At 59.2% G+C, this 114,767-nt stretch carries 104 protein-coding genes, 2 tRNA genes and 1 pseudogene; 44 read left to right on the top strand and 63 right to left on the bottom strand.

All coding sequences use genetic code 11. The features are described 5' to 3' along the window. Positions 1–260: 260 nt before the first annotated feature. The 3 genes from purD to EXN68_RS13180 all read left to right on the top strand — a co-directional run bounded on the left by purD (position 261) and on the right by EXN68_RS13180 (position 4,347). Positions 261–1,532 (top strand): phosphoribosylamine--glycine ligase, encoded by a 1,272-nt coding sequence (purD, locus tag EXN68_RS13190; protein ID WP_142841234.1) that lies wholly within the window; start codon positions 261–263, stop codon positions 1,530–1,532. Between the two features lie 155 nt (positions 1,533–1,687). Next, entirely contained in the window at positions 1,688–2,197 is a 510-nt protein-coding gene (locus EXN68_RS13185; RefSeq protein ID WP_142841232.1) for a plant virulence effector HPE1-like domain-containing protein, read from the top strand. A gap of 326 nt (positions 2,198–2,523) precedes the next feature. Further along, on the top strand, positions 2,524–4,347 hold the full coding sequence (locus EXN68_RS13180; RefSeq protein ID WP_142841230.1) for a methyl-accepting chemotaxis protein: 1,824 nt from the start codon (positions 2,524–2,526) through the stop codon (positions 4,345–4,347). A gap of 222 nt (positions 4,348–4,569) precedes the next feature. Here EXN68_RS13180 and EXN68_RS13175 read toward each other — a convergent pair whose 3' ends face one another. The 11 genes from EXN68_RS13175 to EXN68_RS13120 all read right to left on the bottom strand — a co-directional run bounded on the left by EXN68_RS13175 (position 4,570) and on the right by EXN68_RS13120 (position 16,048). Then, complete coding sequence (locus EXN68_RS13175; RefSeq protein WP_142841330.1) at positions 4,570–5,064, bottom strand: 2-thiouracil desulfurase family protein; 495 nt, start codon at positions 5,062–5,064, stop codon at positions 4,570–4,572. 230 nt (positions 5,065–5,294) lie between these two features. Then, positions 5,295–7,517, bottom strand: coding sequence for a glycine--tRNA ligase subunit beta (gene glyS, locus EXN68_RS13165; protein ID WP_142841228.1), 2,223 nt, complete (start codon positions 7,515–7,517; stop codon positions 5,295–5,297). A gap of 98 nt (positions 7,518–7,615) precedes the next feature. Continuing rightward, positions 7,616–9,556, bottom strand: coding sequence for a DUF2207 domain-containing protein (locus tag EXN68_RS13160; protein WP_142841226.1), 1,941 nt, complete (start codon positions 9,554–9,556; stop codon positions 7,616–7,618). 23 nt (positions 9,557–9,579) lie between these two features. Continuing rightward, positions 9,580–10,857 carry a 3-phosphoshikimate 1-carboxyvinyltransferase gene (locus EXN68_RS13155; RefSeq protein ID WP_142841224.1) on the bottom strand — a complete coding sequence of 426 codons (1,278 nt, stop codon included), beginning with the start codon at positions 10,855–10,857 and terminating at the stop codon, positions 9,580–9,582. 87 nt (positions 10,858–10,944) lie between these two features. Beyond that, positions 10,945–11,496 (bottom strand): LemA family protein, encoded by a 552-nt coding sequence (locus tag EXN68_RS13150; RefSeq protein WP_006313108.1) that lies wholly within the window; start codon positions 11,494–11,496, stop codon positions 10,945–10,947. A gap of 78 nt (positions 11,497–11,574) precedes the next feature. Continuing rightward, a complete protein-coding gene (locus EXN68_RS13145) occupies positions 11,575–12,537 on the bottom strand; it encodes a glycine--tRNA ligase subunit alpha (RefSeq protein ID WP_035218800.1) in 963 nt (320 codons plus the stop codon). A 113-nt stretch (positions 12,538–12,650) separates the two neighbouring features. Beyond that, positions 12,651–13,631, bottom strand: a complete 981-nt coding sequence (locus EXN68_RS13140; protein ID WP_142841222.1) for an acyltransferase family protein — start codon at positions 13,629–13,631, stop codon at positions 12,651–12,653. A 208-nt stretch (positions 13,632–13,839) separates the two neighbouring features. After that, complete coding sequence (locus EXN68_RS13135) at positions 13,840–14,034, bottom strand: NfeD family protein (protein ID WP_046800646.1); 195 nt, start codon at positions 14,032–14,034, stop codon at positions 13,840–13,842. Positions 14,035–14,054: 20 nt separating this feature from the next. Further along, positions 14,055–14,921, bottom strand: a complete 867-nt coding sequence (locus tag EXN68_RS13130) for a S49 family peptidase (protein ID WP_161991324.1) — start codon at positions 14,919–14,921, stop codon at positions 14,055–14,057. An 89-nt stretch (positions 14,922–15,010) separates the two neighbouring features. Beyond that, positions 15,011–15,811 carry a tRNA1(Val) (adenine(37)-N6)-methyltransferase gene (locus EXN68_RS13125; RefSeq protein WP_142841220.1) on the bottom strand — a complete coding sequence of 267 codons (801 nt, stop codon included), beginning with the start codon at positions 15,809–15,811 and terminating at the stop codon, positions 15,011–15,013. 6 nt (positions 15,812–15,817) lie between these two features. Beyond that, on the bottom strand, positions 15,818–16,048 hold the full coding sequence (locus EXN68_RS13120) for a putative signal transducing protein (RefSeq protein WP_142841218.1): 231 nt from the start codon (positions 16,046–16,048) through the stop codon (positions 15,818–15,820). Positions 16,049–16,159: 111 nt separating this feature from the next. On the opposite strand from EXN68_RS13120, the gene EXN68_RS13115 reads away from it, so the two are divergent. From EXN68_RS13115 to moaB, 4 genes are all read left to right on the top strand, one after another. Continuing rightward, positions 16,160–17,176, top strand: coding sequence for a polyprenyl synthetase family protein (locus tag EXN68_RS13115; RefSeq protein WP_035219036.1), 1,017 nt, complete (start codon positions 16,160–16,162; stop codon positions 17,174–17,176). Positions 17,177–17,318: 142 nt separating this feature from the next. Continuing rightward, a complete protein-coding gene (locus EXN68_RS13110; RefSeq protein WP_161991323.1) occupies positions 17,319–19,214 on the top strand; it encodes a tetratricopeptide repeat protein in 1,896 nt (631 codons plus the stop codon). 6 nt (positions 19,215–19,220) lie between these two features. After that, positions 19,221–20,105: a 4-(cytidine 5'-diphospho)-2-C-methyl-D-erythritol kinase gene (locus EXN68_RS13105; RefSeq protein WP_142841214.1), complete on the top strand. Its 885-nt coding sequence runs from the start codon at positions 19,221–19,223 to the stop codon at positions 20,103–20,105. 10 nt (positions 20,106–20,115) lie between these two features. Further along, entirely contained in the window at positions 20,116–20,661 is a 546-nt protein-coding gene (gene moaB, locus EXN68_RS13100) for a molybdenum cofactor biosynthesis protein B (RefSeq protein WP_142841212.1), read from the top strand. 246 nt (positions 20,662–20,907) lie between these two features. Here the strand turns inward: moaB and EXN68_RS13090 are convergent, their stop codons facing one another. The 5 genes from EXN68_RS13090 to EXN68_RS13065 form a co-directional block, all read right to left on the bottom strand. Further along, positions 20,908–21,783, bottom strand: a complete 876-nt coding sequence (locus EXN68_RS13090; protein WP_142841210.1) for a dienelactone hydrolase family protein — start codon at positions 21,781–21,783, stop codon at positions 20,908–20,910. Positions 21,784–21,904: 121 nt separating this feature from the next. Continuing rightward, complete coding sequence (gene adhP, locus EXN68_RS13085; RefSeq protein ID WP_110755438.1) at positions 21,905–22,933, bottom strand: alcohol dehydrogenase AdhP; 1,029 nt, start codon at positions 22,931–22,933, stop codon at positions 21,905–21,907. Between the two features lie 149 nt (positions 22,934–23,082). Further along, positions 23,083–23,484, bottom strand: coding sequence for an MAPEG family protein (locus EXN68_RS13080; protein ID WP_161991334.1), 402 nt, complete (start codon positions 23,482–23,484; stop codon positions 23,083–23,085). 113 nt (positions 23,485–23,597) lie between these two features. Then, positions 23,598–25,103, bottom strand: coding sequence for an IMP dehydrogenase (gene guaB, locus EXN68_RS13075; protein WP_142841206.1), 1,506 nt, complete (start codon positions 25,101–25,103; stop codon positions 23,598–23,600). A 284-nt stretch (positions 25,104–25,387) separates the two neighbouring features. Beyond that, positions 25,388–26,389 carry an MBL fold metallo-hydrolase gene (locus EXN68_RS13065; protein WP_161991333.1) on the bottom strand — a complete coding sequence of 334 codons (1,002 nt, stop codon included), beginning with the start codon at positions 26,387–26,389 and terminating at the stop codon, positions 25,388–25,390. 209 nt (positions 26,390–26,598) lie between these two features. Between EXN68_RS13065 and EXN68_RS13060 the strand changes: the two genes are divergently transcribed. Then, positions 26,599–27,996, top strand: coding sequence for an MDR family MFS transporter (locus EXN68_RS13060; RefSeq protein ID WP_142841204.1), 1,398 nt, complete (start codon positions 26,599–26,601; stop codon positions 27,994–27,996). On the opposite strand, the gene EXN68_RS13055 is transcribed toward EXN68_RS13060, so the two are convergent. The 3 genes from EXN68_RS13055 to EXN68_RS13045 form a co-directional block, all read right to left on the bottom strand. Further along, the gene (locus tag EXN68_RS13055; RefSeq protein WP_142841202.1) at positions 27,997–28,737 is read right to left on the bottom strand and encodes an RlmE family RNA methyltransferase; all 741 of its coding nucleotides are present in this window, start codon (positions 28,735–28,737) and stop codon (positions 27,997–27,999) included. Further along, complete coding sequence (locus EXN68_RS13050; protein WP_161991322.1) at positions 28,734–30,365, bottom strand: Ppx/GppA phosphatase family protein; 1,632 nt, start codon at positions 30,363–30,365, stop codon at positions 28,734–28,736. The genes EXN68_RS13055 and EXN68_RS13050 overlap by 4 nt, the downstream gene beginning before the upstream one ends. A gap of 227 nt (positions 30,366–30,592) precedes the next feature. Continuing rightward, positions 30,593–30,669 (bottom strand) — tRNA-His (locus tag EXN68_RS13045). A gap of 314 nt (positions 30,670–30,983) precedes the next feature. Here EXN68_RS13045 and EXN68_RS13040 point away from each other — a divergent pair. Both EXN68_RS13040 and EXN68_RS13035 read left to right on the top strand, forming a co-directional pair. Further along, positions 30,984–34,736 (top strand): ATP-binding protein, encoded by a 3,753-nt coding sequence (locus EXN68_RS13040; protein WP_142841199.1) that lies wholly within the window; start codon positions 30,984–30,986, stop codon positions 34,734–34,736. A 75-nt stretch (positions 34,737–34,811) separates the two neighbouring features. Further along, positions 34,812–36,476, top strand: a complete 1,665-nt coding sequence (locus EXN68_RS13035; protein WP_161991321.1) for an ABC transporter permease — start codon at positions 34,812–34,814, stop codon at positions 36,474–36,476. Positions 36,477–36,788: 312 nt separating this feature from the next. Here the strand turns inward: EXN68_RS13035 and EXN68_RS13030 are convergent, their stop codons facing one another. The 5 genes from EXN68_RS13030 to EXN68_RS13010 all read right to left on the bottom strand — a co-directional run bounded on the left by EXN68_RS13030 (position 36,789) and on the right by EXN68_RS13010 (position 42,485). Next, on the bottom strand, positions 36,789–37,601 hold the full coding sequence (locus tag EXN68_RS13030) for an ABC transporter permease (RefSeq protein ID WP_142841198.1): 813 nt from the start codon (positions 37,599–37,601) through the stop codon (positions 36,789–36,791). 4 nt (positions 37,602–37,605) lie between these two features. Next, positions 37,606–38,514, bottom strand: coding sequence for an ABC transporter permease subunit (locus EXN68_RS13025; RefSeq protein ID WP_142841196.1), 909 nt, complete (start codon positions 38,512–38,514; stop codon positions 37,606–37,608). Between the two features lie 11 nt (positions 38,515–38,525). Further along, the gene (locus EXN68_RS13020) at positions 38,526–39,683 is read right to left on the bottom strand and encodes an ABC transporter ATP-binding protein (protein WP_142841194.1); all 1,158 of its coding nucleotides are present in this window, start codon (positions 39,681–39,683) and stop codon (positions 38,526–38,528) included. A 136-nt stretch (positions 39,684–39,819) separates the two neighbouring features. Then, positions 39,820–40,917: a polyamine ABC transporter substrate-binding protein gene (locus EXN68_RS13015; protein ID WP_142841192.1), complete on the bottom strand. Its 1,098-nt coding sequence runs from the start codon at positions 40,915–40,917 to the stop codon at positions 39,820–39,822. A 152-nt stretch (positions 40,918–41,069) separates the two neighbouring features. Then, entirely contained in the window at positions 41,070–42,485 is a 1,416-nt protein-coding gene (locus tag EXN68_RS13010) for a helix-turn-helix domain-containing protein (protein ID WP_142841190.1), read from the bottom strand. Positions 42,486–42,740: 255 nt separating this feature from the next. Here EXN68_RS13010 and aceA point away from each other — a divergent pair, with 255 nt between their 5' ends. Both aceA and EXN68_RS13000 read left to right on the top strand, forming a co-directional pair. Continuing rightward, a complete protein-coding gene (aceA, locus tag EXN68_RS13005) occupies positions 42,741–44,030 on the top strand; it encodes an isocitrate lyase (protein WP_142841188.1) in 1,290 nt (429 codons plus the stop codon). Between the two features lie 84 nt (positions 44,031–44,114). Then, entirely contained in the window at positions 44,115–44,369 is a 255-nt protein-coding gene (locus EXN68_RS13000) for an SMc00767 family acetate metabolism repressor (protein WP_046800624.1), read from the top strand. Between the two features lie 15 nt (positions 44,370–44,384). Here EXN68_RS13000 and EXN68_RS12995 read toward each other — a convergent pair whose 3' ends face one another. Beyond that, a complete protein-coding gene (locus tag EXN68_RS12995) occupies positions 44,385–45,257 on the bottom strand; it encodes a LysR family transcriptional regulator (RefSeq protein WP_142841187.1) in 873 nt (290 codons plus the stop codon). An 85-nt stretch (positions 45,258–45,342) separates the two neighbouring features. On the opposite strand from EXN68_RS12995, the gene EXN68_RS12990 reads away from it, so the two are divergent. Next, positions 45,343–45,690 carry a hypothetical protein gene (locus EXN68_RS12990; RefSeq protein WP_142841185.1) on the top strand — a complete coding sequence of 116 codons (348 nt, stop codon included), beginning with the start codon at positions 45,343–45,345 and terminating at the stop codon, positions 45,688–45,690. A 111-nt stretch (positions 45,691–45,801) separates the two neighbouring features. Here the strand turns inward: EXN68_RS12990 and EXN68_RS12985 are convergent, their stop codons facing one another. Further along, positions 45,802–46,986, bottom strand: coding sequence for a BaiN/RdsA family NAD(P)/FAD-dependent oxidoreductase (locus EXN68_RS12985; RefSeq protein ID WP_142841183.1), 1,185 nt, complete (start codon positions 46,984–46,986; stop codon positions 45,802–45,804). Between the two features lie 123 nt (positions 46,987–47,109). Here EXN68_RS12985 and EXN68_RS12980 point away from each other — a divergent pair, with 123 nt between their 5' ends. From EXN68_RS12980 to edd, 5 genes are all read left to right on the top strand, one after another. Further along, the gene (locus EXN68_RS12980) at positions 47,110–48,546 is read left to right on the top strand and encodes a glutamine synthetase family protein (protein WP_046800620.1); all 1,437 of its coding nucleotides are present in this window, start codon (positions 47,110–47,112) and stop codon (positions 48,544–48,546) included. A gap of 14 nt (positions 48,547–48,560) precedes the next feature. Next, entirely contained in the window at positions 48,561–49,847 is a 1,287-nt protein-coding gene (locus tag EXN68_RS12975) for an NAD(P)/FAD-dependent oxidoreductase (RefSeq protein WP_142841181.1), read from the top strand. Positions 49,848–49,983: 136 nt separating this feature from the next. After that, positions 49,984–51,459: a glucose-6-phosphate dehydrogenase gene (gene zwf, locus EXN68_RS12970; RefSeq protein ID WP_142841179.1), complete on the top strand. Its 1,476-nt coding sequence runs from the start codon at positions 49,984–49,986 to the stop codon at positions 51,457–51,459. Between the two features lie 11 nt (positions 51,460–51,470). Next, complete coding sequence (gene pgl / locus EXN68_RS12965) at positions 51,471–52,169, top strand: 6-phosphogluconolactonase (protein WP_142841322.1); 699 nt, start codon at positions 51,471–51,473, stop codon at positions 52,167–52,169. A 126-nt stretch (positions 52,170–52,295) separates the two neighbouring features. After that, the gene (gene edd / locus EXN68_RS12960) at positions 52,296–54,116 is read left to right on the top strand and encodes a phosphogluconate dehydratase (RefSeq protein WP_142841177.1); all 1,821 of its coding nucleotides are present in this window, start codon (positions 52,296–52,298) and stop codon (positions 54,114–54,116) included. On the opposite strand, the gene EXN68_RS12955 is transcribed toward edd, so the two are convergent. Beyond that, positions 54,089–54,337 (bottom strand): hypothetical protein, encoded by a 249-nt coding sequence (locus tag EXN68_RS12955; RefSeq protein ID WP_142841175.1) that lies wholly within the window; start codon positions 54,335–54,337, stop codon positions 54,089–54,091. The two genes, edd and EXN68_RS12955, sit on opposite strands and share 28 nt — an antisense overlap. Between EXN68_RS12955 and EXN68_RS12950 the strand changes: the two genes are divergently transcribed. Continuing rightward, positions 54,336–55,700, top strand: a complete 1,365-nt coding sequence (locus EXN68_RS12950; protein WP_142841174.1) for a metallophosphoesterase — start codon at positions 54,336–54,338, stop codon at positions 55,698–55,700. The two genes, EXN68_RS12955 and EXN68_RS12950, sit on opposite strands and share 2 nt — an antisense overlap. Before the next feature lie 24 nt (positions 55,701–55,724). Here EXN68_RS12950 and EXN68_RS12945 read toward each other — a convergent pair whose 3' ends face one another. From EXN68_RS12945 to EXN68_RS12920, 6 genes are all read right to left on the bottom strand, one after another. After that, positions 55,725–56,081, bottom strand: a complete 357-nt coding sequence (locus EXN68_RS12945) for a hypothetical protein (protein ID WP_034496014.1) — start codon at positions 56,079–56,081, stop codon at positions 55,725–55,727. Between the two features lie 241 nt (positions 56,082–56,322). Continuing rightward, the gene (locus tag EXN68_RS12940; protein ID WP_142841170.1) at positions 56,323–57,411 is read right to left on the bottom strand and encodes an ABC transporter ATP-binding protein; all 1,089 of its coding nucleotides are present in this window, start codon (positions 57,409–57,411) and stop codon (positions 56,323–56,325) included. A gap of 20 nt (positions 57,412–57,431) precedes the next feature. Beyond that, positions 57,432–59,087, bottom strand: a complete 1,656-nt coding sequence (gene bglA, locus EXN68_RS12935) for a beta-galactosidase BglA (RefSeq protein WP_142841168.1) — start codon at positions 59,085–59,087, stop codon at positions 57,432–57,434. Positions 59,088–59,124: 37 nt separating this feature from the next. Next, positions 59,125–60,285, bottom strand: a complete 1,161-nt coding sequence (locus EXN68_RS12930; protein WP_080817815.1) for a carbohydrate ABC transporter permease — start codon at positions 60,283–60,285, stop codon at positions 59,125–59,127. Between the two features lies 1 nt (position 60,286). After that, positions 60,287–61,300 carry a carbohydrate ABC transporter permease gene (locus EXN68_RS12925; protein WP_046800613.1) on the bottom strand — a complete coding sequence of 338 codons (1,014 nt, stop codon included), beginning with the start codon at positions 61,298–61,300 and terminating at the stop codon, positions 60,287–60,289. A gap of 103 nt (positions 61,301–61,403) precedes the next feature. Continuing rightward, positions 61,404–62,765 (bottom strand): ABC transporter substrate-binding protein, encoded by a 1,362-nt coding sequence (locus tag EXN68_RS12920; protein ID WP_142841166.1) that lies wholly within the window; start codon positions 62,763–62,765, stop codon positions 61,404–61,406. A gap of 276 nt (positions 62,766–63,041) precedes the next feature. On the opposite strand from EXN68_RS12920, the gene EXN68_RS12915 reads away from it, so the two are divergent. Next, complete coding sequence (locus EXN68_RS12915) at positions 63,042–64,067, top strand: LacI family DNA-binding transcriptional regulator (RefSeq protein WP_142841164.1); 1,026 nt, start codon at positions 63,042–63,044, stop codon at positions 64,065–64,067. A gap of 195 nt (positions 64,068–64,262) precedes the next feature. On the opposite strand, the gene folD is transcribed toward EXN68_RS12915, so the two are convergent. The 29 genes from folD to motA all read right to left on the bottom strand — a co-directional run bounded on the left by folD (position 64,263) and on the right by motA (position 91,744). Then, complete coding sequence (gene folD / locus EXN68_RS12910; protein WP_142841163.1) at positions 64,263–65,162, bottom strand: bifunctional methylenetetrahydrofolate dehydrogenase/methenyltetrahydrofolate cyclohydrolase FolD; 900 nt, start codon at positions 65,160–65,162, stop codon at positions 64,263–64,265. 77 nt (positions 65,163–65,239) lie between these two features. Then, positions 65,240–67,012: a GumC domain-containing protein gene (locus EXN68_RS12905; protein ID WP_142841161.1), complete on the bottom strand. Its 1,773-nt coding sequence runs from the start codon at positions 67,010–67,012 to the stop codon at positions 65,240–65,242. Between the two features lie 88 nt (positions 67,013–67,100). Continuing rightward, positions 67,101–67,799, bottom strand: coding sequence for a WecB/TagA/CpsF family glycosyltransferase (locus EXN68_RS12900; RefSeq protein ID WP_142841159.1), 699 nt, complete (start codon positions 67,797–67,799; stop codon positions 67,101–67,103). A 199-nt stretch (positions 67,800–67,998) separates the two neighbouring features. After that, on the bottom strand, positions 67,999–68,535 hold the full coding sequence (locus tag EXN68_RS12895; RefSeq protein ID WP_046800608.1) for a flagellar basal body-associated FliL family protein: 537 nt from the start codon (positions 68,533–68,535) through the stop codon (positions 67,999–68,001). Further along, a complete protein-coding gene (locus EXN68_RS12890; RefSeq protein WP_046800735.1) occupies positions 68,535–68,903 on the bottom strand; it encodes a hypothetical protein in 369 nt (122 codons plus the stop codon). Before EXN68_RS12890 ends, EXN68_RS12895 begins: the two co-directional genes overlap by 1 nt. 29 nt (positions 68,904–68,932) lie before the next feature. Beyond that, positions 68,933–69,490 (bottom strand): rod-binding protein, encoded by a 558-nt coding sequence (locus tag EXN68_RS12885; protein WP_046800607.1) that lies wholly within the window; start codon positions 69,488–69,490, stop codon positions 68,933–68,935. A gap of 113 nt (positions 69,491–69,603) precedes the next feature. Next, positions 69,604–70,023, bottom strand: a complete 420-nt coding sequence (locus EXN68_RS12880) for a hypothetical protein (RefSeq protein WP_142841158.1) — start codon at positions 70,021–70,023, stop codon at positions 69,604–69,606. Between the two features lie 13 nt (positions 70,024–70,036). Continuing rightward, positions 70,037–70,792 (bottom strand): flagellar biosynthetic protein FliR, encoded by a 756-nt coding sequence (gene fliR / locus EXN68_RS12875; protein ID WP_142841156.1) that lies wholly within the window; start codon positions 70,790–70,792, stop codon positions 70,037–70,039. Beyond that, positions 70,789–72,876, bottom strand: a complete 2,088-nt coding sequence (flhA, locus tag EXN68_RS12870; protein ID WP_142841154.1) for a flagellar biosynthesis protein FlhA — start codon at positions 72,874–72,876, stop codon at positions 70,789–70,791. The genes fliR and flhA overlap by 4 nt, the downstream gene beginning before the upstream one ends. A 158-nt stretch (positions 72,877–73,034) precedes the next feature. Further along, positions 73,035–73,301, bottom strand: coding sequence for a flagellar biosynthetic protein FliQ (locus EXN68_RS12865; protein WP_142841153.1), 267 nt, complete (start codon positions 73,299–73,301; stop codon positions 73,035–73,037). Between the two features lie 48 nt (positions 73,302–73,349). Next, entirely contained in the window at positions 73,350–73,820 is a 471-nt protein-coding gene (gene flgD / locus EXN68_RS12860; protein ID WP_142841151.1) for a flagellar hook assembly protein FlgD, read from the bottom strand. Next, positions 73,811–74,260, bottom strand: a complete 450-nt coding sequence (gene flbT, locus EXN68_RS12855) for a flagellar biosynthesis repressor FlbT (protein ID WP_046800601.1) — start codon at positions 74,258–74,260, stop codon at positions 73,811–73,813. The genes flgD and flbT overlap by 10 nt, the downstream gene beginning before the upstream one ends. Then, a complete protein-coding gene (flaF, locus tag EXN68_RS12850; protein WP_045021979.1) occupies positions 74,257–74,601 on the bottom strand; it encodes a flagellar biosynthesis regulator FlaF in 345 nt (114 codons plus the stop codon). Before flaF ends, flbT begins: the two co-directional genes overlap by 4 nt. Before the next feature lie 34 nt (positions 74,602–74,635). After that, the gene (locus EXN68_RS12845) at positions 74,636–75,739 is read right to left on the bottom strand and encodes a flagellar hook-associated family protein (protein ID WP_142841149.1); all 1,104 of its coding nucleotides are present in this window, start codon (positions 75,737–75,739) and stop codon (positions 74,636–74,638) included. A 3-nt stretch (positions 75,740–75,742) separates the two neighbouring features. Then, complete coding sequence (gene flgK / locus EXN68_RS12840) at positions 75,743–77,236, bottom strand: flagellar hook-associated protein FlgK (RefSeq protein ID WP_142841147.1); 1,494 nt, start codon at positions 77,234–77,236, stop codon at positions 75,743–75,745. A gap of 22 nt (positions 77,237–77,258) precedes the next feature. Next, positions 77,259–78,563: a flagellar hook protein FlgE gene (locus tag EXN68_RS12835; protein WP_142841146.1), complete on the bottom strand. Its 1,305-nt coding sequence runs from the start codon at positions 78,561–78,563 to the stop codon at positions 77,259–77,261. Positions 78,564–78,668: 105 nt separating this feature from the next. Then, positions 78,669–79,340 carry a response regulator transcription factor gene (locus EXN68_RS12830; RefSeq protein ID WP_046800597.1) on the bottom strand — a complete coding sequence of 224 codons (672 nt, stop codon included), beginning with the start codon at positions 79,338–79,340 and terminating at the stop codon, positions 78,669–78,671. A gap of 282 nt (positions 79,341–79,622) precedes the next feature. Beyond that, entirely contained in the window at positions 79,623–80,189 is a 567-nt protein-coding gene (locus tag EXN68_RS12825; protein WP_046800596.1) for a lytic transglycosylase domain-containing protein, read from the bottom strand. Beyond that, positions 80,137–81,498 carry a flagellar hook-length control protein FliK gene (gene fliK, locus EXN68_RS12820; RefSeq protein WP_142841144.1) on the bottom strand — a complete coding sequence of 454 codons (1,362 nt, stop codon included), beginning with the start codon at positions 81,496–81,498 and terminating at the stop codon, positions 80,137–80,139. Before fliK ends, EXN68_RS12825 begins: the two co-directional genes overlap by 53 nt. Then, positions 81,495–82,784, bottom strand: a complete 1,290-nt coding sequence (motC, locus tag EXN68_RS12815; protein WP_142841142.1) for a chemotaxis protein MotC — start codon at positions 82,782–82,784, stop codon at positions 81,495–81,497. Before motC ends, fliK begins: the two co-directional genes overlap by 4 nt. Beyond that, complete coding sequence (locus tag EXN68_RS12810; RefSeq protein ID WP_142841140.1) at positions 82,781–84,079, bottom strand: MotB family protein; 1,299 nt, start codon at positions 84,077–84,079, stop codon at positions 82,781–82,783. Before EXN68_RS12810 ends, motC begins: the two co-directional genes overlap by 4 nt. Further along, positions 84,076–84,726, bottom strand: coding sequence for a hypothetical protein (locus EXN68_RS12805; protein ID WP_142841138.1), 651 nt, complete (start codon positions 84,724–84,726; stop codon positions 84,076–84,078). The genes EXN68_RS12810 and EXN68_RS12805 overlap by 4 nt, the downstream gene beginning before the upstream one ends. Positions 84,727–84,974: 248 nt before the next feature. Beyond that, positions 84,975–86,291 (bottom strand): flagellin N-terminal helical domain-containing protein, encoded by a 1,317-nt coding sequence (locus EXN68_RS12800; protein WP_142841136.1) that lies wholly within the window; start codon positions 86,289–86,291, stop codon positions 84,975–84,977. A gap of 296 nt (positions 86,292–86,587) precedes the next feature. Next, positions 86,588–87,025 (bottom strand): hypothetical protein, encoded by a 438-nt coding sequence (locus EXN68_RS12790; RefSeq protein WP_142841134.1) that lies wholly within the window; start codon positions 87,023–87,025, stop codon positions 86,588–86,590. 5 nt (positions 87,026–87,030) lie between these two features. Beyond that, on the bottom strand, positions 87,031–88,113 hold the full coding sequence (gene flhB / locus EXN68_RS12785; RefSeq protein ID WP_142841133.1) for a flagellar biosynthesis protein FlhB: 1,083 nt from the start codon (positions 88,111–88,113) through the stop codon (positions 87,031–87,033). A gap of 127 nt (positions 88,114–88,240) precedes the next feature. After that, positions 88,241–89,284 carry a flagellar motor switch protein FliG gene (gene fliG / locus EXN68_RS12780; protein WP_046800589.1) on the bottom strand — a complete coding sequence of 348 codons (1,044 nt, stop codon included), beginning with the start codon at positions 89,282–89,284 and terminating at the stop codon, positions 88,241–88,243. 27 nt (positions 89,285–89,311) lie between these two features. Then, complete coding sequence (gene fliN, locus EXN68_RS12775) at positions 89,312–89,851, bottom strand: flagellar motor switch protein FliN (protein WP_142841131.1); 540 nt, start codon at positions 89,849–89,851, stop codon at positions 89,312–89,314. Between the two features lie 64 nt (positions 89,852–89,915). Continuing rightward, positions 89,916–90,875, bottom strand: coding sequence for a FliM/FliN family flagellar motor switch protein (locus tag EXN68_RS12770; protein WP_161991320.1), 960 nt, complete (start codon positions 90,873–90,875; stop codon positions 89,916–89,918). Beyond that, positions 90,872–91,744 (bottom strand): flagellar motor stator protein MotA, encoded by an 873-nt coding sequence (motA, locus tag EXN68_RS12765; protein WP_046800586.1) that lies wholly within the window; start codon positions 91,742–91,744, stop codon positions 90,872–90,874. Before motA ends, EXN68_RS12770 begins: the two co-directional genes overlap by 4 nt. Before the next feature lie 185 nt (positions 91,745–91,929). On the opposite strand from motA, the gene EXN68_RS12760 reads away from it, so the two are divergent. From EXN68_RS12760 to EXN68_RS12670, 19 genes and pseudogenes are all read left to right on the top strand, one after another. After that, positions 91,930–92,709, top strand: a complete 780-nt coding sequence (locus EXN68_RS12760; protein WP_142841320.1) for a DUF1217 domain-containing protein — start codon at positions 91,930–91,932, stop codon at positions 92,707–92,709. 1 nt (position 92,710) lies between these two features. Continuing rightward, positions 92,711–93,445: a flagellar basal-body rod protein FlgF gene (gene flgF / locus EXN68_RS12755; RefSeq protein ID WP_142841128.1), complete on the top strand. Its 735-nt coding sequence runs from the start codon at positions 92,711–92,713 to the stop codon at positions 93,443–93,445. 11 nt (positions 93,446–93,456) lie between these two features. Continuing rightward, positions 93,457–94,863 (top strand): flagellar protein export ATPase FliI, encoded by a 1,407-nt coding sequence (gene fliI, locus EXN68_RS12750; RefSeq protein ID WP_142841126.1) that lies wholly within the window; start codon positions 93,457–93,459, stop codon positions 94,861–94,863. A gap of 4 nt (positions 94,864–94,867) precedes the next feature. After that, complete coding sequence (locus tag EXN68_RS12745; RefSeq protein ID WP_142841124.1) at positions 94,868–95,431, top strand: hypothetical protein; 564 nt, start codon at positions 94,868–94,870, stop codon at positions 95,429–95,431. A gap of 160 nt (positions 95,432–95,591) precedes the next feature. Next, positions 95,592–95,984 (top strand): flagellar basal body rod protein FlgB, encoded by a 393-nt coding sequence (gene flgB / locus EXN68_RS12740; protein WP_046800582.1) that lies wholly within the window; start codon positions 95,592–95,594, stop codon positions 95,982–95,984. Positions 95,985–95,987: 3 nt separating this feature from the next. After that, positions 95,988–96,407 (top strand): flagellar basal body rod protein FlgC, encoded by a 420-nt coding sequence (gene flgC / locus EXN68_RS12735; protein WP_046800581.1) that lies wholly within the window; start codon positions 95,988–95,990, stop codon positions 96,405–96,407. After that, on the top strand, positions 96,404–96,739 hold the full coding sequence (fliE, locus tag EXN68_RS12730) for a flagellar hook-basal body complex protein FliE (RefSeq protein ID WP_046800580.1): 336 nt from the start codon (positions 96,404–96,406) through the stop codon (positions 96,737–96,739). Before flgC ends, fliE begins: the two co-directional genes overlap by 4 nt. A gap of 18 nt (positions 96,740–96,757) precedes the next feature. Further along, positions 96,758–97,546 carry a flagellar basal-body rod protein FlgG gene (flgG, locus tag EXN68_RS12725; RefSeq protein WP_003503427.1) on the top strand — a complete coding sequence of 263 codons (789 nt, stop codon included), beginning with the start codon at positions 96,758–96,760 and terminating at the stop codon, positions 97,544–97,546. Between the two features lie 20 nt (positions 97,547–97,566). Then, positions 97,567–98,055: a flagellar basal body P-ring formation chaperone FlgA gene (gene flgA / locus EXN68_RS12720; protein WP_142841122.1), complete on the top strand. Its 489-nt coding sequence runs from the start codon at positions 97,567–97,569 to the stop codon at positions 98,053–98,055. A gap of 62 nt (positions 98,056–98,117) precedes the next feature. Next, positions 98,118–99,173 (top strand): annotated as a pseudogene (locus EXN68_RS12715) (flagellar basal body P-ring protein FlgI); the annotation flags it as partial. Continuing rightward, positions 99,170–99,706, top strand: a complete 537-nt coding sequence (locus EXN68_RS12710) for a MotE family protein (RefSeq protein ID WP_046800577.1) — start codon at positions 99,170–99,172, stop codon at positions 99,704–99,706. The pseudogene EXN68_RS12715 and the gene EXN68_RS12710, both read left to right, overlap by 4 nt. Continuing rightward, positions 99,703–100,422, top strand: coding sequence for a flagellar basal body L-ring protein FlgH (gene flgH, locus EXN68_RS12705; protein WP_046800576.1), 720 nt, complete (start codon positions 99,703–99,705; stop codon positions 100,420–100,422). Before EXN68_RS12710 ends, flgH begins: the two co-directional genes overlap by 4 nt. 27 nt (positions 100,423–100,449) lie before the next feature. Then, a complete protein-coding gene (locus EXN68_RS12700) occupies positions 100,450–100,953 on the top strand; it encodes a flagellar basal body-associated FliL family protein (RefSeq protein WP_142841119.1) in 504 nt (167 codons plus the stop codon). Beyond that, positions 100,950–101,687: a flagellar type III secretion system pore protein FliP gene (gene fliP / locus EXN68_RS12695; protein WP_052817083.1), complete on the top strand. Its 738-nt coding sequence runs from the start codon at positions 100,950–100,952 to the stop codon at positions 101,685–101,687. The genes EXN68_RS12700 and fliP overlap by 4 nt, the downstream gene beginning before the upstream one ends. Before the next feature lie 373 nt (positions 101,688–102,060). Continuing rightward, complete coding sequence (locus EXN68_RS12690; RefSeq protein WP_142841117.1) at positions 102,061–103,263, top strand: flagellin N-terminal helical domain-containing protein; 1,203 nt, start codon at positions 102,061–102,063, stop codon at positions 103,261–103,263. A 586-nt stretch (positions 103,264–103,849) separates the two neighbouring features. Continuing rightward, complete coding sequence (locus tag EXN68_RS12685; RefSeq protein WP_142841116.1) at positions 103,850–105,190, top strand: flagellin N-terminal helical domain-containing protein; 1,341 nt, start codon at positions 103,850–103,852, stop codon at positions 105,188–105,190. Positions 105,191–105,459: 269 nt separating this feature from the next. Continuing rightward, positions 105,460–106,797, top strand: a complete 1,338-nt coding sequence (locus tag EXN68_RS12680; protein WP_142841114.1) for a flagellin N-terminal helical domain-containing protein — start codon at positions 105,460–105,462, stop codon at positions 106,795–106,797. 434 nt (positions 106,798–107,231) lie between these two features. Then, positions 107,232–108,596 carry a flagellin N-terminal helical domain-containing protein gene (locus tag EXN68_RS28070; RefSeq protein WP_142841113.1) on the top strand — a complete coding sequence of 455 codons (1,365 nt, stop codon included), beginning with the start codon at positions 107,232–107,234 and terminating at the stop codon, positions 108,594–108,596. 259 nt (positions 108,597–108,855) lie between these two features. Then, the gene (locus tag EXN68_RS12670) at positions 108,856–110,193 is read left to right on the top strand and encodes a flagellin N-terminal helical domain-containing protein (protein WP_142841111.1); all 1,338 of its coding nucleotides are present in this window, start codon (positions 108,856–108,858) and stop codon (positions 110,191–110,193) included. Positions 110,194–110,410: 217 nt separating this feature from the next. Here the strand turns inward: EXN68_RS12670 and EXN68_RS12665 are convergent. After that, positions 110,411–110,485: transfer RNA gene (locus EXN68_RS12665), tRNA-Thr, on the bottom strand. A 155-nt stretch (positions 110,486–110,640) separates the two neighbouring features. Between EXN68_RS12665 and EXN68_RS12660 the strand changes: the two genes are divergently transcribed. The 5 genes from EXN68_RS12660 to EXN68_RS12640 all read left to right on the top strand — a co-directional run bounded on the left by EXN68_RS12660 (position 110,641) and on the right by EXN68_RS12640 (position 114,765). Next, a complete protein-coding gene (locus EXN68_RS12660; protein WP_142841109.1) occupies positions 110,641–110,907 on the top strand; it encodes a hypothetical protein in 267 nt (88 codons plus the stop codon). 101 nt (positions 110,908–111,008) lie between these two features. Further along, a complete protein-coding gene (gene murA / locus EXN68_RS12655) occupies positions 111,009–112,301 on the top strand; it encodes a UDP-N-acetylglucosamine 1-carboxyvinyltransferase (protein ID WP_142841107.1) in 1,293 nt (430 codons plus the stop codon). Between the two features lie 114 nt (positions 112,302–112,415). Further along, complete coding sequence (locus tag EXN68_RS12650; RefSeq protein WP_046800569.1) at positions 112,416–112,856, top strand: DUF2948 family protein; 441 nt, start codon at positions 112,416–112,418, stop codon at positions 112,854–112,856. 133 nt (positions 112,857–112,989) lie between these two features. Next, the gene (gene hisD, locus EXN68_RS12645) at positions 112,990–114,288 is read left to right on the top strand and encodes a histidinol dehydrogenase (RefSeq protein WP_142841105.1); all 1,299 of its coding nucleotides are present in this window, start codon (positions 112,990–112,992) and stop codon (positions 114,286–114,288) included. A 3-nt stretch (positions 114,289–114,291) separates the two neighbouring features. Continuing rightward, positions 114,292–114,765 (top strand): UPF0262 family protein, encoded by a 474-nt coding sequence (locus tag EXN68_RS12640; protein ID WP_142841103.1) that lies wholly within the window; start codon positions 114,292–114,294, stop codon positions 114,763–114,765. Positions 114,766–114,767 lie beyond the last annotated feature (2 nt).

The following is a 114,767-nucleotide window of genomic DNA, read 5'->3' as shown; positions in this document are numbered from 1 at the left end:
AATTCGGCCTACCGATATTGGGAATCGATCCGCATAAATGAGCGCTCCAAGCGCAACAAAATTGTTGCCAAGTGATCTTGCATTTCCTGCCAGCCGATTTTGCGCGCTACATCAAGTCCGGCATGACGGACGAGGGATTTGCAGCCTCTATTCGCAGGCTCAATGCGCGACAATCGCCATATATTCGTCTTGACCTTTCGCCCCCCTGCCCTTAACGCCCCTGACACAAGGTTACTGGCGAATTTGCAGGGGTGTTGACCATGAAAGTTCTGTTGATCGGTTCCGGCGGACGCGAACATGCGCTGGCGTGGAAAATCGCCCAGTCTCCCCTGCTCGATGCGCTTTATGCCGCCCCCGGCAATCCGGGCATTGCCGACCACGCGACGCTGGTGGCGCTAAACGTAGAAGACCACGCCGCCGTCATCGCCTTTGCAAAGGAAAAAGCGATCGACTTCGTCGTTATCGGCCCGGAAGCGCCGCTGGTGGCGGGTCTCGCGGATGATCTGCGTGCCGCTGGCATCGCCACTTTCGGCCCGTCGAAAGCCGCTGCCCAGCTTGAGGGCTCGAAGGGCTTCACCAAGGATCTCTGCGCCCGTTACGATATTCCGACCGGCGCTTACCAGCGTTTCAAATCCGCCGAACCGGCCAGGGACTATGTTCGTGAACAGGGTGCGCCGATCGTCATCAAGGCGGACGGGCTTGCCGCCGGCAAGGGCGTGACCGTGGCGATGACGGAAGCGGAAGCGCTTGCCGCCATCGACGAATGTTTCGATGGCGCTTTCGGCACGGCCGGCGCAGAGGTGGTTGTGGAAGCCTTTCTCGATGGCGAAGAAGCGAGCTTCTTCTGCCTTTCAGACGGCAAGACGGCGCTGGCGCTCGCCACCGCGCAGGATCACAAGCGTGTCGGCGATGGCGACACCGGCCCGAATACCGGCGGCATGGGTGCCTATTCCCCCGCCCCTGTGATGACATCAGCCATGGTGGAGCGCACCATGAAGGAGATCATCGAGCCGACGATTTCAGGCATGGCCAAGGACGGCAATCCCTTCTCGGGCGTGTTCTTCGCCGGCCTGATGATCACCGCCAAAGGCCCGGAACTGATCGAATATAATGTGCGCTTCGGCGATCCCGAGTGCCAGGTGCTGATGATGCGCCTCAAGAGCGACCTTCTGCCGATCCTCTACGCCACCGCCACCGGCACATTGGACAAGGTGCAGGCGGAATGGCGCGATGATGCGGCGCTGACTGTCGTTCTGGCTTCCAAAGGTTATCCCGGCGCTTACGACAAGAACACGCCGATTGCCCATGTTCCCGAGGCGAGCGCGGAGGCGAAGGTCTTCCATGCCGGAACGGCACTGAAGGACGGCAAACTCGTCGCAACCGGCGGACGTGTGCTGAACGTCACCGCCTTTGGAAAAGACGTGACGGAGGCGCAGGCACGTGCCTATGCACTCACGGACAGGGTTGAATGGGAAAACGGCTTCTGCCGCCGCGATATCGGCTGGCAGGCCGTGGCCCGGGAAAAGGCCTGATACTTGCAGCAAACGGTGAGGGAGCGAATATTTCGTTCAATTTTTACCAAGTTTGCTGACCCGATGGAAACGAAAGACCAGTAATATTTGCCCGAATATTGAATGACGCGCCGTGCCTGAGCCACGGGTTTTGCGGTTATTTCGGGGGTTTTTCGATGCGTCGTCTTCTTTTGACAGCCATTATCGCGCTGACCAGCGGGTCGGCCATGGCGTCTTCCATCGAATATATCAATGGCGTGCATACCAGCAATGGCAGCTTCATTCGCCGTGACTGCACGGACTGCGAACCGGTGAAGGACAAAACCACAGCGCAGGGTTATACCATTCCATCGATCGAGCCGGGCACGCAACACACCGAAATGCGCGAAGTCGACGGCAAACGCACACTCATCCGCACCGAGGCATGGCTCGGAGGTGCGCCGGTTACCTTCGTCAGCACCAATCCCGCATGGATGCCGGAAACCTCCAGCTCCGCAATCGCAACCTATGACGATGCCGAACCCATGGCGCATCCTCAAGAAACGGTTTCGACACCTGCCGGTATCGACGTGACGACGACGACCGCCGGCGTCAAGGAAATCTCTACCGATAATGCCGCAGCTCCAGCCAGCGCTTCGGTGGTCGCCGCACCCGAATTCCCGGATTTCAAATTGCGTGGCAACTGACGGCAGCACTAGGCGCACCTTCCTGACAAACGTCAAATAATCGCGTCATTGCTGTATTTATCGTAAGTCTCGGCAACCATTCGGGGAATAATATATTTTCCGGCCGTTATTCGGTCAGCCAAGCTGATAAAGCTTTCGCTAATTAAATATTTATTCAAATTTTTGGTCGCTAAGTGACTTCATGGTGCAATGCAGCACAATATGAGGCCTGGGGCGGACGCTCGCTTTTCAGGTCCATCACCGCGCATCAGGCGCCCTTTCCATTTCCGAAACTTCGGCAGCTCGCGGCCTTTCAAGGCCGCGACGCAAAACGTTTGTGAGCGCCCATGAAGAATCTCTCCATCTCCCGTCAACTGATCGTGCTCGTGGTGGCCCTTATGGCCGCTTTCTCCGTAGCGACCTTTTACCAGCTGAAATCCGCCACCGATGCGATCTATGAGGAACGCTACGGCATGCTGCGGACGCAGGTGCAATCGGCCATTTCCATTCTGCAATCCTTCCATGACAAGGAAACGGCCGGAACGCTGTCGCGGGAAGAAGCCATGAAACAGGCTTACGCCACCGTCAGCGCCATGCGGTTCACCCCTGATGGCTATCTGTTCGGTTACGACTATGACGTGACGATGAAGTTTCATCCCGATGCCAAGCGGGTTGGCGAAAACTACAAGGGCAAACCAGACAGCAAGGGCTTCGCTTATCGTGACGAGCTGGTGCGGCTTGGCCGCAATGGCGGCGGCCAGACGGATTTCTACGGTCCGAAGCCCGGCATGGAAGGCAATGACTACGCCAAGAGCTCTTACGCACTTGCCTTCGAGCCCTGGCAGGTGGTGGTCGTGACCGGCGTCTATATCGACGATCTGAACGCGCAGGTTCGCGGCGAGGTGATGAAGGCGCTGTCCATCGGTGCCGCCATCTTCGTGCTGGCGCTTGCCGCCGCCTTCTATGTCATCCGTGGCATCTCGAAACCACTCGGCGATATTCACCGTGCGCTTGGTGAAGTAGCCAATGAAAACGTCTCGCTCAAAATCCCCCATACCGGTCTCACCAACGAAGTGGGCATGATGGCCAAGGCCACCGCTTCGCTGCAGGACAAGGTGCGCGAGCGCCACGCCATGCAGCGCCGGCAGGAAGAACAGCAGAACCAGCTCGACACCGAGCGCCAGAACAATCTCGACATGCAGCGCGACGAAGCCGCATTGCAGGCCCGCGTCGTCACCACCATCGGCGAGGCGCTAGAGAAGCTGGCGGGCGGCGATCTGACCGTGCGTTGCGGCGATCTCGGCAACCGTTATGCGGCGCTGCGTGACAATTTCAACGAGGCCCTGACCCATCTCGACGCCGCCATGGCCAAGGTGAACTCCAAGAGCATCGATATTGGCGGTTCCAAGGAGGAAATCCGCAAGGCCTCCAACGAGCTTTCGCAGCGCACCGAACGGCAGGCCGCGAACCTCGAAGAAACCTCCGCGGCGCTGGACGAATTGACCGTTGCAGTGCGCCAGACGGCCGAAGGCGCTGCCGACGCCGCCAAACGCGTCACCACGGTCAGCTCGGAGGCCATGCGCAGCGACCGGGTGGTGGAAGAGGCGATATCAGCGATGAGCGGTATCGAACAATCTTCCGACCAGATTTCGAATATCATCGGCGTGATCGACGACATTGCTTTCCAGACCAACCTTCTGGCGCTGAATGCCGGTGTGGAAGCAGCACGTGCCGGTGAAGCCGGTAAGGGTTTTGCCGTGGTGGCACAGGAAGTGCGCGAACTGGCGCAGAAATCCGCCGCCGCCGCCAAGGAGATCAAGGACCAGATCGCCCGTTCTTCCGCCCAGGTGGAAAACGGTGTGCGCCTTGTCGGTGAGGCCGGCGATGCGCTGAAACGCATTTCGGACCAGATCAAATCGGCGAACGAGATCGTCAGCAAGATCGCCCATTCGGCCGCCGAACAGGATACGACATTGCGCTCGATCTCCTCATCCCTCAACCAGCTCGACGTCGCCACCCAGCACAATGCCGCCATGGCGGAAGAAACCACGGCTTCGGCCGAAGCGCTGGCCGTGGACACCGAAGAACTGCTGAACCTCATCCGCGGCTTCCGCGTCTCCTCCGGCCACCAGCTTCACGGCATGGCAGAGCAGATGCGTATGGCGGGGTGATCCGAACAGTCTCATGCGATTGAAACAAAAATGCCGGGCACAGACCCGGCATTTTTATGTGCTCTCCAAAACGTTCTCCACATATTCGGCGTCATCCTCGGGCTCGACCCGAGGACCCATGGCCAGATTGCATTGTGGATCCTCGCCTCAAGGGCGAGGATGACGGCAGGGAGTATTTGCGACGTCGAGAAGCTGGCGATGCCGTGTTTGCGGCACCTCATTTCAGCGGGTCAGCGCATCGAGACGATCGATATCAGCAGGTGAAAATACGGCAATACCGGCTTTTTCGAGCAGCGCCGCCGTCACGCCGTTGCCCGGATGTTTAAGGCCGGAGAACGAACCGTCATAGATCGCAACCGAGCCGCAGGATGGGCTGCCATCGATCAGCAGCGCATGGGTGCAGCCATTGGCTTTGGCAAATGCCAGCGCCTTTTCCGCACCGGCGATAAATTCCGCCGTGACATCGCCGCCGGTCACCTCCAGCACTCGGGCGCGGCCCTCCAGCACATCGAGACCGGAGGCACCATTTTCGATTTCCGCCGGCGGGCGCGGAACGGGCATGCCACCCGCCATTTCCGGACAGATCGTCACCAGCCTGCCCTCACTTCGCCAGCGCTCTATTGCGGGGTGGGATAGGGGTTTGCCCTTGCCATCGTAGCGGACGGGCTGGCCGAGGAGGCAGGCGCTGATGAGGATTTTGGGAGGCGTTTGGGTCAATTGGGAGCCATTCTGTGAGAGTCGCGGTTGCTGCTTACCCCCCTCTGTCCTGCCGGACATCTCCCCCTCAAGGGGGGAGATCGGCAAGAAGCTGGCTCTCTGCAAAAATTCGCAACCTCAAAGATCACCGAGAGGTCGCCACGATTCGATCTCCCCCCTTGAGGGGGAGATGTCCGGCAGGACAGAGGGGGGTGAACCAAGTACGCTGACATACCCGGCCACCCAATCCATCACCCCGTAATCTTCGAGAAATCCGCAACCGTACCGGTTGCCTCGCGGATGGCCTTCAGCAGCGCCAGACGGTTGGCGCGGATGGCCGCATCCTCGTCATTGACCAGCACATCCTCGAAGAACTTGTCGACCGGCGCACGCAGCGTCGAAAGCGCCTGCATGGCCGAGCGGAAATCCTCACCTTCGACAGCCTTCGCGGCATCGGCAGAGGCAGACTTGATCGCCGCGTAAAGCGCCTTTTCGGCGTCGAGCTTCAGCAGCTCTTCAGAGACGCCATCGGCAACCACGGTGCCCTTCTTTTCCTCGGCGGCCAGAAGCTGGGTGGCGCGCTTGGCGCCCGCCAGCAGGTTACGGCCATCCTCGCCGGTGATGAAGGCGGTAAGCGCCTCGACACGGCGGGCGATCATCAGCAGGTCGTCGGATTCCGGCGTCAGGACGGCGTCGATCAGATCGTAACGGGCGCCGAGGTCGCGGAGATAGACTTTCAGGCGATCATGGAAGAAAGCCAGAAGGTCAGCCTCCACTTCGAACATGACGTCATCTGGGTTTTTCGCGAAAGTCACGTTTTCCGTAACGTGCTTTAGCCATGGTTCGAAAATGTCCGCTATTGGCAGCCGAACATTCCGCTCCAGAAGAATCCGCACCACACCCAGCGCCGCACGGCGCAGAGCGAAGGGGTCCTTCGAACCGGTGGGCTTTTCATCGATGGCCCAGAAACCGACGAGAGTATCGAGTTTGTCGGCCAAAGCGACCGTGATCGCCACCTTGTCGGCCGGCAGGCGATCCGAAGGGCCTTGCGGCTTGTAGTGGTCTTCGATGGCCGCGGCTACACTTTCGTTTTCGCCCTGCAGCGCCGCATATTTGCGGCCCATCAGGCCCTGAAGCTCAGGGAATTCGCCGACGGCTTCGGTGCGCAGGTCGGCCTTGGCCAGCACCACGGCGCGGTCCACCAGCGCTTCATCGGCACCAACGACGGGGGCCAGCGCCTTTGCCAGTTCACGGATGCGGGCAACGCGTTCGCCCTGAGAACCGAGCTTGGCATGGAACGTCACGTTCAGCGCATCGAGCTTCGCCATGCGCTGGTCGAGCGGCTTGTTGAGATCGAGGCCGAATTTCGCGGCCGAATCCTTCAAGGTGTCGAGATCGGGCAGATCGCCCTGGTCACGGTTCCAGAAATGGCGGGCGTCCGACAGGCGGGCGCGCACGACCTTGCCGTTGCCGTGGATGATTTCCTTGCCGCCATCGCTTGCCTCGATATTCGAGATCAGGATGAAACGGTTGGAAAGGCCTTCTTCCGCACCCTGATTGCGGGTGACGAAACACTTCTGGTTGGTCTTGATGGTGAGGCGGATGATTTCCGCCGGGATCTGCAGGTAATCTTCCTCGAAGGTGCCCATCAGCACCTGCGGCCATTCGACAAGGCCGGAGACTTCTTCCAGCAGGCCTTCGTCTTCGACCAGATCGAGACCATTGGCGAAGGCCAGGTCCTTGGCGTCATGCAGGATGATATCCTTGCGGCGCTCGGCGTCGAGAATGACCTTCGCCTTTTCAAGGCTCGAGACATAGTCCTCGAAACGGCGCACGGTGATCGGGCTAGGCGCATGGAAACGATGGCCATAGGTGACGTTGCCGGCGACGATGCCGTCAATCACGAAAGGAATGACCTGCGTCTCGTCATGTTCGGGGCCGAACAGGCAGACGATGGATTGCAGCGGGCGCACCCAGCGCAGGCTTTCGGAGCCCTTGCCTTCGATGCCGGCGTAGCTGGAACCCTTCGGCATGGAGGCCGGGCCGGAGCGCATGGATTTCGGCCAGGGGAAGGAGCGGATGATGCCGGGCATCACCTCGGCAATGATCTCTTCTGCCGGGCGGCCGGGCTTGTTGATGATGGCGACGTAGAAATCGCCCTTCTTCGGGTCGGAAACAACCTGGGCTTCCGAGATATCATTGAGACCGGCGCCGCGCAAAAAGCCTTCGATGGCCTTTTCATTGGCGTCGGTGCGCGGGCCCTTCTTTTCTTCGCGCACATCAGCGGAGCGGGCGTTGAGGCCGCGAATATCCAGCGTCAGGCGGCGCGGCGTCCAATATTCGCGCGCGCCCTCATAGGTCAGCCCTCTCTCCACCAATGCATCGGTGACGAGTTTCTTCAGATCGCCCGCCGCCTTGCGCTGCATGCGGGCGGGGATTTCCTCGGAGCGAAGTTCAAGCAGAAGATCGGGCATGGGATAAGGACTTTAATCTGTTGCAAAAGAGTGTCGCGGACTTAGCAAGACCAGCGGCAAAAGTCACCAGCTATCGGTTAAATTACCGCCAGCGCGCATCACCAGCCGCCGCCACCACCGCCGCCGCCGCCGGAGCCCGAAAAACCGCCGCCGCCGCCACCGCCCGAAAAGCTGGAATTGGACGAACTGACGGGTTGTGGGATGGTGGAGGCGATGGTGCTTGCCATGGAGGTGGAAAAGCCGCCGATCCTGTCGCCGAAGCTGCCGTAATTGCTGCCCAAATACCAGCCGGGCGCATAACTTGCCACGGCGGCACCGGCGGCAGCTGTCGCGAGCCAGGTCTCGAAGGTGCGGCTCCAGGGCTTTTCGACGCCGAGCGCCACGGCATAGGGCAGCAGCGTCTCGAAATGTTGCGGCGACATGGCGGGAGCGCTCGCCATGTTCATCCGGTCTTTTTCCGCCAGCGTCAGATAGGTTCTGAGGCCTTCGATGCCGTCCATAAGCTTGCGGCCGAGCGGCGTCGGCGCGCCCATCAGGAACAGGAACAGCGCATTGGTAAGCACGATGCCGCCGATGGCGGCCAGCGCCAGAGACTTGGTATCATGCGTTACATCCAGCAGGATTTGCGTGGCGATGCCGCCGATGACCGAGAAAGCCACGAAACCGGCAAAGGCCAGCATGACGATGCCGCCGATGCGCTTTTTCAGCGATGCGCCGCGTGAGAACTGTCGGCCGATACCGATCGACAGGATGCTGAAGAAGAAAGAGAAAAAGCCGAATATCAGGATGGCGGCAATGGCGCTTTCATCGAGATCACCAAACACCAGCGTCGCGACGATGATGGCGATGCTGAGGAAGATACCGAAAACGATATAGCCGGCATTGCTGTGGTAATATTTGCCGCGATGTTCCTTTTCTATCGCCGCGCGGAACTGCGTACCGACCTTTTCGACTTCCGCCCCATGCGCCTTATCGATGGTCAGTACCTTGCCCGCACCGCCGATGGCGGAAAGCAGCGTCTTCTGCCCGGTTGGCAGATCGGCGGCGGTTGCCTTTTCCGTGCGGCGGATGACGATGGAATTTTTCAGATCTTCCAGAACGACATAGCCTTTGACCGCCAGATCAAGGGCCGAGGCGGAGAGCGCCGTCCAGCCCGCGCCGGAAAAACCGCGGTTATCGACATAATTGACCAAAGCCGGGGAAAGCCCCTCCGGCGCATCCCAGCGCGGCACCACCACGCCTTTGGCCGGATCACGGCCTACCGCAAACCACGCCCGCAGATGATACAGCAACACGGCGAAAAGCCCGCCGCCGGAAAGCAGGATGGCCAGATTGTCGCGCAGCCACCAGCCCGCCTCCTGCGAGGTATCGGGTGCTGCAATTGCGCCCTTCGGCAGCTTGACGGCAATCGTCATGCCCTCGCCCACCGTAAACGGGCGGGTGGAGGCGAAGAACACCTCGTTGCCTTCGCTGAGGATGCGGGCGTCCTTGCCTTTTGCACCGAGTGGTCCGGTAAAGACGTTGGTGTCTGTCGCCTTAACGCCCTCAGGCAAAACCACGGTCGCGGAAATCTCGCCCATCGGGAACTGCCAGCCATTGCCGGTGACGTTCCAGGTCAGCTCGTCATAATCGCTGAAATAACGGATTTGCCGGGCGGTGGTGTAAGTGATCTGGAAGATGTGCTCGCCGGTCGGCAGAAAACGCTCGGCGCTGCCGGTATAGATGCGAATGCCGCCATCGATAGTTTCGGTACGCCAGTTTTCCGGAGCTCCATCGCGCTCCACAGAAACGACGTTGAAATCCACCTTGGTGCGGCGGTTACTCGCATCCAGCGCATAAAGCGGGAAATCGCGGAAGATGCCGCGCTTGATGTTCTGCCCTTCGGCGCGCGCGGTGATGGTTTCCGTCACCGCCAGCTTGCCATCCGCCGCCACCTCGACGACGGAATGATAGGAGCGGATGAATTCTTCCGCCAGGGCCGGAAAGGCCGCGCCCAGGAAGACGAACAGCGCGAGAAGTCTTGCGGCGATGGTCTTCACGGGGCGTTCCCTCCTCAATACATTCAGTGCTGCGGTTCGGCAGCGCTTTCCTTTTCCGTGTACTCGACGCCGAGCGAGGCGAGCTCTTTCCAGTAAGCCGGATAGGTCTTGCCCACGCAGGCAGGGTTCTGGATGGCAATGCCGCCGATCTTCAGCGCCGCCAGCGCAAAACTCATGGCGATGCGGTGGTCGGCGAAAGTATCGATGGAGGCATTCACCGTCTGGCCCGCCAGCGCCGGATCGGAATGCACGATCAGGTCGTCGCCTTCCTCATGCGCCAGACCGCTACGGATTTCGTTGAGCCCGAGCGAGACGGCGCGGATGCGGTCACATTCCTTGACGCGCAGGTTGGCGATGCCGACGAAGCGCACCGGCGTTTCGTTGAAGGCAGCGAGGACCGCGATGGTGGGAATGGCGTCCTGCATCTGCGAACCGTCGATTTCGGCGGGCAGATGCGGAAACTTTGCCATGACCTCATAGGCCTTGGCATCCGGCTGGGTGAACTTGTCGGCGGGCGTGCCGATATCGATCGCGCCGCCGGTCAGCAGTTCCGCACCCCAGAGATAGGTGGCGGCGGAGGCATCCGGCTCGATGTGGAAATCGGTCGCGGTATAACCCGTCGGATGCACGCGCCAGATGGCGTTGCTGACCCGCTCCACCTTGGCGCCGAAAGCCTCCATGGCCGAGGTGGTGAGGTCGATATAACCTTTCGCGCCGATTTCCTCGCCCTTGAGGATGATATCGACCGGCTTGTCGCCGCAGGCGGCGGCCATCAGAAGTGCTGACACATATTGGCTGGAAAGGTTGGCATCGATGGTGACGCTACCCTTGGGGAAACCCGTGCCCTTGCCGCAGACGGTGACGGGCGGGCAGCCGGTCGGTGCCTCCGCTTCGACACCGAGGGAGCGCAGCGCCTCCACCAGCGGCATGATCGGGCGTTTGCGCATGTGCTCGTCACCATCGATGATGACGGCACCATCGACAAGTGCGGCAGCGGCGGTGAGGAAGCGCGTGGCGGTACCAGCATTGCCGAGGAAAAGCGGCTTTTCCGGCTGTTGCAAAACGCCCGTGCCTTCCACCACGAAGGTCGTCGCATCAGGCTCGGTTACCTTGACGCCCATCTCGCGCAGGGCTTCGGCCATATAAAGCGTGTCGTCGCTCTTCAGCGCCCCGGTCAGGCGGCTTTTGCCCCTGGCGAGGCCGGCGAGCAGAAGCGCGCGGTTGGTGATGGATTTGGAGCCGGGCGGCTCGACCTTGCCGGAAAGCGGGTGGCCGGGCGGGGTGATGGTCAGTTCGATCATGATCGTCGTCTTGTCAAAGAATGCGGCACGGAGCCGGATTATCGGAATTTGAGCGGGAGGTTTTAAACCGTCAGAGGAACGGCGTCCTCAGAATTTCACCGTCGGCACAGCGCGATCGGCTGGATTGTCGATCTCGAAATAAGGTGCCTTGGCAAAACCGAACTGGCCGGCGACCAGATTGGACGGGAAGCTCTCCACCTTGACGTTGAGATCGCGCGCGGCACCATTGTAATAACGGCGCGACATCTGGAGCTCGCCTTCGATGGTTTCAAGCGAGCGCTGCAGTTCCAGAAAATTCGTGTTGGCCTTGAGGTCGGGATAGGCTTCGGCGAGTGCAAAGAGTTTACCGAGCGCCTGCGACAACAGGCCTTCCGCCTGTGCACGACCCTCGACATCGCCCGCCGGCACGGCCTGCGCGCGGTTGCGCATGGCGATCACCTCCTCGAAGGTGGTTTTTTCATGCGCGGCATAACCTTTTACGGTCTCGATGAGGTTGGGGATGAGATCGGCGCGGCGTTTCAGCTGCACGTCAATGCCCGACCACGCCTCTTCCTTCATCTGCCGCGCCTTGACGAGGCCGTTATAGATGAAGACGACATAAAGCGCGATTGCCGCGATGATTGCCAGCGTGATGAACATTCCCGACCCCTCCTCAAGAGGCGCGGACGCCATGAGCGGCATCCGCACGTTAGACTGTTGTCCGCCTTAGATAGATCGTCAGGCGGCCCTGTTCCAGTTCAGCCCACCCGCATCCGTCAGCAGGAAGGCTTCGCCGCAAGCTTTCGCCAGCGTGCGTACGCGCAGAATATAGCTCTGGCGTTCGGTAACCGAGATCACGCCACGCGCATCCAGAAGGTTGAAGACGTGGCTTGCCTTGATGCACTGGTCATAGGCCGGGAAAACGCACTTGTGCAGGCGCTGGTTGTCGTTGTCACCGGGCGCACCGGCGGCGAGAAGCGCCTGGCATTCCTTTTCGGCGTCGATGAAATGGCGATGCAGCATGGCCGTATCGGCAAATTCGAAGTTGTGGCGGGAATATTCCTGCTCGGCCTGCAGGAAGACGTCGCCATAAGAAATCTTCTCTTCACCCTCGCGGCCGTTGAAGTTCAGGTCATAGACGTTGTCGACGCCCTGAACATACATGGCCAGACGCTCCAGACCATAGGTCAGTTCGCCGGCGACCGGCGAGCATTCAATGCCGCAAACCTGCTGGAAGTAAGTGAACTGCGACACTTCCATGCCATCGCACCAGCATTCCCAGCCAAGACCCCAGGCACCGAGCGTCGGGCTTTCCCAATCGTCCTCAACGAAGCGCACATCGTGCAGCAAGGGATCGAGGCCGATCGCCTTCAGCGAACCGAGATAGAGTTCCTGCAGGTTGGAAGGGTTGGGCTTCAGAATGACCTGATACTGGTAATAATGCTGCAAACGGTTGGGGTTTTCGCCGTAACGGCCGTCGGAAGGGCGGCGTGACGGCTGCACATAGGCGGCCTTCCACGGCTTCGGTCCGAGTGCGCGCAGCGTCGTCGCCGGATGAAACGTGCCCGCGCCCACTTCCATATCGTAAGGCTGCAACACCGCGCAGCCCTTGTCGGCCCAGTAATTATGCAGCGTCAGGATCAGCGCCTGAAAGGAACGCTTCGGGTTCATATGGTCTGGAATATCGGTCATTGCAGTCATCGCGGCGTTAGGAGGACAAGTAAGCACTGACTTACTTCGGATGCGGACTGGTGCCACGGCATGGCCTGAGGGTCAAGGTTTTATGCGAAACGGCGACCCGCAGCAGTGGGGGATCAGCCCGCCGCCTCCGCCCGTGAACTTGCGATGCCGCGATCTGCGAACTTTCTGAAAAGCCTGATGACAGGCTTTTCAAACAGAATATGCGCCGCAATAGACACAGCCAGCGCAACAACAACGATCACGATGCTCGCCGCAAAGCCCGGTGCTATGACCTTCAGGACGATCGAAATGACCAGCCCGTGCAGGAGATAAAGCGCATAGGAGGCGTCGCCGACAATTTCGAAAGGCTTCAGCCACGCTTCAGGCCAGCCACCGGCTCTTTCGATCCAGACACAACCCGCGACGAGCAGAAAGGCAGGCAGGCCCCAGCTCACGATACGCAAAAGACCAAATTGCTCACCGATACCCGCCGCAAAAGCAAACCCGACAAAAGACAGGGCGAGAGCGGCGATACCACTGCGCATGCTCGCAAAGGCAATCCGAGACAGGATAAGCCCGGCGAGGAATTCCAGCAGCAGGGGCGATGCCCAAATCTGCATGAATGGCGATTGCCAGTCCGCCAGCTGCCCCACGGCCACCATTGCCGACAGGATGACGACGGTTACGGCGATCGGCGCGCGCAATGCAAGACCCAGCGCGAATACAAGATAGAAGAATATCTCCATATTCAGCGTCCAGCCCACCAGCACCAGCGGCGTCACCTGGCCCGCAGCGTTGACATAGGGGACAAAGAGCAGTGATTTCCAGAGATGTTCCATCGTGAAGGTGAAGGTGGAAAACACCCCGGCCAGTGCGCCAAGGCACATGACGAATGTGATGGCCCAGTAAAGCGGCACGATACGGAAGAGACGATGGCGCAGGAACTTGCCGGGTGGCGACTTGTCAGCGACCAGCCCCATGACAAATCCGGATATAACGAAGAAAACATCCACTCCGGCTGCGCCGATCGTGAAAGGCGTGCCGGCAATGTGGAAAAACATGACTGCCAGCGCTGCGACTGCTCGCAAAAACTGAATGGAATGAACTTTCTGCAAAAAATACCCCGTCCAGCAAGCTCGTGCGCGGCTTCAGCCGGCCTTGGGCGAAGCGCTGCAGATCGATCTCAAATATCGGGGACCAGTAGTTGCATAAATCCGGCAAAAATACTTGCAGAAATTGGGGTATATCTGAACAAGCTGCTTTTTGGGTTAACTTGTGACTTACCACCCAATGCCGGCGAAACGCCTCGCTTCGTGCCCGCGGTTACGCATCATCCTCGCGTTTGACGCGATATTCGCCCGTCTCGGGGTCCTTGATCAGCGTGCCGATGGCGCCGGTCTCGCGTTCCTTTTCGCGCTGTTTCGATTTTGCGGATAGCTTTTGCGCGTCGCGCACAAAGCGGCGGTAAAGGATGATGGATCCCACCACCAGAAGGATGATTGTAATCAGCTGCGCCATAAGGCCCTATTCCCGCGATATCAAAGACCGAAACGCGACCACAATGCCTTTTCTTCGGCAACCTCCGCAAGTCCCGAGACTGCGCCTGCAGCGAGCCTTTCGCCATTCAGGCCGAGTGCCGCATTCACGCCCGGCACCTTTTTGCCGAACAGGGTGCGCCCGCCGCTGACGAGCTGAAGCTTTATCTTTTCGCCGTAACGGCGGCGCAACACCTCGCGCATGTCGCCCAGCCCGTCGATCAGGCCGATATCGAGGCCACGCATGCCGGTCCAGAACAGGCCGGAGAAGATCGTCTCATCGTCGATCAGCTTCGCGCCGCGGCGCATCTTCACCATATCGATGAAAACATTGTGGATTTCGACCTGAAGCGACTTCAGGTAATCGATATCGCCTTCCTTTTCCGGCTGGAAGGGATCGAGGATGACCTTGTTTTCGCCGGCCGTGTAGACGCGACGCTCCACGCCGATCTTCCGCAGCATCTCCGGAAAACCGAAACCGCCGGAGACGACGCCGATCGAGCCGACTATGGAGGTGGGGTCGGCAATGATCTCATCACCGGCAAGCGCGATCATGTAGCCACCGGAGGCCGCCACATCCTCCACGAAGATCAGGACTTTCTTTTCGTTTTCCTCGGCAAGCTGGCGGATGCGATTATAGATCATCCGCGCCTGTACCGGCGAGCCGCCGGGAGAGTTGAGCGAAATGGCGACGGCCGGCGCGTCCTTGATGGCGAAGGCCTTTTCAAGCAGCGGCGCATAGGAGGCTAGATTAAGCGCAGGACGAAACTGGCTGCCGCCCGCCATGATCGCGCCATGCATGCGCACGACAGGGATGACGAGTTCTTTTTTGCGAAAACGTTTCGGTACCAGATACTTCAAAAAACCCACAACTCAATCCTCGCAGCATTTGCCTGTTCGTCAGGCATGTATGTATCGCCCGGGAAAACACAATGGTGCGGCCGGCGGAACGGCGATATTTATAAGCCGGCTCTGATTGCTTTTACATTACGGCGATAGGCGATGCGGCCATTGTTCAGGTTGTCCACGAATGGGGTAAAGGCGTGGCTGTCGGCCTCATGCATGATGAGCGGCGAGCGGAATGACAGCTTCGCCCGCGAGCCTTTGATGGCCGTAACCAGCATGCGCACCGCGTCCTCGCCAGGACGTGGATGGATGAGGGTAATCTCCATGCCGCCGAAGCGGCTGCCGCAGGCGGCAATGACGTCCGCCACCGATTGCGGCCGTGCAATCAGCGACAGCTGCCCGCCCGAAACCATGATCGCCCCTGCGGTTCTGATCCAGTCCTCGAACAGGCCCTCCGTCATGGCATGGGCTTCGGCCTTCAGAGCATCCGGCGTGCGGCGGTCGCCCGCATCATTATAGGGCGGGTTCATGATGACATGGTGAAAATAGTCATCGGGCAATCCTGCCTCGACACGCGCTTTCGCCCGCAGGGTCACGTCGGCCTCGCGCACGCTTACCCGAGCGGAAAAAGCAGCGTTTTCCGGTAGCAACAGGCTGCGGCGGGCAAAATCCGCCATTTCCGGCGAGCGTTCGTAAAGCGTTACCTCGGCTGTCTCCAGCCGGGCGGCAACCGCAAAACCCGCCGCACCTGCACCCGCACCGAGATCGGCTATCCGGCAGGGGCGGTCATCCGCCACCAGCGAGGCCAGAAGCATGGCGTCCATGCCGGCGCGGTGCCCCCTGCCCTTCGGCTGAAGGATGTGAAACCGGCCCCGGTGAAAGGCGTCAATCGTTTCGGAAATATCGTCGCCCACGTCGCCTTAAGCCTCTTCGCCCCGCAACTCGTCCCCCAGCCCGGCATCGATGAGGATGCGTCGGCCCTCATCGGCACGATCCTCTTCCACAAGGAACCTTCGGGGCAAAAGACCGAGCGAACCTTCCAGAATGCTCATCGCCTGATCGGCAACAAGGCAGTGGATGCCGGCGTCCTTCATCAGGCTTTCAGCGAAGGAGAGCAGCACGGCATCGTTGGTACGGATCAGTTCACGCATGGATAAGCCCTAAATTCCCATCTTTTTGAATGGCTAGCGGCAATTCGCCCCTTGCCGCGCAAGGCGCCAGTTTTTATTGTCGAATTCAAATTCGAACAGGAGTCCTGTCCCTTGGGCGTCGTCATACCGCTTGAAGAAAGCAAAAACAAACTCGCATCCGTCAAGCCGCTTGTCGACCTGACCCGCCCCGACATGGAACGGGTGAACCAGCTTATCCTCTCCAAGGCGGGTTCCGATGTCCAGATGATACCCGAGGTGGCCAACCATCTGATCTCATCCGGCGGCAAGCGCCTGCGGCCGATGCTGACGCTCGCTTCGGCCTCGATGTTCGGTTACGAGGGTGATCACCACATCAAGCTCGCCACCAGCGTGGAATTCATGCACACGGCGACGCTTTTGCATGACGATGTGGTGGATGAAAGCGACCTGCGCCGCGGCAAATCCACCGCCCGCACCATCTGGGGCAACCAGGCAAGCGTTCTCGTCGGCGACTTCCTGCTCGGCCAGGCCTTCCGCATGATGGTGGATGTCGGCTCGCTCGACGCCCTCGATGTGCTGTCCACGGCCGCTTCGGTCATCGCCGAGGGCGAGGTGCTGCAGCTTTCGGTCGCCAAGAACATGGAAACCACCGAAGACGATTATCTGCAGGTGATTCGCGCCAAGACGGCGGCCCTGTTTGCGGCTGCGGCGGAAGTCGGCCCGATTGTCGCCAAGACCGACAAGGCAACCCGCAGCGCGCTCAAATCCTACGGCATGAATCTCGGCCTCGCCTTCCAGCTCGTCGATGACGTCCTCGATTATGGCGGCAAGTCCGCCGATCTCGGCAAGAATACCGGCGACGATTTCCGCGAAGGCAAGATTACGCTGCCGGTCATCCTTTCCTATCGTCGCGGCACGCAGGACGAGCGCGCCTTCTGGCGAAACGCCATCGAAAAGGGCGAAAGCAGCGATGAAAACCTCGAAAAGGCGCTTGGCCTGATCACCAAATATAATGGTCTTGGCGATACGATCGGCCGCGCCACACATTATGGCACCATTGCCCGCGATGCGCTGGCGCCGCTGCCACAGAGCCCGTGGAAAAATGCGCTTCTGGAAGTGATCGACTTCTGCATCGAGCGTCTGAACTGAGGCTAAAGGCCCACGCAAACGGCGGATGGACAGGACCGTCCGCCCGATGTTTCGGGTCGGATTTTTCGCAAGGCGCGATTGTGGCCGGGCCATAATTTCTTGCGGGGTTGCTTCAAAAAAGCCATTCTATCGTGACCAAACAATGGAAACTGATTTTTCCGTGCATTCGCACAAAGGCAAAGGTTCCCTCATGCGGCGTAAACCAGCACTCCGTCTTCTCTGCAGCGCGGCTCTTGCCGCTGCTCTCGCAATCGGCGCGGGCGCAAGCCCCGGCCTTGCGGAGACAAAGGCGAAAACGGAAGAGAAGGCCGTTACGTTCGATCCGGCCAAGGTGAACACCTTCTCCGGCGCTTTCCTTGCCGGGCGCAATGCCGATGTCGATCAGGACTATCCCACCGCGATTTCGCTCTACAAGAAGGCGCTGGAATTCGATCCGGCCAATTCGGAAATCCGCCAGCGGCTGATGATCGCCGAACTTCTGAGCGGCAACTTCGAGGCTGGCGCCAAGATCGCCGATTCGATGAAGGACGATACGTCCGTCGAGCGGGTGACGACCATCGTGCGTGGCCTTGACGCCATCAAGGACAAGGAATTCACCAAGGCCGAGAAAATCCTGAAATATACCGGCCCGAACGATCTTGACCGCATGGTCAACACGCTTTTGACCGCATGGGCGCGTGCCGGTTCCGGCAAGCCGAAGGAAGCTTTGGCGCTTGTCAACAACATGAAGGGCCCGGGCTGGATTTCGATCTTCCAGAAATACAATGCGGCGGCCATCGCCCTTGTCAGCGGCAATATCGATGCGGCCCGCAAGAGCCTCAACGAAGCGGTGACGGATCGCGAAGGCGGCGCAACGGCGTCCGATACCTATATGCGCGCGGTGATGGCGCTGGCACGCCTCGAGGCTTCCGCCGGCAACAGGCAGAAGGCGCTGGACGCGATTGCGGTCGGCGATACTTTCGCGCCGAATTACGCGCCGTTGAAAGCGCTTCGCGAAGCAATCGAAAAGGGTGAGAAGCCGGAACAGCAGATCACCAATGCGGTGGAAGGCGCCGCCAGTGTCATGTTCTCGATTGCCGGGGCATTGAACCGTGAAGGCGCCGAGGAAATCGTCACGCTTTATCTGCAGACATCACGCGCGCTCGATCAGAAAAGCCCCGATACGCTTATTCTTCTCGGCGGGCTTGCTGAAGCCATGAAGCAGCCTGAACGCGCCATCGTGTTTTACCGCGATGTGCCGAAGGATTCGCCAATGTATCGCATCTCCGAGCTGCAGCTCGGACTGACGCTGGCGCAGACCGGCAAGGTGGATGAGGCGCGCCAGCACCTCAAATCCCTGCTCGAATCCGACCCGAAGGACGTTCGCTCCTACCTCGCTTATGGCAGCGTGCTTTCGGACGCCAAGGACTACAAGGCCATGGCCGAAAACTACGACAAGGCCATCGAGGTGATCGGTGCCGTGCCGCAGAAATCCGACTGGTCGGTGTTCTTCCAGCGCGGTATCGCCTATGAGCGCCTGAAGGAATGGGACAAGGCCGAACCGAATTTCAAGCGGGCGCTGGAACTGAACCCGGAACAGCCGCAGGTGCTGAACTATCTCGGTTATTCGTGGGTGGATAAGGGCATCAATCTCGACGAAGGCATGAAGATGATCAGCCGCGCCGTCGAGCTTCGCCCGAATGACGGTTATATCGTCGATTCGCTTGGCTGGGCGCATTATCGTCTCGGCGCTTTTGATGACGCGGTGACCGAACTGGAGCGGGCAATCGAACTCAAGGCCGGCGATCCGACCATCAACGACCATCTTGGCGACGCCTATTGGCGCGTGGGCCGCAAGATCGAAGCGGTCTACCAGTGGAACCGTGCGTTGATCGGCGACAGCGATGACGTGGACAAGGCCAAGGTGAAGGAAAAGATCGCCAACGGCCTGCCGCCTCTCGAAAAGGATGCCGAAAATACCGCCAAGAAGGACGTCGCGCCGCAACCGCCGGCTCCTCCGGCACCGGCTCCTGTGCCTGCCCCGGACAAGAAATCCTGATGCCGCATGCGTGTGCATGAGGTTTCCGGGGCGGCCGAGACCATCGAGGCGGCCCCGGCAAAAATCAATCTGGCACTGCATGTGACCGGCCAGCGGGCGGATGGTTACCATCTGCTCGAAACGCTGGTGACATTCACCGAGGCCGGCGACACCATTCGCATTCGTGACGCCGATACCGACACCCTCTCGATCTCCGGCCCTTTTGGCGATCTCCTGCGCACGGACGATGGCGGCGATAATCTCGTCACCCGCGCCCGGGACAGGCTGCGTGATGCGCTTGCGGCCACGGGTCAGTCAGGCCGTCCGGTTGCCATTCACCTCGAGAAGAACCTTCCGGTCGCCTCCGGCATCGGCGGCGGTTCGGCCGATGCGGCGGCGACGCTGCGGGCGTTGTTGCGACACTGGCAGGTTACGATTGAGCCGGAAAGGCTGGCATCGCTCGCGCTCACACTCGGCGCGGATGTGCCCATGTGCCTTGAAAGCCGGCCCCTCATCGCACGCGGCATTGGCGAGGAGATCGAACCGGTCTCCGATCTGCCCTGCCTGTTTCTGGTTCTCGCCAATCCGCTGAAAGCCGTCGCGACACCGGATATATTCCGACGCCTGCAAAACAAAACCAATCCCCGCCTGCCGGCACATGCGACAATTGGCTGGGTGGATTTTCTGGCGCAAAGCCGCAACGATCTGCAACCGCCCGCGCAGACATTGCTGCCGGAGATCGGCGAGATCATCGGCATGCTGTCACAGGAAGGTGCCGCGCTTGTCCGCATGTCCGGTTCGGGTGCGACCTGCTTTGGGGTTTTCCATTCCTTCGATGCCGCCTGCAAGGCGGAAACATCGCTTCGGAAGAAACGCCCCGGCTGGTATCTTCAGGCGACTAGAACCATTTGAGGATTAGGTCATGGCAGGCGAAAGACCATTCATTCCCCTCGGCATTGCGGTTTTGACCGTGTCGGACAGCCGCACGCTGGAGAATGACAAATCCGGCGATACCCTCGTTGCAAGGCTTGAGGAAGCGGGACACCGCCTCGCCGCCCGCGCCATCGTGCCGGATGACCGGCAAGCCATTTTCAACACGGTGCGGGACTGGACGCTTGCCACCGGCGTAGACGTGGTGATCACCACCGGCGGCACCGGCTTTACCGGCCGCGACGTGACGCCCGAGGCGCTGGAACCGCTGTTCGAAAAGCGCATGGACGGTTTTTCCGCGCTTTTCCATCGCATTTCCTATGACAAGATCGGCACCGCCACCATCCAGTCACGCGCAACCGGCGGCGTGGCGAACGCCACCTTTATTTTCGTGCTGCCCGGCTCACCGGGTGCCTGCAAGGATGCCTGGGACGGCATTCTGAAAGCCCAGCTCGATTATCGCCACCTGCCCTGCAATTTCGTGGAAATCATGCCGAGGCTGGATGAACATTTGAAGCGTGGGGGTGGTGGGGTTTAGAGCATCCCCTGAGATTGGACCAAAGGTGCGTGGGGCTTCACCACCCTCTGCCCTGCCGGGCATCTCCCCCTCAAGGGGGGAGATCGACTCGCGGCTAGGTCTAGACAATCTCAACGTTGAGAGTGAAGTGGCGGTAGCCCCTCCTGCCGATCTCCCCCCTTGAGGGGAGATGCCCGGCAGGTCAGAGGGGGTAAAGCCCCACGCGCCCTTGATAATGACCAACATCCGGCGCCGCCAAAAACCCAATCACGCCAGATATTTCTTGAAAAACTCCACCGTCCGCCCCCAGGCGAGATCGGCGGCCGCCTTATCATATCGCGCCGAGGACGTATCGTTGTTGAAGGCATGGTTGACGCCGTCATAGACGAAAATCTCAAAGGTCTTGCCGTTTTCCTCCAGTGCCTTCTTATAGGCATCGATACCGGCATTGATACGTTCATCGAGACCCGCATATTGCAAAAGCAAGGGCGCCTTGATGGCTGGCACGTCGGCCGCCGGGGCCTGCTGGCCGTAATAGGCGACGCCGGCATTGAGGCCGGCCGATTTGGTGGCGAAACGGTTGACCAGCCCGCCGCCCCAGCAGAAGCCGACCGCGCCGACCTTGCCGTTGGCCCCCTGCCTTGCCGCAAGCCAGACCCGGCCCGCTTCGGCATTGGCGACGGTCGCGTCCATATCCAGGCCGCTGAACATCTGCCGCGCCTTCTCCTCATCCGGGGGCGTGCCGCCCTGCGGCGAGAGGAAATCGACGGCCAGCGCCCGGAAACCGGCAAGCGCTACACGCCTTGCCACATCGCGGATATGGTCGTTCAGGCCTCGGTTCTCGTGGATGACGATGACGGAGCCGATCGGCCCCGATACCGATTTCGGCGTGACGAGATAACCCTTCATCTCACCACCCGGAGCGGGATAGGTCACGTCCTCCGCGACGATCCCCGCATCGTCAGGTGCGACGATGGCGGCGTGGGCGCTGTTGGCTGAAAGGAGCGGTGCTATGGCCGCCGCAGCCGCGCCCGAGCCGGCGAGCAAGGTGAGCTTTTCCATGAATTTGCGGCGGTCGAGGCTGAGATGGGTGTATTCATCGTAAGCGTCGATCATGGCCTGCGTAATCTTGGGCTTGTCCATCGCCTGTCCTCCTTGAACGCGGATGTGACGGGCAGGATAACGCAGATCGCCCTGCGGGGAACGCAGCGGGCGGCGGCGGCGCCACACTTTTGCGTGAGCGCCGCAGGCCCTGCCATTTGCTTCAGGCGGCGAGGTCCACGACGATACGGCCGTCGATCTTGCCCTCTTCCATGCGATGGAAGATATCGTTGATATTTTCCAGCTTGTCCCAGGAGAAGTGGGCGGCCACCTTGCCTTCACCGGCGAAGGTCAGCGCCTCCTCCAGATCCTGGCGTGTGCCGACAATGGAGCCACGCACCGTGATGCGCTTCAACACCGTGTCGAACACCGGAATGGAGATGAAGCCCGGCGGCAGGCCGACAAGCGCCATGGTGCCCTTGGAGCGCAGGAAGCCATAAGCCTGCTCCATGGCCTTCGGCGAAACCGCCGTCACCAGCGCGCCGTGGACACCACCGGTTGCCTTCTGCACCTGCTCCACCGCGTCAGGCGCACGGCCGTTGACGGTGACATCGGCTCCGAGTTTTTTCGCAAGCGCCAGCTTGTCATCGAAAATATCAGCGGCAACGACATGCATGCCCATGGCCTTGGCATATTGCACGGCCATGTGACCAAGGCCGCCAATGCCTGAAATGACCACCCATTCACCGGGCCTGACTTCGGTTTCCTTCAGACCCTTATAAACGGTGACGCCGGCGCAAAGCACGGGTGCGGCCGGGCCAAAATCGAGATTATCCGGCAGGCGGCCGACAAATTTCGGATCGGCAAGGCCATATTCGGCAAAGCTGCCATTAACGGAATAACCGGAGTTCTTCTGGCTCGGGCACAAGGTTTCCCAGCCGGTGCGGCAGGGGATGCAGCAGCCGCAGGCGGTGTAGAGCCAGGGCGTGCCGGCGCGGTCACCTTCCTTGATGCCGGTGACGCCAGCGCCGATTTTTGCGACATAACCGGCACCTTCATGGCCGGGAATGAAGGGCGGGTTGGGTTTGACCGGCCAATCGCCCGTTGCGGCGTGCAGGTCGGTGTGGCAAACGCCCGTCGCCTTGTAGTTGATGAGAATCTCACCGGGGCCGGGATCCGGTATCGCCACTTCCTCGATGGTCAGCGGTTTCCCAAACGCGCGGACGACGGCTGCCTTCATTGTTTTTGCCATGACATACTCCTCAATCTCTGCTCGCCTGAAATCCTCGACGGCGGGCAGAGATTAGCGGGGATGGGGCGTCATGGAATTGACCCATCGCAAATCGGCTTATTTTGGAGGCGTCGACTGTCTCACTTATGGAGCAACCTGACGATGCTGTTTCATTCCAGAGCCAACCAGATGGCGAGCCAGCCCCACAGGCAGACCACAAGCGCAAAGCCGATACCGAACAATGCTCCGCGCTGACGCAGGCGGTTGCTGGTGACATGAACATAGGAATGGGCGTAGCGCGAAAGCACGAACAGCCAGGCCAGCACGATGGTGACGATATTGTCCGCATCGGTGATGTAAAGCAGCAGGCAGGCGATGTGGAACAGGACAGGCAGTTCGAACTGGTTGGCGATATTGCGGTTCACCAGATAGCTCTCGCGCGCCTCTTCGCCCCGGTCGCGCAGCTTGATCGCCGATTCGCGATCCTTGAAGGTGTATTTGTTACGCCGAACGATCAGCAGGCCATAGAGCCAGAAAACGAGAAAGACATGGGCGATCATCGGCCAGAACATTGCGGTCGTTGGTGACATGCTTTCTCTCCCAATCGTGAAAACGCCCCCCGATCCGGCTGGAATCGGGGAGCGCCAAATACTCAGTCTATCTTTTACGGATTCGGTTCGAAAGATCAAACCGCGCCGGGATAGTTCGGGCTTTCGCGGGTGATCGTCACGTCATGGGCGTGGCTTTCACGCAGGCCCGCGCTGGAAATGCGCACGAAGGTGGCGCGTTCCTGGAATTCCTTGATGTTGCTGCCGCCGACATAACCCATGGCGGCCTTGAGGCCACCGGCCAGCTGGTGCAGAACGCCGGAGACCGGCCCCTTGTAGGGCACCTGACCTTCGATGCCTTCAGGCACGAGCTTCAGCGTATCGCGCACTTCCGCCTGGAAATAACGATCAGCCGAACCGCGGGCCATGGCGCCAACGGAGCCCATGCCGCGATAGGCCTTGAAGGAACGGCCCTGATAGAGGAACACTTCGCCCGGGCTTTCATCCGTGCCGGCGAGCAGTGAGCCGATCATGACGGCGGAAGCGCCGGCGGCGATGGCCTTGGCCAGATCGCCCGAGAACTTGATGCCGCCATCGGCGATGACGGGAATATCGGCAGCGTTGGCCGCTTCCACCGAAGCCATGACGGCCGCCAGCTGCGGCACGCCGACGCCAGCGACGATGCGCGTCGTGCAGATGGAACCGGGGCCGATACCGACCTTGACGGCGTCAGCACCGGCATCGATCAGCGCCTTGGTGCCATCGGCGGTCGCGACGTTGCCGGCGATGATGCGAACCGAGTTCGACATCTTCTTGACCTGCGAGACGGCATCCAGCACGCGCTGCGAATGGCCATGTGCTGTGTCAACGACCAGAAGGTCGACGCCGGCATCGATGAGGCGCTCGGCGCGCTCGATGGCATCGGCACCAACGCTGATGGCGGCGGCGGCGCGAAGGCGGCCCTGCGCATCCTTGGTGGCGTTGGGGTTCAGCTGCGACTTCTCGATATCCTTGACGGTGATGAGGCCGACGCAATTGCCCTTGGGGTCTACAACCAACAGCTTTTCGATGCGGTGCTTGTGCAGGAGCCGGCGCGCTTCCTGCTGATCGACGCTGCTTTCCTTGACCGTGACCAGGTTTTCGCGGGTCATCAGCTCATAGATTTTCTGCTGCGGATCGGAGGCAAACCGCACGTCGCGGTTGGTCAGAATGCCGACGAGGCGGCCGTTCTTGTGGCCGCCGGCACCGCCGTTTTCAACCACCGGAATGCCGGAAATGCCGTGCGCCTTCATCAAGGCCTGTGCTTCGGCAAGCGTCGCATCCGGGCCGATCGTGACCGGGTTGACGACCATGCCGCTTTCGAACTTCTTCACCTGCCGGACTTCTTCTGCCTGTTCGATGGGGGTCAGGTTGCGATGGATGACGCCGATGCCGCCGGCCTGGGCCATGGCGATGGCGAGACGGCCTTCGGTGACCGTATCCATGGCGGAAGACAGGATTGGCAGGTTGAGATCGATATCACGGGCGATGCGGGTGGCGATATTCGTCTGCCCCGGCATGACTTCGGAATGCCCGGGCTGCAGCAACACATCGTCAAATGTGAGAGCGTCCAAACCAGTGGGTGTTTGAATGATGCGTGCCATGACCAAATTCCTTCATACTGAAAATGCGTGGCCGTCCCGGAACGAAAAGTTCACCCCGGCGCCCTGCAAGGATTGCTTGGAAGTTGGCGAGGGCTGGTAACACGTTCATGACAGGAAGGGAATAGAAAAAACCCGGAATAACCTTCCGGGCTTTCTCTGTTGCTGCATTGCAGCAGATATTAAAGCGCGTCGTGTGGATCCCTGCTCCACAAGAAGCGCTTTAACTGCTTGTTTTTATGCATGTCATTATCGCAAAACCGCTTAACACTTTTGCGCGACATGCATTAGATGTCGAACTGGTAGGATTTCGGCACGAAACGATAACCCGTATCCAGCTTTTCCGCATAGCCAACGGACGGGAAAGGCATGTGATAGCCGAGGAAAGGCAACCGGTCAGTGGCGATCATGTCATAGACCTTCTTGCGGGTTGCAGCGGCCGCTGCCTTGTCCATGTCGAACTTCACCTCCCAGTCCGGCCTTTGCAGCGACAGGACGAAGTGGTTGGCGGTATCCGCCGTCAGGATCAGCGGCCTGCCTTCCGATTCGACACGGAATATCATGTGCCCCGGCGAATGGCCGAAGGCCGCAATGCCGGTGATGCCGGACACCACATTGTCGCCGTCACCGATGAAGGTTGTCTTTTCCGCCAGCGGCTTGACGTTGGCGACAACGCCCTTGTGCCCACCCTCGGCAGGTGTTCCGACCCGCTTCTCATCCGTCCAGAAATCATATTCCGCCTGGCCGACCACGTAACGCGCCTTTGAAAAGGCCGGCGCGCCCTTTTCCATCAGCCCGCCGATGTGGTCGCCATGCATGTGGGTCAGCACCACCACGGTCACGTCTTCCGGTGTGTAACCGGCCGCCGCCATGCCTTCAATCAGGCGGCCATTGCCGGCGCCACGGCCGACCTCGCCGAAGCCCGTGTCGAACAGCACGAGGTCTGAGCCGGTATTGACGAGAACCGGCGAGAAGGAATTGACGAATTGCTCTTTAGGCAGAAAATTGTCTTCCAGCAATTTGCCGACCGTCTCTGCCGACTGGTCGGTGCCGAACGTCTCGCCCGGATTGGGTGCGGCGCGCGCGCCGTCCTTCACGACGAGCACCTCGAAATTGCCGAGCTTGAAGCGGTTGGTTTCCGGCGGCATGGCGTGTTTTATCTCCATGGAGGTCTGTGGCTGATTGGTCTGGGCCGTTGCGGTGCGCGCCATCAACAGCGGCGCGCCGAGGACGGTTGCGCCGGCCGCACCGATGAGGCCGCGTCTGCTCATGCTCAAGGATTGGGTCATCATCTTGTCTCCGATTTCGCCAACTGGCCGTTATCACCAACTGAACTCACCCAACGGACAATAGAGCGAGAAAGTTTCAAGAAAACCGGCCTCACGCAGGTTTGATCGGAGCGTTAGAAATAGACAATTAACATGTTGGCAAGCGGCCCCATCAGGCGTAGGAGGAACAAGCGACACCTTTGTCGCAGCGGAAAGCCGCAGGCAGCCCCATGAACCGCATCATCCCCCTCATCCTGGCAGTCGCTCTCTTTATGGAGCAGATGGACTCCACCGTCATCGCCACCTCGCTTCCGGCGATTGCGAAAGATCTCAATGTCGGACCGATCACGCTCAAGCTGGCGCTGACGGCCTATATGGTGGCGCTGGCGATCTTCATTCCCATCAGCGGCTGGATGGCCGACAAATACGGCGCGAAGAAAATCTTCCGTTTCGCCATCGGCGTTTTTGTCGTCGGGTCAATCTGTTGCGCGGTTTCGTCTTCGGTGTTCGAATTCGTCGTCTCGCGGTTCCTGCAGGGCATGGGCGGGGCGATGATGACGCCTGTCGGGCGCCTCGTGCTGCTGCGCACGACCAAGCGTAGTGAACTCGTTTCCGCCATGGCGTTGCTGACGATACCGGGGCTTGTCGGGCCGCTCACCGGCCCACCGATTGGCGGCTTCATCACCACCTATTTTTCATGGCACTGGATTTTCCTGATCAACGTGCCGATCGGCATCATCGGCATCTGGCTCTCGACCATCTTCCTGCCGGAAATCGAGACCACCAACCCGCCACCGATGGACGGCAAGGGGTTCGTGCTGTCAGGCATCGCCGCCTCGGGCGTGGTGTTCGGTGTGTCGGTGGTCAGCCTTCCGGCCCTGCCGCCGAGCATCGGTATCGCCTCGACGATCATCGGTTTCATCTGCGGATTTCTTTACATGCGCCACGCCGCGCGCCATCCCGCCCCCATTCTGGATTTTCGCATTTTCCAGAATGCGACGTTCCGGGCGGCCTCCGTCGGCGGCACAATCTTCCGCATTTCAACTGGCGCCATTCCCTTCCTGATGCCGCTGATGTTGCAGATCGGCTTCGGGCTCAACCCGTTCCAGTCGGGCATGATCACCTTTGCCGGCGCGATTGGCGCGATCACCACGAAATTCATGGCCAAGCGGGTGTTTGCGGCAACCGGGTTCAAGTCAACGCTGATCGGGGCCGGCATTGTCGGCGCCTGCACGACGCTTGCCAACAGCTTCTTCACGCCTGATACGCCCTACCCGCTGATCATGATCTTTCTGGTCACCGCAGGATTTGCCCGGTCGTTCTTCTTCACCGGATCGAACGCGCTCAGCTATTCCGATATCGAGGACAGCCAGGCCAGCCAAGCAACTTCAATGGCTTCGGTGCTGCAACAGATCAGCCTGGCGCTGGGCGTGGCTTTCGCCGCCTCCATTCTGGAAGTCAGCAGCATGATGTCCGGCACGCATCTGCAACTTGCCGATTTCCACATCGCCTTCACCATCGTGGCGCTGGTGTCGCTGTTCGCCGTCGTGCCGATCATCCGCATGGACGCACAGGCAGGCGCGGCCGTCTCCGGCCACCGCGGCAAGGTTTCGCAACCGGCGGAGTGATCAGTCTTCGGCAGCCTCTTGTGCGTCCGCATCGACAGCGGGCTCGTTCTTGCGGCCCTTGAAGTGCTTGGCAAGCAGGAACATCTCGACCGATTCCGAGCGTGACGAGGCAGGCTTGATGTGCAGGACCTGCTTGAAGTTCTTCTTCAGCATGTCCAGCAGCGCCTTTTCCGTGCCGCCCTGGAAGGTCTTTGCCAGGAAATGGCCGCCTTCCGCCAACACCTGAACGGCGAAATCGGCTGCGACTTCGCACAGATGCATGGTGCGGATGTGGTCGGTCTTCTGGTGGCCCGTGGTTGGTGCCGCCATATCCGACAAGACAAGATCGGGCGTGCCGCCGACAGCTTCCATCAGCTGGTCCGGTGCGGTCGGGTCGAGGAAGTCGAGCTGCAGGATCTTCACGCCGGGGATAGGATCGATTTCGAGGAAATCGATGGCTGCGACGCGAATATCGTCCTCGGTGGAATCGGTCACCTTGGAGGCGATCTGCGACCAGCTTCCGGGTGCGGCGCCAAGGTCGATGATGCGGGTCGCACCCTTCAGAATCTGATGCTTGTCGTTGATTTCCAAAAGCTTGAAGGCGGCGCGGGCGCGATAACCTTCAAGCTTCGCACGCTGCACATAGGGGTCATTGATATGACGCTCCAGCCAGCGGCGCGACGAGGCCTTGAGCTTGGTCTTCTTGACCTTCTGGCCGATCTTTCGGCCGGTACGATTGGTGCTTGTCGGCGCCTTGCTCATGTCAAACCTTCCGTTCTGTCCTGCCGTACCATCTGCATGCGCCTTATGCGGTTACGCCGCCATGCGCCGTCATCCGCCATCATATCCGTCAAAAGCCCTTCGCGCAGGCCACGATCTGCCACCCGCATGCGGCGTGACGGCCAGCGGCGGCGAATGGCCTCAAGAATGGCGCAACCCGCCAGAACCAGATCGGCCCTGTCAGGACCGATGCAGGCATTGGCGGCGCGACCGGCGAAATCCCATGCGAGCAACTTATCCTGCATCGCGGTCACCTCGGCGTCGGACAGCCAGAGGCCATCCACCTTGCGGCGATCATAGCGCGGCAGATCGAGATGGACACCCGCAAGCGTCGTCACCGTGCCGGATGTTCCGATCAGGTGGAAATCCTCGTGATGCAAATGCGGCGCCAGTGGCGGGCAATGGAACGCATCCAGCAGCCCTTCGACCTCCCGCACCATGGCGGCAAAGACATCGGGCGTCACATCACGGCCGCCGTGGCGTTCCGAGAGCGTGACGACGCCGACCGGCAGCGAGGTCCAGTGGGTGATGTGGTTGGCAAGCCGGTTCGAGCGGTTTTCACCGACCTTGATGACGGCGATTTCCGAAGATCCGCCGCCAATATCGAACAGCACAACGGAGCGCGCTTCCCGCCCGACAAGCGATGCGCAGCCAGAAACCGCAAGCCGGGCTTCCGTCTCGCGGCTGATGATTTCAAGTTTCAGCCCCGTTTCCCGCGTAACACGCGCCAAAAACTCCTCGCCATTGGAGGCGGCACGGCAGGCTTCGGTGGCGATCAACCGCATGCGCCTTATCGGGCGGCCGGAAAGTTTCGCCGAGCAGACCTTCAGAGCCTCGACGGCGCGATCCATCGCGTCATCGGAAAGCCGGCCGCTGGATACCAGCCCCTCGCCCAGCCGGACGATGCGTGAAAAGGCATCAACGACCCGGAACTGGCCGGGACGTGTGGGCTGCGCGATCAGCAGGCGGCAATTATTGGTGCCGAGATCGAGCGCCGCATACATATCCGCCGGCGTGTCCTGGCCATGCTCGTGCTGGCGGCCCGCCTGACGTGCGGAATCCAGTTGCTGGCGGTGCGGCTCCTGGGAAGCCCCGTTGGCGCGCCCGTTCTGCTTGCCGATATGTCTCGGTGCCTGGGAAGGAACCAGCGGGCGGCCCTGCGGATCACGACCACGCGGATCGCGATGAGCCCGCTTGCGGTTGCGCGACTTGCGAACACCACCGGGCGGTGCTGAGGATGGATTGGTGGCGTCCGTTACAATTGGAGCCTGCGCCTGCTCACCAGATGCAGGCACACTCTGCTGGGAGGACGTGCCTTTGCCGCGAGAACGCCGCCGGCGCTTTCTCTTGCGCGGTTCGGCATCCGGCTCGAGAGCCGACACGTAGGGAGAACCGGCCGGAACATCCGCGGCAACATCATGCGACAGCACAGCGGCGTCACGGGGCTTCCCGTCACGCTTGTGTTTCTTGCCACGACGGGATCGCTTCGCTTTCCCTTTGTTCGCCACCGATGCCCCTTGGTCCGACGGCTTTGGGCCGTTTCCGGGGTCGATCACTGTCTTGTCCATTTCGCCGCGCACAAGCGAAGACGCTATGCTGCTGGCTTTCATAAGGTTTCGTTGGGCAGACAATACCAGTGCAAGAGATTTTAGCCAAATGGTTTTTCCCGCACCGAAAACGGCAAGGGTTCACATGCGACAAAAAAGGCGGGCGCGACGGCCACAATCGCTGTGATTATTTTCGGCGACTTTCAAAACCGGGATATCAGACTGGGAGAAAAATTACTCCCATCTCCCGGTAAGTCCTTGTAGCATTTGAACTTATCGGGAGAAGGGAATGGTACGGTTGAGTGGGGTCGAACCACCGACCTCAGGTGCCACAAACCTGCGCTCTAACCAACTGAGCTACAACCGCACATGAAACGCCGAAGCGGCGTCACGGGGGGTGACATAAAAGGTGTTTCCCCCATTTGCAAGTGCCTCAGTGAATTTTGCGAAAAAAGGCATCGAAAGGCAAGCGCTTTCATTGCGCCGAGACGGATAACGGGCGAAGGCGAGGCCTGTTCATGTTAACTCTGTTTGGCGATTCATCCACCGGATGGTGGACCCCGCCGGCCTGTGAAGTTATTTAAAATTCTGTTAACGTGGTGCCATAGCGGGTTTACCTTTCAGCTTCATGAGGAGGCTGAAAAGCCCGCAAGGTCCGGTAGTGCCAGAATAGGTTTCGACATGCCCGCCGTCCAGTATCCCTTTATCGATATAGCAGTGCATGAACGGGTGCGTGAAGGTTTCGGGCGCGGCGAGGCGATGGCTTTGTTCTCGCTCGACCTTCAGAGTGCCCTTTGGGCCAACGGCCGGGGTGCGGCTTTGTTCGGCACGCCGATGGTTTACGATTTTCTGGAACAGGGGCCGAAGCGGCAGGATGTGACCTTCCGGCAGCTGGCGGCAACGGCGGCGCGGCTTTCCCGGGCAGGCGACAGCCTGCCGTTTACCATCCGCATCAATGCCGGTTTCCGCAGCATTGCCGTGACCGCCAAGGCGGAAATCATTGAAGCAGAACCGGGCCAGCCCGCAATACTGTTTTCCGCCCTTACCGATCAAACCGCACCTGACACGGCGGAATGCGCCCGGCGCATGATCGAAGGTTTTGACGACCCCGATATTCATATGGCGGTTCTGAATGGCGAGAACGAGATTATAGCTGCTTCGCCGCGCTTCTCGTCACTGGGTATTACGCCGCATACGGCAAGGACGCTGGTGCGCATGGCCGCGGGCCAGTCCGGTCATCTCGTCAAGCGTCCCGTGCCAACAGGCAAGGGTTATCTGCCGGCGGCTACCGGCCAGATCACGGCGTCGCCCGAACTCAACCTGATGTTCGTGGTCGAGACCGCGCTTGGTACGCTCGATCCTGTCAATGGGTTTGCTGAAGACAGGCCGCAGGAAACCCCGGCTGCCGTTCAGCCAGATTTGCCAGTTGCGGAGGCCGCACCTGTTGTCGCAGAAGCAGCCTCCTTTGATTCCGTGCTTGATGCCGTTGCCGGTATCGAGGATGTGGAGGACGTGCCGGAACTGCCCGTCGATGGCGAAGACGAGATTGTGACGGAACAGGAACTGGATGCCCTTCCCTTGCCGGCAGAAGAGCAGGCCGAGGCCCCGCTGGATATTCCTGTCGAAGATGCCGATGCGGCCGCGCATGAGGCCATGACCGACGATATTGCCGATCTCTTCGAACTCGATGCGGATGAGGCAGAGGCGCAGGTAATCGACCGTGCCGCCGGTCACGACCATGCTGAAGAGACATTGGCAGACGCTGAAAACGTACCAGCGGAAGAGATCACCGAAACCGTGACTGCGCAGGCAGCTGCGCCGGCGGCAGAGGAGATTCCGGCGGAAACGGAAGCCGCAGACGCAGCACCGGCTTTTGTTTTTAATGCCGGCGCGCGCGCCTCCCGTTTCGTCTGGAAAATCGATGCTGAAGGACGCTTCAGCTCGATTTCGCATGAATTCGCAGAAGCTGTCGGCGCAAAGGCGGCGGCTGTCGAGGGCATGGGCTTTGCCGATGTGGCCGCACTTTTCAACCTTGATCCGGATGGCAAGATTCGCGAACTTCTTAGCCGTCGCGACACATGGTCGGGCAAGACGATTTATTGGCCGGTGGAAGGCACTTCCCTGATGGTGCCAATCGACCTCGCCGCCCTGCCCACCTATACGCGCTCGCGCGAATTCGACGGTTTCCGTGGTTTCGGCATCGTGCGGCTTGCCGATGCCGCGCAAGATCCACATGCCACCGGCCTGACCTTCCTGGAAGGGGAAGAGGTTTTTCCGACCGAGACTTCGCCACAACCGGATGCCGAGGATGAAAGCCACGAATTGCTGGCGTTTATCGATGAGGATGACGTTGCCGAAGACGAAGCCGTTTCCGCCGGTGACGATGAGACCCCGACCGAATCTGGCGACACCACCGGCGAGGTGACGAACGAAGACCAGCGTCACGATGACAGCCAGGCGGAATTCGAAGCGCCGGTACCCGCTCCGGACGCCGAGCCTTCCTATTCCGACAAGGTCGTTCATCTGGAAGAGCGCCGCTCACGCTCCCGCGAGGGTCTGACCGCAGGCGAACAGGCCGCCTTCCGGGAAATCGGCCGGACACTTGCGCCCATCGACGCGCTTGCGGACGAGAGCCGCAAAGCGGACGAAGAGGTGCATTCCGCCGAGCCGGCTCCACAGTATAGCCGCGAAGATATCACGCCGGAAATCCCGGTGGACGAAACGCAGAATGTTCAAGAGGCTGCCAAGGCAACCGAAATGGCGGAAGAGGACGACCTTTTCGCTGACTATGTTCTCGGTGAGCGGCCGGCGGCTGCCCCGACACCGGCGACTGAAATAGACACCGGCGAAAAGGGAGACACCCCAACGGACCTGCAGCCGGCGGCTGATATTGCCGCTGCGATGGTCAGCCCTCCCCCTCGCCCCGCCGGCATACTGACGGCCGAGACGCTGGATCAGATGCCGGTGGCGCTTCTTGTCCATGCCGGCGACAGGCTGATCCACGCCAACCCGGATTTCCTGCGACTGACGGGCTACACCTCGCTTGAGGAGCTTCAGGACGTTGGCGGGCTGGAAGCGCTGCTGCAGCGGCAGGAGCTGGACGAGATGCCTGACAATGAGGGCGGCATGGTCGTGGTCAGTGCCGAAAACGACATCATTCCGGTCAAGGCGCGGTTACAGTCCATCCGCTGGGAAGAAACCAAGGCGCTGATGCTGTCGCTGGTTCCGCTGGAGGAAAAACAGACACCTGTTGCGGCAGCCAACGAAAATACGGCAGCGACAGCGGGTGCAGAAGCCGGCAGCGTTTCCGTGTTGCAGGGTGAAGTCGAGGAACTGCATTCCATTCTGGAAACCGCTACCGACGGCGTGGTGTTGCTGGGAGACAGCGGTGAAATCCGCTCGCTCAACCGTTCCGCCAGCGCGCTGTTCAACTATGACAATGGCGAAATCGCCGGAAAACCCTTCGTCACCCTGTTTGCGCATGAGAGCCAGCGCGCCGTGCTGGATTATCTCTCCGGCCTTGCCAATAACGGTGTGGCCAGCGTGTTGAATGATGGCCGCGAGGTGATCGGCCGCGAAGCATCCGGCGGGTTCCTGCCGCTGTTCATGACCATCGGGCGGCTTAAATCCTCGCATGGCTATTGCGCAGTCATTCGCGACATCACCCAGTGGAAGCGCACGGAAGAGGAACTCCGCAACGCCAAGCGCGCGGCGGAAACCGCCAATGCCCACAAGACCGATTTCCTGGCCCGCGTCAGCCATGAAATCCGCACACCGCTCAACGCCATTATCGGTTTTGCCGACATGATGGCGACCGAACGGTTCGGGCCGATCGGCCATCCGCGTTATGCGGAATATTCCAATGATATCGGCCGTTCCGGCCGGCATGTGCTCGACATCGTCAATGATCTGCTCGACATTTCCAAGATCGAAGCCGGGCAGATGGATGTGGATTTCATCGCCGTGCCGCTGAACGAAACGGTGGCCGAAGCCGTCTCGCTGGTGCAGCCGCAGGCCAACAATCAGCGTGTCATCATCCGCACCGCACTGTCGCAATCCGTGCCGCAGATCGTTGCCGACCTGCGCTCGATCAAGCAGATCGTGCTGAATATCCTGTCCAACGCCATCCGCTTCACGCCTTCCGGCGGCCAGATCGTGGTGTCTACGGCCTATGAGGCGAATGGCAGCGTCTCGCTGCGCATCCGCGACACCGGCATCGGCATGACGCGGGCGGAGCTGGAACAGGCCATGAAGCCATTCCGGCAGGTGGCCTCATCCAGCAAGCGCGTACGCGGCGACGGCACCGGGCTTGGCCTGCCACTGACGAAGGCGATGGTGGATGCCAACCGCGCAAATTTCTCCATCACCTCGACGCCGAATGAAGGCACGCTGGTGGAAATCACCTTTCCGTCGCAACGGGTTCTTGCCAACTGAGGTCATGCGGGCGTAGCAATGCGAAAGCCACCGGCGTAATGATCGCCGATCAAGGCTTTCGCAAGACAGGCCCGCATGCCCATGACGGTTTCCCTTCCAGCCACAAGACGTGTTTCAATACTGCCTGTCGCGGCGGTCATCGTCGCGGCCATTGCCGCCATGCCCATTCTGGCGATCTTCTGGCTGGCGCTCACCGGCAGCACGGAAGGATGGCAGCATCTTCTCGCCAATGTTCTGCCGCGTGCGGGGTTTCGCACATTCATGTTGCTGGGGATGACGGCCGCGACGACGGCGTTTTTCGGCATTGCCTGCGCCTGGCTCGTCACGACATTCGAATTTCCGCTGCGGCGTCTGTTGTCTGCGGCACTCGTGCTGCCGCTCGCCATTCCCTCTTATCTCGCCGCCTATGCCTTCGGCGAGTTCCTCGATTTCACCGGCCCGGTGCAGAGCGCTATTCGCGCCGCCTTCGACTATCACAGCATCCGCGATTACTGGTTTCCCGACATCCGCTCGCTTGGCGGCGCGGTGATCGTCCTGAGTTCGGTGCTTTACCCCTATGTCTATCTTTCGGCCCGCGCCGCCTTTTCCATGCAGGGCCGGTTTGCGGCGGAGGCGGCCCGCACGCTTGGCGCAAAGCCGCTCAGCGTGTTCTTTTCCGTGCAGTTGCCGATGGCGCGGCCGGCGATTGCCATCGGGCTTTCGCTCGTCTTGATGGAGACGCTGAACGATATCGGTGCAGTCGAATATCTCGGTGTCCAGACGCTGACCTTCACCATTTACGAGACCTGGCTCAATCGCGGCAATCTTGCCAATGCGACGCAGATCGCCGCCGTCATCCTCATCATCGTTGGCGCGCTGATCTTCATCGAACGCAATGCGCGTGAGAAACAGCGTTTCGGTGCGCCGAAAGCGACGAGTATGGCGCAGCGCCACCGGCTGAAGATGTTGACCGGCTGGCGGCGCTGGTGTGCGAGCCTGTTCTGTTTCCTGCCGGTGGCAAGCGGGTTTTTCATTCCCGTCATCGTGCTTGGGGGTTACGCCACCAAGCGGCTCGATGCGCTGTTTGCGCCGAAACTTCTGAAAGCGCTGGGCCACAGTCTCGAGGTCTCCCTCTCCGCCGCTTTCGTGACCCTGATCGCGGCTTTCATCTTCTCCTACGCCATTCGAACCGAGCGCTCGCGCACGTCAAAGGTCGCCGCCCGCCTCGGTTCCATGGGATATGGCGTGCCGGGAACGGTGCTTGCCATCGGCGTGCTTATTCCGCTCGCCGGCCTCGACAATGGCGTCGACGGGTTCATTCGGTCGCATTTCGGGTTTTCAAGCGGGTTGCTGCTTTCCGGCACCGCCTTCGCCATCATCTATGCCCATAGCGTGCGCTTCATGACCATGGCGGAAGGCACGCTCGATGCCGGTTTCCAGAAGCTCTCGCCGCATATCGACATGGCCTCGCGAACGCTTGGGCGCAATCGTTTACAAACGCTGTTCAAGGTGCTGCTGCCGAACATGCGGCCGGCGGCTCTGACTGCTTTTCTGCTCGTGCTGATCGAATCCATGAAGGAACTACCGGCGACCATCCTGCTCAGGCCTTTCGGTTTCAACACGCTTGCCACACTGGTCTATGAGGATGCATCCCGCTCCAGGGTGCAGGATGCCGCCGTGCCGGCGATCATCATCATCATCGCCGGGCTTATTCCCGTGCTTCTCGTCTCGAAATCCATGGATCATCCGGAAAACAGCTGAGCCGCGCCTGGTCTCTCGGCAAAAAGAAAGGCGGCCTTTCGGCCGCCTGTATTAGTTGTGCTTTTTTTAACGAGAGAAAGGGGGACAACCTCGCCATATGGAAATTATCAATCCCGGCCGTCAGAAATTTGACAGCCCTGCGTTAGGTTTACTTTCCGCCAACTCCTATTAACAAGCGGTTAAAACCAAAATCGAGCAATTACCGACGATAATTCCTATTTTGAGACCGTAAAGTCCCAAAACTAAATTATAGGTTTCTAATTTTATTGCGATTTCAACAGTAACGTGAGGAAATCGAAACAGAGCCGATAATCAGTTGCGGGCGGCGGCGTGCTCGTCCCGCATCCGCTGCAGTTCGGTGCGTTTGGACGTGATGGAGGTGACGATGACACCGATCGTCACAAGGCCGATGAGGATCGTGCAGATGGCATTGATTTCCGGCGTCACCCCGAGACGCACCTGCGAGTAAATCTTGATCGGCAACGTGGTTGCGCCAGGGCCTGTGGCGAAGCTGGCGATCACCAGATCGTCGAGCGACAGCGTAAACGCCAGCATCCAGCCGGCGATGACGGCGGGGAAGATCAATGGCAGGGTGATGCGGAAGAAAGTCTTCACCGGCGGGCAGCCAAGATCAAGTGCGGCTTCCTCAAGACTGCGGTCGAAGGTGAGCAGGCGTGACTGCACGACGATTGCCACATAACACATGGTGAAGGTGGTGTGGGCGATGACCACCGTCCAGAAACCACGATCCACCCCGACGGCCACGAACAAAAGCAGCAGCGACAGGCCGGTAATGACTTCAGGCATGACGAGCGGCGCATAGATCATGCCGGAAAACAGCACGCGTCCCGGGAAGCGGGCAAAATGGGTAAGCGACAGGGCCGCCAGTGTTCCGAGGATGGTGCCGATGGTGGCGCTTAAGATACCGACACGCAGCGTCACCCAGGCGGCATCCATCAGCCCCTGGTTCGACCACATGGACCTGTACCATTGCAGCGAGAAGCCGCCCCAGACCGTCACCAGTTTGGAGGCGTTGAAGGAATAAACGATCAGGATGATGATCGGGATATAGAGAAAGGCAAAACCGAGGGTGAGGACGGTGATGTCGAATTTTCCGCGCTTCATGGCCTCACCCCACCTTCTTCTGCTGGTTCTGGAAGATGGCAATCGGCACCACCAGCAACAGCAGGAGCAACACGGCCACCGCCGATGCCAAGGGCCAGTCGCGGTTGCCGAAGAATTCCGTCCACAGCGTCTTGCCGATCATCAATGTCTGCGCGCCGCCGAGCAGATCGGGAATGACGAATTCGCCTGTTATCGGGATGAAGCAGATCATCGACCCGGCAACCACGCCCGGCAGCGACAGCGGGAAAGTGATCTTCCAGAAGGCCTTCCATGGCGGGCAGCCAAGATCGGCGGCCGCTTCAAGAAGCGTATTGTCGAGTTTTTCCAGCGCCGAATAGAGCGGCAGTACCATGAAGGGCAGATAGGAATAAACGATGCCGATGAAGATCGCCGTCTCGGTGCGGAAGATGTTGACCTGCTGGTCAGGCCCCAGAAGACCGATCGACTGGAACAGCACCGTCAGCAGGCCCTCCGGTTTCAGAATGCCGATCCAGGCGTAAACGCGGATCAGGAACGAGGTCCAGAACGGCAGGATCACCAGCATCACCAGTGTCGGCCGTACGGCTGAAGGCGCGCGCGCCATGGCCAGCGCCATGGGATAACCGATGAGCAGCAGCAGGCAGGTGGAGATGAAGGCGATGCGCAGCGACGACAGATAGGCGTCGATGTAGAGCGGGTCTTCCGTCAGGAACAGGTAATTCTCGAAATCCAGCTGCGAGAAGAACGCGCCGAGCTTCGAAAAGCCTTCGAAGACCGGCGTGTAGGGCGGCATGGATATGGCCGTATCCGACAGCGAAATCTTGAAGATGATGAAAAACGGCGCTGCGAAGAACAGCAGCAGCCAGAAATAGGGAACCGCAACGACCAGCCAGCGCCAGGGGCTTTGCCGGTTCTCGGGAGTGGTGATCGCCATGAAAGCCTCCCTCAGCGCGTCAGGACAAGACCTGAATCCGATTTCCAGTTCAACCACACCATGTCGCCGAAGGTGATCGGACGATCAACGAGACGGGACACATTCGCCTGCGCCGCACGGAGGACACGGCCATCGGCGAGCTTGACGATGAAGACCGAGAAGTCACCGAGATAACCAATATCCCAGACCTCGCCATAGGCGGAATTGACGGAGCTGTCTGCCGGCTCATCCAGCGAGATGCGGACCTTTTCCGGGCGGATGGCATAAGCCACCTGACTGCCGGTCGCCGCCGCGCATTCCTGCTCCACCGCCACTTTCAGCCCGTCGCAATCGAGCGTCACCAGACCCGGTTTGCCGATATCGGAGGCATTGGCAACGACATTGGCGTCGAAAATATTGATGTCGCCGATGAAGTCAGCCACGTAGCGGCTGTTCGGCGCCTCGTAAATCTCGGCAGGCGTCGCCACCTGCACAACGATGCCCTTGTCCATGACGGCGATGCGGTCCGACACCGTCATCGCCTCTTCCTGATCGTGGGTAACGATCAGGAAGGTGAGGCCGAGATTGGTCTGAATGTCCATCAGCTCGAATTGGGTTTCCTCGCGCAGCTTCTTGTCGAGCGCGCCGAGTGGCTCATCCAGCAACAGCACCTTCGGCCGCTTGGCGAGCGAACGGGCGAGCGCCACGCGCTGCCGCTGGCCGCCGGAAAGCTGGCTGGGCTTACGTTTGGCAAATTCCGTAAGTTTGACGAGCCGCAGCATTTCCTCGACGCGCGAAGCGATTTCCGCTTTCGGCAAACCGTCCTGTTCGAGACCGAAGGCGATGTTCTTTTCCACCGACATATGCGGGAAAAGCGCATAGGACTGGAACATCATGTTGGTGGGACGCTTATAGGGCGGGACTCCGGAAATATCCTTGCCCTGCAACAGGATGCGGCCCTCGGTCGGCTCTTCGAAACCGGCCAGCATGCGCATCAGCGTGGTCTTGCCGCAGCCAGAGGGACCAAGCAGCGAGAAGAACTCGCGCTCGTAAATGTCGAGCGTCAGATTGTTGACGGCGACAAAATCGCCGAAACGCTTGGTGACATTTTCAAAACGGATGAAGGGAACCGCATCGGGGTTGTCCCACGGGCTGAATTTGCGTTTGACCGGCCCCAGAGTTTTCGCCATTCACCCTACCCTCAAATCCCGTTGGTCTTTCGATCGATGCTTCGGGGCGGGCAGCGCCGGCAGGTAAGGTGACCTGCCGGCAAAGCTATCAGAGAAACAGGCCCGCCGGCCGTTCCTCAACCAGCGGACGGAAATGTCAGCTGCCGGTCTTTATCTGCGTCCAGACGCGGTTCAGCACACGCTGTTCCTTCGGTCCGTAAGGCGAGATGGTGAAGAGCTTCTTCATCGTCTCGGCATCGGGATAGACCGCAGGATTTTTCGAAACCGACTCATCCATCAGCGCCTGCGAGGCGAGATTGCCATTGGCGTATTGAACGTAGTTCGACGCCTTGGCGATGACTTCCGGCCGCATCAGATAGTTGATGAAGGCATGCGCTTCCTCGACATTCTTGGCATCCGCCGGGATGGCAAGGTTGTCGAACCACATATAGGTGCCTTCCTTCGGGATGACGTAATTCACCTCAACGCCGTTCTTGGCTTCTTCCGCGCGGCTTTTCGCCTGCAGGATATCGCCCGACCAGCCGATGGTGATGCAGCTGTCGCCATTCGCGAGTTCATCGATATAGGCGGAGGAATTAAACGTCTTCACATAGGGGCGGATCTTCGAGTAGACCTCGCCGCCCGCTTCCAGATCGGCCGTTTCCTTGCTGTCCGGGTTCTTGCCGAGATAATTCATGGCAATGGCGAAGGTTTCATCCGACGCATCGAGAATATTGATGCCGCAGGATTTCAGCTTTTCGGCATTTTCCGGCTTGAAGAGAACATCCCAGCTATCAACAGGCACATCGCCGAGAGCAGCCTTCACCTTGGCGACGTTATAACCGATGCCGGTGGTGCCCCACATGTAGTTCACGGCATATTCGTTGCCGGGGTCGTATTTCGCCAGGCGCTCGGAGACCTCAGGCCACATGTTCTTCAGATTCGGCAACTTGGACTTGTCGAGCTTCTGGAACACGCCGGCATTGATCTGACGGGCGAGGAAGGGGCCGGTTGGCACCACGACGTCATAACCGGAGCTGCCGGCCAGAAGCTTGGTTTCCACAAGCTCGTTGCTGTCGAACACGTCATAGACAACCTTGATACCGGTTTCCTTGGTGAAATCGGCAAGCACTGATTCGTCGATATAATCCGACCAGTTATAGACGTGGACGACCTTCTCCTGGGCCATTGCCGAGCCTGCTGCAACGAGCGCGGTGGTGAGAGCCAAGGTCAGGCGGAGAGAACGGTTTTTCATGATGTCTCCTGTTAACGCATCCTCACGGTGGGAGCGTGATCCCCTTTTTTTGGAGAGACTAGAAAGGAAAACAAAAGGGAGCAAGCGGGAAATGTGCAGCACAGCATTTTCAACCGAATGTTTTCCGGTCACAAAAAAGCGAATGGAAACACCTACTGGAAGTCGAAAACACTGAGACCGGTGACCATTTCATCCAGCCCCAGGGGCCGCGTCAGCGGTGCTTCGGCCCGCGACAGACAGCCCTGCCTTTCGCACAGCCGGCAGGAGGGACCGACGGTGACAGGCGCAGCACCCGAGGCGGCGGGACCATAGACCGTCTCTCCCGCCTGAGCGAGATCGCAGCCGACCAGCACGGCCGTGCGCCTTACCCTTTCGCCAAAACCCGCCTGCGGGCCTTCGAGTGTGCGCGAAACAGTGAGAAAGGCGTCACCATCAGGCATTTCCACCGCTTCCACCAGCACCTGCCCCGGCTGGGCGAAGGCTGCATGGATATTGAGCCGTGGACAGAGCCCACCGAAACGCGCCCTTGGAAAACCGCCGGCGCCTGCGAGGCGGAACCTGTTGCCGGCATTGTCTATCTCCATCAGGAAAAACGGAATTGCCGCAGCCGTCGGTCGTTGCAGGCTGACGAGGCGGTTGGCAGCCTGTTCAAACGACACATTGAAGCGCGATCGCAAAACCTCAAGGTCATATTTTGCGCGCTGGGCGGCGGCAAGGAATGCACCATAGGGCATCATCAGCGCATGGGCGGCATAACGCGCCAGTTCAAAACGGGCGATGCGCCGCGCTTCCTCGCCCTTCAGGCCAAGCGCCTCCAATTCCGCACCGATCTCTTCGCGAAGCGCCAGAAGACAGGTCTCCATAGCCATTTCCCTCAGCTGATCCGGCTGCGACAGGCGCTCGGATAAAAACAGCCGCATGGAATGGCGATCGTAACGCCGCCGCAGATTGGGCATGGCATGGACCGGCAGGGTTCTGACGACGATGCCGTGGTTTTTCTGGAGCCATGCGCGCAGACCGGAGGCGAGATCATCGCCTGATGACAATTGTTTGTGGAGTTCTTCCGCCGACGCATCGATGGTGTGGAAATAGGCCGGCCGGTTTTCAAAGACGTGCCGTACTTCATCGATCGGCAGGCGGGTGGAGGAAAGCGCCGTCTCATGCCCCTCGCGCGCCAGGAGATCGGAGAGGTCGGAAAGGCGTTGCGCCTGCTCCCGATAGGCCCGGTAAAGCTTGAGGACACCGCTTGCGGCATTGGGCGCAGCATCGGCGACTTCGATCAGTTCCTGCGGCGACGGTACCTCGCCCGCAAGCAACGGATCGGCAAAAACCTCGCGCAGCTGCCCGGCGGAACCGGCGCTTTCGCCTTGCAGGTCATCCAGATCGACCTTGTAAACGGAGGCGAGTTTCAGCAGCAGCTGCACGGTGAGCGGCCGCTGGTTGCGCTCGATGAGATTGAGATAGGACGGCGAGATCGCCAGCGCCTCGGCCATGGCGGTCTGCGTCAGCGCGAGACCATTGCGTATGCGGCGCACGCGTGGGCCAGCAAAAATCTTGTTTTCCGACACAGTGTCGCCCCTCCATCCACGTCAACTCATACAAGCCTGTTACAAAATCGTCGACTTAAAGTCTTTTACAAAATTTACAATTTTACAGCTCCACCCTGTCATGCATCCTACAGGATAACCTCTTTCAAGTCACTGTTTTTATGTTTGTTCTGGCGCGCAAATCTGGAAAAATGTAAATGTAGTCACATCGAACGGCGCTCATGAAATCGAAAGCAAGCCGTTTCCGAAACTGCATTTGTCATGGGAGAGAGAAGTATGACGGATTTTTACAAGCTTGTTCCGGGCGCACCGCAGGGGCGTTTTGACGGCATTGAGCGCACTTACACCGCTGCCGACGTGGAGCGGCTGCGCGGCTCCGTCGAAATCCGCCATTCGCTGGCCGAGATGGGGGCGAACCGGCTGTGGACGCTGATCAACGAAGAGAGTTTCGTCAATGCGCTCGGCGCGCTCTCCGGCAACCAGGCCATGCAGATGGTTCGCGCCGGGCTGAAGGCGATTTATCTTTCCGGCTGGCAGGTCGCGGCCGATGCCAACACGGCGTCGGCCATGTATCCGGACCAGTCGCTTTATCCGGCCAATGCGGCGCCGGAGCTCGCCAAGCGCATCAACCGCACCTTGCAGCGCGCCGACCAGATCGAGACCGCGGAAGGCAAGGGCCTTTCGGTCGATACCTGGTTCGCGCCCATCGTTGCCGATGCGGAGGCCGGTTTCGGCGGGCCACTAAACGCCTTCGAGATCATGAAGGCCTTTATCGAGGCGGGTGCGGCCGGTGTTCACTATGAAGACCAGCTGGCATCGGAAAAGAAGTGCGGCCATCTCGGCGGCAAGGTTCTGATCCCGACGGCGGCGCATATCCGCAACCTGACGGCGGCACGGCTTGCGGCTGATGTCATGGGTGTGCCGACGCTGGTCATCGCCCGCACGGATGCGGAGGCAGCCAAGCTTCTGACCTCGGATATCGACGAGCGCGACCAGCCCTTCGTGGATTACGATGCCGGCCGCACCGTCGAGGGCTTCTATCAGGTTAAGAACGGTCTTGAACCCTGCATTGCCCGCGCTGTTGCCTATGCGCCCTATTGCGATCTGATCTGGTGCGAGACATCCAAGCCGGATCTCGAACAGGCGCGCAGGTTTGCGGAAGGCGTGCACAAGGTGCATCCCGGCAAGAAGCTCGCTTATAATTGCTCGCCGTCGTTCAACTGGAAAAAGAACCTCGACGACGCAACGATTGCCAAGTTCCAGCGTGAGCTGGGCGCGATGGGCTACAAGTTCCAGTTCATCACGCTTGCCGGCTTCCACCAGCTAAATTTCGGCATGTTCGAACTGGCGCGCGGTTACAAGGACCGACAGATGGCCGCCTATTCCGAGCTTCAGGAAGCGGAATTCGCAGCCGAGGTTAACGGTTACACCGCCACCAAGCACCAGCGCGAAGTTGGCACCGGCTATTTCGACGCCGTGTCACTGGCGATCTCGGGCGGCACGTCTTCGACCACCGCCATGAAGGAATCCACCGAGCACGACCAGTTCCGCCCGGCGGCTGAATAAACAGGTAAAACGGCCCTTTCCGATTTCGGGAAGGGCTTGCAAACCGGATCAAGAACCCCGACCAATAAAGAGAGGAGAAATGCCATGAATGCCCACAACCCCATCAAGACCCACGTCAAGGAACGCGCCGAGGAGCAGTCCTCCGCCATGACGCAGGATCAGCAAGCCGCCATCCGCATGCTGGCCAATGATCTGCACCGCCTTAACCAGGCCGTCATGAAAGCCGTTGAGGCGGGTGTTTCCGTCGAGCTGGTCCGCTCGGCCCGCCACCATGGCGGCGGCGGCAACTGGGGCGATCTGCTGATCCCGGTCATCGTCGCGCAGGGCGCTGCGGCCTGAAACGGCCCCACCCCTTTACGCCGGACGACTCTTGCGTCCGGCATATAAATCGGAATGCCCCTTGATCAGACGGGTCATCCGGTCCGCCACCGTCCGTATATCGCGGCGGTGGCGATCGTCATTGTTCATGACGATCCACTGATTATGGCGGAGAGGTTCGATCTCGCCGCCCTCGCGTGTGAGCCGTGCATCCGCATCGCCGACGAAACAGGGGAGAACGGCGACGCCTGCCCCTGATAGCACCAGATCAAGAAGCGCGGTTGGCCGGTTCACCGTTACCACGATATCACCACTACGGTTTTCGTGCGGCCAGCGCAGATAGGCGGAAATGGCGTTTTCGTCCGTCACTGCCAATAAGCGGTCGGCAACCGATGCAGTTGCGTTGCGCAATCTGTAGGGCGCATAGGCCACCTCCCCCGTCTTGATGGCGGCAAGGTTCTTTTCCTGCGGCTCGAAAGCGCGGATACCGATGTCGTTTTCGCGATGGGCCAGGGACGCCCTCTGTTCCGCAATGAAGAGATCGATGCGGAAATCATCACGATCCGTACAGATGGCGGAGAAGTTCCCGGTCAGCAGCCAGGCGTTCCAGGTGCCAACGGCAATGCGCACGACGGAAGAGGCCGATGACGCCTTCTGCCATCCTTCGATGTCCTTCGCTGCATGCTCCATTGCCTGAAGCCGGTCGAACAATGCGCGGCCATCCGCCGTCAGGGCGTATCCCGTCTGGCTGCGCTGGAACAGGGCCTTGCCAATGCGCTCCTCCAGCTCGACCATGCGCCGCCCGACGGTTGCCGGGCTCAAACCCGTCAGCGCAGCGGCACCCGTCAGACCGCCGCTGCGTGACACATTAAGGAAAAGCTGATAGGAATCCCATGTGACGTTTTTCATTGGTGAAAAACGTAGCGCATTTTCTTGCGCAGATAAATCAAAAAACGGCGCGCATCATGGCCCTCCGCATTACGAGGAGAGTGACATGCACGCGATTTTTGCAGCCCGGGCCATCATCGAAAACCAGCAGCCGCGCACACGGCGCGAGGTCATTCAGCAGGAAGAGAAATTTTATGCCGATATGGCGCAGGCATCGCGCCCATCGCGGTTTTTCAGCGCTCTTTTCGGCTTGATGAAGGCGAAGGGCCGCCGATCAGTAAAAGAGGGCGATCAGGGTCGCGATAGCGCCGGCGGCGATGACGGTCAGTCGAAGAGCCAGCTGCCGGCTCTCGCTTTCGGCGCGGGCGATGGCAATGGCGCGAGGGCGGCGATGTGCGGATCTGTTCATGCGCGGGCTCCTGACGAAAAACTCAACCGACCCATGCCCTGTTAAGAGCCTCCAGCATGACTTCATGTATAGCGGGATCACTTGAGTAACCCGGCTTTGCTGGCATTCACTCAGGATGACTCGGTGTCCATTAACAAGGTGTTAATGGGCGCGGTTTCAGGCGAATTCGCCCGCCGCCTGCCCGGAGGCCCAGGCCCACTGGAAATTATAACCGCCGAGCCAACCGGTAACATCAACACATTCGCCGATGAAATAGAGGCCGGCGACCGATTTCGCCGCCATGCTACGGGAATCGAGGCCGGTCGTGTCCACACCGCCGAGCGTGACTTCCGCCGTGCGATAACCTTCCGAACCGGCAGGCTTGATCTGCCAGTCCTGCACCTGTGCGGCCAGCTTTGTAAGAGCCTTTTCGGACATATCGGCGAGATTGCCGATCAGGCCGGATTGTTCGACCACATGCTGAGCGAGCCGTTTCGGCAGGATTTCTGCGAGAGCAGTTTGCGCGGACTGACGGCCGTTCTTCTGTTTAGCCTCTTTCAGCAACGCAACAATATCGCGCCCCGGCTCCAGTTTCAGACGGATGACATCACCCTCCCGCCAATAGGAGGAAATTTGCAGGATCGAGGGACCACTCAAACCGCGATGGGTGAACAGCAGTGCTTCGTTGAAAGCCGTCTTGCCGTGCGAAATTTCAGCTGGAACCGCGACACCGGCAAGCGGGCTCAGCCTTTCAAGCGCTGCGGGATCGAGCGTCAGCGGCACCAGGCCGGGACGCGTTTCGATGAGTTTGAGGCCGAATTGTTCGGCGATCTGATAGGCAAAACCCGTCGCGCCCATTTTCGGGATCGACTTGCCGCCTGTCGCCACGACAAGGCTTTCGGCCTCGATGACGCCGCCAGACGTGGTCACGCGAAAACGCCCACCATCATAGGCAACGGTCGAGACGGCAGTTTCGAGCCGCAGCTTCGCATTCACCGCCTGCATTTCGCCAAGCAGCATGCGGATAATGTCCTTGGCGCTGTCATCACAAAACAGCTGGCCGAGCGTCTTTTCATGCCAGGCGATGCGGTGTTTTTCCACCAGTGCAATGAAATCGCGCGGCGTATACCGGGCTAGCGCGGATTTGGCGAAATGCGGGTTGGCGGAGAGATAATTCTTCGGCCCGGCATGGATATTGGTGAAATTGCAGCGGCCGCCGCCGGAGATGCGGATTTTCTCCCCCGGCGCCCTGGCATGGTCAAGAATGATGACGGAGCGGCCGCGCTGACCGGCGCGGATGGCGCACATCATGCCGGCGGCGCCCGCCCCCAAAATCAGCACGTCACATTTCTCTGTCATCATTCCATCCGATCCGTTTCCTTTCCTCTTTTCGAAGTGCCGCCCATTGTCAATGGCGCTTTCCCCCTCGCCAATTGCCAAACTACGGTTATGATGGCGCCAGTCGAAACACAGACCCGGTGATACATGCCCCCGAAGAAAACCATGCTCCGCCCGAAGAAACAGGCAACCATGGCAAAGACACCTCCCCTCGACCTTTCCTCAACCCGTGGCGTTTCCTCCTGGCGCGAAGCCGCGCAATGGCTGCGGGCGCGCGGTATCGAGGATATCGAATGCATCACGCCCGATCTTGCCGGCGTTGCACGCGGCAAGATGATGCCGACGGCGAAATTCACGGGTGACACATCGCTCGCCCTGCCATCCGCGCTCTATCGCCATACGATATCAGGCGAATACCCTGACGAGACGGCGAATTTCCGTTATGAGCCGCGCGACAGCGACCTGAAGCTGGTGCCTGATCTTTCCACCCTGTCCGTCGTGCCGTGGGAGAGCGACCCGACCGCGCAGGTGATCTGCGATGTGGTGGATGCCGAGGGCAATTTCGTTCCCTACACGCCGCGCAACGTTTTGAAGAACGTGCTTTCGCTCTATACCGAAAAGGGCTGGAAGCCGGTGGTTGCGCCGGAAATCGAATTTTATCTCGTCGCCATGAACGACGACCCGGACTATCCGCTGCATCCGCCGAAGGGGCGCTCCGGCCGGTCGATCGTCGGCGGGCAGAGCTATTCGATTGCCGGCATCAACGAGTTCGACGAACTGATCGACGACATCTATCACTTCTCGGAAAAACAGGGTCTCGAGATCGACACGCTGATCCATGAGGAAGGCCCGGCGCAGCTGGAAATCAACCTGCGCCATGGCGACCCGATCCAGCTTGCCGACCAGGTATTCCTGTTCAAGCGCACCATCCGCGAGGCGGCGCTGAAGCACGGCATCTACGCCACCTTCATGGCCAAGCCGATGCAGGGCCAGCCGGGTTCGGCCATGCATATCCACCAGTCGGTGGTGGAGATCGACAGCGGCCGCAATATTTTCTCGAACAAGGATGGCGGCCCCTCCAAGGAGTTCTTCTCCTTCGTGGGCGGCATGCAGCGTTATGTGCCGAATGCACTGGTTATGCTCGCGCCCTACGTGAATTCCTATCGTCGCCTGACGCCAGACATGGCCTGCCCGGTCAACAATGCCTGGGGTTACGACAACCGCACGACCGCCTTCCGGGTGCCGATTTCCAGCCCGCAGGCGCGCCGTGTCGAAAACCGACTGCCGAGTTCCGACGCCAATCCTTATCTCGCGCTTGCCGCGTCACTCGGCTGCGGCTGGCTTGGCATCGTCAACAATATCGAGCCGACCGAACCGACCGCCGAGACGGCCAATGAAGGCTCCATCGACCTGCCGCGTGGCCTGCTTGAGGCTGTGGCGCTGCTGGAAGGCGAAGAGCAGTTCGACCGGGTGTTCGGCCACGAATTTGTCGGCCTCTATGCCGGCCTGAAACGCGGGGAATTCGAGACCTTCATGCAGGTTATCAGCCCCTGGGAGCGGGAATTCCTGCTTCTCAACGTGTGAGGGGTTGTTAAAGCATGACATGGCAAAGCCCGATTGCGCCCGGAATTTCCTGGTATCAGGCAACCGTCGGTGAGCGGCCGGACTATCCCGCTCTCGACGGATCGAAAGAAGTGGACGTCGCGATTATCGGCGGCGGCTACACCGGTCTTCAGGCCGCCTGTAACCTCGCCGAAAATGGCGTCTCCGTCGCCCTCATCGAAGCGCATCGGTTCGGCGATGGCGCGTCCGGCCGCAATGGCGGCCAGTTCGGCACCGGCCAGCGCTCGTTTCCCGACGAGATGGAACATGAGATCGGCTTTGAGCAATCCAAGCTGCTGTTCGATATTGCCGAGGATGCCAAGAACTACGTGCGCAGCTTCGCCGTCAATCGCGGCATCGACATGGAATATCTGCCGGGACAGCTTTATGTGGCGCACAAGGCCGCTTACGAGGACGACTATCGCAAAAGCGTCGATGCGATGAACAATCGCTACGGCTATCCGCATATTTCCTACATGGAACGGGGCGAAGCGCGCAAACGTGTCGGCTCCACCCATTATTTCGGCGGCACGCGCGATACCGGCACCGGCCATATCCATCCGTTGAAGCTACTGGTCGGGCTGGCGAAGGCGGCGAAAGCTGCGGGTGCCGCCGTCCATGAAATGACGCCGGCGAAATCCATCCGCCAGTCCGGCGGCAAAACGATCATCGAAACACCCTTCGGCAATCTGACGGCGACAAAGGTACTGATCGCGACCAATGCCTATATCGGCAATCTGGAGCCGGTAACGGCCGCCCATATCATGCCGATCCGCTCCTTCATTGGCGCAACAGCGCCTCTCGATGCGTTTCCCGACATCATCCCAGGCCGGGAAGCCGTGGCGGATTCGCGTTTCGTGGTGCGCTATTTCCGCAAGACGGCCGACAACCGTCTGCTGTTCGGCGGACGTGAGGCCTATACGGCCGATACGCCGCGCGACATTTCCACCCATATTCGCCGGCAGATAGCGGAAATCTATCCCGCGCTGAAAAATATCGACATCACCCATTCCTGGGGTGGCTCCGTCGGCATCACCCTGCCGCGACAGGTGTTCGTGCGCGAAGTCATGCCCGGCGTCACCTCCATCGGCGGTTATTCCGGTCATGGGGTGATGCTGTCGAATTATTGCGGCAAGCTCTATGCCGATCTCGTACTCGGCAAACAGGACATGCTGGCACCCTTCGCGCGCCTGAAGGTGCCCTCCTTCCCCGGCGGAGCGTCACTGCGCGCGCCGCTGCTTTTCCTGGCGCTTTCCTGGTATGCGTTGCGAGACAGGTTTTAGGATAATGTTTACAGCCGTTTACCGAAACAGGACGGGCGAAAAAAGCCAAAATTCATAATTTCACATAACTGAGTCTGGCATTTTTAAATCGATTAGATTATTGATGCCCCAACCCTTGAAGATCGAGAGAATCGATATGAGCAGTCAGATCATTCCTGTTGAACCTTTTGATTGTGTCGTTTTCGGCGGCACGGGCGATCTTGCCGAGCGCAAGCTTCTGCCGGCCCTTTATCACCGGCAGGTCGAAGGCCAGTTCACGGAGCCGACCCGTATCATCGGTGCGTCGCGTTCGGTCATGAGCCATGAGGAATATCGCAAATTCGCGCAGGATGCGCTGAAGGAGCACCTGAAGGCCGGCGAATATGACGACGCGCAGGTCACGCTGTTCCTCAACCGGCTTTTCTACGTGCCTGTTGATGCCAAGGGCAGCAATGGCTGGGACGTGCTGAAGAAGCTGCTCGATGAGGGCAAGGATCGCATCCGCGCCTTTTATCTGGCCGTCGCGCCGGGCATTTTCGGCGACATTGCCGACAAGATCCGCGAGCACAAGTTGATCACCCGCTCGACCCGCATCGTCGTTGAAAAGCCTATCGGCCGCGATCTCGCTTCCGCGCAGGAACTGAACGACACCATCGGCCACGTCTTCAAGGAAGAGCAGATCTTCCGCATCGACCACTATCTCGGCAAGGAGACGGTGCAGAACCTGATGGCGTTGCGTTTCGCCAACGCGCTTTACGAGCCGCTGTGGAACTCCGCCCATATCGACCACGTGCAGATCACCGTTGCCGAAGCCGTCGGCCTTGAAGGCCGCGCCGGTTATTACGACAAGGCCGGCGCGCTGCGCGATATGGTACAGAACCATATCCTCCAGCTACTTTGCCTCGTGGCCATGGAGCCGCCCGCATCCATGAATGCGGAAGCCGTGCGTGACGAAAAGCTCAAGGTTCTGCGCTCCCTGAAGCCAATCAACACCAGCAATGTCGAAAAGCAGACGGTTCGCGGCCAGTACCGTGCCGGTGCTTCCGCCGGCGGCCCGGTGAAGGGCTATCTGGAAGAGCTGGAAGGCGGCGTTTCCAACACCGAAACCTTCGTCGCCATCAAGGCCGAAATCGCCAACTGGCGCTGGGCCGGCGTTCCTTTCTACATCCGCACCGGCAAGCGCCTTGCGACCCGCGTTTCGGAAATCGTCGTCACCTTCAAGCAAATCCCGCATTCGATCTTCGACGATGCGGCCGGCAAGATCGAGGCCAACAAGCTGGTCATCCGCCTGCAGCCGGATGAAGGCGTCAAGCAGTCGCTGCTCATCAAGGACCCCGGCCCGGGCGGCATGCGCCTGCGCCAGGTGTCGCTGGATATGAGCTTCGCCGAAGCCTTTAACGTGCGCAGCCCCGATGCCTATGAGCGGTTGTTGATGGACACCATCCGCTCCAACCAGACGCTGTTCATGCGCCGCGACGAAGTCGAGGCCGCGTGGGACTGGATCGACCCCATTCTCAAGAGCTGGGAAGAACTGGCGCAGGGCGTGCAGGGTTATACGGCCGGCACCTGGGGTCCGAGCGGCTCGATCGCGCTGATCGAGCGTGACGGCCGCACCTGGCATGATGGAGATTGAGGATGACGGAGATAAGTGAGACATTGCATGTCTTCGACAGCGCCGCCGACCTCGCCTCCGCGCTGGCAACAGAAGTTGCCAGCCGCCTTTCGGCCGCAACGCAGGAACGTGGCACGGCGAGTATTGCCGTTTCCGGCGGCTCGACGCCGAAACTGTTCTTCCAGGCGCTTTCCAAATACGATCTCGACTGGCCCAATATCAGCGTGACGCTGGTGGACGAACGTTTCGTGCCGCCGGAAAGCGATCGTTCGAACCATCGTCTGGTTGCCGAGAACCTGTTGCAGGACAAGGCGAAGGCGGCCTATTTCGTGCCGCTTTTTCAGTCGGCGGCCTCGCCGGAGGATGCGGCGACGCTCGCAACCGTCAAGACCGAAGCGATCTGCGATCCTTTCGATGTGGTCATTCTGGGTATGGGAACGGATGGTCATACGGCATCGTTCTTCCCCGGTGGAGACAATCTCTACGAAGCGCTGGACCTTAATGAGCCACGCGGCGTCTTGACCATGGCGGCGGAAAATGCGGGAGAGGAGCGGTTGACCTTCAATTTCTCCAGCTTGCATGATGCCGATTTTCTGGTGCTGCACATTGAAGGTGCAGCCAAGAAAGCGACGCTTGAAAAAGCTCAGTCAGGTGAGGATGAGGACGAAATGCCTGTTCGTGCCGTGCTGAACCGCGCAGAAACGCTCGTGGATATATACTGGGCGCCGTAAGCCGAAAGTACCGCCGCACACGCGGCCCGGCGACAAGCGCCCCGAAGACATGAAGACAGAAACACGACAACCGGCCGTTCACCTCCCGGAACGCCGGTTGCCGACCAACGAACAGGATGAACGCCCATGTCCGCCGATTCCCGCATTCAGGCCATCACCGCCCGTATCGTCGAACGTTCCAAGCCTTACCGCGAGACCTATCTCGAGCGGTTGCGGCTGCAGGTCTCAAAAGGCGTTCATCGTTCCGTGCTTTCCTGCGGCAACCTTGCGCACGGGTTTGCGGTCTGTTCCCCCGCCGACAAGGACATCCTTGCCGGCGACCGGGTTCCAAACCTCGGTATCATCACCGCCTACAACGACATGCTGTCGGCGCACCAGCCCTATGAGACCTTCCCGGCGATCATTCGCGATGCGGCCAAGGAGGCGGGTGGCATCGCCCAGGTTGCGGGCGCGGTTCCGGCCATGTGTGATGGCGTGACGCAGGGGCAGCCGGGCATGGAGCTTTCGCTGTTTTCCCGCGATGCCATCGCCATGGCTGCCGGCATCGGCCTGTCGCACAACATGTTCGACGCCGCTGTCTATCTCGGCGTCTGCGACAAGATCGTGCCCGGCCTCGTGATCGCGGCACTCGCCTTCGGTCACCTGCCCGCCGTCTTCGTTCCCGCCGGCCCGATGACATCAGGCCTGCCGAATGACGAGAAGTCGCGCATCCGCCAGCTTTATGCCGAAGGCAAGGTCGGCCGCGCCGAGCTTCTGGAAGCGGAATCGAAATCCTATCACGGTCCCGGCACCTGCACCTTCTATGGCACGGCGAACTCCAACCAGATGCTGATGGAGATCATGGGCTTCCATATGCCCGGTTCCTCCTTCATCAATCCCGGCACGCCGCTGCGCGACGCGCTGACGCGTGAGGCTGCAAAGCGCGCGCTGGCAATCACTGCGCAGGGCAATGAATTCACACCGGCGGGCGAAATGATCGATGAACGGTCGGTCGTCAACGGCGTTGTCGGCCTGCATGCAACGGGTGGTTCCACCAACCACACCATGCATCTGATCGCCATGGCACGTGCCGCCGGCATCATCCTCACCTGGCAGGATATTTCCGATCTCTCGGATATCGTGCCACTGCTCGCCCGCGTCTACCCCAACGGTCTTGCCGATGTGAACCATTTCCACGCCGCCGGCGGCATGGGTTTCCTCATCAAGCAGCTCCTGAAGCAGGGCTTTGTGCATGACGATGTGCGCACCGTCTTCGGACAGGGTCTTGCAGCCTATACAGTGGATGCCAAACTCGATGAAAAGGGCGCGGTAACCCGTGAGCCCTCCCCCGAGCAGAGCCATGATCCAAAGGTGCTTTCCAGTATCGAAACGCCGTTCCAGCCGACTGGCGGCCTGAAGATGCTGACGGGCAATCTCGGCAAATCCGTTATCAAGATCTCCGCCGTCAAGCCGGAACGCCACATCATCGAAGCGCCGGCGATCGTCTTCAACGACCAGCAGGCACTTCAGGACGCCTTCAAGGACGGCAAGCTCAACCGCGACTTCATCGCCGTCGTCCGCTTCCAGGGGCCGAAGGCCAATGGCATGCCGGAACTGCACCGCCTGACACCGCCGCTCGGCGTTTTGCAGGATCGCGGCTTCAAGGTGGCGCTGGTGACGGATGGGCGCATGTCCGGTGCATCCGGCAAGGTGCCGGCCGCCATCCACGTCACGCCGGAAGCTTCCGATTGTGGCCCGATCTCGCTCATCCGCGATGGCGACATCATCCGTCTCGATGCCATTTCTGGAACGCTGGAAGTGCTGGTGTCCGCCGCTGAACTGGCGAAACGCGAACCGGCACGCGCCGATCTTTCCGGCAATGAATGGGGCATGGGCCGCGAACTTTTCGCCCCCTTCCGCCGCAATGCCGGCCCGGCCGATCAGGGCGCAAGCGTGCTCTTCCATTGATCTTTTGAAAGGCGAAGGTCGATACGGCTTTCGCCTTTCAACCCTGCTTTGCGGTATCGTTCGACTGCACTTTCTCGCACCTGATAATCCGGCGCAGAAACAGCTTTATTTCCCAATTCGTAAAAGTCACACTTGTCATGCGGCTGTGATGATTGCCCTATAGGGCCTTCTCCAGCAACCGTGGGACGACGGTGCAGTTTCGGATGATGGGGCCAGGACATGACGATTTTCTCAAGCAAACGCCGCGATGTGCTGAAGCTTATGGCTGGCACAGCCGTGCTGCCGTTGATTGCCTTGGCCACGCCAGCGACGGCGCAGGATGTCGCGCTGCGTGCGATCGTGATCTCCGACCTGCATTCGGCTTATGAACGCATCGGCCAGCTTCTCGCGGCCATAGAAACGCGCGTCGCTGCCGACAAGACGCCGCATATCATTCTGCTGAATGGCGACCTGTTCGAACTCGGCAATGCGGTGGCCACACGTTCGGCCGGTGAAATCGAGTGGACGTTCCTCGCTGCACTCGCCAAGCTCGCCCCCACCGTCATCAATATCGGCAATCATGAGCCAGATATTGATAATGATCTTGCCAATTTTGTCAGTCGCGCCCAGGCACTCGGCATCACCGTGCTGTCCAACATTATCGATAAGCGCGACGGAAAACCCTATGCGCCTGATAGCACCGAGGTAAGCGTCGGTGGACGGCAGGTCGTCGTGGCAGGTCTTGCCACCAATGCGATCAACACCTATCCGAAGGCGACACGCGAGATGCTCGACATCCCGCAGCCGGTCGAATGGGCGAAGGCCAATCTGCCCGGCATCGTTAAGTCGGGCGCTATCAACATCGTCTTGAGCCATGCCGGCGTCGTTGCCGACCGCGACATCCTGCCCCTGCTGCCGGATGGCACGCTGCTAGTCGGCGGTCACGATCACCTGAACTTCGTGCACGAGCAGGGTGCCACGCGTTATCTCCATACCGGTTCATGGTGCACCTCCATGACGGTGGCAACGATCTCCGCCCCTGGCAAGGCTCCGGCCATTGAAACAATCGCGATCGATAGCGACGCCCCCGCCTCCCCGGCCCTCAAGAGCCTGATCGAGCAGACGCTCGAAAAGCACCTGACGGCAGAAGAACGGGCGGTCATCGGTAAATCCGCCAAGGCAATGACCGTGGATGAGGCCGGACGCCATGTGGCGCAGCTTATCGCCGCGAAAACCGGCGGGGATGTCGGTTTCATCGGCCATACGTCACTCGGTGCCGGTCTGCCGCAAGGCGATATTCGCCGCTATGATTTCAACGCCTCGCTGCGTTTCGACGGCAAGCTGATGGTGGCGGAAGTGGATGGCGAAGCGCTTGCCCAAATCCTTGAACGTTGCAACCAGGACGGCGACATTCCGCTTGCTGCGCGCACCGGCGATTATCTCTACGCCATGCCGGAAAAACCGGAAACGAAACAACGTTACAAGCTGGTTTGCAACGACTGGTCGGCCACCAACCAGAAATCCTATTTCGGCCGCAGCGATCTTGCCTTCACGGAAGTGCCTGAAGTGAAGCTGAAGCAGACGGTTGTGGACGGGCTCTCTTAAGTCCCTTCGGCAGATTTGGATATTTCAGAAGGACCGGATATCGAGCTTCCGGTCCTTGTGCGCCGGATGCGTGCTGAACACGAAGATGCGGTCCAGTTCCTTCTGCGTCAACATGCGCAGGAAACGGACGTGGATGGTGTTGTTGGCGTTGACGCGCAACATCACGCAGCCGATCTTGGTGATGCGGGCGTCGGGAATATCGAGATAGAACTGGTTGGGCAGGTTATATTTCGTCAGCAGTGCCAGCACCGCTTCGGTCTGGGAGATGCGGATGACGTCGCAGCGCCGCGCCGCCATGTGCATGACGGCCTTTTCGGTATATTCGATGCGTGCCGCATTCATGGTATCTTCCATGCGAAACCGGCTTTCGCGGTCGTACATGAAGGATTCTTCCTTGCTCAGGTAATGGTTCCTGATGACACCCGCACTGCTCTGCACGCCCGGACTCCCATGCTTTCTTAACAGATCGAGACTAGGCCATAGTCTTTAACAATTCATATCAGACTTGCCTCAAACAGACCGGAAGCGGGACATTTCCGATGTTTTTCCACAGGGGCAAAAACGCACGAAAAAGCCCCGGAACGGTAAGGTTCCGGGGCGTGTTTTACGATATTGCCGGCGATTATGGACGGTAGGTCTTGCCGTCAGCATCGAAGAGATGGAGCTTTTCTTGCGGTGCTGCAAACCGCAGGGTTTCGCCCTTGGAGACGGAAAGGATGCCCGGGATCTTAACGATGATCGGCTCCTGCCCCTTCGGAGCCTCGAGATAAAGCAGCGTCACTTCGCCCAGAGCCTCGACGATCGAGACTTTGCCTTCGAAAAGATAGTCGTCGCCGGTGACAACGCTGAGGTCTTCAGGTCTCACACCAAAGCTCGCGGCCTTGCCCTGCTCGGTGGCCGGGGTCGGAACATTGACGGCCAGTGTCTTGCCGCCGGCCAGTTCGATCGAGGTCCGTTCGCCGGTTCCGGCGATCTTCGCCGAGATGATGTTCATGGCGGGCGAGCCGATGAACTTCGCCACGAAAAGATTGGCCGGCCTTTCGTAAAGTTCGAGCGGCGGGCCGACCTGCTCCACACGACCCGCATTCAACACGACGATGCGGTCTGCCAGCGTCATCGCCTCCACCTGATCGTGGGTGACGTAGATCATCGTCGTATCGGCCATCTGCTCGTTGAGCTTGGCAATCTCGATGCGGGTGGCGACACGCAGGGCAGCATCCAGGTTCGACAGCGGTTCATCGAACAGGAAGACCTTGGGATTGCGGCAGATGGCACGACCGATCGCGACGCGCTGGCGCTGGCCACCGGAGAGCGCCTTGGGCAGACGCTCCAGATATTGCGTCAGCTGCAGGATTTCGGCAGCGGCACGCACCCGGCGGTCGATCTCCTGCTTGTTTTCCTTCGCGATCTTCATGCCGAAAGCCATGTTGTCATAGACGGTCATATGCGGATAAAGCGCATAGGACTGGAACACCATGGCGATGCCCCGACGCGAGGGCGGGATTTCATTGACGAGCTGGCCATCAATGAACATCTCGCCGCCGGTGATCTCCTCCAGACCGGCGATCATCCGCAGAAGCGTCGATTTTCCGCAGCCGGACGGGCCGACGAAAACGATGAATTCGCCCTGTTCGATCGAAAGATCGATGCCGTGCAGGACCTTCACCTGCCCGTATGATTTGCGGATATCCTTGAGAACGAGACTTGTCATGGGTGTTCCTCCCTGTTCTGTCAGGCGTAACGGGCGAAGAATGCGCCCCATGCCGGAAGTTCTACGCTTCTGCCTTCAAGGCCGCTTGCAAAGCCGTGGCCTTCGAGAACCTCCCAGTTCCCTTCCGGCAGCGTGGCTTTTGCCGGCGTTGCGGACAAGTTGAAGAGGCAAAGCACGGTTTCGTTGCCCAGCTTGCGGGTATAGCTCAGCACCTCACCCTGCACGGGGTGGAATTCGATACCACCCTTTGCGAAGGCCGGGTGCTGCCTGCGGAAAGCGAGGAAGCGGCGGTAATGTTCCAGCACCGAAGCTTCATTGCCCTGCTGGGCGCTGACGGCGCGCTGCTTGTGTTCGGCCGGAATGGGCAGCCATGTCTTGTCGGCTGTCGAGAAACCGGCCTGTGCGTGGCCGGCATCCCACACCATCGGCGTGCGGCAACCGTCGCGGCCCTTGAATTCCGGCCAGAACTGGATGCCGTATGGATCCTGCAAATCCTCGAAGGCGATATCGGCCTCGGTGAGGCCGAGTTCTTCGCCCTCATAGATGCAGACGGAGCCGCGCTGCGTCATCAGCAGCGCCGAGAGAACCTTGGCGAAAGCGTCCTTATCCTCGACATGCTCTCCCCAACGGCTGACATGGCGCACGACATCATGGTTGGAGAAAGCCCAGCAGGCCCAGCCTTCCGGTGCGGCTCTCGCAAAATCCGCCTGTACATCGGCGACGCGCTGAGGGGTCAGCGCATCAGGTGCCAGGAATTCGAAGGCGTAACACATCTGCATCTTGTCGTCGCCGGATGTATATTCACCGACGATTTCGAGGCCGCGCTGGCTATCGCCGACTTCGCCGACAGCGGCGATGTCTGGAAACTCGTCCAGCACGGCGCGGAAACGCTTCAGGAAGGCGATGTTTTCCGGGCGGTTCTTGTCGTAGAGATGTTCCTGGAAGTTATAGGGATTGACCGCAGGTGCCGTGGAGGCGTTGCGGCGCTCCGGCGCCAGCGCCGGGTTATCGCGCAGCTCAAGGTCGTGGAAATAGAAATTGATGGTGTCGAGGCGGAAACCGTCAACACCGCGCTTCAGCCAGAAACGGGTGATATTCAGCAGCTCTTCCTGCACTTCAGGGTTATGCAGGTTGAGGTCCGGCTGCGAGGTCAGGAAATTGTGCATGTAATATTGCATGCGGGTCGGGTCCCACTGCCAGCCCGGACCGCCGAAGATCGACAGCCAGTTATTGGGCGGCGTGCCGTCCGGCTTGCCATCCGACCAGACATACCAGTCCGATTTCGCATTGTTGCGGCTGGCGCGGCTTTCCACGAACCATGGGTGCTGGTCCGAGGTGTGCGACATGACGAGATCGATCATGACGCGGATGCCGAGCCGGTGGGCTTCGGCAATCAGCCCGTCGAAATCGGCAAGCGTGCCGAACATCGGATCGACATCGACATAATTCGAGACGTCGTAACCGAAATCCTTCATCGGCGAGGTGAAGAAGGGCGAAATCCAGATCGCATCGGCACCCAGGCCGGCAATATGCGCCAGCCGGTCGGTGATGCCCTTGAGGTCGCCGATGCCGTCGCCATTGGAGTCCTGATAGGAGCGCGGATAGATCTGATAGATAACAGCGCCGCGCCACCAGTCCTTGTTGGGCGTCAAAGCGGAAGTCACCGAAGCGGTCATGGAAGTGTCCTGTCTGGTATGGGCGTTCATGGAATGATCAGCCTCCCTTGACGGAGCCTGCAAGCAGGCCACGCACGAGATAACGTTGAAGAGCAAAGAAGACGCAAAGCGGCACGATGATGGTGACAAAGGCCGAAGCGGTGAGGATTTCCCAGTTGCCGCCGCGCGAGCCGAGCAACGCGTTGAGCGCACCGGTCAACACCAGTTCGTCCTTCTGCGTGCCGAGGAACACCATGGCGACGAGCAGGTCGTTCCAGGTCCACAGGAACTGGAAGATGGCGAAGGAGGCAAGCGCCGGGAAGGAGAGCGGCAGGATGATCTTGACAAAGATTTCAAAATCGCTGGCACCATCCACGCGGGCGCTTTCGATGATCTCTTTCGGCAGGCCGGAAATATAGTTGCGCAGCAGATAGATGGCGAGCGGCAGGCCGAAGGCGGTGTGCGCGAGCCAGATGCCGGCATAGGTCTTGGACGGCACGCCGAAGATGGTGCCGATTTCATTATAGAGTCGCAGCAGCGGGATCAGCGACATCTGCAACGGCACGACGATGAGGCCCACCACCATGGCAATCAGCAGATTGCGGCCGGAAAAGCTCATCCATGACAGCGCATAGGCGGCGAAGGCCGCAATGAGGATGGGGATGACGGTTGCCGGCACGGCGACGGTGAGTGAGTTGACGAAGGACTGGCCGATGCCTTCCGAGGTCAGAACCGTGCGGTAATTATCGAGCGTGAAGACGGGCGGCGTCGCGACGGAAATATAGACGCGCTTGCCGCGCGCGCCCTCGAAGCTCGAAGCCTTGCTATATTCGTAAGTGCCGTCCGTATTGACGAGCAGGGTTTCGCCATCGCCGATATCGGCCGGTTCGCCGGCGTTGAATGCTCTCGGTTCCTGAACGCGCACGCCGAAGGCGGAGACTTTTCCGCCGGCACCATTTTCAAAAACATTGCCTGATATCACATAGCGGCTTCCGTCCTGCTTCTGCACGGAAGCATCGGCGAGGCGCACTGCCGAGGTCTGTTCGGAGCTGGAGAAGGCCGTCCACCAGCCAGACACGGTAATCTGGTCCTTGTCACGCAGCGAGCTGACGAGAATGCCGAGCGTGGGTAAGAGCCAGAGAAGCACGACGACGAGGACGCTGGCATGGACGATGAGGCGTGGCAGGCCGACGCGGCGCAGGCGTTTGACGATATTCATCTCAGCGGCCCTCCATCTCGCGGTTTGCCTGGCGGATATTCCAGACCATGATCGGGGTGACGGCCGCCATGATGATGAGCGCGATAACAGCACTTCTGCCGCTGTCGCCGCCACCGCGGAACATCCAGTCGAACATGAGGTTGGCGAGAACCATGGTGTTCCACTGGCCGTTGGTCATGGTCAGCACGATATCGAAGACCTTGAGCACGAGAATGGTGATCGTCGTCCAGACGACGGCGATGGTGCCCCAGATTTGCGGCACCATGATCTTCCAGAAGATCTGCCAGCCATTGGCACCATCGATGACGGCCGCCTCGATGGTTTCTTCCGGAATGCCGCGCAAAGCTGCGGACAGGATGACCATGGCGAAACCGGTCTGGATCCAGATGAGGATGACCATCAGGAAGAAATTGTTCCAGAAGGGCATGGAAATCCAGACCTCCGGGCTGCCACCGAAAAACTCGACGATGGCGTTCAAGAGCCCGATCTGTACCTGACCTTCGGCGCGATACTCATAGATGAACTTCCAGATGACCGATGCGCCAACGAAGGAAATCGCCATCGGCATGAAGACGATGGATTTGGCGATGTTGCCCCACCAGATGCGGTCGGTCATGACGGCAATGACGAGGCCGAAGAAGGTGCAGGCGGCCGGCACGACGGCGAGCCAGAGGATGTTGTTGAAGATCGACTGGCGGAAACCGGCGTCGAAAAACGCCCAGCGATAATTGGCGAGGCCGACAAATTCGCTGCCCGTCCGGTCATAAAAGGACAGGATCAGCGTGGCGATGACGGGATAGACCAGGTAGACCAGCAGCAGGATCAGCGCCGGGCCGATGAACAGCCAGGGCCGGACGGCGGCGCGGCGGTTTAGATTGCGGGATGCGTGAATGACATCTCCCGAGCGGACGGGAAAGATCACCTGCAGCGCCTTGTCAGATAGCCAGTAATAGGCCGCGCAGGCAAAAACGCCCGCTACCATGACGCCGATGGCAGACACGAGTTGTTGAGCCATGTTCCCTCCCTGATCCTCTCCGCGCCGCGCTGATTTATGCGGTCATCGGATCCGTTCCATTTGGTAAAGGCCCGGCAGCGCGCCGCCGGGCCTGATCCGATTGTTACTTCAGGCCGTCCCAGGCCTTCTGGATATCGGCGGCGACCTGATCGGCGGACTTGCCACCGACGAAATCGATCATGCCGGTCCAGAACGCGCCGGCACCGATCTTGCCGGGCATCAGGTCGGAACCGTCGAAGCCGAAGCTTGTCGCGGTCGTGAGGATTTCACCCTGGCGCTTCATCTGCTCATTGGCATAGGTGTCGACATTCACACCCTTATAGGGCGTCAGGAAGCTGGACTGCGCCATCCACACTTCGTGGGCGATCGGGGTCTTCAGGAATTCGACGAATGCCTTGGCCGCCGGTGCTTCCTTGGTGATCGTGACGAGCGTGCCGGCGCCGAGAACCGGCTTGCCGAGGTCAGGTTTGGACGCGTAAGTCGGCATGTAGAAGAAATCCGCATCCGTTCCGACCTTGGTGCCTTCAGGGAAGAAGGACGGAATGAACGACGCCTGATGGTGCAGGTAGCATTTCGGCGGAATGTCGAAGAGACCCTTGGGGCTGTCGCGGAAGTCGGTGGAGGCCACGGCTGCAACGCCGCCGCTCACGTATTTTTCGTTCTTGGCGAATTTGCCGAACTCGTTGATGGCCTCGACCACCGCCGGATCGGTGAACTTCACCTCGTTGGTCGTCCACTTCTGGTAAACGTCGAGCGGCTGCGTGCGCAGCATCAGGTCTTCCACCCAGTCGGTTGCCGGCCAGCCGGTCGCACCGCCAGAGCCAAGGCCGATGCACCAGGGCGTGCCGCCATCGGCAACGATCTGGTCGGTCAGCTTGAACAGGTCTTCCATGCTCTCGGGCACTTTATAACCCGCTTCCTCGAAGTTCTCAGGCACATACCAGACGAGCGACTTCACATCGGCCTTGAAGGGGAACGCAAAGTAAGCCTTGTTGCCGTCCTTGCCCTTGTAGCTGCCGAGATCGACCCAGGACTGGCCAGCGCCGTAATTTTCCTTGACCCAATTGGCGGTCTCATCGCCGAGCGGCACCAGAAAACCCTTGGCCGCGAGATCGGCCAGTAGGCCGGGCTGCGGCAGGATGGCGATATTAGGCGGCGAACCCGCCTGCGTATCGATGACGATCTGTTGCTCGTAATTTTCCGACGAGGAATAACGGACGTTCACGCCGGTCGCGTCGGCGAAATAGGCAAGCACCGACTGAAACAGCGCCTCGTCCTCGCCGCGCCAGGGCCCGAAAATCGTCAGCGTCTGGCCTTTCAGGTCGGCATGGGCCGCCTTAAAGTCCTCGTAGCTTTTCCAGTTGAACTTGGCATCCTGGCCAGGCGCGAATTTCAGGTCAGCGGCAAAGGCCGCACCCGACAGCAGCACCATTGAGGCCGCCGTCGCCAAAAGAGTCTTCCGCATGTGATTTACCTCCCATCACATAAAAGGCTCAAAGCGTCCTCTCTCAATCAAAGCGCTTTGGCTGCCTATTCATCTCATTGTCATCAAGATGGAGTCAAGAGGCTGTTTCCGAGGAAACGTTGCCGCACCGCGTGAATAGTCATATTTATTTAGGAAGGCGGCTATCGTTTTCGATTGAGAAAAGCAGCGGAGGCTGGTAAAAATCTAAAGCGCTTTGGGAATATGAGGAGAGGCTTTGCCGGTTCCTGAAGCGCGTGCATGGAGGAAATTCAAGACATGAACCTGAAACAGTTGTCGCAACTGCTGGGCATTTCGCAGACCACCATCAGCAGGGCGCTCAACGGCTACCCGGAGGTGAGCGCGGAGACGCGCCGCCGCGTCATGGAGGCCGCCGAGAAGACGGGATATCGCCCGAACGCGGCGGCGCAGCGGCTGGCAACCGGCAAGGTCGGCTCCATCGGACTCGTCATGCCGATTGGCGAGCACCACCGTTCCGATGTGCATTTCGGCGAATTCTTAAGCGGTCTCGGCGAAGAAGCCTCACGCAGCGGTTTTCATCTCGTCATCATGCCGACGGAACCCGAGAAAGAACGTGAAGCCCTGCGTGGGCTCGCCGCAAGCGGCAGCGTTGATGGCATCTATCTCGCCTATATGAAAAAGAACGATGCGCGCATTGCCATGATGCAGTCGCTCTCCCTGCCCTTCCTCGTGCATGGCAGGTCCGCCGGCGTGGAGGAGAGTTATCCCTATCTCGATGTGGACAATGAGGGCGCGTTTCGTGATGCGACCCAGCTTCTCCTCCAGCTCGGCCATAAGCGCATCGGGCTTTTGAACGGCCCGGAAGGCTACGATTTTACCTATCGGCGCTGTCTCGGGGTGGAGAAGGCGCTGGAGGCAAGCGGCCTCGCCCTGCACCCGGCCAATAAGCGGCACAGCAGCATGACGGACGAGGAGGGTTATCTCGGCATGGAGGCGCTGCTGTCTCAACCGGAAAAGCCGACCGCCATTCTCTGCGCCAGTACCGCGCTTGCACTGGGCGCGATCCGCTCGATGAACCAGCGGGGGTTAAAACCCGGCAAGGACATTTCGCTGATCGCCCATGACGACGTGCTGCCGCTGCTGAAGCCGGACAATTTTTCCGTGCCGCTCACCACGACCCGCTCTTCACTCCGGGCCGCTGGCGTGCGCGTCGGCCAACGCCTGATCAACCGGATCAAGTTCGAGCAGATGGAGCCCCATCAGGAGCTCTGGAAGGCGGAGCTTGTGGTACGCGCTTCGACGGGACCGGCTCCGAAAGCGTAGCAGCCGGCCTTCATCCCCCGCCCGTCATACCGGCCTTGAGCCGGTATCCAGCCAGCCCAAGTCCTTGGGCTGAAAAGAGTCGTCTCGCCGCGCAGACGCGCGTCGGCTGGATTCCGGCTCAAGGCCGGAATGACGGTAGTGAGGGCCAGCGCACAGAAATTCCTATGCCGTGGAGTTCGATCGAACGCGACAGGCTTAAAACTTCGGAGCCGTCCGGCCAAGCTTGCGATAAGCGGCGATGACGGTGTTGGCCATCAGCATGGCGATCGTCATCGGGCCGACACCGCCGGGCACCGGCGAGATGGCGGCCGCCACGGCGCTTGCCTCGTCGAAGGCGACATCGCCGACCAGCTTCGACTTGCCTTCGCCCTTTTCGGGAGCCGGAATGCGGTTGATGCCGACATCGATGACGGTTGCGCCCGGCTTCACCCAGTCGCCCTTCACCATCGCCGCGCGACCGACGGCCGCGACGAGAATATCGGCCGTCTTGCAGACGGTGGCGAGATCCTTGGTGCGCGAATGCGCCATGGTCACCGTGGCATTGGCATTCAGCAGAAGCTGGCCCATGGGCTTGCCGAACAGGTTGGAACGGCCGATGACCACGGCATTGAGGCCGGAAAGGTCGTCGCCGTGAATGCTGCGCACCAGAAGCATGGCGCCGGCCGGCGTGCAGGAAATAAGCCCGGTGGCGAGATCGCCCGTCGCCAGCTTGCCGGCGTTCAACACGCTCAGGCCATCCACATCCTTCTCGGGCAGGATCGACTGGATGATCTCATCGGAATTGAAATGCTTCGGCAGGGGAAGCTGCACCAAAATGCCGTGAATGGAGGCGTCGGCGTTCAGTTCGCCAACCAGCTTCAGAAGCTCACCTTGCGTCGTCTCTTCCGGCAGCGTGTGCTGGATGGAGTTGAAGCCGCATTGCTTGGCCATCTTGCTCTTGGAGTTCACGTAGGCATGGCTGGCCGGATCATTACCGACGATGACGACCGCGAGACCGGGCTTCACGCCCCGTTCCGCCTCGAGCGCTTCTGCCGATATGCGAACCGCCTCCGTTACCGAAGTCGCCTTCGCCTTCCCGTCAATCACAACTGCCATGCGTCTTGCTCCTGCTGGATTACGTTGGCCCCGTATGGTGCCCCCTTTGCAGGAATGCAAGCAAAAATACAGCCTCGTCAGGCAGTTTTACGGTAGTCGTCCTGGTGATCGGCGTAATCGGCGAGACGCTCCTTCAGATGCGCCAGCTCGCGTCTCAATTCCGCCAATTCCTCGGCTTCGGCCTGTTCATGATCGAAGTGCCCTGCAAGGGCTTCACTGAGCAATGGCGGAAGGTCAGGCGACATTTGGGTGGCGCTTCTGACCGTTCGGTTACCCATCAGCACCTGCCGCACGCGCTCGTTCAGCGGCATATCATCGGCATCATTTGCAGCCTCGCCATAATAGTCAGCGAAGGCGTCTTCAGGCTGGACATGATCTTCCGCGGCAAGCTCTTCCAGATCATCGAAAACCGCCGGCTCGATTTGCTCGAATTCGGAAAATTGCAGCGATTGCTCTGGCCCGTCCATGGAAGCGGGAAGTTGCGCTTCATTTTCGACGAACAGCGCGTCCTCCTGCTCCTCGTCATGGCGGCGATAGCTCAGGAGATAGAGGCCGCCCAGCAGACCGATCAGGCCGCCGCCACCTGCCATCATCGCCGCCTGCGTCAGATCACGCGACAGTTCGCCCGGTCCGGCCTTCTTTGCAAGGCGGGTCTCGATGGCGGGCGTGGAGGAAGAAGACAGATCGCGGCGCTCACTCGCTTCCAGATAGGCATTTCTCGCTGTCTCAAGCTCAGCCTGCAATCGCGAAAGCTCACCGGGGGCGACGCCCAGAGCCTCTAAGCGGTCAAGGTGCTTCTTACGCTCGCCATTCGCGGTCGCAATCTCCTGGGCGATGCGCTTTTCATCCACCCGCAGACCTTCAACCAGTTGGCGCAATGCGGGAGCTGCCAGCGCCTGTACGGCATCCACCGCATTCTGGGCGGCGATGCGGCGCGGGTGTTTCGGGCCATAATCAACCGAGACACTGGCAAGCGCCATGCTGGCGGTCGCGTGTTTCTGCCTGATATCCTCAAGCGCTGCGAAAGCCACGCCGGACGGCAAGGGCTTCGACAAAATGTCATTCGGCTTGAGGGCAGAGGCCACCGCCAAATCCGCCTGAAGCGACTGCTGATGCTGCGTGCTGCCCGCAAGACCGTCGTTTACGTCGTGCAACTGCTGCTCGAGCTCGTGCACCTCAGAGAGAACGGCATCGCCATGGCGCATCTGGAAGCCGTTCAATGCCGCTTCCGCTTCGTCCAGTCTTTTGCGCGCTCGCTCCGTCTCACGCATGGCGGGCGTCATGGTGCCGGCCTTGCCATCCGCCATGACCCGCATCGACAGATAATCGGTCAGCCGCATCGCGCTTTCCGGCGTCGCGGCCTTTGCGGTCACGATCAGCGTATTTTCATCCGGCGTCAGTTCCAGCCGGATCGCCTCACCCACTGCGCCATTCAATGCTTCTCGCGGGGAAAGCGGACGTGTGTCCGCGCCTGTCAAAAGATCAACGAGCAGGCCAAGCTCACCCTGATTGCGAACGCCGACCATATCGGTGGGTTTCAGCTTCAGATCGCTGCTGACCCGGTCAAGCCCGGCGGGAGATAACAGGGTACGTCGTGCCATCGCCAGAAAACGGGCCGCATCGGGCGCGTCATAGGACGTCTGGGTGATCTCGATCCGGGCCTGCGACACATATCCGCGAAAACCGGAATCGATCAGCAGCAACGGAAGAGCCGCGCCGGTAACGGTGGCGGCAACGACGCAACCAGCCGTCAGAAGCCGCAGACAATGCCTGCGCCATTGCGACGGGGGCACGGCAAAATCGTCCTCGTCGGGACGGGTCGCCATCATGTCCGGACTGTTATCAACCATCTGAAGCCGTCTGCCACCCTCGGTGCCGCCCGCAACGGGCGACTGTCAAAACCTTACGAGAGGTTAAAGGATCGTGGCAAACAAATGGTTAACGCGGGCTCCGCGAACCCGTCTCAGCTTTGCCGAGTGCAATGTGCCAGGGTTCCGCGCAGAGGCTGTAAAGCCAGCTCATATGCAGCTTGCGGAAGATTTCCGGCATGCCCGCCACTTCGGACGACAAGACCTTGAACAATGAACCGACCGCGATCGCGACGCGCACATCCTGACGGCTGACAGTTCGGTGCAACCATTTTTCCTGATTTTCACCGCTCATGCCGGCAAGCAGAACATCGACCTTAACCCCCGAGGCATCCCGACCCAGCATCACGAAATCATGCCACGGCGCGTGGGCACGCAGCTTTGCCAGCACTTCACTGAGCTGCGCCGCATCGTCGCCGGCAACACCGATCCGTTTCGGCACCGCCATATAGGTCAGAAGCGCCATGACGAAAGCGACGTCGTCGATGGCAGCGGACAGAGGTTTGCCATTTTCCACACGGGCGGCGGCATTCATCGCCTTGCCCTGCGGCAGAAGCAGGCAGCTTTCCAGAATCTCGCGGTAAGCGATATCCTTGAGAGACAGTTTGGCTTTATCTATGGTGAGGAAGGAGAGCATCGTGTGCCCTTCGCAAGCCGAAGCCCGGCCGCTGACCAGTTCCAGCGCCCCATTCCAGTCGAGATCACAGACACGCAGCCCGTGGATATTCCGTTGCGATCCCGGCCGCGCAAAACCTGCCGCGAAATTCATTGCCAACCCCCGAATGCCAAATCCATCTCCACCGATCCAGCGCATGGTGGCGGGACGGCGGCTCATGGATTTGTTTATACAGGTGCAGGTTGAAGTTATGCTGAAAGCAATCGCTCGAATATTCGGGCGCGTGACAAGGAACGGTTAACCAGACCAGAAAACCGCCCGTCGGCGGACGCGTGAGCCGCGCCCTGCGACGTCAGTGGCTGGGCGCGGCAGCCGCTTCTTTTCCAGCCTCGGCCTTCTCGCCCTCGACGATCTTGACCGAACGGGGCGTGCCATTGCCATTCTGCTCGCGAATATCTGCCTTCGACAGATAATCCAGCTGCTCGATCAGCACATCCTCGACCACCTCGTCATCGAGCCTCTTGTTCAGCCCCTCGCGGATGCGCTGCTTGAAAGCCTCGGGATCGAAGGTGGAAATATTGGCGATGTTGACCATGGAAGAACCCGCCAGAAGCGTGAACAATTCGTCGGTCATCAGCTGCGTGGCCGGCAATTCGATCTTCGCCATCTTGTCCTTGTCGACACGCAGCGAAATACGGCTGAGGAAATAACCGTTCACCCCGCCATCATTGATGACGGGAATGGTGATGCTTTCACCCTTGACCAATTGCAGATTGGTCTTTTTCTCGCCCGCCTCATCTCCCGGCGCCGTCGCCATCTGGACGGAGAAATACACCGCGCCGAGCGTGACGGCGCAAACCCAGACGCCGGTGAGAAGAAGCTTCAACATCAGGAGGCGGCACCGTACATGAACTGTTCCTGCGAATAGGTGCCGTCCGTATCGGCTTCCTGGATGGCGTTCTTGAGCAGGTCCGCAACAGCGCGAACCGCGTTCAGATGCGCCTCGACGCGGCTGGCATTGGTCGCGAGCTTGGACTTGATGCCCTTCACCTGCTCCAGATAACCACCGGCGATGTCTTCGCGCGGTGTGTCGCGAAACAGCATGGTGAGTTCATACAGGCAACGGCTTTTATGGGCGTTGGAAACCTTGAAGTCGAATTGCGGATCCTTACCGATATTATCGTTCTCATTGTCGATGATCATCTCAAGGCGGCCGAGAACGGATTGGATACGGTGGTCGTTCGACATAAGGTCCATGCTTGTCTCCTCGTTAAGGTTTTTCATTCTCAAGCCTCGTCCGTTTTATCATTGGAAACGCCGAGGACCTGCCGCTCGAACTCCGCCACCATCCGAATTGCAGCATTATGGTCTTTTTCATTCATCGACACGTCGGTGATGCCTTTGCTTTCGGCTTTCCTCAACGCATCCTTGTAGGCCTGTTCGGCTATGCCGACGCCGCCATTTCTGGAGATCGTGTCGGCAAACTGTTCCGCCATCATGCTCTTCCAGATTTCGCCGGCATTACCCTTGCCATACACTTCCTCGCTGTCTTTCGGCAGCATGTTGGCAACGAAGGTCTGGAGAACCGAGGCTTCATATTTCCGGTAAGTCTCAGGAATCTCCGTGCGCGCGGAGCGAATATTGGTGTCGCCAAGGCCCGCCTTCGAAGAGGCGCCATCCAGCATATCAACGGCGGCGCCAAAGCCCTTGCCCGCATCTGCAAGGCTGGTTGCGGCGAAGGCCGCCTTGTTCGCTTTGAGTTTTTCCTGGGCGATCTGTACTTCCTGGGGGTCCGCAGCGCGCACCACATCCATCACCAGATCACTTATCACCGATATCGCCACGTCCCGATCTCCCGAGCTGACGAACGTGTGGCATGGAAGCCGACGCGTCCGTTCAATCAAGAAACATCGCCGGAGACGTCTTTCGAACGCCCGCGATGCAACAATGGAACGGACTATGGATCGCCAACCTTGCTGGAGGCTGGTGTCCGGGATGCGTTTGTCATTTCAAGCAGATCATAGATTGCATTGTCGTCGGCTTCGCGGTCCTCGAGATCGCGGGCAATGTGCATTCTGTCCTCAAGCCGGTCTGCCTTGGTCTTTTCCTTCAGCACCTTGTTTTCCTGCAATTGCTGCACGCCGGCAAGCTGGCGGTCCTTGACGACAAGGCGGCCGTAACGATCCGAATAATGTCTGGAAAACGTCTGATGTACCGGCTCCATGGAACTCATGGCCTCCAGCACGTTATCCATGGATTGCGCCACTTCGGTACGCACGCGGGTGGTATCGGCCAGTTCCACCTCGGCCATTTTTTCCATGTGGCGCTGGACCGTTACCAGACGCTTGAGTTTTGCCGAGCGCTTGTCCGAAGCCATGGCTTTCTCCAGATCAAAAACCGATGAAGACCGGGCCGAAACCGTCCACGAACTGACGGATGAGGGCCGCGACCGACAAATAAAGCATGAAAAGACCGCCCGCCAGAACGAAAGGCGTCGAGATGAAGTAAACCGGAATCTGTGGCGCCAGCTTGTTGATGAGACCGACCGCAACGTTGAACATCAGGCCGTAGATCACGAAGGGGCTGGCAAGCCGCAGCATGATGGAGAACGATGCCCTGAGCGTATCGGTGAGCGTGATCAGCATCTTCTGGCCGCTGATAAGCGCCCCGACCGGCGTGGCGGTATAGGAATCAACCAGCGCTTTAAGGACGATATGGTGGAAATCCAGCATGAACAGCACCAGCAGGCCGCCGAAGGTGATGAAGTTGGATATCTGGTTTTCCTGCACCTCTTCGATGACATCCGCACCGCCTGGGGCGCTGAGACCGATGGAGGCGCCTATGAGCGCACCCGTGAACTGGAAACCGAGCGTGTAAAACCGCGCGATCAAGCCATACATCGCACCGATGACGACCTCGGTGAAGATGAGGCCGACGACCGTGGCCTGGCTTGCGCCGGAGACTTTCGGATAGATCGTATCCCACAGCACCGGCAGAAGCGCCATGGACACCGCAACGCACAGCAGCATGCGGATTTGCGGTGATATGCGCGAGCTGGAAAAGCCCGGCATGGTCATGAAACAGGCGCCGATACGGCAAATGGCAAGGAACAATGCGATAATTGTCCCTTGCGGGTCGGTTATCATGAAATGGCGCCCAGGATCTTGATCTCCAGCCCCTTGGCCAGTTCCACATGTGAAAGAACCGGTAGGGTCGCAAAGAGTCGCTCGATAATCATGCGCACATAGGACCGCGTTTCCGGCGAGGTTACAAGGACAAAGGGCAGTCCGCGATCCATGAATTCACGGATAACTTTCGAAGCCTGCTCCGAAAACTCCTCGAGATGGCGGGGATCGATATCGAATTCGACGATTTCGCCCTTCTGGTCGCGCTTCAGCGCCTGATGGAAGACCATGTCCCACTTGTTGCCGAGGCGCAGGACACGCAGCACGCCATTGTCGGCGAGATCGCCGCAGAGCTGCTGCGACATGCGCACCCGCACATGTTCGACGATCTGTTCCGTCTTGCGCACATGCGGTGCAAGTTCCGCGACGGCTTCCAGAATGAGATGCAGGTTGCGGATCGACACGCGTTCGGCGAGCAGCAATTTCAGAACCGCCTGCAGACCGGAATAGGACATATGCGACGAGCAGATTTCGTCGGCCAGCTTCTTGTATTCCGGATCGAGCCTGTCGATCAGGATCTTGACGTCCTTGTAGGACAGAAGCTGCGGCAGGTTGTTGCGAATGACTTCGCTCAGATGCGTCAGCACGACAGAGACGTTGTCAATCGGATGGAAACCTTCGCGCTTCAGATCCTCGGTAAAGGTTTCAAGGATCGAGACGGCCGGCATGCCGAATGCTGGTTCGCGGATTTCGTCGCCGGGAATGCTCGGCTTGCGTCCTGCCCCGGTCACCACGAGAACATCGCCGACACGTAGATTGCTCGACGCGATGGTCGTGCCGTGGACGCGGATCTGGTAAGCCTTTTCCGGGATCATGATGTCGTCGGAGACCTTGATCTCCGGCACGACGAAACCGTATTGGGTCGCAAATTTCTTACGCATCTTGCCGACGCGGAAGGCCAGTTCCTGATGCGCGCCGAGAAGGCGGGTGGAAACCTGCTTGCCGAGCGCCAGCTCGATCTCGGCGGTTTTCAGCACCTGCTTGACCGAATCCTTTTCCGCTTCGGTGGTCTGGAGAACCTTGTTCGCCTCCTCCTGACGGCGGAGCGCGTTTTCGGCTTCGGCCTGGCGCGGAATATACCAGCTGCCGAAGGCCATGATGCCGCCGAGGAAGATAAAGGGCAGGAAGGGAAGACCCGGAATAATCGCCAGCAGTCCCATCAGCATGGCCGAGACCATCAAAGCGCGCGGATAGCCGCTCAGCTGATTGACGACGGCCTGATCCGTCGAGCCGGCGGTACCGCCGCGCGACACCAGAAGGCCGGCCGCCAGCGAGACGATAAGGGCCGGGATCTGCGAGACGATACCATCACCGACCGAAAGCTTGACGAAAACATCCGCCGCTTCGCCGATCGGCATGCCGTGGCGGAAGTAACCGATGATGATGCCGCCGAAAATATTGATCGCGGTGATGATGAGGCCGGCGATCGCATCGCCGCGGACGAATTTCGAGGCACCGTCCATCGAGCCGAAGAAGGAGCTTTCCTCTTCCAGTTCGCGGCGACGGCGCTGCGCTTCCTTTTCATCGATGATGCCGGCGGACAAATCCGCGTCGATCGACATCTGCTTGCCGGGAATGGCATCCAGCGTGAAGCGGGCGCCAACTTCGGCGATACGCGTAGCACCCTTGGTGATGACGATGAAGTTGACGGTGATCAGGATCAGAAAGACGATCAGACCGATGACGAAGTCGCCCGACATGACAAGGCTGGAAAAGCCGGCAATCACGCCACCCGCCGCCGTCGGTCCCTCGTTGCCATGCGAAAGAATGACACGCGTCGTCGCAATGTTCAGCGACAGGCGGATCATGGTCGCGATCAGCAACACGGTCGGGAAAGACGAGAAATCCAGCGGCCGCTGGATCCACAGTGCCACCATCAGGATGAGGACGGAGAGCGCGATGGAAAAGGCCAGCCCGATATCCACCAGCATGACCGGAATGGGCAGGAACAGAACGCAAAGGATCGCAATGATGCCCAATGCGAAACCGATATCCCGCATGCTCGGACTTACCTTGGGCAAGGAGATGACTGGTGGTTGCGCCATAAAATCGTCCTGTCTCTTCATGAGAAGGGCGACGGAAAAGCCGCCGCACGGTTCGCGGCACCGGCTTTTCGAAATTGCGCGCGCAATTCGGTCCGATGCTTCAGCCTATCACTAGTCGCTGAAGCTTGCGCGAGGGTGGCATCCGCAGCGCGCGGATATCAGAAGCCGGACTGGACGCGCGAAAAGACGAGATTGGAAAAAAGGGCGATCTGCGCACCCACGAAGGGGGCGGCGATGCCAAGCACGAGCATGATCGTGACGATTTTGGGAACAAATGTCAGCGTCATTTCCTGAACCTGGGTCAGGGCCTGTATGAAGGCAATGGCGACACCGACGATCATGGCGGCCAGAACGGCCGGACCGGCCGCGACGAGAACAGTCCAGACTGCTGCCTGCATGATATCAAGCGCATCGGCCTCGTTCATCGTCGCATCCTTTATTCAGAAGGGCGGCATCATACCGCCCCTACATTATCACGAATCGGCAGGCTTATCCGAATCGGTACCACCTTCAGGTTTAGTCTCGATCGGGCCGTTCGAGAAGCTCACACCGGCCTGCAGCAGCACTTTGTCACCAGCTTCGGTAATGGCGACAACGCCGTCCGAATAGACCTCGACTTCCTTCACCACACCGGTAACCTTGTCGTCGGCGCTTTTGACCGTCTTGCCGACCAGATCGGAAGCGCGCGTCAGGGCTTCGGCCTGCAGCATGCTCTTCAGATGGGTGTTGGTCTTGATCGTCTGCTCAACCTGCGAGAAGCTTGCCAGCTGCGACATCTGCTGACCGGCATCCATCGGGCTGGTCGGATCCTGGTTCTTCATCTGGGCGATGAGGAGCTTCAGAAAGCTGTCGTAGTTCAGCGAAGCTGCGTTCTTGTCATTGCTGCTCGCCCCGGCATTGGCCCAGGGGTTAGAGGCTGCCGAGTTGACTGCATCTACCGCCATGGTGCGATCTCCTTGCGAATCTGTTCGATCGTTGCGGGGGTCATTTCCTGATTGTTGAGGATTTTTTCCTCGGTCGGATAAAGACCGCGAATGGCCTTCAGCGCCTCAAAAGCCTTGCCCGAGGCAACCAGCCCGTCGATCCGCTTGAGTTCCGCCAATATCTCATCATGCTGGAAGCAGTTCAGCAGCATGCTCACGGACTTGCGGAACATGTTCGTAGACTGTTCACGCCCTTCCGGGTTGATGAGGATCATCTGCGCGATGAAATAAAGCTGCCTCAGCGGCGTTGTCGCCTGCTCCGGCTGCAGCACGTGGTTTTCAAGCAGGAACGTGACATCGTTCAGGAATTCGAGCGCCACCTTGCGATCCACCCGCAAAACCGCACCGTTGATGAAAATCTTTTCGCCTGATTTCAGCGAGATTCGAAGTGTACTTTTCATTTCAGTCCATCCCTGATGATGGTTGTCACGTCAATTATGCCCTGGAAATTCGTCGACTGACGTTTCCGGATCAGTTCGCACTCTTTCAAAATCCAGATCGCGATCGAGATCAGATTGGCCCTCAGCTCCATAGCCAGTTGGTTGTCCGGCTGCTTGAGGTCCTCAATGAAGCGGATCCAGACCCGCCGAGTGTAAAAAAGTGCTTCGATCGTATGGCGCTGGGAGGACGAATCCTTCGCTTCCACAAGCAATTCGATCGATTTGGTCAACGCCTGTCGCTCGCGATCCTTCGCGTCTGCGACACCATCCTCCATGATTTCGGCGTAGGAAAACTGGTACATTCATGTATCCTTTATCTGCCGCCACCCCTGTTCATCAGAGGTAGTTCACCAGACTCATTTTTTGCAGACGCGACGTCAGGCTGTAGGCGATTTCGATCTGCTGCTGCAGCAGGTCGAGACGGGTCTTCGCTTCGTAGGTATCGATACCTTCGATATCCAGCAGATGCGTCTCGATGATCTTCTTCTGCGCCGCCAAAGAGTCGTTCGACTTCTTGACACGTTCCTGAGAGAGACCGAGGCCGCTGGCCTGCTGGTTCAAACCGTCGATTGCGGTACCGATTGTCGTAACCGCGCGGGTGGCGACAGCTTCACGGACATCGCTCGGAACCTTGTCATCAAGGAAGGTCATCGCCGTCATTGCCGTCATCGCGAAATAACGCATGCCCTGCGAATTGCTGTTGGTCGATGTCTCGATCACTTCGTTCTGGCTGATCCGGCTCGTCATGTTGGTGTCGCTGGCCTTGGAGCCGAACGTCGTCCAGAAATCAACGTTCTGACCGGTGGCAAGACTGCTATGCGGCGGATTGGTGACCGTCGTGGTGCCGTTGAATACGCCTTCCATATGGGTCATGAATGCGTTGACCTGATCCTTGGACAGGTTGGCGATGCTTCCGACCGGCGGCGTCTGCGTCGCCATGAAATGGTTCAGCTCATCATTATAAGCGGTCTTCAGCGTCGAACCATCGGCGAAATAGTCATCGACCGGCTTCACATCCGTATTCGTACCGGAAAACAGATATTCGCCATCAACGGCAGTGTTCGCGAAGCTGGTGAAATTGTTGAGCGCATTGGTGATTTTCTGGTTGACGGTGGCAAGCGTGGGCTGCGCGCTGCTCGTATTAGGCACCAGAACGCCGAGGATTTCCTGGGCGGCCTTTGCCATGCCGTCCAATGCGGTCTGCGACGATTCAAGACGTTGCGTCGCAAAGGAATTGACCGTGACAAGCGACGAAATCCGCTCCACATCCCGATTGAGATCGAGGCTGCGGGCCGTATTCGCGCCGAGCGTGACGCCGAGATCCGCATGCTTGCCCGTTGTCAGTTCGGTATTGAGCTTGGTCATCTCAAGCTGGGCCTTGAGGATGGTGCTGCGCATGCTGTTCTGCATCGCCAGCGATGAAATGAATGACGTTTTCATCTTTTACCTCACCATGTCCATCAAGGACTTGAGCATTTCATCGACGGTGGTCACCAGCTTGGTGGCTGCCTTGTAAGACTGCTCGATATCCATGAGCAACGACAGCTCCTCATCCAGGCTCACCGCCGTGTTGTTCGAATAGGAGGCCGCGGAGCGCTCATAGAGCGCACTTTTCGCTTCGTTCGCCGAAGTCGCGCCGGATCGTTCCTGTTCGAGCCAACCCATCGAGTTGGTGCCGTATTTCAAGATGCTGGTATTCGTATCGATACGTGTCGACGCGGCAAAATTCATGGGCGCGTCGAATGCGGTCACATAGCTGTCGATCAGGGCGGAAAAGCCAGTGCCGCCCGTAGCTGTGGTATTGACAATATAAGCGGTACCGTTGATGCCGCCGTCGCGCAACAATTCCGGGTTTCCACCTTTCGAAATAATTAACGCGGAGTTGACGTTAATGCTGGCAGCAAGTCCCGGAACGATAACGCCAGCGGGAGGAATTTCGCTTGTGGCCGTTGCTCCCGCCCATGTGAAGAGGCCAGGTTTCGCCGTCAGGGGCGTCGCGGGCGGTGCCGGCTGCGTGATCGGCTTTTCCGCAAACATGGAGATCAGGCCACGGGCGATTTCGTCGAGCTGGCTTTGCATGGTCGGCGCCAGATCGTCGCGAACCTGCATCAGACCCTGCAGTGATCCTTCCGCCGTCGTGTTGCTGCCATTGCCGGCCTTGAGCGCCACGCCGTCCACATAGATCGCATTGCCAGTGGTCGTCGCATCGTAGCCCGGCTGCGCCTTGAAGGTGACCTTGCGCGGCACCACCTCGAAGAGGGTCGCGCCTTCCGTCGTGTAAAGCGCCACATCGTTGTTTGGACGATTGACGACATTGATGCCGATGATGGACGAAATGTCCTTCAACAGGGTCTCACGCTGATCAAGGGCGTCGCTCGGATCACCGCCGATCGCCGTCTGCGCCTTGACCTCGTTATTGGCTTCCTCGAATTTTGCAAGCAGGCCGTTCAGCTTGTCGACCTGAAGGGAGATTTCCTTGTCGGCACGCAGACGCATCGCCTGCAATTCGGAAGACGCCTTGTTCAGGGAACTGGCGACATCCGCAGCCGAGGTCACAGCCGTTGCCGCAAGGGCAGCATTGCTCGGCTTGGCGGCGTAACCGCTCAGGCTCTTCAGCAATTCCTTCATGTAGGTGGACGGCGAACTTTCATAATTGTTGCCGCCGAAAATGCTCTTCATCTCCTCAAGGCCGGTCAGAACGGTGTTCTGACCGGTGGCCAGCGAGGCGCTGGAGATCGTCTGCCTGAGAAGACTTTCATTCTGGGCACGGCCATTGGAGACGATACTCGCTCCGGCCATGGTCGTGCCGAGAATGGCGGTTCGCTTGACGTAATTCGCATTGCCGACATTGGCAATATTCTTCGAAGTAACGTCTGTCTGCTTACCTGTATTATTGAAAATCGACTGCGCAGTATTCATTGCTGACGTGAGCGACATTCATCTGTCCTCGTAGGAATTACTATCTCTTCAGATTGATCAGGACATCCATCAAATCCGATCCAGTCTGGAAGACCTTCGAATTCGCGGTATAGATACGCTGGGATTCAATCATGTCGGTGAGTTCACTGGCGATATCGACGTTTGAGCCTTCCAGTGCACCCTTCTGGATGTAACCGAAGCTGCCCGTCTGCGCGAAACCGATGGTAACGACGCCCGACTCGTTGCTGGGCAGATAGACGTTGCCGTTCTGCGGGCTGAGGTTGTCGACGCTCGGCACGGTTGCCAGCGCCAGCTGGTAGATGTTGCGGCGGCCACCATCCTGGTAAACCGCGGTCACCACACCGTCCTTGCCGATTTCGACATCCTTGATCTGGCTCGGACCATTACCGTTCAGGATCGCGGTGCCGGGCGTGAACTTCGAGGAGAACTGCGTCATTTCGGACAGATCGATCTTGATCGACTGCGCTACGCCGCTGACCTGGTCGTCGATGGTGATGGATGTCGGAGATGCAGGGGTTCCGGTTTTCAGCTTGTTGGTCGCCGGATCGAAGACCAGCGTTACCTTCTCCTGCACCAGATTTGCAGCCGGTGTTGCCGTATACGGGAAACCGCCATTCGTCGACTGATCCTGACGATAGACCGACACTTCCCATTGCGGATTGCCGGACGTGTCATTGTCGATGCGCGTATAATAGAAATCGTAAAGGACTTTGGCACCACCGCTGTCGAATGCCGTCAGCGATGTCTTTGCGCCGATCTTTGCGGTTGCGACGTTGTCACTGGGGCGCGAACCCGTCGGTACGATTGCTTCGTCACGATTAAGGTTGGCCGGGAAGCTACCCTGCGTCGAGGGCGACGCCGTCAGACCGAAGTTGTTGACGTTGATGGCCTCAAGACCTGTAAAGCCGTTAACGACGGCAGCCGGTGGGTTGGAGCCGTAGGGGTAACCCATCAGCTGGAAGCCCGCTGCGTTTTCCAGATAACCTTCGGCATTCTTCACGAAGGAACCGGCGCGTGTGAGGTAAGGCGTGCCTGCACCATCCTGAACCACGAAGAACCCGTTGCCCTGGATGGCAAGATCGGTGCTCGAGGTGGTGTAGGAGAGGTTGCCCTGCTCCGAAATGCTGTAGCGTACGTTGGACTGCACGCCGCCGGAGGCATAGCTGCCCGACGAAGAGGGCAGAACGAGCGAGGAGAACGACGTCGATGCGCGCTTGTAGCCGGTGGTGCTTGCGTTGGCGATGTTGTCGCCCACGGTGCCCAGCTTGTTCGCCTGCGCATTCATGCCGGACACACCGGTTCGCATAGTGCCGAAAATACTCATTCAAAAACCCTCGTGGTCATCTTTCAGGGAGAAGGTAAAGCGTTTGGCTTGCGTGAAGCTGTCTGAAATACCGCGTTTGAAAAAGACCACGCGGGTCAATGAAGATCATTGCCAATCAATGCTGTAGCCGAGGAACCGCTTGGAATCGACCGGGTCGTAGCCGAGCTTCTTGCGCAGTTTCTTGCGCAGCTTGCTGATGTGGCTTTCGACGACATTCTCTTCGACGTCGTCATCGAAGATGCCGTAGATGGCATTGAAAATCTGCGTCTTGGAGACGCGTCGTCCGCGATTGGCGATCAAATATTCCAAGATGCGGCGCTCGCGGCGCGGCAAGGGAAATACTTCACCACCGACTTCCGGATCACGGCCATCGGAGAAAACCCGGATAGGTCCGGCATCGGTGAAGTTGGAGATGACCTGCAGCCGGCGACGGATCGCCGCCGCACGCGCCAGGATTTCACGGGGGTGAACCGGTTTGCGCACGACATCGTCGACGCCGCTGTCGAACAGTGCCAGCGTCGATTCCAGCGAGGGCTGGTCGCTGACCGCGATAACCGGCGCCGTCGTGCGATCCCTGATCGCCTTCGGCAAAGAGAAGCTCCGGTCGCCCTGGCCGATCAAAAAGGCCTCCACGGCCGCAAGATCGCTTTCCGCCGCCGTCGAGACCCATTCCCCGAATTCAACCGGATCGAACCCGGTTGAGGGGATGCCCTCACGCCCAAATAGAGATGTATAGCCGTCTTTAACGAGCTCGCGCTCATCAACCACTACGATCATTCGTCCGCCTCCGAATCAGTGTGGTGTTTTCCAATGAGGCATTGATAAGAATCGGGGGATTCAGCGACAACTGTAGGAAATCATCGATAGTTATTAATAATTGATTAACTATTTTGTGCCGATTTGATCTATATATAGTGGTTGTTAACCATATATGGCACAAAATTTTTGTGTAAAAATTTTAAAAATCCGAAAAAACCGCTTGCAACGCCTTTTTTTGATCAATCTATCGCCACATTTCAAATTACGAGTCCTACGACCCTTAAAGACAATTTCAGGTTGTTATCCGTCGCAGAAATTTTTCGCGTTGGCAGTCCATTTTCCGTAACCGGTCGCCACCAGATTGGCGATGACCCGACAGACATATTTCTTCTGCGCGGGGTCATTGTTCGGACCGGCATGGTAACGGGCAACCGCCATGGTCCAGGTTTCATGCCTGTTATGGAGGTTGCGCAGGAACATGGCGGCATATTCGACATTGCGGCGCGGGTCGAACATTTCGCGCGCGGATGTGAAGTTTTCGCCGTGAAAATAGTGGTTTATCTGCATGCATCCGAGGTCGATCAGCTTGGCGCCATTGCGCTTCGCCGCCTCGAAAGTGGTCAATGCCTCCTCCGTGGATGCGGCAAATACCGGTTTTCCTTCAATATTCATGGCATTGGGGTCAAGCCGCCCCTTACGGCCCGTCTCGGTCAGGCCAACGGAATAGAGAATTCCCTCCGGCACGCCATATTTGCGGGCGGCGGACTGGATTTCCCTTTCACAGACACCTGATGTTGCCGAAGCCGAGGCTTTTTCAGAGGTAGACGCCATTGTCAGCAGAAGAACGGCCAGAGCCGAGAGCGCCATCCATGCCTTCATTATGCACCCCCAAATTATCACCATTGCCTTGCCGGCCATCGCGTGCGCCGGACTCGTCACGGTTGCGGCCCGCAGCTGCCTGCTGGCCCTGCTGCTGCGCCTGCTGATTTTGCTGATTGTTGCCTTGTGTGCCCGTTTGGTCACTCTTGTCGGAAGAAGAGATGCTGATGGTGATGTTATCGACCGTCAGACCCTGCGCTTTCAGGCCATCAAGAATGCTCTTGCTGTCTTCCTGAAGCTTTTTATAGGCCGCAACGCTCTCCACCGTCATGTGAACGGCGAGCTCGTCACCGGCCAGACGCAGTGACATCGTCACCGATCCAAGCTCGATCGGCGTCATATGCAGCTTCAGCGTATGGACAACCTTGCCTGTGCTGCTCTGGGCAGCGGCGTTGGAAAGCGCCGAACCGGGCTGCATGGCGCTGACCCATTCCGGATCATTGGCGATGAGACCGGTCAGTGCCGATGCGTTGGTCGATGGCGCCAGGCCGATAAACCGCCGTGAATCGAGCACTGTTATGGTATCGGCCGCCTTGCCGGTGCTTTCCCGGGCATCAAACTCAACGCGGCCTTCACGCTGAACCGTGCTCATATCGAGTGCACGGGACGTGCCGGAGCGCGCGGAGGCGAAGCGGAATGCCGAAGCACCGTTTTCACTATCCGAGCCGGATTCGGCCTCATTGCCAGCAAGCTCGGCTCGTGTTGGCATGTCCTTGGGCGAAGGCTCCGTCTTGCCACGGACAGTCTCGGTCCTGTCGGACTTGACCGGATCGGCCTTGCCGGCGATCGCCTGCGCGATTTCCTCAAGCGGTGTCTTGGCTGTTGCGATATCGCCGACATTGGTCGCGATCTTATTCAGATCCGCCAGTTTCGGATCAATGGCATCCACCGTCGTTTCCGTATCCTTGTCGGCGTCGTCCTTGAGCTTCTTGCCGGTCTTGCCGTTTTCGACCGATGTGCGCGCCGGTTTCCCCGCGTTCTGAAGTTCGCCTGCCATCTCATGGCTGCGGCCTTCTGCGGAATGGTCGTTGCCGATTACATTCAGGAAGGTCGAAGGCCGCTTCACCGGCGTCTTCGTTTCCTCTTCGCCACCTTCTGGCTGCGCGTGCTGCTCCTCAGCCGAACCTGCTTCCTGCTGATGGCGGGAATGCGGTGCCTGCGTTGGGCGCTCATCGCGAACGGTGGACAGGGCCTCGCCGAAACTTCCGCCCTTGGCATCGTCCCTGACAGCGGCGCTGCCGGCACGCGGATCATTATACGGCGCATTCACTATCGCGTTGATGGTTCCGTCGATCATGGTGCCCCCTCGCCTTTCTTCAACAGGCTGTCGATTTCATCAAGCTTGCTGCGGCCGCTCGTTACGAGTTGCCGCACATCCTCGCCCTCATCGTCCGCCTTGTGGGTTTCAACCCGCCATATGCTCTTTTCGCCAGTGCCAGCTGCCCCATTCGAGGATGGGTTCTGTCTGGCATCCTGCTCGGTAGTCGCAGCGCCGACCTCGGCGCCGGGCTGCCCCGGCTGTAACGAGGGTGGGCGAACCACTTGCTCGGCGATCGCCCTTGCTGCATCCCGCAGCGCCCTGTCGCGATCTGAAAGCTGCCCTTCGGGGATCTGCACGATTGTCTCAATCGCACTCACCACATCGGGCGTGCCGATGTTGGAAAGGCTTTCATAAAGATTTGCCTGCGCTTCCGGCTGGTCCGGCAGGGCGGGAGACAGAGCTTTCGCCTTCAGCGCCGCCATGCGTGCCAGCCCGTCCTTGCCGCTGATTGCCGCCACACGGGAGAGACGCAGATAGGCTTCCTTCTGCCTCTCCGTGTCCATCATGGCGAATGTTTCCTGTATCGATTCCTCGCTGATGGAATCCGCCCGCTTGACCACCAGCGAGACCAGAAGATCGGCAAACTGGCTGGCATAGGGGGAATGCAGGAAGCGCCGCGCGTAACGCTGCGCATAATCAACACCGCGCGCCGCATCACCGTCTTCGACCGCAATCGCCAGAGAGCGACGAAGGGCAGCCTCCTCGACGATGGTGCCTGGCGCTTCGAGCCGGGCTATGTCGTAGAAACCGAGGGCCGCCAGCGGATCACGCGGGATCGTCACATTGCCGCCGATCAGTGCCAGATAGGCGCCGATCCGCGTACCGCGGTATTCGGGCACCATGGCTGCAATGCTCTGCGCCACCAGCGTTCCCTTGCCCGAGAGGTACTTGCGCAGGATATCGGCGACGCGACTGTCGAAATTGCCGTCCACATCGCGCGCGACCAGCAATTCCAGCGTCGCCGGATTGCCGCCGCTCATGGCATAGACAAGCGCCGCATCGACATTGCGCGGGTCCTTGAAGATCGCCGACGGTGCACTTTTAAGCCGCTCATCGATCGTCTGGAGCAGGAAGCGCTGCATTTCCGTTGCCGAATGGTCGCCCATGGCAACCGAATCCTGCACGAATTGCAGGGAGCGTAACATGGCATAGGGCATGAGGCTGTCTTGCGATTGCGAGAATGCCTTGATCGGCTCGGCACCGAGACCGCAAAGCGTCGCCGCGAGAAAAAGCCAGCGTTTCGAGGATTTCGTCACACTCACCCCCGATCGGCCTCAAGCAGGATTTCGATACGGCGGTTAGCATCCGCCAGAGGGTCTGCCGGCACCTGCAATCTGCGATCCGCAAAGCCCGAAACCTGTTTCACCCGCTCTTCCGACAGGCCGCCACGCACCAGCATGTAATAGGCGCTGTGCGCGCGATCCATGGAGAGCCGCCAGTTGTCATTGGCTTCACCCTTGAACTGCCGTCCGTCGGTGTGGCCGCGGATCACCACGCTGCCGCCACGCTCCTGAAGCAACTTGCCGATCTTTTCCATGGCCAGAACCATTTCACCCCGGGGTACGGCCGACCCGACGTTGAACATCGGCGTCTCCGACTGGTCGGAAATGGTCAGCAGCAACCCGCCTTCGGCCGGCGTCACCACCAGGCCTTCAGAGAGCCTGCCGGTAATGCCTGAAATCTGCTTTTCGATTTCTTCGCGCAGCGTGTCGGCTTTTTGCCATTCGGCGTCAGTGGGTTGCTTCTCATCCGCGGCTTGTTTCTCATCCGGCTGAGATTTTACGAGCGCGCCCTGCTCGGTGGCGTCCGGGCGCTGCTGCGGCACAACGGCGGCAATTTCCATCGGCTTGCCGTCTTGCGAATGATCAGCGGGCTTTTGAGACGCTGCAGCTAACACCGCTTCGGCATCCTTGTCCGCATCCTGCTGCTTCTCGGCCGTCTGCTGCGGCTCCGTCGGGTTCTGCTGTTGGTCGGCGCGGGTGATCTTCACCTGCTGGGTCCAGAAATCGGGATCGAAGGGATCACGATAGGCTTCACCACCGCTTGCGCCGGTCGCCGGGCCGGAATCGGCAGCACCGCCTTCGCCCTTGGCGCTGACATTGGCCTGCTGCCCAACCTGCTGGGCGATTTCCGCCAGCACGGAATAAGGGTTCTCGAAGAAGTCGGCTTCCGAGAAATTCGACTGTTCGCCAGTCTGGGACGTCAGGTCCTCACCCGTCGCCGCGGCAGAGCCCTGGGTCACCTTTTCCGCCTTGATATTCGACTGGTCCTTTTTCTGGACACCCTCTTCCTTGTCCACGGGCTTTTCCAGCCCCTTGGACGAGGGTTTTTCATCGGACAGTTTTATCGGATTGAAATAGCTGGCGACCGAGGCCTTGGTCTCCTCATTGGCGGCATTGACCAGCCACATGACGAGGAAGAACGCCATCATGGCCGTCATGAAGTCGGCATAGGCGATTTTCCACGCGCCGCCATGGGCGCCATCGTGCCCGCCCTTGTGGCGTTTGACGATGATGATCTCGTTTTTGCCGTGGTGGTGATTTTCGCCTTCACTCATTTCATCACCTTGCGAAGACTGGACGCCCAGGCCGACATGCGGGTCACGAACACGCTTTCACCCAGTTCGACGGAAAGGTCGATGTCCGTGGTCTCGGTAAATTTCATCGTTTCTTCTTCGAAGCCCGGTTGGGCCTTCAAATGTTCGAACAAATCTCTGGGACCTTTGACGACAATCGTGACAGCCTCGCCATCCGGCATGGAAGCGCGCACCATATCCGCCAGCGCCGAAACCGCCTTGAGCGACAGCTCCTCCGTCAGAACCGGGGCAAGGATACCGGCCGTCTGTTCGCTGAGATTGGAAGCGATCGCATCGATGCCCTCACGCAGACCACGGGACAGGAAAACCGCGATCTCCTCGAGATAGACGGAACGCAGGGCCTCCAGTTCGGCCGCATGGGAAGCCACTAAAGCATCCCGCTCGGCCTGCATCTTCTCAGTGATTTCGCGGGTCGCCTCGTCGCGGCCACGGGCATAGGCAGCCTGTTTTTCGCTTTCGACATCGACGGTCTCGAACTCATCGAAACCGGCCGCGACATCGCCGAAACCGGACATGCCCTCGGCATCCGCCAGTGGATCGCCAAACGCCAGCCCGGCGGGCTGGCTGTCACCGAAATCCTTGAGATATCTTGCAATGGAGGCGCTCATGTACGCCCCCGGCAAAACTGGCCAGAGAGGCGAGACATGTTTCCTTGCCTGCGATTTAAGCCGTTTGGCGGCACCACCGTCATCCTTGCTACCCTGTCCGTCTCTTCCATTACTCCGGCCGGATCACGCCATGCGATCCAGCCGATATTGCCCCGACGTTAGGTGTTCAAACTTGTGCGAGGATGAAGGCGGCCTGTTCCGGAAGCCCGCGCCTTGTCTCCGCATCTGCCCACGCCGGGCCAAACCCGTTACTTGAAGAGCTGGAGGATATTTTCCGCGTTGGCATTGGCGATCGAAAGCGACTGGATGCCGAGCTGCTGCTGCGTCTGCAGCGCCTTCAGCCTGGTCGATTCCTCGTTCATATCCGCATCGACGAGGCGCCCAATACCCTTGTCGATCACGTCCATCAGGCTCGAAACGAAGTTTTCCTGCATATCGATGCGGCTCTGCAGCGAACCAAGGCTGGATGCCGCGCTGGTCATCGCTTCAAGCTGTCCGTCGACAAAGGACATCATCGCGTCCAGCACATCGGCTTCGGTATACCGCTCTCCGGTCATCGTTCCCATTTTCTGGGCGAGGTCGGTCAGCTTGTTGATGTCGAGCGTCGATACCGAGATGCCGAGTTTACGGGTGTCGGGATCGACTGCCGAGGAAATGTCGTAGTACCAGTTGGTGTTCGGCGATGTCGTCGTTGCGACCGGAGTGGTGCTGTCGGTGGTTGGCGCAGCGGCACTTGCCGGATCCGTAGAGGTAAGTTTTACCCAGACGTCGTCACCGATCTTCAAATATCCCTGGGTACTGCCAGCATTCGTATAAATGCCCGTTGACTTGAGACTGAAGCCGGCCAAAGCAGCGACTTCGCTATCCTTCAACGTAGCAACCACATAATTCTTGTCGGTCACTGTAGGAAGTGCGGGTAACGCGGGTGTGTCCGTCATGCGCATCGTCACCGACGTTTCGTTCTTGCGGAGGAAGCGGGCCTCGGTGTCGAGAATGCCGAATTTTCCACCGCTCAGATCGAACAGCACCGTGCTCGAATCAAGCGAATAATCGACCGTCGTTACGCCCACCGCGCCAGCAGCGGTGCGGGTAAACGAGGCAACGATCTTCTTGATGGTCGGCTCTTCGGCCGCCGGCGTCTTGCCATCGCCGATTTTCGCCTGGAGCCAGTTCTCACCGGAGAACGACGCCGATTCTGAAATGCTTTTCAGCTGATCCTGAAGCTGCTTGATTTCTTCCTGGATCTTCGTTCGGTTGCTGCCCACACCATAGGCGGCGACGAGCTTCGCCTTCAGCGACTTGACCGTTTCGATGGCGCTTTCAACGGCCTCGAAGGCGGTATCGACCTTGGCGGCTCCCAGACCCAGCGCATCCTGGACGGCCGAAAGCGCCGTGTTGTCCGAGCGCATGGTCGTGGAGATAGACCAATAGGCCGCGTTATCCGCCGCAGTCTCGACACGGTAACCGGAAGAGACACGCGCCTGCGTTGTCTCGAGGCTCTTGTCGATCATGCGCAAGGTTTGCAGCGCGGCCATTGCCGCCGCATTGGTCATAATGCTGGTCATGGGTTCCACCCAATTCAAAGTGTCAGAAGAAATCCGGCGCAGCGCCGAAAACGAGCAGGAGCATCATGCGCATCGGCGATGGTTGAAATGAGCCACCGCGACCTGCCGTTCGTTAACAAATCGTTAATTCGATAGGTACCAAACAACAACGCTGATTTGCAAGGCGTTCCTCGCTTCCCCAGTCGGTTTTGCGCAAAGCGGCAGGCTTCAGGCAAGGTCGGGCGAAAAGCGATCAAACAAAACCTTTGCGACCGCCATTTCGGCAGTCGCAAAGGATAATCATCCGGTGGTGATATTCAGGCCGCTTCGCCCTGGCGGGTCGCAACGAATCGGGCCGCCATCAGGCTTCTGCGCAGGAACTCGGTATTCTCATCCGGGTTTTCCGACGGGTTCTGAAACGAAACATGATTGATCTCGACCGCCGCATGTTCATTGGCGAGGATCAATTGTGCGTAGACCGTGGCACCCTTCGGTTTGATTTCGAGATCGAGAACGATCTCGGGGGCGCCTTCCCATTCGAGCTTGTATTCGCCGCCCGCACCAAAATTGATCGTGCCGGGATGATAATAAAGCTCAGCGGCGGAAGAGACGAGGTCGGCGATGCTGCCATAGCACTCGAATCGGAGCAGCGAAATCAGGTCTGCCGGGTCTAGCAATCGTAATTCGGTAGCGATCGGGTTGATCGCCTCTGCGACGATCATTTCCCGCTGTTCAGAATAGGCGGATTTTTTCATTGGTTTTATTGAACCCGTATTTTCGATGACTTCATGGCGTAAACCCGATGAACGAGCTCAGCCACAGCCTTATAAAAGGCTGGTGGAATCACACTATCGATCGAGACTTGCGCAAACATGGAGCGTGCGAGCGGTGGGTCTTCAAAAACTGGAATATTGTTTGCTTCCGCAATCTCGCGGATTTTCAATGCGATAAGGTCCTGGCCCTTGGCGACGACGACAGGCGCGTCACCTTCTTCGCGCACGTAACGCAGCGCCACCGCAAAGTGTGTCGGGTTGGCGATGACAAGTGTTGCGCGCGGCACATTGTTGATCATGCGGCGGCGGGCGCGATCGCGGGCGATCGAACGCTGGCGTGATTTGACCACGGGGTCGCCCTGCGATTGCTTGTACTCTTCCTTCACCTCGTGCTTCGTCATCTTCAACTGGCTGAACCAGTGGTGGCGCGTCCACAAGAGATCGACGGCGGCAAGCAATGCGGTCGAGAGCAGGATCACGACCATCATTTTTTTGACGATCTCGACGACCCTGACAAAAATCACCTGCGGATCGGAAAACATCAGGTCGATGAGGCTGTAGAAATCGCCGCGCAGCGACATGAACATGATGATCGAGACGATCAATATCTTGAACAGCGACTTGCCGAATTCGACGAAGCCCTGCTTGCTGTAAATACGCGTGAACCCCTTTGCCGGCGAGATGCGCGACCATTGCGGACGCACCCTCTCAAGCACTGGCGATGGCAGGTTCTGGAGAAACGACGACGCAAGGCCGAAGACGATGAACATGATCATGGCCGGCATGAGCAGATAGGCCATGGACGTGCCGAGGAAATAAAGCAACGACAGGGCATCCGGCCGGGTGCTCAAGTCCCATTGTTCGGGCTGACCGAACAGGTCTTTCAGCGTGACGCCAAGCCGGCCGGCGCCATCGGGCAAAAAGAAGACCAGATAACAGTAAAAGGCGAGCGACGAGGCAAAGATCGGCACTTCCCGAGAGAAGGGAAGATTGCCCTTCTCAGCCGCATCGCGGAGCTTTTTCTCCGTCGGGGCTTCTGTTTTACTGTCCTTGTCCTCATCGTCTGCCAAGGCACGTTCCCGGGATCAAAAAAAGGCCCGCCGATCCCGGCAGGCCGTCATCCCGAAACTAACGCCCGAGACCGGCCATCGCAATGGCCGGTTCTGTCCAAAGCGCGGGTTATCAACCGGCTTCCGCTCAAGCGGCGGCCGATTGTTCTTCCGCGCCGGCTTCCTTCAGCTGGATCTGGCCGGAATTGGCCAGACGGATCGCCTCCTGGGCGACCGCGCGGCGGGCAATCGCCACTTCGCGGGTGTTGACCGAGGCCTGCGGTACGGCGAGATCCGATTCGATCATGCGGCGCTGGCGCGGGCTGATGCTGGACAGCACACATTCCTTGATTTCCATCGTGGCGCCACGCAGCGCCATGGTCAGAACGTCGGCCGAAACATCGTTGAGCAGCATGACGCGGCTGCGCTGCGGCATGAACATGAGGTCGTCGAAGAGGAAGATCTTCGGCTTGACCTTGTTTGCGGCTTCCTTGCTGAGCGTCTCGAGCGAGCTGAGCAACGTATCGACCTGCGGCTTTTCCAGCTCGTTCATCAGATCGGCAACCTTCGTGGAGCCGCCCGCATTGCGTTCCGCTTCGATCTCGTTGATCAGATTGATCACACGCTTCTCGATGATCTGGGCAGCTGTCGGGCTCACTTCCTTCATGTTCACCGTGCGGTTCATGATATCGGCGCGCTGCTCTTCGGGAATGGTCAGGAGAACCTTGGCACCGAAGGACGAGGGCAGCATGGAGAGAATATAGGCGATGGTCTGGGGATGCTCGCGCAGCAGGAACTTGCCGACGAATTCCGGCTCCGCTTCCTGCAGGCGATCCCAGATCGAGGCCTCATAAGCCTGGAAGGCGGCACGGCGGCCAAGCAGGCTGTCCACCTCTTCAGGGGTCAGTCCTTCTTCGAGAATGCTTTCAATTGCCTTGGCATTGTCCATGAGACCCGTTCCTTCGGTGAACAGGTCTTCGAACTCCGCCACAATCTGCGCGAGTTCATCCGGGGGAATGACGCGCAGGGTCTGGGCCGAGGAAATGATCATCTGCAATTCGTGCTGCGTGAAAAACTTCAGCAGCTTGCCGGCGACGCCCTTGCCCATGGCAAGCAGCACCGCGGCCGCCTTGTCGGCCTGAGACAACGGCTTCCCTGCCAGGGGGTTACCGAAATCCTCGAAGTCCATCATGGTCTTTCCTCTCCGTCCCCACAGGGATCAGGCTTTTCTGGTACTCATTACTTCAATCAATTTTACGCCGAAGCGCGTATCGTCGTCTTCAAGTACCGTTATCTCACCGCGCGCAATACGGCGGCCATTCACCATGATCTCGACCGGCTCGCCAATCTTGCGGTCAAGCGCAATCGTCGCACCCTCTTCAAGGCTCATCAGCCCCGAAACCAGCATACGGCTGGTGCCGAGAACGATCTGGACATCGATCGGGATGTCCATGATCAGTTCCATGTTTTCGGACAATCCGCTGCCAAGCGGCGCCTTCACACCCGCGACCTGCGGGGCGGCAGCGAAATCATCCATTCCAAAATCGGCCGCTCCGCCACCGAAGGCAGAGAGGTCGGTGTCCGTGGAAGCATCATCCGTGCTTCCGAAATCGCCGAAGTCGCCAAAATCGGACAGCGAACCTTCTGCATCCGTCTTGAGGACGCCACGCAGATCGCCGATAGCCTGGTCGAGGTCGCCGGCATCTTCCAGCGACGGCAGCTCCGCATCATCGGTCACAGGTGTTTTCTTCGTAGCCATGCGCTGATTATTCCCTTTGAAACTTGCGTCAGCCTGCCCAGAGCCCCGAAAGGGCGGGCAGGATTTAACCCATCAGATGTCGCAAAATCTCGTCGTCCGTGCTGACATTGTTCTTCACCCGAACCATGTAGCGCTCACCGGACTTGCCGAATTCGCAATTATAGAGCTTGGAGCCGTTGGCGCTGACCTCGACGCCGATATCGTCCTGCTTCAGATCCTGAAACGGAATGACATCGCCGGCCACCAGTTTGGAAATCGTCCGCAAGGTCAGCGTTTCGAGCTTGATGCGCGCCTCGAGCGTTACCTGCGATCTCTTCACCTGCTGCGAGATCATCTCCATCCATTCCTCCTGCTTCTTCAGCGCCTGGGCCGAAGCCTTGGGTGCGACGATGGAGGTCTTGAGCAGTGGCCGCTGCGGCACGATGAGAGAAAACTCCGACGAAACCTTGCCGATATCGATCTTCATGCGGATGGTGACGCCGTAAAGACCGGCAATCATCTCGTCGAAGGCGCTTTTTCCATTGGCACTGAACGGCGGGTCGATTGTCGCCTCGAAACCGCCCGGCGCGTTGACGCCCGAACGCAGTACACCCGCGATGCGGCCGAGAACCATGGCCGCAAGGTCAAGCTCGATATGCGACAGGTTGCGCTCGTCAGGTTCGCCGATGGTGTCGGGTGCCGCACCCAGCATGCGTTCCATGAGTGCGATGACAAAGCCGTTGCCGACCGCCATCATGAAATTGGGGCACCAGTTGCGCAACGAACAATCGGCAACCGATACATTCTGACCGACATTGGCGATGAGATCGGTCATCAGCCCCGATTCGGAACCGATATATTCGACGTCGATCGCGATGCCGGTCTCGCTGTGAAAGATATCCGGCAGGAATTCGCTGTAGAGATGACCGATATCGGAGCCGATCCTGGCGATCGTCTTGCGGTCGGAAAGTCCTCCCGTCAGCTTCGCAAGCAGGCCGATGTCGATGGCGGGCGCTCTTTGCGCTGCAGCTTTTGCCATGGTCATGCCGCCTTGTTTTCGCCGCCGGGATTCATCATCTCCTGCTCGACGGCATCGATGGACGGCCGCTCGTAGTTGGAGATGGTCTTGCGGCCATATTCAAGCGCGACCTGCGGCACCGAGCCGTTCATATAGGCGATCAGCGTCTGCTTGACGATGATGTAGAGGCGGTGCTGCTTGGAGCGGACGATCTTGACCTGTGATGCCAGCGGGTTGCAGATCGAGTAGGACAGGATGATGCCGAGCATGGTGCCGACGAGTGCGGCGCCGATGAGGCCACCCAGCACTTCAGGCGATTCGTTGATCTTGCCCATGGCCTTGATGACGCCGAGAACCGCCGCGACGATACCGATGGCGGGGAAGGAATCGCCCATGGTGGTGATTGCGTGGTATGGCTTCAGCTTGTCGTAGAGGATGGTTTCGATTTCTTCATCCATCAACGCCTCGATTTCGTGGCTGCGGGCATTGCCGATGATGATGAGGCGAACATAGTCGCAGATGAACGAGGTCAGTTCCTTGTTCTTCAGAACCGAGGGCGCCGACTGGAAGATCGAGGATTCTTCCGGATTGTCGATATGCGCTTCGATCTCGTTGCGCGATTTCGTGCGCAGGTCGCGCATAAGCGAATAAAGCACGCCGAGCACGTCGAGATAGTTGCGCTCCTTCGGGACCGAGTGTTTGAAGGCCTCGCCGAGCGCCTTGCCCGAATCTTTCACGACCTTCATCGGGTTCGCCATGATGAAGCCGCCAAGCCCCGCTCCGCCGATAATCAACAGTTCGAACGGCTGAATGAGGACGTCCAGATGGCCGCCCATCGCCATGTAGCCGCCGATGATGCAGCCGAAGGTGATTATAAGTCCAATTACAATATTCATTGATCGACCACGCCCGAACAGTGTTCCATGCCGCCATCTCTAGAAAATGTGGCTTGCGTGAACCTGTCCGCTACGCCTCTTTCATGCTCCTCCGGCAACCAGTTTCGCACAAGCAAGCTACGGCAATATGCCGGCAAAGGCGGACGTGCGCCTTGAGATCGGGATCAAACGAGAGCGGCGGTTCAGTGACTTCCACCTACACCAGCTACAGACTGATCAGTCAGGACATCGGCAAGTCGCTTGAGCGCGTGTCGAAGCAGCCTGACGTGGCGCGCGAAACCGAATATTACCGCGCAAAAATCGGCGATGTGAAATCCATCGACGACTTCATGGCCGATACACGCCTTTATAATTACGCGCTGAAAGCCCACGGCCTTGAGGACATGGCCTATGCGAAAGCCTTCATCCGCAAGGTGCTGACGGAAGGTACCTCGGACAAGAATGCCTTCGCCAACAAGCTTTCCGACAATCGATACGCGGATCTGGCGAAATCGCTGAATTTTGCCGAGCTGGGAAAAGCTGCGACCACGACCGAGGCGGCACAATCGGGCACCATCGAGAAATATGCCCGCCAGACGCTGGAGCAGGCAGCCGGCGATGACAATAACGGCGTCCGGCTTGCCCTTTATTTCGAGCGCAAGGCGCCGACGATCAAATCAGGCATGGATTTCCTGGCCGATGACGCGCTCGCGCAGGTGTTCCGCACAGCCTTCAACCTGCCTGACGAATTTGCCGCGGCAAGTGTCGAGAAACAGGCCGCTCTCATCGAAAAATCAATCAAGATCAAGGATCTGCAGGATCCTGAAAAGGTCGGCAAGCTGCTGGAGCGTTTCACCATCATGTGGGAAATGCAAAACCCCTCAACGACCTACGACCCCCTGGCCGTTTTCGGCTCCTCCAGCGGCTACGGCATTTCCCCGGACCTGCTGATTTCCATCAACTCCCTGAAACTCGGAGGCAAATGATATGCAATCCGGACTATATGTCGCCCTGTCCTCGCAGATCGCGCTGGAGCGCCGTCTCACCACCATTTCCGATAATATGGCGAATGTGAACACGGTCGGCTTCCGCGGCTCCGAAGTGAAATTCGACGAAATGGTCGCCAAGAACCACAATGACATGAATGCCAAGGTGGCCTTTGTTTCACAGGGCAACGACTATCTCTCCACCCGCCAGGGCGCTTTCGAGCAGACCGGCAATTCCTTCGACTTTGCCATCAAGGGCGATGCCTGGTTCTCGATGGAAACGCCTGATGGCCAGATTCTCAGCCGCGACGGTCGTTTCACCATGCGCCCGGACGGCGCGCTGATCTCGTCGAACGGTTATCCCGTCCTTGACGCGGGTGGTGGCCCCATCCAGCTCAATCCGAATGGCGGACCGATCACCGTCGGCCTCGACGGTGCCATCAGGCAGAACGAGAATATCGTCGCCACGCTCGGCATCTTCAGGGCGGATTTCTCGCAAGGTTTCCTGCGCCATCCCAATAGCGGCGTGAAGCCCGTGGCCCAGCCGACACCGGTTGTCAACGATCACGAGGTCGGCGTCGTTCAGGGCTATCTCGAACAGTCGAACGTCAACGGCATTTCCCAGATGACGCAGCTCATTCAGGTCAACCGGGCCTTTGAGAGCATTTCCTCGCTGATGCGCGATACCGAATCCACCTTCGGCGAAGGCATCAAGACGCTTGGCGGCGCGCGTTAAGGAACTGAGCAATGACAATGCCGGAAACCATGCTCTCGGCTGAGGCTATTTCACCGAAGCTTGCCCAGCTGGCGAGCCTCGCCGGGCACTATGCCGATCCGGAGTTTTCGGTGGCGCCGGGCGGCCATGTCCGCACCATCGCCGCCGGACACTATACGGTTTCCGGTCTGTCGCGGCATGTGAGGCTCGGCGAATTCGTCGCGCATCGCAGCACGACTGGCATCCATCTCGGCGAAGTCGTGCGCGTGGAGCCGGATATCTGCTATGTCTGCCCCATCGAACCCGGTGAACCGATCGGCATCCACGACACCGTCATCCGCAAGGGCGCTTTCCGCGTCGCGCCTGACGACAGCTGGTGCGGGCGAACCATCAATGCACTTGGCGAACCTATCGACGGCCAGGGGCCGCTTTCCTCGGGTACAGAGCGCCGGTCGATCTCCAACAACGCGCCGCCATCCATGACGCGCAAGCGTGTGGAGACGCCTTTCAAGACCGGCGTGCGGGCAATCGATATTTTCTCTCCCTTGTGCCTCGGCCAGCGCCTCGGCATTTTCGCCGGTTCGGGCGTCGGCAAATCCACGCTGCTGTCGATGCTCGCCAAGGCCGACGCTTTCGACAAAGTGGTCATTGCGCTGGTCGGCGAACGCGGACGCGAAGTGCGCGAATTCATCGAAGATACGATGGGCGAGAATATGAGCAAGTCCATCGCTGTCGTTGCGACGAGCGACGAAAGCCCGATGCTGCGCAAGATGGCGCCGCTTTCCGCCGTCACCATTGCCGAGCACTTCCGCGACAAGGGCGACAACGTCCTTCTCATCATCGACAGCGTCACCCGTTTTGCCCATGCGATCCGCGAAGTGGCGGTTGCCTCCGGCGAGCCGCCGGTGGCGCGCGGTTATCCGGCCTCGGTCTTTACCGAACTGCCGCGCCTTCTGGAACGGGCGGGACCGGGTGCCGAAGGCACCGGCACCATCACCGCCATCGTCTCCATTCTGGTCGACGGCGACAACCACAATGATCCGATCGCCGATTCGACCCGCGGTATTCTCGACGGCCATATCGTGCTGGATCGTAGCCTTGCCGAAGAAGGCCGTTATCCGCCGATCAATCCCCTCGCCTCTATCTCGCGTCTTGCCAAGAAGGCATGGACGCCGGATCAGGAAAAACTGGTCTCGCGCCTGAAGGCCCTGGTGCATCGCTTCGAGGAAACGCGGGATCTACGGCTCATCGGCGGTTACCGGCCCGGCACCGATCCCGATCTCGACATGGCGGTAAAGCAGGTGCCGATCATCTACGAAACGCTGAAACAGCTTCCGAACGAACCGGCGGCGCAGGACGCCTATGCTGATCTCGCGACGGCGCTGCGTGGCGGAGTGCAGAACAATCAGCCGCAGGTAAACCCGAGAATGAGAGGCTGACGCCGTGAAAAAGAAAAAGATCGACAATGGCGACGTCGAGGATGCACGGCCGCAGCCGCCTTTCTTCACGCTCGACCGCATTCTGGCCTGGACGGGAATTGGGCTTGCTGCAGCGGCCGCCTTTTTCCCCTGGTATGTTTTCTTCAATGAAGACAAGTTTGGGATAAAGGTGGCGGGCGGTGACCGCACACGCGACCTGCCCCACACCGGCCCCCGCGAAGTCTTCAGCGTTTCGCCGATGGCCATGACCAACCGCAACAAGGAAGACATGCCGCCACCGGCCGAACTGCCTGACATGCTGACGACGGCGACAGTCAACGCCAGCGGCAAGGAAAAGCAGAACGATCTCGCCGCCCGAGTGGAAGACCAGCCCTTCCCCGGCCAGACGTCGTTCCGCCTGCTGCATGTTTCCAACGGTCGGGCGCTGATCGAGGATGGATCGGGCATGTATATGGTGCGGGTCGGCTCGACATTGCCCGACAATGCGCTTCTGACCAAGATCGAGCAACGCGGCGGTGAATGGCAGATCGAAACATCCGCGGGTAAAACATATCGTCCTGAAAAATAGACGAATTTTCTTTCCTGAAAAAAGGCGCGCCGCTTCTGCGGACGCGCCTTTTTTGTTTCACGGATGACCGTTCTGCCGCCGTTCGACGCCTTCGTCCCTCCCCGCAAGTCTGACGCAAGATTAGCCCCTTAGGTTCGGGCCATACGAGATGGAGAAGTCTATGCAACCGATTCAACTGTTCGATCTGGCATCCCGCCAAGCGGAATGGCTGAGCGTGAGGCAGGAAGTCGTGGCGACCAACATCGCCAACGCCAACACCCCCAAGTTCCACGCCAAGGATGTCAGCCCTTTCGAAGCGGTCATGCAGGCCACCAGCCAGCAGGTCGGCATGGCAAAGACCCATCCCGCCCATTTTGGCGCGAGCAACCTCAGCGAAAATATCGCCGTGCGTGACAACCCGGTCAATAACGAGATCGGCATGCAGGAATCCGGCAATTCGGTCGCGCTTGCGGAAGAAATGACCAAGACCGGCGAGATCAAGCGGCAGTACGACCTGAACGCCAATCTCGTCAAATCCTTCCATCGCATGATGCTGATGACGGTTAAGAGGTAAACCATGGATCCCTTGAGTGCGGCGAGCAAGATCGCGGGCAGCGGCCTGGAAGTGCAGTCCACCCGACTGCGCGTCGTGTCCGAAAACATCGCCAACGCCAGATCGACCGGCGACACCCCCGGCGCCGACCCCTATCGCCGCAAGACCGTTACCTTCGGTTCCGAGCTCGACCGCGTCAGCGGCGTGGAGCGCGTGACGGTGAAGAAGCTCGGCGTCGACCGTGGTGACTTCGTCAACGAATACGACCCCGGCAACCCGGCCGCCGACACCAACGGCATGGTGAAGATGCCGAACGTCAACATCCTGATTGAAATGGCCGACATGCGCGAAGCAAACCGCAGCTATGACGCCAACCTTCAGGTCATCCGCCAGACACGCGACCTCGTCGCCTCCACCATCGACCTTCTGAAGGCATCGCAATGATCGACGGCATCAAGCAACTCAGTTCCCTTTCGCTCACGCGCGGCGCAAGCGACATCTCCTCGCTGACGGAAAGCGTTTTCGGCAGCCAGCAGACGACGCCCGCCCAGCAGACGGGCGCAAGCTTCGCGAGCGTTCTCGGCAACGTATCGCTGGATGCGATGAACAACCTGAAGAAGGCGGAAGTCGCTTCCTTCGAAGGCATTCAGGGCAAGGCGAACACGCGTGAAGTGGTCGATGCCGTGCTTTCGGCCGAGCAATCGCTGCAGACCGCCATCGCGCTGCGCGACAAGATCGTTTCGGCCTATCTCGACATTACCAAGATGCAGATCTAGCCCAGCGGGAATATTGATATGAGAGCTCTTGCAATCGCCGCCACCGGTATGGACGCCCAGCAGACCAATCTGGAAGTCATCGCCAACAACATCGCCAACATCAACACCACCGGCTACAAGCGCGCGCGTGCGGAGTTCACCGATCTGCTCTACCAGACCGAGCGCATGCAGGGCGTGCCGAACCGCGCCAACCAGGCGATCGTGCCGGAAGGCGCCAATATCGGTCTCGGCGTGCAGACGTCCGCCGTCCGCAACATTCATACCCAGGGCAACCTGATCGAGACCGGCAACAAACTCGACGTGGCGATCATCGGACAGGGCTGGTTCCAGATCGAAGCGGCTGACGGTTCGACGCTCTACAGCCGCGCCGGCGCCTTCAACAAGAATGCCGACGGCAATCTGGTGACGGTCGATGGCTATAATGTCATTCCCAACATCAACATCCCGACCGACGCGCAGGACATCACCGTTACCCGCACGGGTCAGGTGACGGCCCGTATCGGCAATGCCGCTGACTTCACCGAACTTGGCCAGCTGACCATCGCCAACTTCGCCAACGAAGCCGGCCTGAAGCCGCTCGGCGACAACCTCTTTGCCCAGACGCCGGCTTCCGGCGACGCGGTCATCGGCGTGCCTGACGATCCGAGCTACGGCTACATCAAGCAATCCTACCTTGAAGGCTCGAACGTCGACGCGGTCAAGGAAATCACCGACCTGATCACGGCGCAGCGCGCCTATGAGATGAATTCCAAGGTCATCACCACCGCTGACGAAATGGCATCGATTGTCAGCAAGAACCTGAAGTAAGAACGGAAAGGCAGGCGGACATGAGGTTTGGCCGAAAAAATAACAGCTGCAGAACGGCGCTCGTCCGTATGTGCCTGGCGTCTGCCTTTTCACTGGTTGCCATGGCGCCGGCTTTCGCCCAGGCGCCGATGGCGCTGGTTCCCACCCGCACCATCTATCCGGGCGAGGCGATTACGCCCGAGCAGGTGAAACCGGTGGAAGTGACCAATCCCAACATTTCCTCAGGTTACGCGACCGATATCAGCGAAGTGGAGGGCATGATCTCCAAGCAGACCCTGCTTCCCGGCCGCACCATTCCGGTTGCGGCATTGCGCGAACCATCGCTGGTGGTGCGCGGCACCAGCGTCAAGCTCGTTTTCACCATCGGCAACATGACGCTGATGGCGTCGGGAACGCCGATGACCGACGGCTCACTGGGTGAAGTGGTGCGGGTGCGCAACATCGATTCCGGCGTGATGGTCAGCGGCACGGTCATGAAGGACGGAACCATTCAGGTGATGGCGAAATGAGATTGCTTCGTATCCTGGCCGCGGCCATTCTGTTTTCGGCCCAGCCGTTCCTTCCCGTACCCGCAGCCCATGCCGATACATCCCGCATCAAGGATATCGCATCGTTGCAGGCTGGACGCGACAACCAGCTGATCGGATACGGTCTCGTCGTCGGCGTGCAGGGCACGGGCGACAGCCTGCGCTCCTCGCCATTCACCGAACAATCCATGCGCGCGATGCTGCAGAACCTCGGCATCACCACGCAGGGCGGCCAGTCGAATGCCAAGAACATCGCCGCGGTGATGGTGACGGCCAATCTGCCGCCGTTTGCCAGCCCCGGCAGCCGTGTCGACGTAACGGTCAGCTCGTTGGGCGACGCCTCTTCGCTGCGCGGCGGCACGCTGATCATGACCTCGCTTTCCGGCGCGGACGGGCAGATCTATGCGGTTGCCCAGGGCGCGCTGATCGTCAACGGCTTTTCGGCGCAGGGGGATGCCGCGACGCTGACACAGGGCGTGACCACATCCGCACGCGTGCCAAACGGCGCGATCATCGAGCGTGAATTGCCGTCCAAATTCAAGGATTCGGTCAATCTGGTCCTTCAGCTGCGCAATCCCGATTTTTCGACTGCGGTGCGTGTTGCAGACGTTGTCAACGCCTTTGCCCGCGCGCGTTATGGCGATGGTATCGCCGAGCCGCGCGATTCGCAGGAAATCGCGGTGCAGAAACCCCGCACCGCTGACCTCACCCGGCTGATGGCGGAAATCGAGAACCTGACGGTGGAGACGGATACGCCCGCCAAGGTCGTGATCAACGAACGCACCGGCACGATCGTCATCGGCGCGGATGTGCGCATCTCCCGCGTCGCCGTCAGCTATGGAACGCTGACCGTGCAGGTGACGGAATCACCGCAGGTCATCCAGCCGGCGCCCTTCTCGCGTGGCCAGACCGCCGTGCAGCCGCAGACGGACATCATGGCGCTTCAGGAAGGCAGCAAGGTCGCCATCGTCGAAGGTCCCGACCTTCGCACGCTGGTTGCCGGTCTCAACAGCATCGGGCTCAAGGCGGATGGCATCATATCCATCCTGCAAGGCATCAAATCCGCCGGTGCCCTTCAGGCGGAGCTTGTGCTGCAATGATGGAACTTCTTAAAAACCAAGCCCTGCCGAATGGTCTTGTCCGGTTCGCAGCCGTTGCCTCCCTGCTTTTCCTGCTGCCGGCCGCCGGCGCCGAAAGCCAACAGAATGTGGTGTCGGAACTGAGCACGCAGGATGAAATCCAGAAATTCTGCACCAACATTGCCGATGCCGCCCGCGACCAGCGTTACCTGATGCAGAAGCAGGAGCTTGAAAAGCTTCAGGCCGACGTCAACGAGCGCATCTCCGTGCTGGAAGACCGCAAGGCGGAATACGAGGACTGGCTGGCGCGCCGCGAGCATTTCCTCGCCCAGGCGAAAGCCAATCTCGTCGATGTCTACAAGACGATGAAGCCGGATGCCGCCGCACCCCAGCTCGAGAAGATGCATGTGGAGATTGCGGCCGCCATCATCATGCAGCTGCCACCGCGCCAGTCCGGCCTCATCCTCAGCGAGATGGATGCGCAGAAAGCCGCCACTGTCGCCGGCATCATGTCGCAGGCAACCGATAAAAACACTTCGAAGGATCCTTCATGAGCACGCGTCGTCTCCCGGCCCTCCTCCTGCCGCTCGCTCTCCTGGCAGGCTGCCAGAACAACCAGACCCTGAAGGAAATCGGCAACGCACCCGCGATGAGCCCGATCGGCAGCGGTCTGCAATTCAGCCAGACGCCGCAGATGGGCATGTATCCCAAGCAGCCGAAACATATGGCGAGCGGCTATTCGCTGTGGAGCGACAGCCAGGGCGCCTTGTTCAAGGATCTGCGCGCGCTGAATATCGGCGACATCCTGACCGTCAACATCCAGATCAACGACAAGGCCGATTTCGACAACGAGACCGAGCGCAACCGCACCAATTCCAGCGGTCTGAACTGGAAGGCCAAGGCGGAAATCTTCGGCTGGACACCGGAGGCGGACTCCAACATCAAATACGGATCGGACACCGACACCCAGGCCAAGGGCAAGACCAAGCGTTCCGAAAAGCTGACGCTGATGGTGGCCGCCGTGGTGACCGGCATTCTGGAAAACGGCAACCTCATCATCAGCGGTTCGCAGGAAGTGCGCGTCAACCATGAAATCCGCATCCTCAATGTCGGCGGTATCGTCAGGCCGCAGGATGTCGATGCGCAGAACATGATTTCCTATGAGCGTATCGCCGAGGCCCGCATCTCCTACGGCGGTCGTGGCCGCCTGACGGAAGTGCAGCAGCCCCCGGTCGGTCAGCAGGTCGTCGACCTGTTCTCGCCGCTCTGACGCCGGTTTGCGGGAGCGGGACTGACCATGGAAAACGAACAGGCTGAGAACAAGAAAAAGTCCTCCCCGGTGGTCATGACCATCGCCGGGGTTGTGATCCTGACGCTGCTCGGTGCGGGCGGCGGCTGGCTGGTGGGCGGCATGATCGCCCCGAAGATCGCCGGCGCGGAAGCCGCAGCGCACGCACCGGCCGCTTCGGGTGAAAAGGGCAAGGCCGCCGAGGGCATCGAGAAAATCTCGGCCGAAGCGAACGGCATCGTCCAGCTCGATCCCATCACCACCAACCTCGCCTACCCTTCGACCAACTGGGTGCGGCTGGAAGTGGCGCTGATGTTCAAGGGGCCGGTGGAAGTCGGGCTGGCGGAGGATATCCACCAGGATATCATGGCCTATGTGCGCACCGTTTCCCTTCAGCAGCTGGAAGGGCCGCGCGGCTTTCAATATCTTAAGGATGACATTCAGGAACGAGTTGACCTGCGCTCGCAAGGGCGCGTATCCAAGGTCATGTTCCGGACCTTTGTCATCGAATGATTCGATTTCTTGTAACCATCGCCGTCCTCCTCGCCTTGCCGGGCCTTGCCAACGCCCAGCAATTTCCGTCCGATCTGTTCAATACGCAGATAGACGGATCCGTTGCGGCATGGATCATCCGCACCTTCGGCCTTCTGACGGTTCTCTCCGTCGCGCCGGGCATCCTGATCATGGTCACGAGCTTTCCGCGCTTCGTGATCGCCTTTTCGATCCTGCGCTCCGGCATGGGACTGGCCTCTACCCCGTCCAACATGATCCTGCTGTCGATGGCGATGTTCATGACCTTCTACGTCATGTCGCCCACCTTCGACAAAGCCTGGACCGACGGCGTGCAGCCGCTTTTGCAGAACCAGATCAACGAGCAGCAGGCCATAGGACGCATCGCCGAACCCTTCCGCACCTTCATGAACGCCAATACGCGTGACAAGGACCTGAAGCTGTTCGTGGATATCGCCCGCGAGCGCGGACAGGAAGTGATGACCGACAATGTCGTCGATTACCGCGTGCTCGTTCCGGCCTTCATGCTGTCGGAAATCCGCCGCGGTTTCGAGATCGGTTTCCTCATCATCCTGCCGTTTCTGGTCATCGATCTCATCGTCGCCACCATCACCATGGCCATGGGCATGATGATGCTGCCGCCCACCTCGATTTCCCTGCCGTTCAAGATCCTGTTTTTCGTGCTGATCGACGGCTGGAACCTGCTTGTCGGCAGCCTCGTCAGATCGTTCAACTGACGGCATTTGTGCCGAAATAAACTTCGTTAATCCTGTTTGTTAACCCCGCAGCCCCAAGGCAGCGGGGTTTTCGCGTTTTAAGGCTTTGGTTACCAAATTTGCTAGGGGTCGGATAACTATAATCGTCAGGCAATAAGTAACCATTTTGAATAACTCCTGAATAACCATAAGTAATTCATCACAAAAGCAACCGCCAAAATTAAGAATTGTGCAATTTTTCGCTGGGAAACTCCAATCCACACGCAGCGGGTTTGGTTTCCAGAACATAGTAATTCTGAACCGAGTGGCATGAAGCCGAAACGTTGTGGCCGGTAATACCAAGTCCGGAATGTCCCCACTCCAGTATCTCGTAAAAACAAGGGACACATTTATTATGGCAAGCATTCTTACCAACGCTTCTTCTATGGCCGCTCTCCAGACGTTGCGCACGATCAGCAACAACATGGAATCGACGCAGAACCGCATCTCGACTGGCCAACGCGTCAGCACGGCTTCCGACAACGCCGCTTACTGGTCGATCGCGACCACGATGCGCTCCGACAACGCAGCCCTCGGCTCGGTTTCCGACGCTCTGGGTCTCGGCGCCGCAAAGATCGACACTGCCTATGCCGGTATGGAATCTGCGATCAAGGTCGTTGACCAGATCAAGCAGAAGCTCGTCACCGCCAAGGAATCCACCGCCGACAAGGCAAAGATCCAGGCTGAAATCACCCAGCTCCAGGATCAGCTGACGTCCATCACCTCTTCCGCATCGTTCTCCGGTGAAAACTGGCTGAAGGGCTCGATCGGCAAGGCCGGTGCTGCTGCTGCCGATCTGGCAGTCGGCGTATCGATCGACAAGCAGATCGTTGGCTCGTTCACCCGTGACGCTTCTGGCAATGTCCAGACGCAGGCTGTTGATATCAAGCTTGACGGCACAAACGTACTGGTCGACTCCAGCGGCAAAAACCAGGGCCTTCTGGACAAGAACGCTACGAAGGCAACCGTTGCCCAGTGGACGGACGGCAAGTACTACACCGCAACGACGACCCCGCCCGCTGCTGCCACCGCTTCCAAGGTATCGGACAGCGTCTGGACGGACGGTGCCGCTACTCCGAAGTTCTTCAAGGAAGTTGAACCGAACAAGTTCCTGGAAGTAACGGACGCAACCGGTACTGCGCTCGCTGGCACACCGACCGCTCTGACCACGACGGCTGCCGTGTTCGTAACGGACACTTCCGTCTCCAAGGTCGACATCACCAAGCTCAGCACGATCAAGACCGGCCTCGGCCTTGCCGCCACGGCAACGGACGAAGACGTACTGGACAGCCTGATCTCGCATGTCGATGGTCAGCTGGAAGGCATGAACTCCGCAGCTGCAAAGCTTGGTGCTCTTTCCTCGCGTATCTCCCTGCAGGAAGACTTCGTCTCCAAGCTGTCGGATACGATGGAAAAGGGTATCGGCCGCCTGGTTGACGCCGACATGAACGAAGAGTCCACCCGCCTCAAGGCTCTGCAGACGCAGCAGCAGCTGGCAATTCAGGCCCTGTCGATCGCCAACAGCGACTCGCAGAACATCCTGTCGCTCTTCCGTTAATCGGACCCAAACGACAAAAACGAGCCGCGCCCGAAAGGGCGCGGTTTTGCTTTATGGGGCGGCCCGCAAACCGCAATATTTCGTTTACCATCCCTGCTTTCAAAGCATTTACCACGATTTGAACGAGGGGCCGTATACCCTCTGAAATTAGGAAATTGGCAAGTACCGGCTGTCAGATTTTGTGCATGGACAAGCGGATAGCCGCTGTCCGGAATGACATGAAACACAGGATCGCAAGCGGTGGCTGACCGTCTTGCAATCAGGTGAAAAGGCAAACGCGACGGAGGCTGACCCAAGCGTATTGTTCCTCTACCAAAGCCGCATCCGGAAACGGGTGCGGCTTTATGGTTTTTTAAGCATTTCCGGTTACACGCGCACGCGCGCAAAGGTTGCGAACCAAATAGTCAGAATGCACTTTTTTAGCGAGTTATTAGATGTTAATTAACTATATGAAGGTTAGCTAAGCCATCGAAACGGTGAGCTAACCATTAAAAATCAGCCGGTTAGCAGGCATGACGCTGCGCGCTGTTCCCGGTGAAACCGGAATGTCCCTTTTCTAATCAGCCATTCAAGGGGCAAATTCATCATGACAAGCATTCTTACCAACGTCGCAGCCATGTCTGCGCTCCAGACCCTGCGCTCTATCGGCCAGAACATGGAAACGACGCAGGATCGCGTCTCCTCCGGCCAGCGCGTCGGCGAAGCTTCCGACAACGCCGCCTACTGGTCGATCGCGACCACCATGCGTTCCGATAACGGCGCTCTTTCCGCCGTGCAGGATGCTCTCGGCCTCGGCGCCGCCAAGGTTGATACCGCCTATTCCGGCATGGAATCGTCGATTGACGTTGTCAAGGAAATCAAGAACAAGCTGGTTGCCGCCCGCGAACCCGGCGTCGACAAGTCCAAGATCCAGGAAGAAATCTCCCAGCTGCAGGATCAGCTGAAGTCGATCTCCAGCTCCTCGTCCTTCTCTGGCGAAAACTGGCTGCAGGCGAAGATCAGCGATGGCGCCGGTAACCTGACCGACGTCACCAAGCAGGTCGTCGGTTCGTTCATCCGCGACGCTGGCGGCAATGTTTCCGTCAAGACGATCAATGTCGCGCTGACAGCCGACACCGTGCTGTTCGATACATCTTCGGGCACCGCCGCGAACAAGGCCGGTATCCTTGATACCTTCGCTTATTACTCCAAGTCCGGCACCTACGATCTCTTCAAACTGACTGCCGGCGCTACCGCCGCTACAGCAACGACCAAGGTCGTCGCCGCCGAGACCTATACCGAAGCGCAACTCAAGGCGAGCGCCCTTGGAAATGGCGCTGCGGTTGCCGACTATGAAGTAATGGCAAACGGCCTGGCGGTCATCAAAAACGCAGCCGCGGGTTCCCCGATTGCCGCAACCGGCACATACCTTAAAGTCGGCGATGACAAGTATGTAAAAATCATCTCGGCAGCTGCCGGCGCCCCCGCCGCCTCCGACGGCCCGACGGCCCCGGTCGTAAACACCTCGATTGGCTCTGTCGGCGGCGTCGCTGTATACCTTGATCAGGGCGCTGCAAGCACTGCAGACAAGCTTGCTTACTCCCTGACATCGCTCGACATCACCAAGGATCTCGTCGGCCCGACCGGTGTGACCCAGACCGCCGAGCAGGCACTCGACACCATGATCTCCTTCGTCGACAAGCAGCTCCAGAGCATGACGTCCGCCGCCGCCGACCTCGGCTCGGTCAAGATGCGCATCGAACTGCAGGAAAACTTCGTCAACAAGCTGACCGACTCGCTCGACAAGGGCATCGGCCGCCTCGTGGACGCTGAAATGAACGAAGAATCCACGCGCCTCAAGGCTCTCCAGACCCAGCAGCAGCTGGCTGTTCAGGCCCTGTCGATCGCCAACAACGACTCGCAGAGCATTCTCTCGCTCTTCCGTTAATCGCAAGCGACATCATTCAAATCGGAAAGCCGCGCCTCGAGCGCGGCTTTTTTCTTTCTGATATTTTCAGACTATTCGCATATTAAGATTTTATCGTGAGACGTGAGAATCCTTAGGTCTTCATTAACTATAAGGCGGTTAGCTAGAGCCATCGAAACGGCGAGCTAACCTTTAAAAATCAGCCGGTTAGCAGGCATGACGCTGCGCGCTGTTCCCGGTGAAACCGGAATGTCCCTTTTCTAATCAGCCATTCAAGGGGCAAATCTACCATGACAAGCATTCTTACCAACGTCGCAGCTATGTCTGCGCTCCAAACCCTGCGCTCTATCGGCCAGAACATGGAAACGACGCAGGATCGCGTCTCCTCCGGCCAGCGTGTCGGCGAAGCTTCCGACAACGCCGCCTATTGGTCAATCGCGACCACGATGCGTTCCGATAACGGCGCTCTGTCCGCCGTACAGGACGCTCTTGGCCTCGGCGCTGCCAAGGTTGATACCGCCTATTCCGGCATGGAATCGTCCATTGACGTCGTCAAGGAAATCAAGAACAAGCTGGTTGCCGCCCGCGAACCCGGCGTCGACAAGTCCAAGATCCAGGAAGAAATCTCCCAGCTGCAGGATCAGCTGAAGTCGATCTCCAGCTCTTCGTCCTTCTCCGGTGAAAACTGGCTGCAGGCGAAAGTCAGCGACGGCACGGGCAAGCTGACCGACGTCACCAAACAGGTCGTCGGTTCGTTCATCCGTGATTCCGGTGGCAACGTTTCCGTCAAGACGATCAACGTTGCCCTTAGCAACGACACCGTCCTGTTCGATACGTCTTCCGGCGCTGCAAAGGACAAGCAGGGCATCCTCGATTCCTTCGCTTCCTATTCCTCGACCGGCGCTTACAAGAACTTCGAAATTACGACTGGTGTTGGCGCTGCCAAGGCCACCACAGTCAAGGCTGCAATGGTATTCACCGAAGCACAGCTTAAGGGTCTGACGCCCGCTGCTGCTGCTACTCCGGTTACTGCCGTCGCTGATGCGACAACCGGCCTGGTCGTCGTCGCCAACGCTTCGGCAGCCGAGAACGGCGCTTATCTGAAAATCGGTGACGACCAGTTCGTCAAGGTTATGGGTGACGGCACCACCGGCAACGCCACCACTGTTGACACGGCACAGGTTACGGCTGGCACCGTGGCAATCGGCACGACGAAGGATGGCAAGAACGTCTATCTTGAAACCGGCGCCAACAACCAGCTCGCCAAAGCCCTGAACTACTCGCTGACGTCGCTCGACATCACCAAGGATCTCGTCGGCCCGACCGGCGTGACCCTGACCGCCGAGCAGTCCCTCGACGCCATGGTTTCCTTCGTCGACAAGCAGCTCCAGAGCATGACGTCCGCCGCCGCTGACCTCGGCTCGGTCAAGATGCGCATCGAACTGCAGGAAAACTTCGTCAACAAGCTGACCGACTCGCTCGACAAGGGCATCGGCCGCCTCGTAGACGCTGAAATGAACGAGGAATCCACGCGCCTCAAGGCTCTCCAGACCCAGCAGCAGCTGGCTGTTCAGGCCCTGTCGATCGCCAACAACGACTCGCAGAGCATTCTCTCGCTCTTCCGTTAATCGCAAGCGACATCATTCAAATCGGAAAGCCGCGCCTCGAGCGCGGCTTTTTTCGTTTATCGCCCCCTCGAAGGGAATTGAAATTTACCTGGCATTCCGTTTTTCCGCGGACGGCAAAATTGAGCTCACCTCGAGATTATCCAGTAAAAAGCGGGCGAAGCACCAGCCATGGCGTATTGCCATTTGGAACGCCGTATCCGGAGACGGGTGCGGTTATATTATTTTTAACTTTTTTAGATGATTTACACGTAAAAATTTTACCTTCGCATTTTTACTACTTTAAGTATTTATTAACCATGAAGCGGTTAGCTAGAGCCATCGAAACGGTGAGCTAACCATTAAAATCAGCAGGTTAGCAGGCATGATGCTGTGCGCCGTTCCCGGTGAAACCGGAATGTCCCTTTTCTAATCAGCCATTCAAGGGGCAATTTATTATGACCAGCATTTTGACAAACGTTGCAGCTATGTCTGCACTCCAGACCCTGCGTTCCATCGGCCAGAACATGGAAGCCACGCAGGACCGCGTCTCCTCCGGCCAGCGCGTCGGCGAAGCTTCCGACAACGCCGCTTACTGGTCGATTGCGACCACCATGCGTTCCGACAATGGTGCGCTTTCCGCTGTACAGGACGCTCTCGGCCTCGGCGCTGCAAAGGTTGATACTGCCTATTCGGGCATGGAATCCTCGATCGATGTCGTCAAGGAAATCAAGAACAAGCTGGTTGCCGCCCGCGAACCCGGCGTCGACAAGTCCAAAATCCAGGAAGAAATTGCCCAGCTGCAGGATCAGCTGAAGTCGATTTCCAGCTCCTCGTCCTTTTCCGGCGAAAACTGGCTGCAGGCAAAGATCAGCGATGGCACGGGTAAACTGGCCGACATTATCAAGGAAGTTGTCGGCTCCTTTATACGCGACAACAGCGGCAACGTTTCGGTGAAGACGATCAACGTCGCACTTGGCAATGACACCGTCTTGTTCGACACGTCTTCTGGCGCTGCGAAGGACAAGCAGGGCATTCTCGACTCTTTCGCCGTCTATTCCTCGACGGGGTCGTACAAGAACTTCGAAATCACGACGGGCGTCGGCGCTGCAAGGGCAACCACGGTCAAGGCAGCAGTAGTGTTCAATGAAGCGCAGCTGAAGGCTCTGACGCCTGCAACGGCGGGAACGCCGGTCGCTGTTACCCCTGACGCTACCACCGGCCTCTATGTTGTCACTTTGGGTTCGACGGCAACGGAGAACGGCGCTTACCTGAAGATCGGCGACGATCAATATGTCAAAGTCATGGGTGATGGCACGGCAGCCACCGCTTCAACGGGTACTGCCGCCATCGACACGGCCCAGAAAGCGCTCGGCACTGTCGCGATCGGCACGTCCAAGGATGGTCAGAACGTTTATCTTCAAACAGGAACCGGTAACCAGCTGGCGAAAGCGCTTTCCTACTCTCTGACGTCTCTGAACATCACCAAGGATCTCGTCGGAACGTTGACGAATGCGGACGGTTCCGCACTTTCTGCGAACCAGTATCTCGATGCCATGATCGTATTCGTCGACAAGCAGCTCCAGAGCATGATCTCCGCCTCCGCCGACCTTGGTTCAGTCAAGATGCGTGTCGAACTGCAGGAAAACTTCGTCAACAAGCTGACCGACTCGCTCGACAAGGGCATCGGCCGTCTCGTGGACGCTGAAATGAACGAGGAATCCACGCGCCTCAAGGCTCTTCAGACCCAGCAGCAGCTGGCTGTTCAGGCCCTGTCGATCGCCAACAACGACTCGCAGAGCATTCTCTCGCTCTTCCGTTAATCGCAAGCGACATCATTCAAATCGGAAAGCCGCGCCTCGAGCGCGGCTTTTTCATTATGGTTAAGAGAAATTATTATTTCCTAATTTTTATTAATAGCGATTTAGGCTTTGTTAACCATTCGCCGCCTAAAACCTAGTCATCGAAACGATTGGTTAACCAAGACGAAAAAGAGGTTAACAGGCATCAAGCCGCTCGATCGTTCCCGGCGGCAATCCGGAATGTCCCTTTTCATTTCAGCCAATCAAGGGGCAAATAATTATGACCAGCATTTTGACAAACGTCGCGGCAATGGCCGCCCTGCAGACCCTTCGCGCCATCGGCAGCAGCATGGAAGAAACGCAGTCGCGCGTCTCCTCCGGCCTGCGCGTCAAGACCGCATCCGACAACGCCGCTTACTGGTCGATCGCGACCACCATGCGTTCCGATAATGGCGCTCTGTCCGCCGTGCAGGACGCGCTCGGCCTCGGCGCCGCCAAGGTCGATACCGCCTATTCCGCCATGGAAACCACCGTCGATGTCGTCAAGGAAATCAGCAAGAAGCTGGTTGCCGCCCGCGAAGCAGGTGTCGACAAGGCAAAGATCCAGGAAGAAATCCGCCAGCTTCAGGACCAGCTGAAGAGCATCGGCGAATCCGCCTCCTTCTCCGGCGAAAACTGGCTGAAAGGCAAGATCAGCGACGCCTCCGGTAACCTGACACCCATCACCAAACAGGTCGTCGGCTCCTTCATCCGCGATGGCGCAGGTAACGTCGCCGTCAAGACCATCAACATTCAGGTCGATAACAAGACCGCGCTTTTCGATACGTCCACCGGCGCGACGAAAAACGGCATTCTCGACAGCTCTGCCTATTACTCCGACACCGGCGTTCTGCGCGATTTCGAGATCACGACGACAACACCTGCAGGTGTCGCAACAACCACGCCTTTCACCGCAAAAGTATTTACCCAATCTCAGCTTCTGGGCTTCCCCTCGGGCACGACAACCACGGTTTCCGCTGCAGACGCAACAACCGGCCTCGTAACCGTTGCCGCCGCCACCACTGCACGAAACAACGGCACCTATTTCAAGATCGGTGAAAACGCAGCTGGCGAAGCACTCTATGTCAAGGCCAACAATACGGCACCGACGCCCGCTGGCACCACGGTTACGGCAATTGGCACCGGTGGCTCCTCCAACAACAACATCTATCTCGAAACCGCTGCGGCAACATCGCAGATGGCGCAGAAACTTGATTACTCGCTGATCGATCTGGACATCACCAAGGACCTCAGCGGCCTGACGGATGCCAAGGGCCAGCCGCTGACAGAGAATGACGGTCTCGACAACATGATCCAGTTCGTCAACACGCAGCTGGAATCGCTCATCAGCGCAAGTGCCGATCTTGGCTCTATCAAGATGCGTCTCGATCTGCAGGAAGACTTCGTCTCGAAGCTGACCGACTCCATCGACAAGGGCATCGGCCGCCTCGTTGACGCCGACATGAACGAAGAATCCACCCGACTGAAGGCTCTCCAGACGCAGCAGCAGCTGGCGATCCAGTCGCTCTCCATCGCCAATACCAGCTCCGAAAATATCCTGTCGCTATTCCGCCAGTAAGCGGCGCCCGTTGGCTACGGGCGGTTTCGTCCCGCTCTGGCAGCAACAGAATATTCGGATATGGAAACCGCGCTTCGCAAGAGGCGCGGTTTTCCGTTCGTCTGGATTTCTGCTGTCTAGAACTTGCAGGAAGCGCTTGGGGAAATGCGCAAGCAGTGCGCAGCAGGCCAATGCCGCGGCTCTGGAAAGTGCGTAATTTCTTTAATTTATGGGAAAATGGTGCTGCTAGAGAGATTTGAACTCTCGGCCTCTCCCTTACCAAGGGAGTGCTCTACCCCTGAGCTATAGCAGCATCCGGTGCCGAAGCGTGTGCTTCAGCATCAAGCGTGGCGGCCTATTGCCATAGGTTTTTGATGAGCGCAAGTCGCAAAACGATATTCTTCATCAAGCGGGGCAAAAAAGCGTTCCCCCTGTTGAAAAATGCATTTTTCGGATATTGCTGAATTTATGAACGAACATCATGACAAACAGGCGAAGGCTGCGGTTTCCGTGGAGACTTCCGCAGAGCCGTCCGCCTTGGCGGCTAACGGCAATGCGCAGGCTGGCCCCGGCGAGAAGGCGCGGCAGCGCGAAGCGGAGCGCAAGGCGCGGGCGGCCAAGAAGCTTCGTGAAAACCTTCTGAAGCGTAAACAGCAGGTTCGTGCGCGCCGCGCCGGCGATGCGGACGATACAATCGGTCTGCCTGCCGCAAAAACGGACGAATCATCCTCATAGAGAATTCATCAGCATAAATTGAAACGCCGCGGAAATTCGTCTAAGGACGCGCCTTTCCGCAAGGCATGATAAGAAAGGCGGGCACAGGCCCGTAGGGACGCATGGATCGCATCAGAATTACGGGTGGCAACAAGCTTAACGGCATCATCCCCATCTCCGGCGCAAAAAACGCTGCCTTGCCGTTGATGATCGCATCGCTTCTGACCAGCGACACGCTGACGCTCGAAAACGTGCCGCATCTGGCCGATGTTGAACAGCTCATCCGTATTCTCGGCAATCACGGCGTCGATATTTCCGTCAATGGCCGCCGCGAAAGTCAGGGCGAAGCCTATTCCCGCACCGTCCATTTCACCTGCCGCACCGTGGTCGATACGACGGCCCCCTATGAGCTGGTTTCCAAGATGCGCGCCAGCTTCTGGGTCATCGGCCCGCTTCTGGCCCGTGAAGGCCGCGCCCGCGTTTCCCTGCCCGGCGGCTGCGCCATCGGCACGCGCCCGGTTGATCTGTTTATCGAGGGCCTCGAGGCGCTCGGCGCGACGATGGAAATCGACGGCGGCTACATCAACGCCACGGCCCCCAAGGGTGGCCTGATCGGCGCGGTTTACACGTTCCCGAAAGTCTCCGTCGGCGCAACGCATGTGATGCTGATGGCCGCAAGCCTTGCCCGCGGCACCACCGTCATTCACAACGCGGCCCGCGAGCCGGAAGTGGTCGATCTGGCGCAGTGCCTCACCGCCATGGGCGCGAAGATCGAAGGTGCGGGCACCTCCACCATCACCATCGAGGGCGTCACCTCGCTTTCCGGCGCGCGCCACCGGGTTCTGCCTGATCGTATCGAGACCGGCACCTATGCCATGGCGGTTGCCATGGCCGGCGGTGACGTGGTGCTGGAAGGCACACGCGCTTCGCTGCTTGACAATGCGCTCGATACACTGCGGCTTGCGGGTGCGACGATCAGCGAGACCGAGACCGGCCTTCGCGTGGTGCGCAACGGCAATGGCATCCAGCCGGTCGATGTTGTCACCGAGCCCTTCCCCGGCTTCCCCACCGATCTGCAGGCGCAGTTCATGGCGCTGATGACCCGCTCGCAGGGCGTTTCCCACATTACCGAAACCATCTTCGAAAACCGCTTCATGCATGTGCAGGAACTGGCCCGCCTCGGCGCGAAGATTTCGCTTTCCGGCCAGATGGCCCGCATCGAGGGCGTCTCCCGCCTGAAGGGTGCGCCTGTCATGGCGACCGATCTGCGCGCCTCCGTCTCGCTGGTCATTGCCGGTCTGGTGGCGGAAGGCGAGACCATGGTTTCGCGTGTCTACCATCTCGATCGCGGTTTCGAACGCCTCGAAGAAAAACTTACCCGCTGCGGCGCAATGGTCGAACGCGTCAGCGATTGATCCTTTCATTGCCGCTCATCCGGTTCCTACCCGTTGCAGAGCGGGCCTCGACTGCCTATTTCCAGTACAAGAAATAGACATTGCGGCCCGTGGCCCGCGGAAAAGGAAAAAATGATGAGCGGCCTGAAATTGCTCGCGCTGGATACTGAAGATCTCTCCGTCATCTCGACGCATATGCAGGACAGCGTCTTTAAACTGAAAGACGTTGCCTTCGAGCCGAAGCATGGCCAGTTCACGCTTTCCGCCAACCGTTTCGTGTGGGAAAGCGCGGACAAGAAGAACCTGCCGCCGGAACGCTGCCGCAGCGTGGTTTTCCTCAAGCGGGTATCCGCCGTGCGCTCCTATGGCATCAACCGCACCGATAAGGAGCAGGTGCTGTCGCTTCTCGCCATCCGCTTCGTGCAGAATGGCGAAGGGCCGGATGGAGCCGTTGAGCTGACGCTTTCGGGCGGCGGCGCCATTGCGCTCGATGTCGAATGCATCGAGGCGCAGCTGACCGATGTGAGCGGCGCATGGGAAACCGCCGCCAAACCGCATCATCCCGATAGCGAATAAACACTCCACACCGTCGCAACGGTTGCCTTTCGTGACCGTTTCGATTTATGCCACATACCAGAGCCGCGATTATTGCGCGGCGAGTTCGTGAACCTCGCGGCGGCGTCCGCGGGGACAATGAAAGGGTAATGGCGTGGCAATCTGGCTGGAGCAGGCATCCGCTGATTTCGAACAGAAATTCGCAGCCTTCCTGACAACCAAGAGGGAAGTTTCCGAAGACGTCAATGCGACGGTTCGCGACATCATCAACGATGTCCGTCAGCGTGGCGATGCGGCCCTTGCCCATTATTCCCAAAAATTCGACGGCCTCGACTTTACCAAGGTGTCAATGCGGGTGACGGCGGATGAAATCGATGCCGCCTATTCAGCGGTCGACAAAAACGTCATCGAAGCCCTCGAACTCGCGGCCCGGCGCATTGAAAAACACCATGCGCGGCAGATGCCGAAGGACGACATCTACGAAGACGATATTGGTGTGGGTCTCGGCTCGCGCTGGACGGCCATCGAGGCTGTCGGCCTCTATGTGCCCGGTGGTACCGCCAGCTATCCCAGCTCTGTCCTGATGAATGCCGTACCGGCAAAGGTCGCCGGCGTGGAGCGCATCGTCATGGTCGTGCCGGCCAATGGCGGCGTGATAAACCCCGCGGTTCTTGCTGCGGCGCGTATCGCCGGTGTTGAGGAAATCTATCGCATCGGTGGCGCGCAGGCCGTCGCAGCCCTTGCCTATGGCACGGAAACCATCGCGCCGGTCGCCAAGATCGTCGGCCCCGGCAACGCCTATGTGGCTGCAGCAAAGCGGCAAGTGTTCGGCACCGTTGGTATCGACATGATCGCCGGGCCTTCCGAAGTGCTCGTCATTGCCGACAGGGACAATGATCCGGACTGGCTGGCCGCCGATCTTCTGGCGCAGGCGGAGCATGATCGTGGGGCGCAATCCATCCTCATCACCGACAATGCCGAACTGGGCAAGGCGGTGGAAGCAGCCGTCGAACGACAGTTGAAGCGCCTCTCGCGCGCCGAGACGGCGGCGGCGAGCTGGGCCGATTTCGGCGCAATCATTCTGGTTGAGAAGCTCACCGATGCCATTCCGCTGGCCAACCGCATCGCCGCCGAACATCTGGAACTTGCGGTCGACGATCCGGATGCGCTGATGGCCCACATCCGCAATGCCGGTGCCATCTTCGTCGGGCGTCATACGCCTGAGGTGATCGGCGATTATGTCGGCGGCTCCAACCATGTTCTGCCGACGGCGCGCTCGGCGCGCTTCTCCTCCGGGCTTTCGGTGCTGGATTTCGTCAAGCGCACCTCGATCCTGCGCCTTGGACCAGAGCAGTTGCGCCAGCTTGCACCGGCAGCAATCACCCTTGCGCGTTCGGAAGGGCTGGATGCGCACGCGCGCTCGGTCTCCATTCGCCTCAATCCGGAAAGTTAAGCGATGGCTTCAGGCGATTTCCGGCTCTGCGATGTGGTTCTGGACGATAGTATCGGCCGGTCCACGCCTGACGTGGAGCATGAACGCGCCGTCGCCATTTTCGACTTGATCGAAGAAAACACCTTTGAGCCGGCGGGCCACGATGGCGGGCCATATCGGCTGCATATTTCGCTTGTTGATGCCAAGCTGGTTTTCGCGATCAAGACCGAAGACGAGAAAGACGTCTCGACCCATATCCTGTCGCTGACGCCGTTCCGCCGTATCATCAAGGATTATTTCCTGATCTGCGAAAGCTATTATGAGGCGATCCGCTCCTCCACGCCCAGTCAGATCGAGGCAATCGACATGGGCCGGCGCGGCATTCACAATGACGGCTCGCAGACCCTGATGGACCGGCTGTCCGGCAAGATCACGGTGGATTTCGATACGGCGCGCCGCCTCTTCACCCTTGTCTGCGTGCTCTATTGGCGGGGTTAGAG

It is taken from the genome of Martinezella rhizogenes (assembly GCF_007002745.1).
In the GTDB taxonomy this organism is placed as follows: Bacteria; Pseudomonadota; Alphaproteobacteria; order Rhizobiales; family Rhizobiaceae; genus Agrobacterium; species Agrobacterium cucumeris.
The sequence above is the reverse complement of the archived record's forward strand: the minus strand, read 5'-3'. Positions and strand labels throughout refer to the sequence as shown.

Bases quoted from the DNA above. Each gene is read 5' to 3' on its own strand.
- EXN68_RS12990 (WP_142841185.1), top strand. From the start codon at position 45,343: ATGCACGCGATTTTTGCAGCCCGGGCCATCATCGAAAACCAGCAGCCG.
- EXN68_RS12700 (WP_142841119.1), top strand. From the start codon at position 100,450: ATGGAAAACGAACAGGCTGAGAACAAGAAAAAGTCCTCCCCGGTGGTC.
- aceA (WP_142841188.1), top strand. From the start codon at position 42,741: ATGACGGATTTTTACAAGCTTGTTCCGGGCGCACCGCAGGGGCGTTTT.
- EXN68_RS12790 (WP_142841134.1), bottom strand. From the start codon at position 87,025: ATGAAAAAATCCGCCTATTCTGAACAGCGGGAAATGATCGTCGCAGAG.
- EXN68_RS12985 (WP_142841183.1), bottom strand. From the start codon at position 46,986: ATGATGACAGAGAAATGTGACGTGCTGATTTTGGGGGCGGGCGCCGCC.
- EXN68_RS13120 (WP_142841218.1), bottom strand. From the start codon at position 16,048: ATGCGTGAACTGATCCGTACCAACGATGCCGTGCTGCTCTCCTTCGCT.
- EXN68_RS12800 (WP_142841136.1), bottom strand. From the start codon at position 86,291: ATGACCAGCATTATGACCAATGCGGCGGCAATGGCCGCGCTGCAAACC.
- EXN68_RS12685 (WP_142841116.1), top strand. From the start codon at position 103,850: ATGACAAGCATTCTTACCAACGTCGCAGCCATGTCTGCGCTCCAGACC.
- EXN68_RS12890 (WP_046800735.1), bottom strand. From the start codon at position 68,903: ATGGACCTTATGTCGAACGACCACCGTATCCAATCCGTTCTCGGCCGC.
- flgH (WP_046800576.1), top strand. From the start codon at position 99,703: ATGAGCACGCGTCGTCTCCCGGCCCTCCTCCTGCCGCTCGCTCTCCTG.
- EXN68_RS13145 (WP_035218800.1), bottom strand. From the start codon at position 12,537: ATGACTGCAATGACCGATATTCCAGACCATATGAACCCGAAGCGTTCC.
- EXN68_RS12925 (WP_046800613.1), bottom strand. From the start codon at position 61,300: ATGGCTCAACAACTCGTGTCTGCCATCGGCGTCATGGTAGCGGGCGTT.
- EXN68_RS13090 (WP_142841210.1), bottom strand. From the start codon at position 21,783: ATGGACAAGCCCAAGATTACGCAGGCCATGATCGACGCTTACGATGAA.
- EXN68_RS12900 (WP_142841159.1), bottom strand. From the start codon at position 67,799: ATGAATTTCGCGGCAGGTTTTGCGCGGCCGGGATCGCAACGGAATATC.
- flgB (WP_046800582.1), top strand. From the start codon at position 95,592: ATGCAACCGATTCAACTGTTCGATCTGGCATCCCGCCAAGCGGAATGG.
- adhP (WP_110755438.1), bottom strand. From the start codon at position 22,933: ATGGCAAAAACAATGAAGGCAGCCGTCGTCCGCGCGTTTGGGAAACCG.
- flgA (WP_142841122.1), top strand. From the start codon at position 97,567: ATGAGGTTTGGCCGAAAAAATAACAGCTGCAGAACGGCGCTCGTCCGT.
- EXN68_RS13055 (WP_142841202.1), bottom strand. From the start codon at position 28,737: ATGAGCAAGGCGCCGACAAGCACCAATCGTACCGGCCGAAAGATCGGC.
- moaB (WP_142841212.1), top strand. From the start codon at position 20,116: ATGGCAGGCGAAAGACCATTCATTCCCCTCGGCATTGCGGTTTTGACC.
- flgD (WP_142841151.1), bottom strand. From the start codon at position 73,820: ATGGCGGTAGATGCAGTCAACTCGGCAGCCTCTAACCCCTGGGCCAAT.
- flgG (WP_003503427.1), top strand. From the start codon at position 96,758: ATGAGAGCTCTTGCAATCGCCGCCACCGGTATGGACGCCCAGCAGACC.
- EXN68_RS13065 (WP_161991333.1), bottom strand. From the start codon at position 26,389: ATGACCCAATCCTTGAGCATGAGCAGACGCGGCCTCATCGGTGCGGCC.
- EXN68_RS13050 (WP_161991322.1), bottom strand. From the start codon at position 30,365: ATGAAAGCCAGCAGCATAGCGTCTTCGCTTGTGCGCGGCGAAATGGAC.
- EXN68_RS12895 (WP_046800608.1), bottom strand. From the start codon at position 68,535: ATGTTGAAGCTTCTTCTCACCGGCGTCTGGGTTTGCGCCGTCACGCTC.
- flaF (WP_045021979.1), bottom strand. From the start codon at position 74,601: ATGTACCAGTTTTCCTACGCCGAAATCATGGAGGATGGTGTCGCAGAC.
- EXN68_RS12865 (WP_142841153.1), bottom strand. From the start codon at position 73,301: ATGAACGAGGCCGATGCGCTTGATATCATGCAGGCAGCAGTCTGGACT.
- EXN68_RS13185 (WP_142841232.1), top strand. From the start codon at position 1,688: ATGCGTCGTCTTCTTTTGACAGCCATTATCGCGCTGACCAGCGGGTCG.
- zwf (WP_142841179.1), top strand. From the start codon at position 49,984: ATGAGCAGTCAGATCATTCCTGTTGAACCTTTTGATTGTGTCGTTTTC.
- EXN68_RS12660 (WP_142841109.1), top strand. From the start codon at position 110,641: ATGAACGAACATCATGACAAACAGGCGAAGGCTGCGGTTTCCGTGGAG.
- EXN68_RS13060 (WP_142841204.1), top strand. From the start codon at position 26,599: ATGAACCGCATCATCCCCCTCATCCTGGCAGTCGCTCTCTTTATGGAG.
- EXN68_RS12680 (WP_142841114.1), top strand. From the start codon at position 105,460: ATGACAAGCATTCTTACCAACGTCGCAGCTATGTCTGCGCTCCAAACC.
- motA (WP_046800586.1), bottom strand. From the start codon at position 91,744: ATGAATATTGTAATTGGACTTATAATCACCTTCGGCTGCATCATCGGC.
- fliN (WP_142841131.1), bottom strand. From the start codon at position 89,851: ATGGCTACGAAGAAAACACCTGTGACCGATGATGCGGAGCTGCCGTCG.
- EXN68_RS13025 (WP_142841196.1), bottom strand. From the start codon at position 38,514: ATGGCGATCACCACTCCCGAGAACCGGCAAAGCCCCTGGCGCTGGCTG.
- EXN68_RS12770 (WP_161991320.1), bottom strand. From the start codon at position 90,875: ATGACCATGGCAAAAGCTGCAGCGCAAAGAGCGCCCGCCATCGACATC.
- EXN68_RS12880 (WP_142841158.1), bottom strand. From the start codon at position 70,023: ATGGCTTCGGACAAGCGCTCGGCAAAACTCAAGCGTCTGGTAACGGTC.
- EXN68_RS12955 (WP_142841175.1), bottom strand. From the start codon at position 54,337: ATGTCCTGGCCCCATCATCCGAAACTGCACCGTCGTCCCACGGTTGCT.
- murA (WP_142841107.1), top strand. From the start codon at position 111,009: ATGGATCGCATCAGAATTACGGGTGGCAACAAGCTTAACGGCATCATC.
- glyS (WP_142841228.1), bottom strand. From the start codon at position 7,517: ATGCCCGATCTTCTGCTTGAACTTCGCTCCGAGGAAATCCCCGCCCGC.
- EXN68_RS12995 (WP_142841187.1), bottom strand. From the start codon at position 45,257: ATGAAAAACGTCACATGGGATTCCTATCAGCTTTTCCTTAATGTGTCA.
- EXN68_RS13105 (WP_142841214.1), top strand. From the start codon at position 19,221: ATGCGTGTGCATGAGGTTTCCGGGGCGGCCGAGACCATCGAGGCGGCC.
- EXN68_RS12650 (WP_046800569.1), top strand. From the start codon at position 112,416: ATGAGCGGCCTGAAATTGCTCGCGCTGGATACTGAAGATCTCTCCGTC.
- EXN68_RS13135 (WP_046800646.1), bottom strand. From the start codon at position 14,034: ATGGCGCAGCTGATTACAATCATCCTTCTGGTGGTGGGATCCATCATC.
- EXN68_RS12915 (WP_142841164.1), top strand. From the start codon at position 63,042: ATGAACCTGAAACAGTTGTCGCAACTGCTGGGCATTTCGCAGACCACC.
- fliE (WP_046800580.1), top strand. From the start codon at position 96,404: ATGATCGACGGCATCAAGCAACTCAGTTCCCTTTCGCTCACGCGCGGC.
- EXN68_RS12930 (WP_080817815.1), bottom strand. From the start codon at position 60,285: ATGAATATCGTCAAACGCCTGCGCCGCGTCGGCCTGCCACGCCTCATC.
- EXN68_RS12845 (WP_142841149.1), bottom strand. From the start codon at position 75,739: ATGAAAACGTCATTCATTTCATCGCTGGCGATGCAGAACAGCATGCGC.
- EXN68_RS12830 (WP_046800597.1), bottom strand. From the start codon at position 79,340: ATGATCGTAGTGGTTGATGAGCGCGAGCTCGTTAAAGACGGCTATACA.
- EXN68_RS12905 (WP_142841161.1), bottom strand. From the start codon at position 67,012: ATGGTTGATAACAGTCCGGACATGATGGCGACCCGTCCCGACGAGGAC.
- EXN68_RS12690 (WP_142841117.1), top strand. From the start codon at position 102,061: ATGGCAAGCATTCTTACCAACGCTTCTTCTATGGCCGCTCTCCAGACG.
- EXN68_RS13000 (WP_046800624.1), top strand. From the start codon at position 44,115: ATGAATGCCCACAACCCCATCAAGACCCACGTCAAGGAACGCGCCGAG.
- EXN68_RS12710 (WP_046800577.1), top strand. From the start codon at position 99,170: ATGATGGAACTTCTTAAAAACCAAGCCCTGCCGAATGGTCTTGTCCGG.
- purD (WP_142841234.1), top strand. From the start codon at position 261: ATGAAAGTTCTGTTGATCGGTTCCGGCGGACGCGAACATGCGCTGGCG.
- flbT (WP_046800601.1), bottom strand. From the start codon at position 74,260: ATGAAAAGTACACTTCGAATCTCGCTGAAATCAGGCGAAAAGATTTTC.
- EXN68_RS12670 (WP_142841111.1), top strand. From the start codon at position 108,856: ATGACCAGCATTTTGACAAACGTCGCGGCAATGGCCGCCCTGCAGACC.
- EXN68_RS13155 (WP_142841224.1), bottom strand. From the start codon at position 10,857: ATGATCGAACTGACCATCACCCCGCCCGGCCACCCGCTTTCCGGCAAG.
- EXN68_RS28070 (WP_142841113.1), top strand. From the start codon at position 107,232: ATGACCAGCATTTTGACAAACGTTGCAGCTATGTCTGCACTCCAGACC.
- EXN68_RS13110 (WP_161991323.1), top strand. From the start codon at position 17,319: ATGGAAACTGATTTTTCCGTGCATTCGCACAAAGGCAAAGGTTCCCTC.
- flgC (WP_046800581.1), top strand. From the start codon at position 95,988: ATGGATCCCTTGAGTGCGGCGAGCAAGATCGCGGGCAGCGGCCTGGAA.
- EXN68_RS12810 (WP_142841140.1), bottom strand. From the start codon at position 84,079: ATGAGTGAAGGCGAAAATCACCACCACGGCAAAAACGAGATCATCATC.
- EXN68_RS13040 (WP_142841199.1), top strand. From the start codon at position 30,984: ATGCCCGCCGTCCAGTATCCCTTTATCGATATAGCAGTGCATGAACGG.
- EXN68_RS13015 (WP_142841192.1), bottom strand. From the start codon at position 40,917: ATGAAAAACCGTTCTCTCCGCCTGACCTTGGCTCTCACCACCGCGCTC.
- EXN68_RS13080 (WP_161991334.1), bottom strand. From the start codon at position 23,484: ATGTTCTGGCCGATGATCGCCCATGTCTTTCTCGTTTTCTGGCTCTAT.
- EXN68_RS13150 (WP_006313108.1), bottom strand. From the start codon at position 11,496: ATGTTCATCACGCTGGCAATCATCGCGGCAATCGCGCTTTATGTCGTC.
- EXN68_RS12825 (WP_046800596.1), bottom strand. From the start codon at position 80,189: ATGGCGCTCTCGGCTCTGGCCGTTCTTCTGCTGACAATGGCGTCTACC.
- fliK (WP_142841144.1), bottom strand. From the start codon at position 81,498: ATGATCGACGGAACCATCAACGCGATAGTGAATGCGCCGTATAATGAT.
- EXN68_RS13035 (WP_161991321.1), top strand. From the start codon at position 34,812: ATGCCCATGACGGTTTCCCTTCCAGCCACAAGACGTGTTTCAATACTG.
- flgF (WP_142841128.1), top strand. From the start codon at position 92,711: ATGCAATCCGGACTATATGTCGCCCTGTCCTCGCAGATCGCGCTGGAG.
- EXN68_RS12950 (WP_142841174.1), top strand. From the start codon at position 54,336: ATGACGATTTTCTCAAGCAAACGCCGCGATGTGCTGAAGCTTATGGCT.
- EXN68_RS12805 (WP_142841138.1), bottom strand. From the start codon at position 84,726: ATGAGCGCCTCCATTGCAAGATATCTCAAGGATTTCGGTGACAGCCAG.
- EXN68_RS12980 (WP_046800620.1), top strand. From the start codon at position 47,110: ATGCCCCCGAAGAAAACCATGCTCCGCCCGAAGAAACAGGCAACCATG.
- flhA (WP_142841154.1), bottom strand. From the start codon at position 72,876: ATGGCGCAACCACCAGTCATCTCCTTGCCCAAGGTAAGTCCGAGCATG.
- flgK (WP_142841147.1), bottom strand. From the start codon at position 77,236: ATGTCGCTCACGTCAGCAATGAATACTGCGCAGTCGATTTTCAATAAT.
- guaB (WP_142841206.1), bottom strand. From the start codon at position 25,103: ATGGCACGCATCATTCAAACACCCACTGGTTTGGACGCTCTCACATTT.
- EXN68_RS12640 (WP_142841103.1), top strand. From the start codon at position 114,292: ATGGCTTCAGGCGATTTCCGGCTCTGCGATGTGGTTCTGGACGATAGT.
- folD (WP_142841163.1), bottom strand. From the start codon at position 65,162: ATGGCAGTTGTGATTGACGGGAAGGCGAAGGCGACTTCGGTAACGGAG.
- fliP (WP_052817083.1), top strand. From the start codon at position 100,950: ATGATTCGATTTCTTGTAACCATCGCCGTCCTCCTCGCCTTGCCGGGC.
- EXN68_RS12920 (WP_142841166.1), bottom strand. From the start codon at position 62,765: ATGCGGAAGACTCTTTTGGCGACGGCGGCCTCAATGGTGCTGCTGTCG.
- EXN68_RS12945 (WP_034496014.1), bottom strand. From the start codon at position 56,081: ATGTACGACCGCGAAAGCCGGTTTCGCATGGAAGATACCATGAATGCG.
- EXN68_RS12940 (WP_142841170.1), bottom strand. From the start codon at position 57,411: ATGACAAGTCTCGTTCTCAAGGATATCCGCAAATCATACGGGCAGGTG.
- fliG (WP_046800589.1), bottom strand. From the start codon at position 89,284: ATGATGGACTTCGAGGATTTCGGTAACCCCCTGGCAGGGAAGCCGTTG.
- fliR (WP_142841156.1), bottom strand. From the start codon at position 70,792: ATGATAACCGACCCGCAAGGGACAATTATCGCATTGTTCCTTGCCATT.
- bglA (WP_142841168.1), bottom strand. From the start codon at position 59,087: ATGACCGCTTCGGTGACTTCCGCTTTGACGCCCAACAAGGACTGGTGG.
- EXN68_RS13180 (WP_142841230.1), top strand. From the start codon at position 2,524: ATGAAGAATCTCTCCATCTCCCGTCAACTGATCGTGCTCGTGGTGGCC.
- EXN68_RS12975 (WP_142841181.1), top strand. From the start codon at position 48,561: ATGACATGGCAAAGCCCGATTGCGCCCGGAATTTCCTGGTATCAGGCA.
- EXN68_RS13020 (WP_142841194.1), bottom strand. From the start codon at position 39,683: ATGGCGAAAACTCTGGGGCCGGTCAAACGCAAATTCAGCCCGTGGGAC.
- edd (WP_142841177.1), top strand. From the start codon at position 52,296: ATGTCCGCCGATTCCCGCATTCAGGCCATCACCGCCCGTATCGTCGAA.
- EXN68_RS13030 (WP_142841198.1), bottom strand. From the start codon at position 37,601: ATGAAGCGCGGAAAATTCGACATCACCGTCCTCACCCTCGGTTTTGCC.
- EXN68_RS12835 (WP_142841146.1), bottom strand. From the start codon at position 78,563: ATGAGTATTTTCGGCACTATGCGAACCGGTGTGTCCGGCATGAATGCG.
- fliI (WP_142841126.1), top strand. From the start codon at position 93,457: ATGACAATGCCGGAAACCATGCTCTCGGCTGAGGCTATTTCACCGAAG.